We start from the raw sequence: 115,343 nt of genomic DNA, 5'->3' as shown, positions 1-115,343 counted from the left end.
CGCCTCCGCGTCGTTTCCGATGCCGAGACCACGGATGAGCATCGGAAGGGTGAGGCCCTGCAGCAGGAGGGTGCCGACGGTGACCACGAACGCCACGACCACGATCGCGTGCGACGCGCTCTCCTCGAGGCCGGCGAGGTCGCTTGCGGCGAGGGCGGTCGCGAGCGTCACGACGCCGCGCATCCCGGCCCACGACACCACCGCGTTGTCCTTCCAGGAGAGCTGCGGCTCGATGACCTTGGATCGCTTGACCTCGTCGGTCGTCGGCATCCGTCCGCCATGCCCCCGCTTCGCATGCGCTTCCTCCACCCGTTGCATGCGCTGGTCCATCCGGCCGGACTCGACCGCGCGATCCCAGCGGCGCAGGCGCATCCGCTGCCACATCTGCCCCCAGGCCGAGGCCGGATAGACGAAGAGCGGACGCACGAGGAGGACCACGACGAGAACCACGGCGGAGAGCCCGAGGACGCCGCCCGCCGAGCCGGCGCCCAGGTCGGCGAGCACACGGGGGAACTGCAGCCCGATGTAGGCGAACACGAAGGACTCCAGCAGGAAGTCCGCCGAGAGCCAGATCGGCGTCTCCTGCTGGCGGGTCGCGTAGCTCGTCCGCGGGGCGTTGTAGCCCACGACGAGCCCCATCGCGACGACGCCGAGCACGCCGGAGCCGCCCAGATGCTCCGTGATCGCATAGATGCCGAACGGGGCGAGCAGGCCGAAGGTGCCGTTGACGACCGGATCGGAGATCCGCATCCGCAGCAGGTGCAGACCGGTTCCCGCGACGACGCCGATCACCACGCCGACGACCACCGCGAGGGCGAACTGGCCGAGCGTGCCCCAGATGTTGAAGGTCGCGGCGCCCGCCACGATCGCGGCGAAGACCCGGTAGAGCGTGAGCGAGGTCGCGTCGTTGATGAGGCTCTCGCCGGACAGGACCGTCATCACCCGCCGCGGGAGGCCGAGCCTCCGGCCGATCGCCGCCGCCGAGACCGCGTCCGGCGGGGCGACGATCGCCCCGAGCAGCAAGGCCCCCGGCAGGGTGAGGGACGGCATGAGCCACCAGGCGACGAGGCCCACGGCGAGGGTCGTCACGACGACCAGGCCGACGCCCAGACGCCGGATCTGCGGAAGGCTCCGCTGGAAGCTCACGAACGAGACGTCGAGCGAGGCGGAGTACAGCAGCGGAGGCAGCACGATGTTCAGCAGCAGATGGCCGTCGATCTGCAGGTCGGGGACGAAAGGGACGAAGGAGACGGCGAGCGCGACGGTCGTCACCAGCAAAGGGGCCGGCCAGCCGCGCCATCGCGCGACGGCCGCCACCAGCACCGCACCGACGACGACGTAGAAGAACTCGGCATCCATGCGGGAAAGGGTAGCGGGCGGCGTCGGGAATGCGCTCTGCCCGGCGGGGGTTGCCCACAGGGATGACTACGTCGCCCCTCGCCCTGTCCGTGCTCGACCTCGTCCCGGTTCGCACCGGGCAGACCAGCGCCGAGGCGGTCGCCGCCTCGCTCGCCCTCGCGGAACGCGCCGACGCTCTCGGCTATCGCCGGTATTGGTTCGCCGAGCACCACAACATGCCCGCCGTCGCGTCGACCTCGCCGCCGGTGCTCATCGCGGCCGCGGCCGCACGCACGCGGCGGATCAGAGTGGGATCGGGCGGCGTCATGCTCCCCAACCACGCGCCGCTCATCGTGGCGGAGCAGTTCGCCGCCCTGGAGGCCGTCGCGCCGGGCCGGATCGACCTCGGCATCGGCCGGGCGCCCGGCAGCGACCCCGTCATCACGCAGCTGCTGCGAGCGGCGGGGGCGGCGGGCGACGTCGAGCGCTTCCCCTCCCACGTGCAGGACATCGCGCTCATGCTCCAGCCCGACGGCGCGACCGTGCAGTTCACCTCGGGCGGGGAGTACGGGGTGCACTCGACCCCGGCTGCCACCGGGAGCCCGGAGATCTGGCTGCTCGGGTCCAGCGACTACTCCGCCCAGCTGGCCGCCTCGCTCGGCCTCCCGTACGTCTTCGCCAACCACTTCGCCGGCACCGGGCTCGAACGAGCGCTCGACCTCTACCGTTCGGGGTACCGTCCGAGCGATGCGCACCCGGAGCCGCGGACCTTCCTCACCGCGAACGTCGTCGCCGCGCCGACCGCCGCCGAGGCGCAGGAGCGCGCCCTTCCGCAGCTGCGGATGATGGCGCGCATCCGGATGAACACCCCGCTCACCCCGCTCGAGACGGTCGAGGACGCGCGGAGCGCCCTCGCCGCCGGCACCGACCCGCGTGAGACGCAGGTGATCGAAGCCGCGCGAGCCGGGTGGTTCATCGGCACGGGTCCCGACGTCGCCGCCGAGCTGCGGGCGTTCGCCGCGGCCCACGGCGTGGATGAGATCATGCTCTCGCCCGTCGCCGGGGCCTACGCCGCCGAGCCGAAGGACACGGCGGCCGGGCGGGCGCAGACGCTGGAGCTCCTGGCGGAGGCCGCCGGAGCCTGAGCGTCTGAGGTCCACCGGTTCCCGGCGGTCGTTTTCTCCGGGGTGGTCGCCTCGACCGAGACCTGCGTCGTCTCCGCAAGCTGTACGCCGGCCGAGAGCCGCTCAGACGGCTGAGGATTCTTCGGATGGCTGAGGAATCCGGTCCAGCACGCCTGCCAGACGTCATCTGCTCAGCCGGGTGGACGACGCTGGACGCCGTCGGATGAGCGGGCCACCGAGCCAGGCGGCAGACCCCGGGAAGGCGGACGCAGCGCCGGGACGCATCAGCTCTCAGGAGCACCGGCGACGAGACCCCGCAGCCAGTCGCGGGCCTCGACGAAGACCTCGTCGGCGTAGCGCTCCGGGTAGTGCACGATCTTCCGGTCGGCGCGCGGATAGGACCCGAGGTAGACGACACGAGGGCTGAAGCGGCGGATCCCGAGCAACGCGTCCGCCATGCGCTCATCGTGGATGTGCCCATCGGCGTCGAGGACGAACCGATAGCGGCCCAGCTCGTCGCCGATCGGCCGGGACTGCAGAAGCGACAGGTTGATGCCGCGGGTGGAGAACTGCTCGAGGAGCTCGAGGAGCGCCCCGGGATGGTCATCGGGGAGCTCCACGATGAGGGACGTCTTGTCGGCCCCTGTCGGCTCGGCCGGAACCGCCGTGCGCGTCACGAGCACGAACCGGGTCACCGCGTTCGCATTGTCGCCGATGCCGTCGGCGAGGACCTCGAAGTCGTGGTGCTGGACGATCCCGGGGGCCGCGATCGCCGCATCGGCGTGCAGAGAGCCGTCCAGGATCCCGAGCGCGGAGGCGACGTTGCTCGCCGCCGGCACGTGCGCGTGCGCGGGGAGCTCGCGCCCGAGCCAGCCGTGGCACTGGGCGTAGGCGACGGGGTGGGCGGCGACGACCTTCACCTGATCCATCCGCGTACCGGGACGCGCCACGAGCACGAAGTCGACCTTCACGAGGTACTCGCCGACGATGCGGAGCCCAGGGAGGGTGGCGAGCGCGTCGAGCGTGGTCGAGACGCCTCCCTCGACGGAGTTCTCGATCGCGATCATCGCCGCGTCGCTCGTGCCGTCCAGCACGTCTGTCAGCGCCTCGCCGACGTTGTGCACGGGCCGCCAGTGCTGCCCTCGCGCCTCGGGCACCTGCTCCAGCGCCGCTTCGGTGAAGGTGCCCGCGGGCCCGAGATAGCTGTACGTGCGGCGTTCGGTCACACCGTTCAGCCTAGCCCTCGAAGGATTCGCCGAGCCCTCGTCTCCGCATGCGCTCTGCCGGTCTCAACCTCTTCCGCCGGGGAGGAGACCGGGCTCTCCCGAGTAGGCGAACCCGGGGAGGACGCGGCAGACTGGGAGCATGACGAGCCGTGCAGGCCTCCCGGCCGAGGAAAGCGACCTCATCGACCTCGACGCGCTGATCGCCGCGTACTACGACCGGATCCCTGATCCGGACGTCGCCGCGGAACGCGTGGCGTTCGGCACGAGCGGCCACCGCGGCTCCTCCCTCTCCGGGAGCTTCAACGAGCATCACATCCTGGCGACGACGCAGGCGATCGTGGACTACCGGCGTGCCCAGGGGATCGCCGGCCCGCTCTTCCTCGGGCGCGACACGCACGCCCTCTCCCGCCCCGCCGAGCGCAGTGCGATCGAGGTGCTCGTCGCCAACGGCGTGGAGGTGCGCGTGGACGCCCGCGACTCCTGGGTGCCCACCCCGGCGCTCAGCCACGCCATCCTCAGCCACAACCGCGGGCTGGGCACGGATCCCGCCGCCCTCGCCGACGGCATCGTCGTGACCCCTTCGCACAACCCGCCCCGCGACGGCGGCTTCAAGTACAACCCGCCGCACGGCGGCCCCGCCGACACCGACGCGACGGGCTGGATCGCCGCGAGGGCCAACGAGCTCATCGCCGGCGGACTGGACGGCGTGCAGCGCATCCGCTTCGCTGACATCGACGCGGCGCGCATCGGCAGCCACGACTTCCGGGACGCGTACGTGCGCGATCTCCCCTCCATCATCGACGTCGATGCGATCCGTCGCGCGGGCGTCCGCATCGGCGCCGACCCGCTCGGCGGCGCCTCGGTCGACTACTGGGCGCTCATCGCTGAGATGCACGGCCTCGACCTGACCGTGGTCAACCCTGAGGTGGACCCGACCTGGCGGTTCATGACGCTGGACTGGGACGAGAAGATCCGGATGGACCCCTCGTCCGCGCACGCGATGGCCTCGCTCGTCGCCAAGCGCGCCGACTACGACATCCTCACCGGCAACGACGCCGACGCGGACCGGCACGGGATCGTCACCCCCGATGCGGGCCTGATGAACCCGAACCACTACCTCGCCGTCGCGATCGACTATCTCTTCGCGCATCGCAGCGGCTGGAGCGCTACCGCCGCCGTCGGCAAGACCCTCGTGTCCTCGATGATCATCGACCGGGTCGCCGAGTCGCTGGGCCGCCCGCTGCTGGAGGTCCCCGTCGGGTTCAAGTGGTTCGTCCCGGGGCTCCTGGACGGATCGGTCGCGTTCGGCGGCGAGGAGTCGGCCGGGGCGTCGTTCCTGCGCATGGACGGCACGCCCTGGTCCACCGACAAGGACGGCATCCTCCTCTGTCTGCTGGCGGCCGAGATCATCGCCGTCACCGGCAAGACCCCGTCCCAGCGCTACGCCGAGCTCGAGGAGCGGTTCGGCGCGTCGACCTATCAGCGCGTGGACGCGCCGGCGACACCGGCGCAGAAGGCCGCGCTGGGGCGCCTCTCCCCCGAGGCCGTGACGACGACCACGCTGGCGGGGGAGCCGATCACCGCGAAGCTGTCGCACGCGCCGGGCAACGACGCGCTGATCGGCGGTCTCAAGGTGCAGACCGAGCACGCGTGGTTCGCCGCCCGCCCCTCGGGCACCGAGGACGTCTACAAGCTCTACACGGAGTCGCTGCGCGGTCCCGAGCACCTCGCCCAGGTGCAGGAGGAGGCCCGCGCGGTCGTCTCCGCCGCCCTCGGCGAGTGACCCGACCCTCCCGGACCGGATACCGGAGCGAACAGGACTGAGTCCCAGGATCGGTCCTGTCCGACGACAGGACGCCGCCGATCGGGACCGTCGGACGAGACGTCGGCGAATCCCCTCTGACCGCTCTGTCCGCGGCAGCGGCGTTCGGGCAGGATGAGGGCATGACCCGGAGCATCCGGACCGCCTGCGGCGCGGTCGGCCTCGTCCTGCTGATCCTACTCTCGTGGTGGGCGGTGCAGAGCGTGAGCCCTCCGGCGGCGCTGCCCGCCTCGGCCCCCGCCGACCAGTTCAGCGCCGAGCGCGCCCGCGTGCACCAGGAGCAGGTCAGCCGCGAGCAGCACCCCGCCGGCTCGCCCGCGGCCGACGAGGTCCGGCGGTACGTCCTCGACCAGCTGGCCGAGATGGGGGTCGAGGCCAGGGTGCAGGACTCCGTCGGCGCCACCGGCGCGCTCGGCGGCCTCGCGATGGCGCGCGTGCAGAACGTCGTCGCCGAGATCCCCGGCACCGACTCCTCGGGACGGCTCTTCCTCCTCGCCCACTACGACTCCGTGCAGGTGTCGTACGGGGCGGGCGACGACGGCGCCGGCGTCTCGACCCTGCTCGAGACCGCCCGTGCCCTGAAGGCCGGCGACGCCCCGCGCAACGACGTCGTGCTCGTCTTCACCGACGCCGAGGAGGCCTGCCTGTGCGGCGCGGAGGCGTTCATGACCTCGGACCCGCTCGCGAAGGACGGCGGCGTCGTCCTCAACTTCGAGTCCAGAGGCTCTTCGGGTCCCGCGATCATGTTCGAGACGGCGAAGGGCAACGCCGCGCTCGTGAACGCCTACGCCGACGCGGTCCGCTTCCCCGTGGCGACGAGCTTCGCGGTGGAGGTCTATCGGCTCCTCCCCAACGACACCGATTTCTCGCCCTTCCGCGACGACGGGCGGTTCACCGGCCTGAACACGGCCTACATCGACGGCTCGGCCACCTACCATTCGCCCGAGGACCGCGTCGAGTACCAGTCGATCGAGTCCCTCCAGCACCACGGCTCGAACGCGCTCGACCTGGCCCGCTCCCTCGGCGACGCCGATCTCGGCGCCCTGTCCGTCCCCTCCGCCGAGGACGCGACGTACTTCCCCGCGCTCGGCCAGCTGGTCCGGTACCCGGGCTGGGCGGTGTGGCCGCTCGCGATCCTGGCGCTGCTGACGGTGGCGGGCGCCGCCGTCGTTCTCGTGCGCCGCAGACGGGTCTCCGGAGGAAGGATGGCGGCGGCCCTGGGCCTCGGCGTGCTGCCGATCGTGGCCTCCGCGGCGGTCGCACAGCTGTTCTGGCTCGCCCTGACCGCCATCCGCCCCGGCTACGGGCAGCTGAGTGATCCGTGGTCGCCGGGGTGGTATCGGATCGCGGTGGTCGCCCTCGTGCTCACGGTCGTCATCACATGGCTCGCCCTGTTCCGGCGGCGGTTCGGAGCCGAGGCGCTGGCCGTGGGCGGACTCGCCTGGCTTGCAGCGATCGGCGTCGTGATGGCTGCGGCGACGCCCGGCGGCTCGTATCTGGCGGCGATCCCCGCACTGGCCGGCGGAGTGGCGATGCTCCTCCAGACGCTGCCGCGCGGGGGCGTCGTCGCACAACTCCTCTCCGGGGTGGTGGCCGTGATCGTCCTGGCCCCGACGGTGGCGCTGTTCTTCCCCGCGATGGGGCTCGAGCGCGGAGCGGCGGCGGCGCTGTTCGCCTCCTTCCTCGCGATCGCTCTCGTCCCGATCCTGGAGCTGCTTTTCCCCGACGCCGCTCCGCGCTCCCGCCGGATCCGCCGCGCCGTCCCCGGCGTCGCCGGGCTCGCCGCCGCGATGCTCGCGACCGGGATCGGCCTGTCGGTCGACCGCTTCGACGCCGCGCACCCGGTGCCGGTCGAGATGATGTACGCGATGGACGCCGACACGGGCAAGGCGTCCTGGGTGCGGCCCGGAGGGGATCCGACCGGCTGGAGCGACGGGATGGTCGATCGCGTCGCAAACCTGTCGGACGAGTTCGGGGTGCTCAAGGACCGCGACGACATGGTGGGCGACGCACCGGCCGCCGACCTCCGGGCCCCCGAGGTCACGGTCCTGTCCGAGAAGACGGTGGACGGCAACAGGGAGCTGACGCTGCGGATCACTCCGCAACGCGCCGGCCGCCTGGTCTATCTCGAGGCGAAGGAGGGCCAGGTGCTCGCCGCCACCGCACGCGGGCGCGAGGTGCCGACCGACGGAGGCCCCTTCTCGCTGCTCTTCCACGCGCCGCCCAGAGACGGGCTCGACGTGACGCTGACGGTCGCGGGCGACGGGCCGCTGCAGCTGCGCCTCATGGACGGCAGCGACGGTCTCGCCGGCCTCCCCGGATTCGTCCCTCGCCCGGAGGGGGTCGGCATCATGGGGTCTCACACGTCGGAGCTCGCCGTTGTCGCCCGCACCGTCACCCTCTGACGGCACGGGTCTGGGCCCCGCGCCCGCGCAGGTGCTCGGCAGCGGCCTCCTCCGGTTCGCGGAACGCCAGGCTGAAGAATGTCGGGGCGATGCGACTTTGTCGGCCCTAATCCGGTCCTGAGGCCGACAGAGTTCACCCTGTCCGACGAACGTGCACCAAAGTCCGCGATGCTAGTTCCGAAGCACCGGACCACAGAAAGTCGGACCTAACGAACTTTGTCGGCCCTAATCCGGTCCTGAGGCCGACAGAGTTCGCCCTGTCCGACTTCGACGAGGCAAACCGCAGCCCAGAGACAGATGAGGGCGAGGCAACCAGGAGCGAGGCGACCAGGGCGAGGCAGCAGCCGCCTCAGCCCTGGCCGAGATAGTGGCGGAGCGCGGCCGCCTCGGCCATCAGCCGGGCGGGATCGTCGTCCGGGACGAACTCCAGGAGCGCGTCGCGCGGCGGCTCCGCCGCGTCCGCGGCCGCGGCGGCGAAGGACCGCCACAACCCGTCGCGGAACGGCAGGGGGTGCCGCTCGGTCGTCGGCCACCAGGAGAAGACGTGCACCGCGGCGACCCGAGCCGCGAGCCGCACGTACTCGGCCACGGCCTCGTCGTCAGAGGCCCCGACGGCCGGCTGCCAGTACGTCCGGAGCATCGGATGCGCCACGTCATCGATCAGACGCCGGGTCGCCTCGGGGGTGTCCGCCAGGGTCCCGCCGTGATATTCGAGGGAGAGGGCGACGTCGCGGTCCGCCGCCGCCTCGACGGCGCGGGCGAGCACCGCCGTCACGCGCACGCGGTCGTCGTCCGTGGCGTCGGCCGATCCGGTCCGCCCGGCCCAGACCCGCACCCGGTCGGCGCCCAGGGCGACCGCGCTGTCGAGCACGGGGCCGATCTCCTCACCGGGGTCGCCGCGGAAGTACGAGCCGTAGGAGCACACCGCCACGCCGGCGTCCGCGGTCATCCGGGCGACCTCGGCGGCTCGACGCTCATCGCCCGCCGGCACGTGCACGTCGCCGCCCCACTCGATCGCGACGAGGCCTGCCTCCGCGGCGAGCGCGGCGACGCGTGCGGCAGGCAACGCCCGGAACGTCACCGAGCAGAGGCCGGGGCGGATGCGCGCGAGCGCCCGGCCCGGCGTCTCCATGGAGCGTGACTCGTCGGTGCTCCTCCTCCCCCCGGTCACGAGCTCTCCCGGACGACCAGCATCGGCAGGAGGAGCGGCGGGTCGGCGGGCACGGAGCCGCCTTCCTCGACCCGGACGATCACCTGCCGGACGGCGAGGTCGCCGAGGGCATCGAAGTCCTGCCGGACCGTGGTCAGCGGAGGCAGGAACTCGGCGGCGTCGTCCACGTCGTCGAAGCCGACGACCGCGACGTCGTCGGGCACGCGCAGCCCCGACTCCGCCACCGCGCGCAGCACACCGAGCGCCATCTGGTCGTTGGCGGCGAAGATCGCGACCGGCCCGGCCTCGCCGCCTCGCCGCCGGAGGATGCCGCGCGCGGCCGCATGACCGGAACGCGCGCTCCAGTCCCCGCGCACCGGCTCGGGCGCCACGGCTCCGGCCGCGTCGAGCGCCGCGCGCCATCCGCGCTCCCGCATCGCCGCGGCGAAGGAGGCACGAGGCCCCGCGACGTGGAGCACCGTGCGGTGGCCGCGGGCGAGCAGGTGTGCCGTCGCGAGCCGGGCGCCTTCGGCGTGGTCGGTGCCGATCACGCCGAACCGCGGATCGGGGGCGGAGTCGAGCACGACGAGCGCGAGGCCGGACGGGTCGGCGTCCGCTGCGAGCGCGCTGGCCTCGTTGAGCACGATCGCGCCGTCCGCGCCCTGTTCGAGCAGCCGCCCGAACGCCTCGGCGATGCGGCCATCGGCGCCGAGGGTCACGACCGTCAGCGCGTAGCCGCGGCGCGCCGCCGCCTCAGCGACGGCCTGCAGCATCCGGGAGTTGCCGACGGTCGCGAGCGTCTGCGCGATCACGCCGATCGTGTGCGAGCGGCCGGTCCGCAGCGCCCGCGCCGCACGGTGCGGCCGGTATCCCAGCACGGCCATCGCCTGCTCCACCCGGGCGCGGGTGGCCGGATCGACATGACTGCTGCCGTTCACGACCCGCGAGACCGTCTGGCCGGACACCCCGGCGCGGGCGGCGACACTCGCCATGGAGACCCGCCCGGCAGGCCTCCCGCGGGCGGAGCCTGTCCCGCCCGGTGCCTCGGGGCCGTCGACGCTCATGCTTCTCTCCTCCGTGTTGACGTTATCACGGCGGCGAGTTAGCGTGTTGACGTGAACATGGACAGCTCCTCCCCTCTGCCGCCCCCCGTCGCGCTCGGGGCCGGGGTCGTCCGGCGCGACTCCCGGCTCGCCGACGGTCGCGACCTCTTCTACTACGACGACCCGGACACGGGCCTCCCCCCGGAGCGCGCGCTCGACGAGCGCGCCCTCCCCCCGCGCCCGGAGACGGCGACGATGCGGCAGGACGTGCTCACCGGCGACTGGATCACCTTCGCCTCGGCCCGACAGAACCGTGTGCTGATGCCGTCGGCGAACGCGGATCCCCTCGCCCCCCAGTCCGCGACCAACCCGTCCGAGGTCCCGTCGCGCTATGACGTGGCGGTGTTCGAGAACCGCTCGCCGTCGTTCGGGCCCGCGGCAGGCGACGCCCCCGGCGCACCCGGCGGCCTCGACGAGCTGGCGGCGATCGCCCTCGACCGCGCCTTAGGCAGCGTGGGCAGGTGCGAGGTCGTCTGCTTCAGTCCTGAGGCCACCGGTTCCTTCGGCACCCAGACGGTCGTGCGCGCGCGGACCGTGATCGAGGCCTGGGCCGATCGCACCGCGGCGCTGTCCGCGATCCCCGGCGTCGAACAGGTGTTCCCGTTCGAGAACCGCGGCGAGGCGATCGGCGTCTCGCTGCCGCATCCGCACGGGCAGATCTACGCCTATCCCTACATCACGCCGCGCACGGGCCGGCTGCTCGACGCCGTCCGCCGGACGTCCGACGATCTCCTGGAACGGGTGCTCGCCTCCGAGCAGGCGTCCTCACGGGTCGTGCTCCAGGGCGAGCACTGGACCGCCTTCGTCCCGTTCGCCGCACGGTGGCCGCTGGAGGTGCAGCTGATGCCGCATCGCCACGTCCCCGACCTCGCCGCGCTCACGGACGCGGAGCGGGACGAGCTCGCGCCCCTCTACCTCCGCCTGCTGCGCGGCGTGGACGCGCTGTACGACACCCCGACGCCGTACATCGCGGCATGGCATCAGGCGCCCGTCCACGTCGGGCGGGACACCGTGCGCATGCGGCTGGAGCTCACCTCCCCCCGGCGCGCCGCGGACAAGCTGAAGTACCTCGCCGGATCGGAGGCCGCGATGTCGGCCTGGACCGCCGAGATCCTCCCCGAGGACGCCGCCGAGCGCCTGCGCGCGGCGATCGAGAAGGTCCCGGCCTGAGCGGCGTCCCACCCTTCCCTCCCCCTCCCGGCCGCCCGATCGACGAAGGACTCCCCATGGCCACACCCGAGGCACACCCCGCCGCATCCCCCGCCGCGTCCCCCGCTTCCACGCCGGCCGTGGGCTCTCCCGTCGCCGAGGCCGTCGCGCTCTTCCGCGCCCTCACCGGCGCCACGCCGGAGGGCGTCTGGTCGGCCCCAGGCCGGGTGAACCTCATCGGCGAGCACACCGACTACAACGAGGGGTTCGTGCTGCCCTTCGCGATCCCGCACCGCACGACCGCCGCCGTGCGGGAACGGGCGGACGGCCGCCTGCGCGTCGCCTCGACCCTCGCCCCGGAGCCGGTCGAGGTCGCGCTGCAGGACCTCGACACGCTCTTCCCGCACGACGCGCACGACGCAGGGTCCGCCACGTCCGCAGAGCCCGCCACGTCCGCGGCGCCCTCCGCCGCCGCGACGCCCTCCGCTCCCTCCGCCTCCGCCCCTTCCGTCCCCGAATGGGCGGCCTACCCTCTCGGGGTCGCCTGGGCGCTGCGGCAGACCGTCGCCCCCGAGGCCCGCGACGCCCTTCCCGGCCTGGACATCGCGATCGCCTCGAGCGTCCCCGTCGGCGCGGGCCTGTCCTCGTCCGCGGCGATCGAGGGAGCCGTCGCGACAGCGCTGAACGACCTCTGGCGACTCGGCCAGGATCCGGTCGCGCTCGCACGGGCGGGCCGCAGGGCCGAGAACGAGGCCGTGGGAGCGCCGACCGGGATTATGGACCAGATGGCCACCATGCTCGGCCGTCCCGACGCGGCGACCTTCCTCGACTGCCGGACGCTCCAGACCCGCTCGGTGCCGCTCGGCTTCGCCGCGGCCGGGCTCCGCCTCCTCGTGATCGACACGCTCGTGACCCACGCGCACTCCACCGGAGGGTACCGCGACCGCCGCGCCGCGTGCGAGCGGGGCGCGGCGGCGCTCGGAGTCCCCGCCCTCCGCGATCTGACCCCCGCCGATCTGCCCCACGCGGCGGAGATCCTCGACGATGTCACGTTCCGCCGCGTCCGGCACGTCGTCACCGAGGACCAGCGCGTGCTCGACGCGGTCGACGTGCTCGACGCCCGGGACCCGCACGCGCTCGGCCCGCTCCTGACGGCCTCGCACGCGTCGATGCGCGACGACTTCGAGATCTCCGTCCCCGAGCTCGACACCGCCGTGGGCGCCGCGACGGCGGCGGGCGCCCTCGGCGCGCGGATGACCGGGGGCGGGTTCGGCGGCGCCGTGATCGCGCTGGTCGAGGACGGGCGGGCCGACGCCGTGGACGCGGCGGTCCGCACGGCCTTCGCCTCAGCCGGCTTCCGCGAGCCCCACGTGTTCCCCGTCTGGCCGTCCGCCGGACCGGCGCGCGACGAGACCGGGGAACGAGACGGGTCCTGAGAGAATAGGCGAGCGCGATCGCGCGACGGAAGGAGATCCATGTCCTGGCTTGTCACCGGCGGTGCCGGCTACATCGGAGCGCACGTGGTGCGCGCGCTCGCGGGCGCGGGCCTCACGCCCGTCGTGCTCGACGACCTCAGCAGCGGCCAGGCGTCGTTCGTCCCGGAGGACGTCGCCTTCGTCGAGGGCAGCATCCTCGACCGTGCGCTGGTCGAGCGCACGCTGCGCGAGCACGATGTGCAGGGCGTCATCCACGTCGCCGGGTTCAAGTACGCCGGCGTCTCCGTGCAGCGGCCGCTGCACACCTACGCCCAGAACGTCGAGGGCACGCGCATCGTGCTCGAGGCGATGGAGGCGGCGGGGGTGGCGAACATCGTGTTCTCCTCCAGCGCCGCCGTCTTCGGCACTCCCGACGTCCCCCTCGTCGTGGAGGACACGGACAAGCGCCCGGCGAGCCCCTACGGCGAGTCGAAGCTCATCGGCGAGTGGCTGCTGCGCGACCAGGCCGTCGCCACCGCCGACTCCGCCCGGCCGCTCCGGCACACCTCGCTCCGGTACTTCAACGTCGTCGGCTCCGCCGACCCGACCGTGTGCGACCGGAGCCCGCACAACCTCTTCCCGCTCGTCTTCGACGCGCTCCTCGAGGGGCGCACCCCCCGGATCAACGGCGACGACTACGCCACACCGGATGGCACCAACGTCCGCGACTATGTGCACGTCGGCGACATCGCGCTCGCGCACGTCGCCGCCGCCCAGCGCATGCTCGCCGGAGAGCCGATCGAGGCCGCCTACAACCTCGGCTCGGGCGACGGGCTCTCCGTCCGGCAGATCATGGACGCGATGGCCCGCGTCACCGGCATCGACTTCGTCCCCGAGATCGGCCCGCGTCGCGCCGGCGACCCCGACCGGATCGTCGCGACCGGCGAGCTGGCCGCGAGGGACCTGGACTGGAAGATGCGCCACGACGTGGACGCGATGGTCCGCTCCGGCTGGGAGGCCCGCCGCAACGCCGGCTGAGCCAGCCCCGCCGGCGTGGCCGGGCTGCGCGCGGGCCGGGCGGGGCGCGGCGGGCAACGCGCGGGGGTGCGGGCTACCCCTGCGACGCGTTGGCGAGGGCGATGAGCTGCGCCACCTGCTCCCTGTCCACGCCCATCCCGGGGAAGCCGGCCATCCGGCCGATCGGGAAGGACGACATCATCTTCGCGATGGCCTCGTCTCCCATGATGCCGGCGTCCATCGCACCGTCCGCGCTCTCGCGCATCGCGGCGAACCGCTCCTGCACGATCGGCCCGACGACCGGGTGCGCGAGCACGTCGGCGACCGAGGACTCCGGCGTCAGCGGGAGCCGCACCTCGTCGCCGTCGATCTCGACCTCGGCCGCGGCGCGGATGTCGCGGCTCGACGCGCCGGCCTCGATCCGGTAGCGACCACCCTCGACGACGAACCGGTCCACGCGCACGTCCCAGTAGGCCAGGTCGGCGCGACGGACCACGAGCTCGACCGCCGCCGTCTTTCCCGCGGGGATCTCGACCGAGGCGAACGCCTTGAGCTCTCGCGGGGCACGCTCCACGACCGACGACACGGGGCCGGCATAGACCTGGACGACCTCACGCCCGTCACGTGCGCCCGTGTTGGTGACGGGGATCGTGACGAAGAGGTCTCCGTCGGGCTGCACCGACACCGCGGCCTCGCCGTACGAGAAGCCCGTGTACGACAGACCGTGCCCGAACGGGTAGGCGACGGGCATCCGGCGGGCGTCATACCAGCGATAGCCCACGAGGATCCCCTCGCCATAGCGGACGTGCCCGAAGGAGCCGGGGAAGTTGCCGTAGGCAGGGGTGTCCTCGATCCGGAGCGGGATCGTCTCCGCGAGCCGCGCCGAGGGGTTCACCGCGCCGAGGAGCACGTCTGCCGTGGCCGACCCTCCCGCCTGCCCCAGCAGCCATGCCTCCACGATCGCCGGCGTCCGGTCGGCGAACGGCAAGGCCACGACCGACCCGTTCGACAGCACCACGACCGTACGCGGGTTCGCGGCGAGCACGGCGTCGAGCATCGCGAGCTGCGCCGCCGGCAGATCGATGTGCTCGCGGTCGAAGCCCTCTGACTCCTCCGCGTCTGTGAGTCCGAGGAACACCACAGCGACATCGCGGGAGGCCGCGAGCGCGACCGCCTCGTCGCGCAGCGCCGTCACCTGGTCCGCCGGGGCCGCGGGGTCGAAGGCGAAGCCCGGCGCGAAGGCGACCCGATCGCCGCACGCGATCGTCAGCGTGTCGAGCGCCGCGTCCACCCGCGTCGGGGTGATGTGCGAGGAGCCACCGCCCTGGTAGCGCGGCGTCCGGGCGAACTCGCCGATCACGGCGACCGTCACGTCCTCCGCGAGCGGCAGGAGGGGCGCGTCGCCGACCTCGTCGTTCTTCAGGAGCACGATGGAGCGCCCCGCCACCTCACGGGCGAGGGCGTGGTGGGCCTCGATGTCGAGCGGCCCGCTCGCGGCGGCGCGGCGCTGCGCCTTGCCGATCAGGGCCAGCATGCGGGCGGCCGCGGTGTCGAGCACGTCGCCGGAGAGCGTTCCGTCCGCCACCGCGGCGACGATCTGCGCGTCGGTCTGGCCGCCGCTGTACGGCATCTCCAGGTCGAGTCCCGCGGCGAGCGCGGCCACCCGGTCGTTCACCGCTCCCCAGTCCGACACGACGACGCCCTCGAATCCCCACTCGTCCCGCAGCACCCGGGTGAGCAGCCACGGGTCCTCCGAGGCGTAGACGCCGTTGATGCGGTTGTAGGAGCACATGACCGTCCACGGCTGCGCGTCCTTCACGACGCGCTCGAAGCCGCGCAGGTAGATCTCGCGCAGCGGACGCGGATCGACGTCGCTCGACGCTCGCATGCGGTCGTTCTCCTGGTTGTTCGCCGCGAAGTGCTTGAGCGAGGCGCCTACGCCCTGCGACTGGATGCCGCGCACCAGGCCTGCCCCGACGACCCCGGCGAGGATCGGGTCCTCCGAGACGTACTCGAAGTTGCGGCCGCACAGCGGCGAGCGCTTGATGTTGATGCCCGGTCCGAGGATCACGGCGACGTCCTCGATCGCCGACTCCACGCCCAGGGCGACGCCGACCCGCTCGGCGAGCACGGGGTCGAAGGCGGAGCCGAGGGCGGTGGCGGGCGGGAAGCAGGTCGCAGGGACGCTCGACGCCAGCCCGAGGTGGTCGCTCGCCCCCGCCTGCTTGCGCAGGCCGTGCGGGCCGTCGGTGAGCATGATCGCGGGGACGCCTGCCCGCGGGATCGCCGTGGTCGTCCAGAAGTCCGCGCCGCTGGTGAGCGAGGCCTTCTCCTCGACGGTGAGGGCGGCGAGGGCGTCCTGGGGGATGTCGGACATCGGGTGCTCCTTCGGTGCAGCGCACGGGTCGGGGACGGGGACTCCGTCGGACTCAATCAATCAGGTCGGATCATAAAAAGCAAGCGTTATTCGGTTTTTGGATGAAAGCGGCTGTCCGGGCGTCTACCATCGAGGGATGACACGACGCGGCTCCTACGCCAAGGGCATCGCCAAGCGCGAGGAGATCCTGCGCTCCGCGCTCTCCGTGGTCGCCCGCGAGGGCTACCACGGCGCCTCGGTGAAGGAGCTCGCCGAGGAGGTCGGGCTCAGCCAGGCCGGCCTGCTGCACTACTTCGACAGCAAGGAGGAGCTGTTCGTCGAGATCCTCCGCACCCGCGACACCCTCGACGTCGACGAGCACGGTGACCTGTTCCGCGGCGACATCGACGAGCTGCGCGAGGCGTACCTCGGACTCGTCCGCCACAACGCCGAGGTCCCCGGCCTCGTGGAGCTGTTCACGCGCCTCGCCGCCGACGCCGCGAACCCGCAGCACCCGTCGCGAGAGTTCTTCCGCGAGCGCGGCGAGGCCATGCGCGAGGGCTGGACGACGGCCATCGCCGCCGAGCAGGCCGCCGGGCGGGTGTCGGACCGGATCGACCCGACCGACCTCGCCCGCCTGCTGCAGGCCGTCACGGACGGCGCGCAGATGCAGTGGCTGGTCGAGCCGGAGCTCGACATGGCCGCGCTCGTCGACGCGCTCTTCGCCCTCGTCGCACCCGCACCCGCGTCAGGAGGCGAGGCAGAGGCGGTCCGCCCCGTGACGGAGAGGCGCCCTCTCAGACCACCGCCGATACGCTGACGACATGGAGACCCCCGTCATCCCCATCGTCGAGCCTCCCGTCGTCCAGACCGCTCTCGGGCCCGTCCGCGGCCTCTGGCGTGGAGTCCCCGGCGACGCAGACGCCTCGGCCGCCTTCCTCGGCATCCCTTTCGCCCAGGCGCCGGTCGACGAACGCCGCTTTCTCGCCCCCGTGCGGCCCGAGCCGTGGACCGAGGTCCGCGACGCCACCGCTTTCGGCCCCACCGCGCAGCGCGGCGACAAGGGCGAGACGCTCATCCCCGAGCCCAGCGTCCCGGGAGACGCGACCCTCAACGTGAACGTCTTCACACCGGATCCGACCCCGGGCACGGGGCTGCCGGTGATGGTGTGGATCCACGGCGGCGGATACGTCGACGGCTCGCCGGCGAGCCCCTGGTACGACGGACGGGCCTTCAACCGGGACGGCGTGGTGACGGTCGCCGTCTCGTATCGCCTGGGCTTCGACGGGTTCGGCTGGATCGAGGGCGCCCCCGCCAATCGCGGCGTCCTGGACTGGCTGGCCGCGCTGGAATGGGTGCAGGAGAACATCGCCGCCTTCGGCGGGGATCCGGCGCAGGTCACCGTGGCAGGGCAGTCCGCGGGAGGCGGCGCCGTCCTCACCCTCCTCGGCATGCCACGGGCACAGCACCTCTTCCATCGCGCGCTGGCCATCTCGCCCGCCATCGCCGACATCCCGCGGGAGCTCGTCGAAGCACGGTCCCTCCGGCTGGCCGAGCTCGCCGGCTGCGCCCCCGATCTCGCCGGCTTCCGCGACGTGCCAGAGCGGCGCCTGATGCAGCTGCAACCGCAAGCGGCCCTCCTGGACGCCAAAGGCGCCGCCGCGATGACCGACGTCCTGCGCAACGGCCTCCCGTGGGGGCCGGTGGTCGACGGCGAGCTCATCGAGCGCCCGACCGTGAAGTCGCTGCGCGCCGGGATCGGCGCGGGCAAACCGCTCCTGCTCGGATCGACCGACGACGAGTTCACGATGATCCTCGACGGCGTCCGCAACCGGCTGCGCCTTCTGCCCGCGGGCTGGGTCCTCGCCCGCATCCTGCGCGACCGCCGCCTCCGCCGCGCCTACCTCGCCGCCAACCGTCCACAACGTCGCAAGGGAACCGCCGCCGTGCTCGGCCGGTATGTCACGGATGTGGTGTTCCGGTCGCTCGTCGTCCGCGTCGCCGAGGCCCGCGCCGAGGAGCCCACCTGGGCCTACCGCTTCGCCTGGGTCTCTCCCACCCGCGGATGGTCGCTGCACTGCCTCGACGTGCCGTTCTGGTTCGACGCGCTGGACGAGCCGCATGTCGCGACTCTCGCCGGCGACGCGCCGCCGTCCGCGCTCGCCTCCACGATGCACGCCGCCGCCGTCGCCCTCATCCGCGACGGCGACCCTGGCTGGCCCACCTGGCGCTCTGAGCCCGGCACGACCCGCGTCTTCGGCGGCGCGCCCGACGAGCCCGCGATCTCGACGACCGCGTACGACGACGCCCTGCCGCTGGCCTGAGACCCGCCGCGGGCCGGACCGGGCCGGCGCTCCTCCTCTGCTCGGATGGCTGAAGATTCTCCGCCCGGCGGGCGATTCGGCCGCGGAGGCACAGCCGTCCGGAGAATCCTCAGCCATCTGCGCGCGCGGCCCCACCCGCACCCCACCCGCGACGCCGTCAGGGACGCGCGAAGGCCCCGCCCGAGGAACGGACGGGGCCTCACGGACAGGCCTTGCGGACGGCCGTCAGCCGCGAACGGGATCCAGGAGCGGGATCTCGTAACGATGCGGCGTGCCGAAGCGGTGTGCGGTGATCGAGACGGCCTGCTCGCGCAGGAACGTCAGCAGCTCGACCCGGCCGGCCGAGACCACGGGGCCCGCGTAGATCGCGAGGCTGGGGGACCCGTCCACCGCTGCTGCGGTCTCCGACGCCGTCGCCCCGATCACGCGCACACGACCGTCGCGCGCAGCGAGGCGGACGGCGTGAGCGGCCCACGCGGCCGCGTCCTCGGTCACGACCGTGACGTCGTTCGCACCGAGCCAGGTCAGCACGCCGGACGGAAGCGGCGACGCCGCGCTGACCGTCACCCGTGCACGGGCACGGCGGCCTGCGGCGACGACGCGGAGCAGCTCGGCGACGCGTCCGCCCTCGTAGCGGACCGTCACCGGCACGGCCTGGTAGCGCAGCGCGTTCTGCTCGGTCACGAGCCCCGTCGCGTCGCGCACGACCCCGAACTCGGACTCCCAGGCGTCGACGTCGGTCGCGAGCGCGGCGCGCAGCCACTCGGCGTCGGCCGCGTCCGCCGCCGCCACGGCCGAGGAGCCCAGGGCGTCGAGCGTCCGGGGCGAGCGGGCCGGGGCGTCGGCCCAGTCGGCGAGCCCGACGAGGTAGTTCGGCCCGCCGGCCTTGGAGCCCGCGCCGACCGCGGCCTTCTTCCAGCCGCCGAAGGGCTGGCGCTGGACGATCGCGCCGGTGGTGCCGCGGTTGACGTAGACGTTGCCGGCCTCGATGCGCGCGAGCCAGTGCTGCACCTCGTCCTCGTCGAGCGAGTGCAGGCCGGAGGTGAGGCCGTAGTCGATGTCGTTGACGATGTCGATCGCCTCGTCGAGGGTGTCCGCGGTCATGATGCCCAGCACGGGGCCGAAGTACTCCACCCGGTGGAACTCCGATCCGCGCACCACGCCCTCGCGGATGCCGGGACGCCAGAGCTGCCCCGCCTCGTCGAGCCGCTCCGGCTCGAGCAGCCAGCGCTCCCCGCCCTTCAGCTCGGTGAGCGCGCCGAGGAGCTTGCCCTCGGCCGGGCCGATCAGCGGCCCGATGCGTGTGGACCCGTCGCTGGGCGCGCCGACGTCGTAGGAGCGGACGGCGTCGACGAGCTGACGGCGGAAGCGCGCGGACCGCGCGGCGGAGCCGACGAGCACCACGAGCGAGGCGGCGGAGCACTTCTGGCCCGCGTGGCCGAAGGCGGAGTAGGCGACGTCCTTCGCGGCGAGGTCGAGGTCGGCGCTCGGCGTCACGATGATCGCGTTCTTCCCGCTGGTCTCTGCGAGGAGCGGGAGGTCCTTCCGGAAGCCACGGAACAGCTCGGCCGTCTCGTACCCGCCGGTGAGGATGACCCGTCCGACGGCAGGGTCGCTCACCAGACGCGTGCCGAGATCGCGACCGTCGAGCTGCACGTACTGCAAGACCTCGCGCGGCACGCCGGCCTCCCACAGCGCCTCGACCATGACCGCCCCCGAACGACGAGCCTGGCGGGCGGGCTTGATGACCACCGGAGAGCCGGTGGCGAGCGCCGAGAGCACAGAGCCCGCGGGAATCGCCACGGGGAAGTTCCACGGCGGTGTGACGACGGTCAGCCCGACCGGCTGCATGACCGCGCCGTCCACGTCGGCGAGGCGCCGGGCGCTCTCTGCGTAGTAGTGCGCGAAGTCGATCGCCTCGGAGACCTCGGGGTCGCCCTGCTCGATGACCTTGCCGGCCTCCGACCCCATGACCTCCAGCAGGTCGGCGCGCCGGGCCTCGAGCACGTCCCCCGCGCGGTGCAGGATCTCGGCACGGCCGTCGGCGCCGAGCGCGCGCCAGGCCTCGCCGGCCGCGACCGCGGTGGCGATCGTCTCGTCGACCTGCGCGACCGTGGACAGCGTGTGCGTGCGCGCCGTCTCCTCACCGAGCGTCGAGCCCTCCATCCGGGCACGGATCGCGTCGCCCCATGCCCGGTTGGCCGCGAGGCTCGGATCGGTGTCCGGCGTGTTCACGAACCCGTCGCGGAGGCCCGGAGCGGGCGCCGCGGTGCGGTCCTGCACGCGGTTGGGCCCGGGGACGCCGGCCGGCACGGTGCGGATCGAGGCGAGGAAGCGCTCCTTCTCACGCTCGAACAGCGCCGGGTCCGCGTCGAGGTCGAACACGGCCGACATGAAGTTCTCCGGCGACGCCCCCTCCTCCAGACGGCGGATGAGGTAGGCGATCGCGACGTCGAACTCGTCCGGGTGCACGACCGGGGTGTAGAGCAGGAGCGAGCCGACCGTGCGCTTGACGACCGTCGCCTGCGCCGAGGCCATGCCGAGAAGCATCTCGAACTCGATGCCCTCGGTCACGCTCCGCTGCTGCGCGAGGAGCCAGGCGAGGGCGATGTCGAAGAGGTTGTGCCCCGCGACGCCGATCCGGACGTTCCCGACGTGCTCGGGACGGAGAGCGTATTCGAGCACGGCCTTGTACGACGAGTCCGACTCCTGCTTGCTCGACCAGGTGGCCAGCGGCCAGCCGTGGGTTTCGGCGTCGACGGTCTCCATCGGCAGGTTCGCGCCCTTGACGACGCGGACCTTGACCGGCGCCCCTCCCGCGGCGACACGGGCGGCGGCCCACTCCTGCAGGCGGATCATCGCGCCGAGGGCGTCGGGGAGGTAGGCCTGCAGCACGATCCCCGCCTCGAGATCGCGGAACTCGGGACGGTCGAGGATGCCGGTGAAGACCGCGATCGTGAGGTCGAGGTCCTTGTACTCCTCCATGTCGAGGTTGATGAACTTCTTCCCGGAGGCGCCGCCCTTCGCCGTCGTGCCCTGAGCCGCGATGCGATAGAGCGGGAGAAGGGCGTCGATCGCGTGCGCGACGGCCTCGTCGAACGCCCAGGGGCTGTGCGGGGCGACGGTGGAGGACACCTTGATCGAGACGTAGTCCACGTCGTCACGGCGCAGGAGCCGGCGGGTGCCTTCGAGGCGACGGGCCGCCTCGTCGCGTCCGAGGATCGCCTCGCCGAGGAGGTTCACGTTCAGCCGGACGTCCTGGGCCTCCCGGATACGGCGGATCGCCGCGCCCAGCTTCTCGTCCCGCGCGTCGACGATGAGGTGGCGCACCATGCCCCGGAGCACCCGGCGGCTGATCGGCACGACGATCCCGGGGAAGAGCGGGGCGAAGGCGCCGCCGAGGGCGATCGCGGCGCGGAGCGGGAGCGGGAGGAACCCCGGGGTCAGCGGCACGAGCTCCTTGAGCTTCCGTGCGGCGACCCTCGTGTCCTCCGGCCGCACGACGCCGTCCACGAACCCGACGGTGAAGTCCAGGCCGTTCTCGTCGCGAAGGACGCCGGCGAGGCGCTGCGCGGCGGTGTCGACCGGCACGGCGCGGCTGTCGACGAGCCATTGACGGACGAGGGCGACGGCGTCGTCCGCGAGGGAGGCGAGGGCGGAGACGGCAGGAGTGCCCGCACCAGGAGCCGCAGCGGCGGGAGCGGTGTCGGAAGTGGCGGTCACGGCGGCGGGATCGGTCACGGTCATGGTTGCTCGGTTTCGGAGGGGTGGGTGGAGCGTGCGGGGGCACGACGATATCGATCCCAGCCTGTCCCTTCCGAACGTCTGTGAAAAGCGATGATTCATGACGGATAATGTTCGTCATATCCGTATGTTTCTTGAGGAGTGAAGGAGCTCCGTGTTCGAGCTGCGACGCCTGCGCCTGCTGCACGAGTTCGCGCTGCGGGGCACGATCGCCGAAGTGGCGGCGAGCCTCTCCTACAGCCCGTCCACGGTCTCGCAGCAGCTCGCCCTCCTGGAGCGTGAGGCAGGGGTCGCCCTCCTGGAGCCGGACGGGCGAAGAGTGCGGCTCACCCCGCACGGACGACTCCTCGCCGCGCACGCCGCGCGAGCCCTCGAGCTCGACGAGGCGGCCAGGCAGGCTCTCGCCACCGATCCCGCGCCCGCGGAGACCGTGCGGATCAGCGCGATGCCGACGGCAGCCGAGTCGCTCGTCCCCGCCGCGCTCACCCTGCTCGCCGAGCGGGCTCCCGCGCTCCGCGTGGAGATGGTCGAGACCCCGCCCGAGGAGGGGCTGTTCGAGCTCATCGCACGGCGCTTCGACCTCGTGATCGCCGAGCAGTATCCCGGGCACACGCGCGAGCGGCGCGGTGGGACGACGCACGCGCTCATCGGCGAGGACCCGATCCGGCTCGTGCTGCCGCCGGGCGAGGCGCCCGCCTCGCTGCCGGCGCTGCGCGACCGGCCCTGGGTCATGGAGCCACGCGGGTCCGCCGCCCGGCAGTGGACGATGCAGCAGTGCCGTGCCGCGGGCTTCGAGCCCGACGTTCGCTACGAGGCCGCCGACCTCACCGCCCACGTCCGGCTGATCGCCGCCGGGCACGCGGTGGGAATGCTGCCCGACCTGATCTGGGGCGACGCCGCGGCAGGGCTGACGCTCGCGGACCTCCCCGGCGACCCGGTGCGCGAGGTCTTCGCCGCCGTCCGCGAGTCCGCGCGGGACAGCGACGCCATCGCCCTCGTGCGGGACGCCCTCCGCGACGCCTTCCCCGCCCGCCGTTCCTCCTGACCCGGCGGACGCTGAGCCGGGGGCTGAGCCTGTGGGACTGAGCCTGCGATCGCCGGACCGGTCCTGCGTCACGAGACCGCTTCCGTGTCACGAGACCGCTTCCGTGTCACGAGACCGCTTCTCCCTCACGAGACCGCGGATTTCCCAGTAGCTCTCGAGACGGAGAAGCAGTCTCGCCCCGAGGCGCGACTGCCGAGGGCGCGAGGGTGAGAGGGAACACGGAGGAGCGGGCACACAAAGCCAGGGCACGCGAAGGAGCGGGCACGCGGAGGAGCGGGCCTCAGGCCGAACGCACCGTCGCGTCCCGGATCCGCTGCCGCATGATCCGTATCGCCTCGGGGTTGACGTCCACGAGCACCGCGTCGCGGCCGAGCTCCGCGGCCACCGCACCCGTCGTGCCGCTGCCGGCGAACAGGTCGAGCACGCGGTCCCCCGGGCGGCTGGAGGCCTGCACGATCCGGCGGAGGATCCCCTCGGGCTTCTGGGTGGGGTATCCGGTCTTCTCCCGCCCAGAGGTGGGAACGATCGTGTGCCACCACACGTCCGTGGGGAGCTTGCCCCGCTCAGCCTTCTCCGCGCTCACGAGCCCCGGAGCCATGTACGGCTCCCGCTCGATCTCGTCCACATTGAAGACGTGTGCCCCCGGGGTCTTCACGTACACGAGGATCGTGTCGTGCTTGGTGGGCCAGCGGGTGCGGGGCTTGGCGCCGTAGTCGTATGCCCAGATGATCTCGTTGAGGAAGCGCTCGCGGCCGAAGACCGCGTCGAGCATGACCTTGGCGTAGTGCGCCTCGCGGTAGTCGAGGTGCAGGTAGAGCGTGCCGTCGTCGTCGAGGAGGCGCCATGCCTCCTCGAGCCGCGGCATGAGGAAGTCGCCGTAGTCGTCGAAGCGGTCGTCGTAGGCGTGCAGCAGGCTCCGCACCCGCTCGTAGCGATGGCCGTGGAAGCCGCGGTTGACCTCGACATCGGAGCCGTCGGTCGCGACGGGATCGGTGCCGCTCGCCACCGCGGAATCCGCTTCGTCCTCCGCGGTCGGAGGCAGGGCACGTCGGACGGAGACCGCGTGCCGCTCCTGTACGCGCCCGGTGTTGAACGGCGGATCGAGGTAGACGAGGGTGAAGGACCCGGACGGCAGGGTCGCCGCGACGGCGAGGCTGTCACCGTGGACGATCTCGACCGCTCCCCGGCCGTTCGTCTCCGCCGCCCCCGCCGCGCCCGGTCCGCTCACGGAACGCGGTGCAGCCAGGCGTCGGTCCCGAACTTCGAGGTCACGAGAGCCTCCGCCTCGGCGTACTCCTCGGCCGAGATGACGCCGTCCTCCGCGCCGGTGAGCCCGCGGAAGGTCCCGATGAAGCGATCGATGATCTCCGCACGGGAGAGGCCGGTCTGGCTGCGCAGCGGATCGACGCGCTTGGCCGCCGACGCCGTCCCCTTGTCGCTGAGCTTCTCGCGCCCGATGCGGAGCACCTCGGTCATCGTCTGACCGTCGATGTCGTAGGAGAGCGTCGCGTGATGCAGCACGCCCCCGTTCGCCAGGCGCTTCTGGGCCGCCCCGCCGATCTTCCCGGAGGGCCCTGCGATGTCGTTGAGCGGCTGGTAGACCGCGTCGATGCCCAGAGAGCGGAGCGCCTGGAGCACCCAGTCGTCGAGGAAGGCGTAGGAGTCGGCGAACGTCATGCCCTGCACGAGCGCGGCAGGCACGTAGAGCGAGTAGGTGATGATCTGGCCCGCGGCCATCATCATCGCCCCGCCGCCGGAGATGCGTCGCACGACGTCGAAGCCGTGCTTCGCCGCACCCTCGGGGTCCACCTCATTGCGGAGCGACTGGAACGAGCCGATGACGACGGCCGACTCGTCCCATTCCCAGATGCGCAGGGTGGGACGGCGCAGTCCCCCGCCGACGCGTGTCGTCAGCACTTCGTCGAGCGCGAGGTTCGTTCGCGGCGAGACGGCGTCCTCGTGCACGATCTCCCAGTCGAAGTCCCGCCATCCCGGAGCGGTGACCAGCGCGCGGCGCACCGCCGTCCCCACCGCGTCCGGCGTGAACCCGAGGAGCTGGGCGCCCTCGGGAAGGGCGGAACGGACGGCGGCGGCGATGCCGGCCGCGTCGGTCTCGGCGGGCAGCCCCGAGACGGCGGCGTTGATGTCGTCGAGCGCCGTGTCGGGCTCGAGGAAGAAGTCGCCCGCGAGACGGAACCCGGAGATCGCCCCGCCCGTCACCTCGAAGTCGACGACGACGAGCTTTCCGCCGGGGACCTTGTATTCACCATGCACGTCCCCAGCCTACGCGCGGCACGGCGCGGTTCTGCGGAACGGCGTCCGCTAACGAGGGACGTGCCGGTCGAGCCAGGCCAGCACGTCGGCGCGCACCTCGTCCTGCTGGAGCTCGGCGAAGACCTCGTGCCGGGCGTCAGGGTACACGAGCGTGGTCACGTCGGTGAGACCGGAACGGGTGCGGTACTCGTCGGCGAGCCGGTGCACGCTGCGCGGGCCGCCGACCGGGTCGTCCCGGCCGACGAGGAGCAGGATCGGGACGTCGGCCCCCAGGTCCTTGCGCGGGCGCCCGTACAGCCTCGCCGCCTCGACCGGCCCGAAGAGCGCGAGCAGGGGCTCCTGCGTCGTGAGCGGATCGGCGGCGAAGGCGGACCACACCTCGGGATCCCGGGAGAGCCATTCCAGGCCGGTCGCCCCCGGCCCCGCCCAGCGGGCGTTCAACGGCCTGGCGTTGAGGAAACGCGGAGTGCGCAGCGCGGAGCCGCTGAGGATCACGGCGTCGTACGCGTCGGGGTGATCGTTCAGGAGCATCTGGGAGAGGAAGGACCCCCAGGAATGACCGAGGAGCACGAGAGGGACCCCCGGGTGCTCGGTGCGGATGATCTGGGTGAGCTGCCACTCCGCGGCGACCGCCGCACGGAGCCCTCCCGGCCCGAGGCGCCCGAGCCTGGACGCGTCGCCGCCGTGCTGCTTCATCCCGGTGCGGCCGTGCCCGCGGTGGTCGTCCGCGTAGACCGTGAACCCGGCGCCGGTCAGCGCGTCGATCAGCGCGCCGTATCGGCCTGCGTGCTCGCCCACCCCGTGCAGCAGCTGCACGACGCCACGGAGCGGCGCGTCCGGGGCGCCCGCCGCGGGATGCACGTCGTAGACGATCGCGATGCCGTGCGCGTCGGTGAACTCGGCGGTGCGGAACTCGGCCATGCCCCGAGTCTACGGAGTCGGTGCGAGGCGCCGTGTGGTCCCCGCTCGCGGCAGTGGTCCGGCCTCGGCACGAGATCATGGTTCGCCGTGTGGCGCGCGGGCTACAGCCCCAGAGCCTCGCGCACCGCCTTCGCCTGAGCGAGGTCGGTGACGTCGTGCCCGCCGACGCCGTCGGCGGCGGATCCCATCCGCACGTCTCCCTGGGCGAGCACCGTCCGCTTGGCTGAGAAGTGCACCGCGTCGACGCCGGTCGCCGCGATCTCGGCCACCGTATGGGCGTTCACCCCGCTCCCGGCCATCACCTCGATCCGCCCGTCTGCGGTCGTCACCAGCGCCCGCAGCGTGTCGAGGCCGTCGATCGCGGACGACACGCCTCCCGATGTCAGCACGCGCGCGAAGCCGAGCTCGACGGCGGAGATGAGCGCGGCCAGCGGGTCCGGCGTCACGTCGATCGCGCGGTGCAGCGTGACCGGCGCCCCTCCCGCCGCATCCCGCAGCCGGGCCAGGGCTTCCACGTCGACGGTCCCGTCCGCGGCGAGCGCGCCGATCACGACGCCGGACGCGCCATGGGCGACGGCGAAACGAACGTCGTGTTCGCTCGCGGCCAGCTCCTCCGCGCTGAAGTGGAAACCGCCGGCTCGCGGGCGGATGAGCGCGTGCACCTCGGGTCCGTCGTCCCCCGCGGTCTCGACCGCCTGCGCGAGCGTGGCGGGCGAGGCGGTCAGACCTCCGAGCGGAAGGGCCTGGGCCAGTTCGACGCGCGCGGCGCCGATCTCTCGGGCGACGCGCACACCAGCGGCGTCCTGGACGGCGACTTCGAGGGCAATCGTCATGCCTCCATTCTTCCCGCTCCCGCGGACGCGCTCCGCCATCGCTCCGATGTCTGCAGCTTCCGCGCCACCCGAAAACTACTTAGACTGTCTAAGTAATGACCTCCCCCGAAGACCCCCTCCATCGCACCGCCACCGATCTGCGGTTCGCCGCGTTCCGTCTCGCCCGTCGGCTGCGCTCGGTCCGCGCGGTCGACGCGATGAGCGACGCGCAGCTGGCCGTGCTCGCCGGACTGCGCATGCACGGACGGCACTCGGTCTCAGCCCTCGCCGAGCGCGAGCACGTCACTGCTCCGTCGATGAGCGCCATGCTCACCGGGCTCGAGGAGCAGGGCTACGTCGTGCGGATCCCCGACCCGGACGACCGGCGACGGGTGCAGGTGGAGATCACGGAGGTCGGGGCGGACATCGTCGCGGAGACCGTCCGCCGCCGCGACGAGCTGATGGCGGCGAAGCTCTCCGCCGCCGACCTCACCCCGCACGAGCTCGAGGTGCTCCGTGAGGCGAGCGCGCTGATGCGAAGGGTCGCCGAGCTGTGAGCGCGATGTTCCGGTCGTTCTCGACTTTCAACTACCGCGTCTGGTTCCTCGGCGCGATCGTCTCCAACGTCGGCGGCTGGATGCAGTCGACCGCGCAGGACTGGGTCGTGCTCACCGAGCTCACCGACAACGACGCGACCGCGATGGGCGTGACGATGGCCTTGCAGTTCGGCCCGCCGCTCGTGCTCGTGAGCCTGACCGGATGGGTGGCCGACCGCTTCGATCGGCGCAAGGTCCTCCTCACCACGCAGACGTCGCTGATGCTGCTCGGCGTCGGCGTGGCCGTCCTGCTCCTCACCGGCGTGATGACGCTTCCGCTCATGCTCCTGTTCGCGCTGGGCTTCGGGGTCGCGAACGCCTTCGACGCGCCCGCGCGGCAGGCCTTCGTCTCCGACATGGTCCGCTTGGAGGACGCCTCCAACGCCGTCGCCCTGAACTCCGCCTCGTTCAACATGGCCCGGCTCATCGGTCCCGCGATCGGCGGTCTGCTGATCGTCGCGATCGGGTCGGGCTGGGTCTTCGTCGCGAACGCGGCGACCTTCCTCGCGATGATCGTCGCCCTGCTGCTGATCCGTCGCGGCGAGCTCATCCCCCGCGTGAAGAACCGGAGCTCCGGCGGGCTCGCCGAGGGCTTCCGCTACGTCCGCAGCCGCCCGGACCTGCTGGTCGTGTTCGCCATGGTGTTCCTCATCGGCGCCTTCGGGATGAACTTCCCGATCTTCGCCTCGACCATGGCGCTGGAGTTCGGGCGGCAGGCCGACGGATACGGGATCCTCAGCTCGGTGCTCGCGATCGGCTCCCTCACCGGCGCGCTCCTCGCCGCACGCCGCGACCGCGCGCGCGTGCGGGTGCTGGTGATCGCCGCCGCGGGGTTCGGCGTGGCCTCGATCGTCTCGACGTTCATGCCGACGTACTGGTCGTACGCGGTCGTCCTCGTCTTCGTCGGCTTCTCGACAGTGACGATGCTGACCACGGCCAACGGCTACGTGCAGACGACGACAGACCCGGCGCTGCGCGGACGCGTGCTCGCGCTGTACATGGCGGTCATCATGGGCTCGACGCCTGTCGGCGCGCCCATCGCCGGATGGATCGTCGACGCCTTCTCCGCGCGCACCGCCATCGCCGTGGGCGGTGTCGCCGGAATCGTCGCGTTCGCGATCGGGATCACCTGGATGTCCGTCTCCGGGCGACTGCACCGGAGGGACGACGCCCGCTTCCTGCTCACGCTGGACGAGACCCGCCCGCTCTCGGTGGTGCGCGCGATGGATCCCGCCGCCTTCCGCGACGAGAAGGCCGCGACGACCGCCGCCACGCCCATCCGCGTCGAGCGCAAGGACCCGCCCACGCCCTGATCCGCGCTCGGGTTCTTCCCCCGGCGCCCCGTCAGCGTATGAATGTCGGACCAACGACACCCCGTCGGCCCCAACCCGCAAACCAACCCGACAAACGTGCTCAGGCCCGACAAACGTCAGGGCTGAGCCCGGGGCAGGGCAGCCAGGGTTCCCAGACGTCATCGGCCCGAGGCGGGCGAGCCGGCAGCACCGGTCGTGTCGCCCTGACCTGCCTCGGCATCGGGCGCGTCCGACTCGCCGCCGGAGGCACCCGTCTCGGCGGACGGCATCGGGACGACCGAGATCGAGACCGATGTCACGCCATCCGCATCGAGGACGAGCGGATCGACCGACGGAGCGGCGGGAAGGAGGAACTCATCCTCGTCGTCGAGGGGCTCGCCGGGGAGCGCCGCCCAGGCAGACGGCTCCTCAGGGCGTTTCGCGAAGAGTCCCATCCGTCCATTGTGCGCCCGTTCTGTGTGGCTCTTCTGTGCGCCCGCCGGGCAGCAGTGCGGCTCGTGCCGAGGGGCGGGACGCGTCGGGCGCGAGGACGGCGAGGACGCGGACCAGCGTGGTCATCCAGAGGAACCCGAGCCCGACGGCGATCGCCTCCAGCGCGGCACCGGAGAGCACTCGCCACGGCATCCACAGCAGCACCGCGCCGACCAGCAGCACCCCGAGCCCCCAGGTCGTGAGCGCCAGCGCACGCGGCGGCCCCGGGAGGACCCACGCCGTGACCGAGGCTGCGGCAAGGAACAGGGCGAGAGAGGCGACCGCGGCGACGATGTGCGGCACGGCCCATGGCCAGACGGGGACCGCGCCGACCACGACGAGCGCGGTCCCCGCCGCTGCCCACAGCAGCACCGCGACCGAGATGCGGGGAAGGGCCTCGTCGCCGATCAGGCGGTGCAGGTCGCGGCCGATGTAGGAGCCCACCGTGGCCATGAGGAACCCGGCGAGGATCAGCGTGCCGTTGAACGCCCATCCACCGTCGCCGAGACCGAGCTGCGAGAAGTTGTCCTCCCACCACCGCGGCTCGGTGGCGGTGAGCATCGCGAACAGCGTGCCGATGAGGAGGAAGCCGAACACGAGACCGGCGAGATCGCGCGTGCGCAGGCCGATGCCGGCCCCGTAGGCGAAGCGTCCGCCGACCGCGCTCGCGACCCCGGTGAACAGGCCGCCGCCGATCGCGGCCACCTCCAATCCCTCCAGCCCCTCCGCGAGCACCTGGCTCGCGAGCAGCACGCCGAGCGCCGCGACCGCGCCGAAGGCGATCGTCGTGGCTGCGCTCGACAGGTCCGCGACGACGGTCTGCCATCGGGGCATCGCCTTGGTCTCGCCACGACGGCTGGTGAGGGCGCTGACGACGAAGGCGAGCGCGGAGACGACTCCGGCGACGAGGGCGGCAGGGACGCTCATCGCGCCGGGCCCCGCCAGCGGCCGCGGATCCCCGCCGAGGAGGATCGCGCCGGCCACGGTTCCGATGATGAAGCAGACGCCCGTCGCGACGACCGTCCGCGTCTCGCGCCGCAGCGCCTCGTCCTCGTCCATCCCTCCCATCGAACCATGGACGGCGATCCGCCCGGGTCCCGGGCAGGGCGGACAGACCCGGCCCGGCGCCGCCATGCGACACCGGGCCGGGGAGGAAGCCGAGGAGAGACCGGTCAGGCGGCCAGGACCTCGCGCTCCAGGCGGGCGTACGAGGCCTCCATGCCATCGGTCATACCGGTGGCGAGGATCATGTCGCGGGTCTCCTTGTCGGGGTACTCGATGAGGAGGGTGATGAGCGTCGCGCCGTCCTCCTCTTCAAGGTTGAGGTCGTTGAGCGTCGACGGCCCCTCCATCCCCGTCATCCGCTCGGTGCTCACCTCCCGCCGCGGGGCGTCGACGAGGAGGGCCTCTCCCTCGAACCCGAAGGCCTGGCCTTCGTTGTCGCCGACCGGCGCCCACGCCCAGCGGAAGCTCTGCCCCGCCTCGGTCGCGGGCTCGCAGAGGGTCATCTCCCAGCCGTCGGGACCGATCATCCAGGCCCGCAACAGCTCCTCCTCGTGGTAGGCCCGCCAGACGAGCTCGCGCGGTCCCTCCACGAGCCGCGTGATGCGGACGTGGGTGTCGTCGAGCAGCTCGGTCTGCGTGCCCTTGCCCTGGGCGTAGGCCCGCAGGCCCTCCAGCACCCGGTCGAGCTGGTTCATGGCCATCGTCGAGCCCTCCACGGCGCCCATCGCCACGACCTGCTCCAGCGCCTCTGCCGAGGTGAAGTACGTGGTGTTGGTCAGCCGGGAGCCCTTGTCCGTCGCAGAGAACGCGAAGGACATCCGCATCGCCGGGAAGCCGTCGAGCGGGGCGCCCTCATCGTCGACGAAGCTGTCCAGCACCTCGAAGCGCGTGGGCGCTTCGATCGCGAGGAACTCCCACGACCCTGCGGAGGTCTCGCCCTTCGGGCTGGTCATCCGATAGTCCGCGCGACCGCCGACCACGGGGTCGAACGCGGTGAAGGTCGCCGGCCATCCGGGCGGGCCCCAGAAGCGCTCGAGCTGACGGGGATCGGCGAAGGCCGCCCACAGCCGCTCGACGGGGGCGGCGAAGTCCGCGACAAGGGTCATCGTCAGCTTCTCAGGGTCGGTGGTGACTTCGGTCACGGGCATTGTCGTGCTCCTTCGGTTCAGAGGATCTTCAGTGTTCGGGGGTCGGCTCGGCCAGCAGCGCGTCGAGGCGACCGACGCGCGCCCGCCAGAGGTCTTCGTATCGGGCCAGCAGGGCCCGTGCCCGGGCGATCATCGTGGGATCCGCCCGGACGAGGCGTTCGCGCCCTTCGGCGCGCTTGACGATGAGGTGCGCGGCCTCGAGCACGGCGACGTGCTTCTGCACAGCCGCGAAGGACATGTCGTAGTCGCCGGCCAGCTGCGAGATCGACTGCTCTTCGAGGATCGTCCGCCGAAGGATGTCGCGTCGCACTGTCGCGGCCAACGCCTGGAACAGGCGGTCGGTCTCGTCATCGCTCAACTCAATTCGTGCAACCATTTGGTTGTACGTTAATGGAAGCCTCCCCTCCCGTCAAGGGTCTCTTGATTTGTCCCTCCACGCGCGTATCGTCCCCGACAAGGGGACGTCACGACCGGAGGGCACACCATGGACGAGCCACAGGGGATCATCCCCTCCTACCTGCTGAACCGGCTGGCGCAATCCGGCCGGTTCCCGGAGGCCGCGCAGGCAGCACGGCAGACGCTCGCCGTCGGCCGCCCTGAGCGGCGGACGAGACTCGAGCTCTCGATCGACGAGAACGGATCGCTCGTCGCACAGGTCGAGGCCGCACCCACCCGTACGATCAGCGACGCCCACGGCACCGAGAGGCTGCCTGGCGCCGTCGTGCGCCGCGAGGACGACGGGCCGGTGAAGGACGCCACGGTGAACGAGGCCTACGACGGGCTCGGCGCGACCTTCGACCTCCTGCTCGACGCGTTCGGCCGCAACTCCCTCGACGACGCCGGCGCACCCCTCGACGCGACCGTGCACTACGGCTCCGGCTACGACAACGCCTTCTGGGACGGGCAGCGGATGGTGTTCGGCGATGGCGACGGCCAGGTGTTCCGCGGGTTCACCGGGTCGCTCTCGGTGATCGGGCACGAACTCGGACACGGCGTGATCCAGAGCACGGCGGGCCTGGAGTATCAGGATCAACCCGGCGCGCTGAACGAGTCGATCGCGGACGTGCTGGGCGCCCTGACCGAGCAGCGGGAGCGCGGGCAGTCCGCCCACCAGGCCGACTGGCTCATCGGCGCAGGGATCTTCACCGGCGCTGTACAGGGCAAGGCGCTCCGATCCATGCTCCATCCCGGCACGGCCTACGACGATGACGAGCTGGGCACCGACCCGCAGCCGGCGCACATGCGCGACTACGTGCGGACGACCGAGGACCACGGCGGCGTCCACATCAACTCCGGCATCCCCAACCGGGCGTTCGCGCTGTTCGCCCGGGCCGTCGGCGGCGACGCCTGGGAGACGGCCGGAGGCGTCTGGTACCGGGCGCTCACGGGCGGCCTCTCGGCCACGGCGACGTTCGCCGCGTTCGCGACCGCGACGCTCGCCGCGGCGGAGGAGGACGGCCAGAAGGTCGTCGCCGCGCTGCGCACGGCCTGGACGACGGTGGGCGTCCTCGACGACGGGAAAGACGATGCGCCAACCGGCTCCCGGCGCTGACGGGGTCCCGGACGACCGGGAGGCCGTCCCGCCGCCGGCGGACGGGGACGCGCCCGGCCCCGAGTCGTCCTCCCCCCGGGGCGACGACGGGCGGGCGGGAACGCTCGCGATCATCGTCGTCCGCACGGGCGGCATCGCCGGCCTCCGCCGGGAGTGGCGGGTGGAGCCGCCACACGAGCAGGCGAGGCGCTGGGCCGAGCTCGTCGAGCGCTGCCCGTGGGAGTCGCCCCTCCCTGCGGCCGACGGGGCGGACCGGTTCGTCTGGCGGATCGTCGCGCACCTGCCCTCCGGTGACCGCGCGCGCGACGTGCCCGAGGCGCAGCTCACCGGGCCGTGGCGCTCCCTCGTCGACGCCGTGCGCGACGCCGCGGACTGAAGGCGCTCGCGGACCCCGATGCAAGCCCCGGCACCGTCCGCTCAGCCGCGCCGGCTCCCCGCTCCCGACGCTCCGCCCGTCCCGTGGTCGAGCTGCTCTCCGCGCAGCGGCCAGCGACCGGTGCGCTTCTTGAAGTCGATCGCCATGAGGAGAGGCGTCATGTCGTACATCCGGATGTTCACGCCCAGCTTCGCACCCGAGGAGGAACGGATCCGGAGCATCGGCTGCCCGTTCGACATCGACATCCGGTGCTCGGCGATGTCGGCGTAGGCGATCACCCGCTCGCGGCCGAGGACGGAGCGGAAGGCCACCTCGTCGGCACGCGGCGCGACGTACCAGTTGCGATAGGCGAGGAGGGACAGCGCCCCTCCGATGAAGACCACCACCGCGGCGATCTTCATCGGGGTGAGATCGGCACCGCCTCCCGGGGCGGTGAACGCGGACAGCCCTAGGAGAAGGCCCACCGTGACGAGCAGCACGCCGACGACGATGACGATCCTCGGCATACGGACGCGATCCGGGTGCGCCGCGGATCGGTTCGGACGCTTGCGCGCCCACCACGCCACGCCGATCGCGAGGATCACAGCGAGCACGATCAACGCGGTTCTGAGGACGACGGCGGTGGTCATCCCCCGACGCTACCCCGCCTCATCCCTGTTGCCGGGAGGCGGCCCCGCATCCAGCGCCGGCGCGGCATCGGTGGACGCCGGATCGGGAACGACGTCGATCGCCTCGGTCGCGGCCTGATAGACCTCGGCGAGGCTGTCGTCCACCTCCTCTTCGTCGACCCAGGCGATGTCGTCGGCGGAATGGTCGTACGCGACCGGGACGAGGGCAAAGTCGTCACCGTACTCCTCCAGCCCCGAGCGGACGCTGTGCCGGACCGCACGCACCGCGTACTTGTCGCGGAGGATCAGCGGATCCCGACGGAGGTCCTTCACGAAGGCGATCATCATGAAGGCCATGATGATCGCGAACGGGAGGGCGGCGACGATCGTCACGTTCTGCAGCGCGCGAAGTCCGCTGCCCGCCTCTCCCGAGACGAGCAGCACCGCCGCGATCACACCGACGAGCGTCCCCCAGACCACGGCCACCCAGCGCGACGGCTCGGGACGCCCCTGCTGCGACAGCGTGCCCATCACGAGCGATGCCGAGTCGGCGCCGGTGACGAAGAAGATCGCGATGAGGAGGATCAGCGCGACGCTCGTGACGATCGGGAACGGCAGGTTGCCGAGGACGCCGAACAGCACCTCCTCAGGAGGATCCACGGCGAGGTCAGCGCCCTTCATCTGCTGGTCGATCGCAGTGGTTCCGAAGATCGCGAACCACACGAGCGAGATCACCGCAGGCACCACGATCACGACCGACACGAACTGACGCAGCGTGCGGCCACGCGAGATCTTCGCGATGAACATGCCCACGAAGGGCGACCACGAGATCCACCACGCCCAGTAGAAGATCGTCCAGCTGGACAGGAACGCCTGCGCCGCCTCGCCCTGCGAGCCCGACCTCGCGACCATCATGGGGAGGTCGGCGAAGAACTGCGCGGCGACGGAGGGGATCACGTTCAGGATCAGCAGCGTCGGCCCGACGAAGAACACGAAGAGCGCGAGGACGATGGCCGCGACCGAGTTGATGTTCGACAGCGCCCTGATGCCCTTCGAGACGCCCGAGACCGCCGAGGCGATGAACGCGGCGGTGAGCACGGCGATGACGGCGATGAGCACCCCGTTGCCCAGCGGCCCTATCCCGGTGACGATCTCGACCCCGTGTCCGATCTGCAGCGCGCCGAGGCCGAGCGAGGCGGCGGTGCCGAAGAGCGTCACGATGATGGAGAAGATGTCGATGGTCCGGCCGATCATCCCGGTCGTGCGGTCCTCGCCGAGGAGCGGAGCGAAGATCGACGAGATCAGCGGCGTGCGTCCACGCCGATACGCGCCATAGGCGATCGCGGCCCCGACGAGCGCATAGAACGCCCACGCCTGTGGCCCCCAGTGGTAGAGCACCTGCGTCTGGGCGGTGTGCATCGCCTCGAGCGTGTTCGCCTCGACGGTCCCCGGCGGCGGGCTCTCGAAGAAGGTGAGCGGCTCGGCGGCGCCCCAGAAGACCAGGCCGATGCCCATGCCGGCGGCGAAGAGCATCGAGATCCAGGAGAACATCGAGAACTCCGGCTGCTCGTCGTCACGGCCCAGCGGGATGCGACCATAGCGGCTGAACCCGACGAACAGCATGAACACGAGCACGATCGTCGCGACGCTCGTGAAGAAGAAGCCGAGGTACTCGACCACCCAATCGAGCACGGCCCTGGCGGTGCCGGCGAGGTTGTCACCGGCGAAGACGCCCCAGACGATGAACGCCAGGGTGAGGGTCACCGCGACGCCGAACACGAGCGGGTCGGTGCGGTAGCTGCGCTTGGTCTCCTCGACCGCCACACCGGGGACGAGCGCCGGATGGATGCTGCGCGGGGGCACGGCGGAGATGTCGCGCACCAGCTTGCGCGCGGCCTCCGCCGCCTTTCCCGTGGTCTTCAGCGGCGCGGTCGGTGGCGTCGGAGTCGCCGTCGGCCGCTCGACCGGGCCCGCGGGCTCCTTGCGCTGAAGGTCAGAACGCGTCGTTGCCTTATCGTCTGGGTTGTCCATGGAGACCCATCCTCGCAGACCGTCCTGACCGGCGTCCGGCCACGCTACCGGGGGCCGCGACCGAAGACCCCCGCGAGCAGGGCATGCAGGAGGGGGACGAAGGAGGCGACGACGAGGATCGTGCCGAGCACCGGGTTGGAGGCCGTCAGCAGCGCGCCGCCGATGAGCAGAGCGGCGAACAGCACCGCCGACAGCACGCGCCCGCCGATCCGCTCCAGCCGATCGAGCCTTCGTTCCAGGCGGGAGGTGTCGAAGGTCACCGACCCCCGGTCCATGCGCGTGATCAGGGCGTCTGCACGGGCCGGCAGGCGCCAGACGATGCCGGCGTTCGCCACAGCCTGACGCGCGAGCTCCTGAGCAATCCCGGTGCTCTCCTCACGCAGCAGCCGGGCGGCGTAAGGCTGCACCGCGTCCCAGATGTTGAAGTCGCGGTCCAAGCTCGTGCACAGGCCCGAGGTGAGCGAGACGGCGCGGATGAGGAGCAGAAGATGCTCGGGCAGTTGGAACGGGAGCGCCCGGATCATGTCGCCGAACTCCCGGGCGAAGTCGCGGAACTCGCGCGGGTCCACGTCGCGCAGCTCGGTGAAGCTCATGCCTCCGAACCGCGCGAAGAGCTGAGTGAGCGCACGTTCCAGCTCGTCCGTGTCCGCCGTGGGCAGCAGCACGCCCATCTGCTGCGCGGCCTCGACGAGCCCCCGTCCGTCGCGCGCGGCGACCGCGATCACGAGCTTGCGCAGGCTGTCACGCAACGCGGACGGCACCTCAGCCATCATCCCGAAGTCCACGAACGTGATCCGCCAGGCCGGCCCGCCCTGAGCGCCCCCCGCACCGGCGAGCGGGGTGACGAAGACGTTGCCCGGATGCGGATCGGCGTGCACGAACCCGTGCGTGAAGAGCTGATCGAACATCACGGCGCCAAAGGCGTGGGCGACCTCCGACGGGTCGACGCCTGCCGCCCGGAGCGCCTCGACGTCGTTGATCTTGATCGCCGAGACGTCGGACAGCGTGAGCACCCGTCGCGTGGTGCGCTCCCACGCGACGGCAGGGGCGGAGACCCGAGGATCGTCGGCGAAGCCGTGGGCGAACCGTTCGGCGTTGGCAGCCTCGTGGAGGTAGTCGATCTCCTCCCTGCTCGTCTGCGCGAACTCCTCGACGAGCGCGGGAGCGTCCACGCGCTCGGCGACGAAGCGCACGCGACGCAGCCAGCCGCCCACGCGGCGGAGGGCGGCGAGGTCGACCTCCACGATGCCGTCGATGCCAGGCCGCTGCACCTTGACGATGACGTCTGCGAAGCCGGCGTCCGCCGCGCTCTGCTCCGACAGCCGGGCGCGATGCGCCTGCCCGAGGGACGCGGCGGCGACCGGCGTCTCGTCGAAGCGCGCATAGGCGCGATCGAGCGGCACCCCGAGCTCGGCCTCGGCGAGCGCCCTGATCTCGGCGAACGGCACCGCGGGCACCTCGTCCTGCAGTCCGGCGAGCTCGGAGGTGATCTCCGGCGGCAGCACGTCGAGTCGGGAGGAGAGGAACTGACCGACCTTGATCATCAGACCGCCCAGCTCGACCGCGAGCACGTGGAAGCGCCGCGCGAGGCCGAGCATCCGCGCCTCCCGCGTGCGCTCCGCGACCGCGGAGAGCCCCAGACGGGGAAGGATCAGCTCGTACCACCAGGTCTGCACCAGATGGCGGGCGGCGAAGAGCAGGATGCGGCGGTAGCGGGCGCGATGGGCTCCGTCAGGCATCGAGTGGTCCCTTTCCTCTCCGCGGCCGCCGGGACGATCATCCAGGGCCGGCCACGGAGTCCGTCCGACGACGTTATCCCTGCGCGAGCAGCGAGTACAGCTTGCGGCGCGCGTCGTCGAGGATCTGGACGGCCTGCTCGACCTGCTCCGGCGTGCCGGTCTGCGCGACCTGCGCCGCGGCGCCCGCGAGCTCCATGCCCGCCTTCGGCAGCGCGGTGACGCGCGCTCCGTGGCGCGCGCCCGACGTCTCCCAGGGCGCGGGGGTGTCCGCAGCGTCGGCCACGGCCTCCCGGCCGACATCGGTGAGCGAGTAGGTCTTGCGTCCGTTCTTCTCCTCCGCGGCGATCAGCCCCTCGTCCGCGAGCAGCTGCAGCGTGGGGTAGACGGAGCCGGCACTCGGTCGCCACGCGCCGCCGCTGCGCTCCTCGATCTCATGGATGATCTGATAGCCGTGCATGGGCTCCTCCGCGAGGAGGGCGAGCACCGCGGCCCGCACGTCGCCGCGCGCCATCCGAGGTCCCCGCGCGTCGAACGACGCCCGCACCTGCTCCATGGCCTCCCAGATAGCCGCTCCCGGCCCCATCCCGGGACGGCCGAAACCTCCAGGACCGCCGAAACCGCGCCGTGCCCCTGCTCCGTATCCGCCAGGGCCGAACGAATCGTTCACGATGACCTCCTCGATGGGCGTGTACCTCGCGCCTCTGCGCGAGCGATGGTTAACGATATATCGAGATGTATCGGGAAGGAAGGCCCGTCCACCGGAACCCGACCACTAGCCTGCGAGGAGACACAGCTCTTCCTCCGCGCTCCGACCCGCCGAAAAGGTGCCGATATGACCACGCCCGTTCCTTCGTCCGCTCCGAACGCCGGACCGACCACGGGCAATCCCGTACCACGCCGTCGGCTCCGGTGGTGGGTCGTCGCTCTGGCCCTGCTCGGCGTCGTGGCCCTCGGCGGGCTGCTCGCGCGCGTCTCTCCGCTTCTCGTCGTCCTCGCCGTGCTGCTCGCGATCGGCACCGGCGTCTACGTCCTCGTGCGTGGCGCCGCACCGGCGCTTCGTCTGCAGTCGCGCGCGTCGAGCGGGGTCGCGCTGGGCGCCGCGCTCCTGCTCATGGTCGGGGGCGCCGGCGCCGGCGCCACGACCCGCCCTCCGGGCGAGACCACGCCGGTCGGCATCGCCGCCGTGCCGAGCTCCACCGCGACGACCCCGTCTCGACCGACGCCGACGCCGACCGTCGCCGAGATCGACGTCCCCTCGCCGGTCCCGTTCGAGCGGACGACCGTCGAGGACGGCGACCTCGACGCCGGTACCGTCACGATCACGACCGCCGGGGTCGACGGGGTCAAGGTCACCACGTTCCGCGTGACGACGATCGACGGGAAAGAGGTCTCGCGCGAGGCCATCCGCGAGACGATCACCGTCCCGCCGGTCACCGAGATCACCACACGGGGCACGCGCGCGCCGGCCGCCGCACCGGTGCCCTTCGCCGCGCCCGGCGCAGGGTCCTCCCCCGAGTGCCACCCGAGCTACGCGGACGCGTGCGTCCCGTTCGCGGAGGACGTCGACTGCGCGGGCGGCGAGGGCGACGGGCCGGCGTACGTGCAGCGCCCCGTTCGCGTCGTCGGCCCGGACGTCTACAAGCTCGACCACGACAAAGACGGCATCGCCTGCGACTGACAGGCCTGGCCGAGAACCTCTCCTCCTCCTTCTACGGTAGGAGGATGACGATCACCGCCGCCGCCGATGGATCCGCTCTCGGCAACCCCGGTCCCAACGGATGGGCCTGGTACATCGACGAGGACCACTGGGCCGCCGGCGGGTCGCCGCACGGCACGAACAACCAGGGCGAGCTGCAGGCCGTCCTGGAGCTCCTCCGCGCCACGTCCGCCGTCGACGAGAAGCTCGTGATCGAGTGCGACAGCCGGTATGTGATCGACTCCGTCACCAAGTGGATGCCGGGCTGGAAGCGTCGAGGATGGCGCAAGGCCGACGGCGGCCCCGTCCTCAACCGCGACCTCCTGGAGGGCATCGACGAGGCCATGCGTGGTCGCGACGTGTCCTTCTCCTGGGTGAAGGGTCACGCGGGGCACCCCCTGAACGAGGCCGCCGATGCGAGGGCGAACGCCGCAGCGACCGCGTATCAGCGCAAGCAGGAGCCGGACCGCGGGCCGGGCTTCGGGGGAGCGTCGCTGTCGGCGCCTCCGCCCGCCGGCGCCTCCTCCCCGGTGGTCGAGACGACCCCGGTCTCGCCTTCCTCCGAGGCGCGAGAGCCCGTCGTCCCCATCAGCGCCGCACCGCCCGGCGCGGTCGCGACCCCGGTGGTCGCGCCGTCCGCCGCACCGGCCCCGGCGCTCTGGGCCGAGGCGGCCGATCTGCTCGACGGTCTCGAGACGGCGGGCGAGAGCACGACGGTGGATCTGCACGTCACCCTGACCGCCGCAGAGCAGGCCCGTCTCCGCGACCGCGCCGAGGCCCAGGGCGTGTCGCTGGAAGAGGCGTTGCGTCGGCTGATCTGACCGGCGGCTCGGCCGCGGAGGCGGGCGCGGGTCGGCGCCGGGGACACACGCCTGCAGAGCCGATCGACGAGTGCATGACGATTCCCGAACGCTCCCTCAGCCATCCGGAGAATCCACAGCCATCCGGAGAGCCTTCAGCCGTCCGAAGAGTCCCGGCAGCCTGACCCGGAGACGCAGCGCCGCGACCTGCGGTCAACCGGCGGCGGCGATGACCTCGAGCACGGCCTCGCCGTAAGCCTCGCGCTTGCGCTCGCCGATGCCGGTGATGCCGACCAGCTCCTCGGACCGCGCAGGACGATGCTCGGCGAGGGCACGCAGCGTCGTGTCCCCGAACACCACGTACGCGGGGACGCCCTGCTCACGCGCTGTCTGCGCCCGCCAGGCCCTGAGCGCCTCGAAGAGCGGTCGGTCGGACTCGGCGAGCGCGTCGGCCGCCGACCGCTTCGCCGCGCGTCCCGACGAGGCGGCACGCGTGACGACGTCCCGACGCAGACGCACCGGCGTCTCTCCGGTGAGGACCCCGGCGCTCGCCTCGCTCAGCGCGAGCGTGCCGTAGTCGCCCTGCGCCTGCATGAGGCCGAGCGCGAGCAGCTGCCGCACCACGGACCGCCACTGCGCATCGGTGAGGTCGGCACCGATCCCATACGTGGCGAGCTGGTTGTGACGCATCGACCGGATGCGCTCGGTCGACGCGCCGCGGAGGATGTCGATGAGATGCCCAGCGCCGAAGGACTGCCGGCGCTCCCGCTGCAGGCGCACGATCGTGGACAGCAGCTTCTGCGCCGGGATGAGCCCGTCCCAGCTCTCGGGCGGCGTGAGGCAGGTGTCGCAGTTGCCACAGGGCTCGGAGGACTGCCCGAAGTATCCCAGCAGGTTCTGGCGCCGGCAGGAGACCGTCTCGCACAGCGCGAGCATCGCGTCCAGATGCTGATTCTGGCGCTGTTTGACCGTGCGGTCGCCCTCGCCCTGCTGGATGAACCTCCGTTGCTGCACCACGTCGCCGAGCCCGTACGCCATCCAGACGACGGCCGGCTCGCCGTCGCGGCCGGCGCGGCCGGTCTCCTGGTAGTAGCCTTCGACGGACTTCGGCAGGTCGACATGCGCGACGAACCGGACGTCCGGCTTGTCGATCCCCATGCCGAAGGCGATCGTGGCGACGACCACGACGCCGTCCTCGCGGAGGAAGCGGGCCTGGTGGGCGGCGCGCGTGGCCGCGTCGAGGCCGGCGTGGTAGGGGATCGCGTCGATCCCCTTCTCACGGAGGAAGGCCGCGGTCTGCTCGACGGACGAGCGGCTGAGGGCGTACACGATGCCCGCCGCGCCCTCCGGCTGGCTCCGGACGAACGAGAGGAGCTGGGCGCGGGCGTCGGCCTTGGGGTCGATCCGGTACTGGATGTTGGGCCGGTCGAAGCTCGCGACGAAGTGCTTCGCCGACGGCAGGCCCAGACGCTCGGTGATCTCGCGGTGGGTCTCCCTGGTCGCCGTCGCCGTGAGCGCGACCCGGGGCACGCCGGGGAACCGCTCAGCCAGCCCGCCGAGCGCGAGATAGTCGGGACGGAAGTCGTGACCCCATTGCGAGACGCAATGGGCCTCGTCGATCGCGATCACGCTGAGCACGCCGCGCTGGAGAAGGCGGAGCGTCGCCTCGTTCGACAGGCGCTCCGGAGCGACATAGAGCAGGTCGAGCGCGCCGGACAGATACGCACGCTCGACCTCGGCCCGCTCGCTCGCGTTCTGGGTGGAGTTGAGGTACGCGGCCTTGACGCCGTTGGCGCGCAGCGCGTCGACCTGGTCGTGCATGAGAGCGATGAGCGGGCTCACCACGAGCCCCGTGCCCTCACGCACCAGCGCCGGGATCTGATAGCAGAGGCTCTTGCCGCCGCCCGTGGGCATGAGCACCACCGCATCGCCCCCGCCGACGATCTGATCGATGATCGCGGCCTGGTCGCCCCGAAAGGACTCGTAGCCGTACACCGTCCGCAGCGCCTCGAGGGGTGACCCGAACCGGCTCGGCGCCGGTGACGGAGTCGCCTCAGGCGCGGGGAAGCTGCTCGCGGGGCTGGCCCCGGGAGCCCCGCTCCACTCGCCCTCCTCGGGCGGTGGCGCATCGTCCCAGGGCGCGTCATCCCAGGGCATGTCAGCGTAGGGGTCGTCCGGCACCTCGGGCAGCGGCAGACCGGCGTAGGGGTCGTGCGGATCCTGCGGAGGCATGCCTCCAGGGTAACCACGCCCGCCGACGCGCGCGCCGCCGTCCACAGCCCGCCTGTTCGCCCGCCTCGCCCTGCACCGGCGTAGGTTGGACCGAGGACGAGGCGGACGCAGGACCGAGGAGGAGCCATGCCCAAGATCAGCATCACCCGCAACGACGAGGCGTCCCGGTACGAGATCCGCTCCGACGGCACGCTCGCCGGGTTCGCCGAGTTCGAGCGCCGCCCCTCGGTGATCGTTTTCACCCATACCGAGGTCGACCCCGCCTTCCAGGGCCAGGGTCTCGCCGGGCGGCTGGCGGCGGAAGCCCTCGCCGACGCCGCGGCCTCGGGCGACACCATCCTCCCGTCCTGCCCGTACATCGAGAACTACCTCCGCACGCACGACGTCGAGGGAGCGATCGTGCGCTGGCCGGAACGGCCCGCGCGATGACGCTTCGCGGCCCGCGCTCGATCCTGCTGGAGGCGCGCGAGGTCCCGCTCGGCGGCGTCCGCGCCATGAGCGTGCGGCGCACCCTCCCGCACCGCGACGTCCCGACGATCGGAGCCTGGTGCTTCCTCGACCGGTTCGGGCCGGACGATGTGCGCATGCGGGTGGAGCCGCATCCGCACATCGGCCTGCAGACCGTGACCTGGCCGCTCGTCGGCGAGGTGCGCCATCGCGACACCGTCGGCAGCGACGTGGTGCTGCGCCGCGGACAGCTCAACATCATGACCGCGGGCCACGGCATCGCCCACTCGGAGTACTCGGTGGGCGAGACCGCGGTCCCCCTCGACGCGCTGCAGTTCTGGGTCGCCCTGCCCGACGGCGCACGGGAGGGCGCTCCCGCCTTCGAGCAGCACACGACCCTCCCCACCGTGACCCTGCCCGCCGAGGAGGGCCAGGACGCGGACGCCGTCGTCGTGCTCGGCGAGCTCGCGGGCGTCCGCTCCCCCGCCACCGTGCACAGCCCTCTCGTCGGCGCCGAGATCAGAATCCCGCCGGGGTCACGGACGACGCTTCCGCTCGCCGTCGGCTGGGAGCACGCGGTGCTGGCGGTCGAGGGGGACGTGCACGTGGCCGCCGTCGAGGTCTCCCCCGGCGGGATGCTCTTCCTCGGCGACTCCCGCGACGGCGTCGAGGCGATGTCCGACGAAGGCGCGCGGGTGTTCCTGCTCGGTGGCGAGCCCTTCGACCAAGACCTCGTGATGTGGTGGAACTTCGCCGGCCGCGCGCACGAGGAGATCGTTCAGGCGCGGGAGGACTGGGAGGCCGGATCCGGCCGTTTCGGCCATGTCGTCGGGCACGGCGCGGAACGGATCCCCGCCCCGCCGATCCCGCCCGTCCGACTCATGCCGCGGCGCCGCCGGGTCTGAGCTCCGCCGGGCGCGCGACAGGGAACGGATGCCGCGACAGCCCGCCCCCGCCGGATCGGCGGTGGGCCACAGGTCACCCGCGACGTCGGCGCCGAGCGACGATCAGCGCTCCGCCCGCGAGGGCGAGGAGACCGCCGATCGCGAGGGCGAGGGCCACCGCCCCGCCGTCCAGACCGGTCGCCGGGAGAGCGGCGTTCCAGTCTGCGCCGCCCGCCGCGTCGCCGGTGGGAGACGGGGTGGGCGGCGGCCCGCCCGCCGTCACGGCGAGCGCCGCGGAGGCCGACCACTCCCCCGCGCGCAGGGTGACCGTGTGCCCGCCCTCGGCGACGCCCTCCCGCGTCAGCACGGCCGACAGCCCGCCGTCGGCGCCGCTGGTCACGGTCGCGACGACCTCGCCGTCGAGCAGGATCTCGATCGGCATCCCCGGCGGGAAGCCGGCGCCGATCACCGTCACCCCGGACGCCCCGAGGGCTGCGGCGGTGACGGAGGCCGGCGACACCGAGGCGACCGGGTCGTACCTGACCGGCTCGGCGGGAACGTCGACGGTCACGATCGTCCGCGTCCCCGACTCGCCATAGGCGACCATGCCCAGGTAGCGCGTCGCCGGCTTCAGGCCCGACCAGCTCAGATCGTACGAGGCCTTCTCCCCGCGAGCCGTCGTGAGCGGGCTCGGCGTCGCCGTCAGCGCGCCCTCGCCGCCCGCCGTCACCTCCACGTGCGTCATGTCCCACGTCATCGGCCCACTGGTGGAGTAGATGTTCGCGACCACGAGGTAGGTGCCCGCCTCCGGGGCCAGGATCGTGACCTGCTCGTCGGCCGACGCGCTCGCCGAGGTCCACCGGCTGAGGGGCTTCAGGTCGGTCGGGCTCGCCACGCGGGAGACGGTCAGGTCCAGGTCTGATCCCTTCTTGTCGGACGAGGTCAGGTCGAACCGGGCGACCTCGACCCCCGCGGGGACGTCGACGATCCACGATACGTCCTTCTTCGCGTCGCCGGATCGCTCGTCTCCCGAATGGCCGGAGACCGGCCGGGCCGGATCGGTGAGCAACGCGACCGGGGCGAGACCGGACAGCGTCAGCGGGAGCTCGCCGGTGACCCCCGGCGTGATCCCGACGGCCGTCGAGCCGGTGGCTCCTGCGCCCGAGACCTCGGCCGGAGCGTCGACCGTCGTGGGACGGACGGCGATCGGCGAGCGCACCGTGTGGTCCGCGCTCGTCCACGTGAGCAGGCCCGTCGCCCAGGCCTCGACCGGAGCGCCGGCGTCGTCGAACGTCACCGTGAAGGTCGCGGTCTCCCCGGGCTTTGAGAAGGTGAGGGTCGACGGAGAGACGGTCGCGGCGATGCCCGGCACGTCGATCGCCGCGGTGTAGGTGCCCGCCGCCGTCGAGGTGACGGTCCGCGTGACGGTCTGCGCACGGGGGAGCGATCCGATCGCGATCGACGCGATGTTCAGGTCGCTGCCGTCGATCGGATCGACCCCGAAGTCCGCGAGGTCCTTGCCCTGGAGGAAAGCCTTCCAGTCGTCGGGACCGTTGAGGTAGAGGAGGCCGGGATCGAACATCCGCGCCGGATCGACCTGGCCCGCGCCCTGCGCGAAAGCGTCGGCGCTCGCCGAGCCGTCGGCGTTCACGGTGTCGTAGGCCGTCGTCATCAGCGCGGACTTGATCTCCGCCGGCGTCGCCTGCGGCTTCGCTCCGAGATAGAGCGCGCCGAGGCCTGCGACGTGAGGGGCGGCCATCGACGTGCCGGACATGACTCCGAAGTCCGGCTTCTCGCCCGGGTCGTTGCCGACCGCCGCGAGGATCGCCACGCCGGGAGCCGCGACGTCGGGCTTGAGGATGTCCGCGCCGTCGGCGCTCATCGGGCCCCGGCTCGAGAACCCGGCGATCTGCGGCACAGGGGTGGCCTTGCCCGTGACGTTCTCTCCGATGAGCGTGACCGGAAGGTCCGTCCCGCTCCGCACGGAGGAGACCACCTCGTCGTGGAAGGCGGAGGAGAGGTGCACGGTCGGAAGGGAGTGGAAGTCGCCGTCGAGCGAGTCCGCCCCGCCGGGGACGTTGACGAGGATCATGCCGATCCCGCCCGCGTCCTTGACGACCTGGGACTTCTCGGCCCGCGCGTTGTTCCCGCGGTCGCAGACCACGATGTGCCCCGCCGCCTTGGCGGGATCCAGCGATCCCTTGACGCACTGGTTCGCGTTCTCCCCGACCGCGGCGTCGCCGGCGTAGATCGACGGACCGGTCATCTCCTTGCCGAACGGGACGGTGACCGAGGTCCCCGCCGCCTCGAAACCGGGAAAGCGCACGGTGGCCTCCCACGTCGGGACGCTCGACGCCGCGACGGTGGTGTACCAGGGAGCGGCGTGATCGGCCGTGGCCTCACCGGGGCCGTCGTTGCCCGCGCTCGCGGCGACGTAGATCCCGGCGGCGGCCGCGTTCATGAACGCGATGTCGTCCGGCTGCAGCACGCTCGTCGCCGAGCCGCCGCCGATCGAGTAGTTGATGACGTCCACGCCGTCGGCGACCGCCTGGTCGATGGCGGCGAGCAGGTCGCTGGACGCGCAGATGTCGTCCGTCTTGACGGCCGGCTCCGGCCCGCTATAGCAGGCCTTGTACGCGGAGACCTTCGCGGCGGGCGCGACGCCCGAGAACGAACGCTCGATCTGCCCCACCGACGCCGTCACGCCGAAGTTCCCGGCAGCGGTGCTCGCGGTGTGCGATCCGTGCCCCTCGGTGTCGCGAGGAGAGAGGTAGTCGTGCTGGAAGTCGAAGCCGTTCGCCGTGGCGCCCGCGCTGAAGTACTGTGCGCCGACGAGCTTGGTCGAGTACGCCGTCGCGTCCCAGCCCTCGCCCGCGACGATGCGGGAGCGGAACTGCCTCCCCTCCGACTTGTCGACATAGACGTACTGGCCGTCGGTGTACGGCTGGTCGTCGCTCTGCTCCTTGCTCTTCAACGCGTCGCCGGCGAACGAGGGGTTCTCCGGGGCGATCCCGGTGTCGATGACGCCCACCACGACGCCCTCGCCCGCCTGGCCGGCGCCCCCGAGCGCGTCCCAGAGGCCGCCCGCGCCGGCCGTGTCGTCTCCGAGGCCCAGGTACTCCGTCGAGGACTGCTCGTCGGGATGGCGGATCTCGTCGGGGAAGACGCCCAGGACGTCCTTCGACGCGCGGAGCGTGTCGACCTGCTCTCCGCTGAGCGCCGCGCTGAACCCGTTCACCGTGACCTGATACTGCGAGTCGGGCGTCGCGCCCACCTTCTCGGCGAGGGCATCCTGCTCCGCCTTGAGGTAGTCGATGTACTCCTTGGACGCGCCGGAGCGCGCGTTGAGCGTGTTCCCCTGGTCGGGCTTGGTGCGCGGGAGGCCGCCGATGCCGCCCTCGTACGTCGCCACGGGGTCGTCCTTCATGAGCACGATGTACTGCCCTGGCGTGCCCGCCGCTGCGGCGGGAGAGGTCACCTCCTCTCCCGATGCAGCGCTGGCCGAAGGGGCGAGACTGCCGGCGACGAACGCTGCCAGGGTGATGGCGGCCGTCGTCCGGAGACGGGGTGTGCCCACTGCTTTCTCCGATCGCGTCGATGTGGCCTCGTTGCCACACCGACGCCCAACCTAGACCGCCGTCGACGTCCCGCCAAAGGCACTTCCCGACTATTTTCGCTTCGTAAACGACAAGACGATGTTTCGTCGAGGAGAGAATTCACGGCCGCGCTCGGATCCGCGCGCCGCTTCGGCCGAGTACGCTGGGCGGGTGCCGACCCGTTCCGCCCTGTCGACCCGCCTGCTGCTCACGTGCGCGGCGATCGGCGTCGCGACGGGGATCCTCGGCGGCATCGCCGGCTGGATGACTCTCGTCGTCCTCCCGATCGCGCCCTGGGCGTACGGCGTGATCCTGGGCTCGCACGTCCTGCCCGGCATCATCGCGCAGGAGGTCCTGCGCCGCCCGATGGTCGCCCTCCTCTCGCACGTGCTCGCCGCCCTCGTCGCGAGCGCGTTCAATCCCGCCTGGTTCCCCCGCTTCCTGGGGACGGCGCTCCTGTTCGGGCTGATCCAGGAGGGCGTCGCCGCCCTCACCCGCTACCGTGCGTGGGGCGCATGGCGGTTCTTCCTCTCGGCCGTCGTGATCGGCGTCGTGGTCGCGGTCGTCGTCTTCTTCGCGGTCGACGGGGCGTCGCAGGCGCCATGGGTCCGTGCAGCCTCGCTCGCGATCGCGGTGCTCGGGCCGGTCGTCTGGACGGCCATCGGCCTCGGCATCGGGACCGCCCTTCGTCGCGCGGGCGTGGCCCGGCGTTGACCGGCGGGGAGACGCCGCGACGACGATTGGCGGCTCAGGTTAGCCTCAACTAAATTTAGAGCATCGCCGCCGGGCCCTCCGCCCGTCGGGACCGACACCGTTCCGAGGTCTCTGCGTGCCCGCACCCGCACCCCTGATCCGCGTGCGTGAGCTCTCCCTCACCCATGCGGGGGCGAGCGACCCCGCGCCGCGGGAGGTGCGCATCGATCTCCGTCCCGGCGAGGTGGTGCTGCTCCTCGGGCCGAGCGGGTCGGGGAAGTCCACCCTCACCCTCGCGCTGAACGGCCTGATCCCTCATTCCGTCGACGCGACGGTCGAGGGAAGCGTCGAGGTGGCCGGCCGCGACACCGTGGAGACGCCGGTCGCAGCGTTGAGCGGGACGGTGTCGATGGTCTTCCAGGACCCGGACGCGCAGCTGGTCACCGGCACCGTGCTCGACGAGGTCGCCTTCGCCCTGGAGAACCTCCGCCTGCCCGTCGACGAGGTGCTCGCCAGGGCCGAGGCCGCGCTGCGGCGTACCGGCCTCTGGCACCGTCGCGCCGAGAACCCCGATCATCTCTCCGGAGGCGGTCGCCAACGGCTCGCGATCGCCTGTGCCCTCGCGACGGCCTCACCGGTGATGGTGCTGGACGAGCCCACGGCGAACCTCGATCCCGCCGGGGCCGACGACGTCTTCGACGCCCTCGCCCAGATCGCCGCCGATCCCGAGCGCACACTGGTCCTTGTCGAGCACGACCTCGACCGCGCCGTCCAGATCGCGACGCGCGTCCTCGTCCTGGACCGGATGGGCTCCCTCGTCTTCGACGGCACGCCGGAGGGCGTCCTCCGCGATCATGCCGAAGACCTGATCGCGATGGGCGTGTGGCTGCCGCGATCGACGCTCCTCGCCCGCCGTCTGCGGGAGCGCGGCATCGCCGTCGACCGGCTGCCGCTCACCCCCGAGGAGCTGCACGCCACGCTCGCGACGCACGGCCCTCTCCCTGCGACCGTGCCGCCCTCGGCCGAACCCCCCGCGCCATCGCGGGTCGACACGGACGCATCGAGGGGCGACACGGATGCACCGCCTGCCGGCCCGACCGCTCGGCCTGCCGGTGTGGCCGCTTCGCCCGGAGCCGCGGACCCGATCATCCATGCGCGCGGGCTCTCGGTCTCTCGCGGACGGACACCGATCCTGCGTGACATCGACCTCGACATCGCAGCGGGGACCCTCACCGCGATCGTCGGCCCGAACGGCGCAGGGAAGACCACGCTCGCCCAGGCGCTCGCCGGTGTGGTCCCCCCGCCCCGCCGCACCGTGACCGTCGCCGGCCTGGATCCCGCCACGGCCTCGCCCCAGGAGCTCATCGGACGGGTGGGGTTCGTGTTCCAGAACCCCGAACACCAGTTCATCGCCGCCACCGTCTTCGACGAGCTGGCGCACGGCCTCCGCCTCCGCGGCGTCCCCGACGACGAGGTCCGGCGGAGAGTCGACGAGATGCTCGCCCGGTTCGGCCTGGCGCACAAGGCCGACGTGCATCCGTTCCTCCTCTCCGGGGGAGAGAAGCGGCGGCTCTCGGTCGGCACCGCCCTCATCGCGCGACCGGACGTCGTCGTGCTGGACGAGCCGACCTTCGGCCAGGACCATGCCCGTGCGCAGGAGCTGCTCGCCCTGCTGCACGATCTGCGCCGTGGCGGCACGACGGTGATCCTCGTCTCGCACGACATGCAGCTCGTCGCCGAGCACGCGACCCATGTGGTGGTCGTCGAGGAGGGAAAGGTCAAGGCGAGCGGCCCCACCGCCCGGGTCCTCTTCGCCGCGCTCCCCCTCGTGTCGCTGCCGCCGGCGCTCCGGGCCGTGCCGGAGCATCTGCGGCCCCTGCTCGCGGAGGAGCGGGAGAGGAACGCCTCGCCCCGAGACGCCGTCCCCCCACCCGGCAGCCGCCCCCGCACCCATCCGTCCGAGGCCTCGGCACCCGGCACCGCGGAGCCCGAGGCCGCCACGCCCCAGACAGCAGAGCACAGCGCCACGGCACCTGACACCACGGCACCGGCCGGCGACCGCCCGGCCGCCGATCCGTTCGCCGCGCACGCCGCCGCACCCGGCCATGCCTATCTGCACACGATCAACCCCCTGGCCAAGCTGGGCGGCGTGGTCCCGGCGATGGCGCTGCTGGTGTTCGTGCGCGATCTCGCGACGCCGCTCGCGTTCCTCGCCCTCGCCTACGCGCTCCTGCTCACCGGAGCCCGGCTGACCCGCCGCACGCTGACGATCCTGTTGCTCGCGGTGCCCGCCGGCATGCTCGTCATCGCGCTCGCCTTCGCGGTCTGGGTGGACCCCGCCCTCGTCGCCGACACCGACGGACTGCTGCGGATCGGCCCCTGGACGCTCTACACGGGCGCGCTCGGCATCGGCGCGGCGACAGGCCTGCGGCTCGGCGCGATCCTCGCGCTCGGCCTCGTGAGCGGCCTCACCACGACCGGCCCCGACCTCGTGCGCGCCGGCGTGCAGCAGCTCAGGATCCCCTACCGGATCGGCTACACGGCCCTCGCCGCCTACCGCTTCGTGCCGCGCTTCGGCTACGAGCTGTCGGTGATCCGCGCGGCGCATCGCGTGCGTGGCCATCACGGCGGGCGGGGCCCGCTCGCCCGGATCGCGCGGGGCTGGGGCTACATCGTGCCGTTGCTGGCCAGCGGGATCCGCCATGCGGAGCGGGTGGCGCTCGCGATGGACGCCCGCGCCTTCGGGGCCTTCCCCACCCGCACCGAACGGTACCTCGTACCCTTCCGCCGTCGCGACGCCGTGTTCCTGGCCCTCCTCCTCGCGGCGTCCGCCGCCCTCTTCACCGCGACCTTCCCCTGGGGCCTCTAGCTGTATCTAGCGCTTGCCGGCGATCTGACGGCTCACGATGTCGCGCATGATCTCGTTCGTGCCGCCGTAGATACGGTGCACCCTGGCGTCGAGGAACGCGCGGGCGATCGGGTACTCGGTGATGTAGCCGTAGCCGCCGTGCAGCTGCACTCCGGCGTCCAGCACCTCCCACTCGCGTTCCGTCGCCCAGAACTTGACCTTCGCGGCCTCCTCCGCAGACAGCTTCCCCTCCTTGTAGGCCAGCAGCGCACGGTCGATATAGGCCCACAGCGCGTCCACGGTCGCCGCCATGTCGGCCAGCTGGAAGCGGGTGTTCTGGAAGTCGATGACCCGCTCGCCGAAGGCCTCACGGTCCTTCGTGTAGGCGACTGTCCAGTCGAAGGCGGCCTGCGCCGCAGCGGCGCCGGCGACGCCGATCGAGAGGCGCTCGAGGGGCAGGTTCATCATGAGCTGGACGAAGCCCATCCCCTCCTTGCCGCCGATGAGGTTCTCCTCCGGCACGAACACGTCGCTGAAGCTCAGCTCGGCGGTGTCGTGGCCGTGGAAGCCCATCTTGTTCAGCTTCTTGCCGTGCTCGAACCCCTCCATGCCGTTCTCGACGAGCACGAGGCTGAAGGCGTCGGGGCGATTGCCCTCGCCGGTCTTGACGAACGTGACCACGATATCGGCGGTCTTGCCGGACGAGATGAACGTCTTCGCACCGTTCACCACATACCCGCCGTCGACCTTCTTCGCCGTCGTCTTGATGCCGCGGAGGTCGGACCCCGCGCCCGGCTCGGTCATGGCGAGAGCGCCGACGACCTCCCCGGTGGCCATCCGCGGCAGCCACTTCGCCTTCTGCTCCTGCGTGCCCATGTGGACGAGGTAGGGGACGGCGAGGTCGTCCTGGATCCCGAACGCGCCGGCGAGGGACCCGGCGCCCGCCGCGATCACCTCTTCGTTGACGATCGCCCGGAACCGGTAGTCCTGGAGCATGCCCGCCCCGCCGAACTCCTCCGGCACCGAGAGGCCGATGACGCCGGCCTCTCCTGCCGCGAGCATCGTCTCGCGATCTACCTCGCCCTGCGCGTCCCACCTCTCGCGCGCCTCGTTGGTGACGTAGCGCTTGATGAAGTCCTTGACGACGTCGCGGAAGGCCTCGTGGTCGTCGTCGTAGATGTCGCGTTCCATGCGCGCTCCTCCATGTCGATCTGTGCGTCGTTGCTTCCGCGATTCTAGGCGGGTCCCCGCGAGTGTAACCGGCGATTGTGGGAATGCATCCCACAGATCATGAGACCGAGTGTCGCCGTTGTGGAAAGGCGCCAGAACGGGACGCGGAGACCTCTGCTCGACCGGCCGCCCGTGTCTCGCGCTGCGGCGCTGCGGTCAGGGACCGTAGTCCGGAGCGTCGGGGAGGCCGAAGAACCGCTCGAGCGAGGTGAAGCCGCCCGCGTGATACGCGTTCGCGAGCTCGGGACCGACATAGCGCAGATGCCATGGCTCCGGCGCATAGCCGGTCGTGCCCGTCGTTCCCTCGACGTAGCGCACGATGAAGCCGTGTTCCCAGCAGTGGGCAGCGACCCATCGTCCCGCCGGGGTGTCGCCGAAGGAGCTGATGCCGCTGCATTCATCCCCGAAGCACTCCTCGACGTCGGCGGCGAGCCCGGTCTGGTGCTCGCTGAAGCCCGGGCGCGCGGAGAGCGAGTCCGCGTCCGTCGGGCCGTAGATGTCGACCTGGCCGGAGTATGTGCTCACCTGCATGTCGTAGGAGCGGTATCCACTGCCGAGCCCCAGCGCGCCGACCCCCGCCTGCTGCGCCGCGGCCGACATCCGGTCCAGCGCCTGGGCGACGTCGCTGCGCAGCGGACCGGCGGTGGAGTCGACGCTGAGCGCCGGGGCGGCGAGCGATGCCGGCGCGTAGCGCACCGGATCCAGCGGACGGGACTTGTTCACCACCAGCCACAGGCGGGCGGGATCGGCGAGGTTGACGCAAGACGCGTTACCTCCCACGACGGCCGCGCGAAACGCCTCTCCCCCGCCGAAGGCCACGATCGTCGCGTTGTCATCCCCCGCAGCGAGCGCCTGCTGCACGGCGGCGTCCGTGCACCGATCCGCCACCGGCGCGGACGAGAACTGCACGGCCGGGAGCTCGGCCGCGATCGCGGGGCGAGGCAACGCGGCCGGAGCAGGCGTCTCGGGCGCCGCGCCGGTGGCGGAGCCGTCGGCGAGCGCCCAGATGATCCCGAGGATTGTGACCGCGAGCCCGATGGGCACGAAGATCCGCAGCCGGGCCGGCCCGTCCAGGGCATGCCGGGCCACGGGGAACTGCGGTCGGGTCACGTCCCTATTCTCCCCGCTCGCCTGGACGTTCGCCGTCAGAGTTCCTCCGAGCGACCGCCGAGGCCCTGGACCTGATGGTGACGCAGGTGACGCTCACGACGGCGCCGCCGCCCCTGGTCGCGTTCGTGAACGGTCCCCTTCAAGACCGGTTCACCGGGGCGGGGAAGAAGGACACGAAACGATGGTGCGCACGCTCGGCAGAGCACCCCGACACCGTGCACCGCCTCGCCGCGATCTACGCCGAGTACCAGTTCATGCTCCTCGGCGGCAAAGGAGCTCCGAGCCTGTACATGTTCATCCGCGAGGTCGCGGACTACCACCTGCCGTGCCTCGTCGACCCGAGCAGCGGTGTCTTCGCCGAGTGCGGACAATACGGACACGCAACACACGCCCGCACCGACACCGCGGCTACGAAGAAGGCCGATCTCGCCGCGCCCTCCGCGGCGGCCTAGGGAGGATGGAGCGGACCCATCCGCGGCCAATATGCTCAGGGGTATAGTTCGGACCGTGGCTATTGAAGCTGTCGCGGGCTGCGCGGCCCAATGAGTACAGAGAAGACGGCGATCATGACGATGATCACCCTCATCGATTCGGCTGCACACTTGGAGGCTGACCTTGACTGGAACGACCGCACCCCGTTGACTGACGGATTCATCGAAATATATCGATCAGCGGGTCGCTCGCTAGAGGACCGAATCGGTCGCGTGTGGGCGCAAGTCAAAGGACGCGAGAAGGCGAAAGTAGGCAAGAAGACCTACAGCTTGAGCCGGGCTGAGCTCGAAGGTCACCTCGCTCACGGCGGTGTCCTGTTCTTCTGTGTAGACGTCGGAGCGAACGAACGTACTCTCCCCGCATGGTATGCCGTGCTAACACCGTTCGAGCTACGGCGGATGCTTGACGAGATGGAGCCGAATCAGAAGAGCGCCTCGATCCAGCTCAGGAAAATGCGACGTACTCCACAGGAGGTCGCGCGGATCGTGGGAGTGGCCCTCCGGGCACGGCGTCAGGATCCGTTGCGTCACTTGGACCCGAACGTTTTCAACGAGATTCGCGAGCTGCAGATCGTGTCCGTCGACCCGATAGACCTTGATCGGCCCGTGAATCTCGACCCACGGAAAACGGCGTTCGCACTGGAGGCCGTCACCCGGTCTGGAAGCAGCGTGCCGCTTAATGCCGCGCTCAAGATCCAGCCTGCGGATTATGTCCCGCATACCCGCGACCTACGAGTAGCAGCAGGCGACGCAATTTTCGAATCCGTTATTGCTCAACGTGTCGATAAAAGCACGGTAAAACTCACTTTGTGCAAGGGTTTGACTCTGCTTGTTGCCATGGGCGACAGTCGCGAAATCAACGTGAGCGTTACTTTCCAGGGCAATTTTGGGGATCGTAAGCGCGCGATCGAGTTCATGGTCGGGATGGTTGACACACGCCAACTCCGAATCCTTGACGAAAGTATCCCCCTCGATCAGCTCGCAGCCGAGCTTGAGCCCCAGATCGAGGAGATGCGCTCCTACCTCGCGTACCTTCGCGATCTACAGACGCTCTTTGACAAGTTCAGTATTGATACTTCACTCGTCGATGTCGAGAACCTCGATGAGCAGGACCGACGCAATCTGCGCGGCCTCTACGAGATCTTCGTTGAGGGGAAGACCACTCAGCCAGCCGGTGATGTCCAGGGGCTCAAGTTCATCAAGTTCGGGGACGTGGGAGTCGTCATCCTCGCGATGAGTAGCGAGGAGCCCGGCACGTGGACCTACTACGACCCCTTCCCCTCAGACACCCCGCCGCCGTTCACCTGGATCGCAGCGAGGGTTGATCGGAGCGAATCGAGACCCATCACGATCTATGACGTTATCGACAACGAGTTGCTCCCGAGGATTCTCAACCTCCGCGCGAACCGCGCAGCGGAAGCTTACAGCCGCATCGCGAACGCAGACGGCACCTCCTCGTTGGCCAACAAGTTAGTGCGTCAGCTCCTCAGCCACGCCGACGAAGGGGTCTCGCGCCGCGACAAGTTCCTAGACGCTGCCGCGAGTCTCAACGACTGGCTCCTCAGCGAATACGGCGATGACCCGACTCACAGACTGAACGGTTGGCAGATCGCGTGGCGGCGAGGAACCCTCTCAGAGACGGACCTTGTCGCGATCCGCGACCTCAAGTATGAAGCGCCACGCTCAGACCATGAGTTCGCGGCCGAGCAAGAACTTGCCTGCGCATTACTCCTCGGCGATGTTGCGGAGACAAAGCACCTTGCCCGACGGATGGACAAGGAAAAGCGAGAGCAGATGGAAGGGTGGCCGATCTGGGAGCTCTACCGACAGCTGGTCCGATCTGACGGCGCCGCACCGACACCCGTTCAGCGCCGGGGAAGCGTGGGCCGACCTTAACGGGCTTGGAGAGAGTCCCCACCGGTCAGTAAGAGATCCTGCACCCCGGGAGCGATGCCATCAGCGCTCGGCCATCCGATTCGAGTCAATCAAACGCGGGGGTATCACGGGCGAAGCATGTGAGGACGGCGGTTGCGTTCATGATCGCGAGTACCGCGTTGATCCGGTTGTACTGGTGCCGGGTGATCGTGTGGCTCGTCGCGTTCCGACGATACCCGGTTGGCCGGTCGGCGGGTTTATACGACCCACTCATCACGGTGCTGAGAGAGTGCACGGCGAGGACAATCCGCCACCCCTTCTTCCGGTGTCGTTCGTAGGTGGAGACGTTCTTCGCACCACCGAAGCTCATGTCCAGCGCATCACGCATATGGTGCCGGCAGACCGTGTCAAGAACGTTAGTTGCAAGAGCCTGCCCAGCTTCGATGTGCCCGTCTCGCACGGCCCCGATCGCTTTGTGCAGCATGTCAACATAGAACAGTGCCCGACGATGGGGGAGACGCCCCACGACGTTCTCGCAGTCCGACAGGATTCCGCGGTGATTGTCCGCGATGATCCGACGGCGAGACGGCGCATCTGGCGCCTGCAGCAACCGTTCGATCACGCGCGCAGACGGCACCCAAGCCAGCGGGATCCCTTCCTCAAGGACCTGGCGCACAGAATCCTCGCTATCGCCCGGGCCCGCCACGACACCGCGCCAATTCGGCGGGAGGTGGAGCCGTCCGCGGCGCACGCTCTCCGCAAGACTTGCGAACCAGCTCTGGTCCCCGATGACCTGCTTGTAGAGCTCGGCCAGAGCCGAACCTGTAGGCAAGATGGCGGCGGCGACGAGGGAAGAGAGCGGTTCGAGGACCCGCTCTATCTGCGCGTCCAGCAGGGATGATGCAGGTGTCCCGCGAAAGTAGGCCGACAAGAGGTCCGATGCCGAGAAGGCCGCGTGCCGCGAGACAGCCTTCGCCCCCTCGCCCAGCGAGGCCCGTTCCTTCAACGACTGCCAGGCAGGATTGGATGCCGAAGCTACCTGGAGAACCGCAGCCACCAGGCCCTCAGACAGCTTGTGGTTCAGCTTCGGCGCCACCTCGAAGAACGACGTCACCGGACGGACGGAAACGGCGCTGGCCAGGTTGCGTGCGCGGCTCTGCTCACTGGCTTCGCCCGCATCTACATCGCTGCTCATTCGGGGCCCCTCGATCTAGTACTTCCACCAGAAGGCTAGCCGAGGGCGACTGACATAATCGTCATTGTCAGCGAACAATGGCCGATTCTCACAAGCTAGGTGTAGCACATAGCTACTACGCGGTCCCGGGTGGGCACGAAACGCGCGGTACAGCTACATCTCGGCGCAGCGCGCCGAGGAGCGCGCCCTGCTCGCCACGAAGCAAGCGCGGCCCGCTCCAGACGCTCTCGGCCTAGCAACTGCGCCTCCACACCCAAGTCGTCTCCATCGCTCCGGAGCGACAACCGCAACAGGGCTCGCATGGCTCCACTTCGGCGACGTCAACATCCGCGCCACCGCCCGCGTCAGACGATGGACCACCGACGCCGTTCAGCATCGCCGGCAAGACGCTACGACGCTGGGTCCGGCAAGGTGCCTGCGACCGCCTCGCACGACGCGAAGACGCCTGGAGCTAGCCATGAATCACTGAGGTACGCGCGTACAGATTTCTCTTGACAGCTCCCTTCCTCTCCTCTACGTTTCGAGGAAGAGAGGCCGGAACTCAGGATGTTGAGGATCGGTCGATGACTTGAGGGAGTCGTCTCATGCTCGCTGAAGAGCAGGCGCGGGAAGCCCTGATGCAGTGGAACATCAGTCGAATACGGCAGACGTTGATGTCTGCCCGTCGCGGGGAAGGGCTCTCCTGCGAGCAGGTGGCTCTTCGCGCCGGCGTCGCGACGATCACGTATCGCCGACTTGAGGGGGCTCTTCCCTCCTCCAGGCTGTCGACGTTGTTGCGCGTGTTGCCGGTGCTCGAGATCGACGAACTGTCGCTCACAGGACGGAAGAACCAGTAATGAGAAAGAGCCAACTTGCCGCCGGCCTGATCGCGATCGCTGCTCTCAGTCTGAGCCTCGCGTCATGTGCTCCGTCGCAGCCGTTCTCGGACGTGCCCACCGCAACCCTTCCGGCCGCGATGGAGGGAAAGGTTGGTGCTCCGATCAAGGACTCGGTGCGGCTTCTCGGAGAAGACTCCTCGGGAACGTCCTACTACGTCGGTACGTGGGCGGAGAAGCAAGGCGAGACCTGTCTGTTGATCGTCAAGGCGAGCGATCAGCTCCGCACATGTAGCGCAACACTACCGATTACGGCCGTGTTCGCCGGCAAGCGAGCCACTCTCGACGCCTCTCCGGCATCATCGCCTGCGCCCGATGGTTCGGAGTTAGTGGGCAAGTACCTGCTGGTGCGTTCCTGAACGGTCACCACCCAGGAACGCACCAGTCCTAGGGAACGCGGCTCGCGCACTGAGCGGACACCGAACCTCCGCTACCGCTCGTCGCGGCCCACCAACAGCGATTCCAGGCGTTGGCGCGCTGAACGTGGGTCATGTTGGCCCCCGATCCGTTAGATTCCGCCTGAAACTGCACGCCTGCAGTGGTGATCGTGTCGATATGGGATCGCCCATAGACGAGACCCCACGGATGGGTGAGGTTGATATTGATCTCTCCTCCGACCGTGTCGCGCCACGAGCTCGATGAAGCTACGGAGTTCGGGGGCAGCGGGCCGTCGAGAAAGACAACATTCGACCAGGCGAATGCGGATCCAGCCGGTATCGTGACGGCAGCGGCGACGGCGGCGGCGGTAAGGACGGCCCTCAGGGACTTGCTCATGTTCGCTCCTTAGCTGAGGTATCGGCAGATGAGCCAGATATTGGAAGGGTTCGCACCTCCGTAGGGTCGTTGGAAGCAACGCGCCTGCCCCGTGATGGTGCCGTGGGTGACCTCAGCCGCGGCCATGTTCCCCTCGGAGGACGCGTAGATTCCGAACGGTGTGATGGTCTGCGCCCAGATCGTCACATTGACACCTGCACCAGGGCCTGTCCGGGCACCGTTCAGTTGCGTCGTCGCGCTTGTCTTCGTGTCATAGGCGCCGAGCATGCCATCCCAATAGGTCGTGCTCGCAGCCGAAGCGCTGAGGGGCGTGACGAGCAGGAGCACGCCAGCTGCGAACGCGGCCGCGAACGCGCTTCTTCCCCCAAGCCGGGCCCTCATCGAGGAACCTCCAATGAGAACGGCTCCTCGAACAGGGCGAGCTGGAAGCCATCCTCAGCCGACGATCGGAGCTCCTCCGCCGTCGCCACATTGTTGGCTGTCCTGATCTCCGCCGATATCGCCGGATCGACCGTATACAGATTATCGGCAATGCGTGCCGCAGGCCCATCGACAGTGACGTCATCCGGAGTGAGATAGGCCTCGATCAACCCCTCCGGGCCGTAGAGGCGGAGCCCGACGCCGTTGGCGAGGAACGAAGCTGACCCACTGCACGACTTCCCTGCTGCCCACTCATCAGCGCCGAAGAAGGCAACAAGGCACACCTGCTTCTGATCATCGAGGGCGACCCAGTAGCGCGTCCCCTTGTCCTCCGCTAGGGGGCGAAGAGTGTCCGCATCGAGCGAAAGGTCATTCGGCGACACCTGGGGTGGAAGAGACCCCCGAGTTGAACTCGTCAGAGTCGCCAGATCATAGTCTCCGGCTGAAGGGACAGCCTGCGCAGTAGCCATGCTCGAGGCAGCGAGTCCAGATGCGCCAAGGCCAGCCGTGATGAACAGTGCAACGGCGAGTCGCCGGGGTCGTCCTCGATTAGAAGTGTTCATGAGGTCTCCATCGTCATCCTGAATCACCGATCTGGTGAATAGTCCGACCCTGGCCGGAAGAATCCGCGCTTTCAAGAAACAAAGGCTTCTTGCCACGCCGATCCAATGCTGCTAAATTTCGCGGCTCACTGACCAGCACGCACACAGCGCCCCGGACCTGTACTCGCAACTCGTGTGGACTGAACCGGTATATGCCGGGATTGCAGGTGTGATCCATACCGGTAGAGCGGCTGTTATGGGCACGACGATCGCAACGAACAGCTGGCGGCGTACAACGACTCGAGCCGTCAGGATGCCCCGAGCTGGTCGATGAGCTGCGCACGACGCTGGGCGCCAAGTTCGTCGCGTTCATCGCTGGCGTGCACGAGACGCGCGCCGTCCGTGAATGGGCCGAGGGGACGCGCAAGCCCTCCCCGAACGCGGTGCGGACGCTCCGCCTGACGTACCGGATGGTGCGCCTCGTCGAACAGAGCGAGGGCGCCGGCGTCGTCGCGCCCTGGTTCCAGGGCATGAACCCGTAGCTGGGACGACAAGTCCTCTGCACGTGTGCTCCGAGAGGATCGCACCGAGCAGGGCCACGCCACCGTCCTCAACGTGGCGAACATTGCTGCTGACTCCGCCTACGCCTGTTTCTTTGAGATCCTCGCCTATCTCCGCCCCGATCGCCCCGGCGGCAAGAACCTCCTCGACGACATCACTGAGGACCCCGCCGACGCCACCGACTACCCTGTCTTGCCCGCCGGCGTCGTTGACCCACTCTGGATCACCGGGAAGATGATCACCCAGGCCACCCTCTCCGATGCCTACGCCGATGTCCGCTCCTCAAACACGATCGCGGCACTCCGACCGCAGTTCTTCGGCCTGGTGCTCGCGCTCGGCTTCGACGATTTCGACGCCACCCTCAAGAGCGCCTACCCTCGTGAGCTCACCCAGCATGTCGCAAGCCCCCTCTACGACCTGCTCACCGACGACCGCGGACCGCTGGCCGACGGCGTCCGATTCGCCTCACGCCACGGTGACGAGCTCATCATGTGGGCGATCTTCGAACGCCCCGGCGACAGCCCCTCCAGCCGCCGGGTGGCTAACGCGACAGGACGCCTCGTCTCCATCGATGTACTCAGACCTCCCGCGAGTCCCTCCGCCGCGACGCGCTCCGCGGAGAGCCGGGTCGATATCGTCATAGAAGATATGCACGAATCTTCCTTGACAGAGATTCGCTCATCTGTTCGAATGTCTGCATGCGCTGGCAAGGACAACGGATCGACGAGACGGACGCCGATGCCCTGCCGGGGCTGGAGAGCCGCACCGGCTTCCTCCGCTCGGTGACCACACCGGAGTTCGCCGGGATGACCTTCCACGAGGTGCTGGCCCGCTCCGCCCTCAACCACGTCCCCGGCCCGTCGCGCATGCCGTTCTCCTGGACGATCAATCCCTATCGCGGGTGCTCCCATGCCTGCGTCTATTGCTTCGCGCGGGGGACGCATACCTATCTCGACCTCGACGCGGGGCGGGACTTCGACTCGCAGATCGTCGTGAAGGTGAACGTCGTCGAGGTGCTGGAGCGGGAGCTGCGGCGCGGCAGCTGGCGGCACGAGACCGTCGCGCTCGGCACCAACACCGACCCCTATCAGCGAGCCGAGGGCCGCTACCGCCTCATGCCGGGGATCGCCAGCGCCCTCGCCGCCTCGGGCAGCCCGTTCTCGATCCTGACCAAGGGCACGCTCATCCGGCGCGACATCCCCGTCCTCGTCGAGGCCGCGCAGCGCGTGCCGGTGGACGTGCAGATGTCGATCGCGATGTACGACGAGGAGCTGCGCGGGGCCATCGAGCCGGGTGCTCCCACGACGCAGGCGCGGCTGGACACGGTCCGCGCGCTCGCAGGCTCAGGGTTCCGCGTCGGCGTCTTCCTCATGCCGATCCTGCCCCATCTGACCGATTCGCTCGCGGCGATCGACGAGGGACTACGGAGGATCGCAGAGGCTGGCGCCGACCACGTCGTCTTCGGCGCGCTGCACCTGCGGCCGGGGGTGAAGCCCTGGTTCCTGCAGTGGCTGTCCCAGCACCGCCCCGACCTGCTGTCCTCCTACCGCGCACTGTATCCCGGGGCCGCGGCCGAGGCCCCGAAGGCGTACCGGCAATGGCTCGCCCGCCGGGTCCGTCCGCTCATCCGGCGATACGGGCTGGAGACCCGCCACGCCGACGCGCCTCCGATGCGCGGCTCTCGTCACCCCGACGCGCGTCCGACGACCCCTCGCTCGCCAGGGAAGGTCTCGGCCGCGCCTCGCGGGGCGGCCTCGGCTTCCGTGCCCGACATCGCGACGCTCTTCTGAGGCCCGCCGCCGGCTGCAGCCTCAGAATGTCGGATCAGATCACTTCTGTCGGATCTGATCGACGATTCTGGCCGATGAAAGTGGTCCGATCCGACAGAGGAGATGCTCCGACAGAAGCGCCCGGTCCGCCGGCGCCCGTCAGGAGGTGAGCTCGTCCGCCGTGGGGACGCGACCGGCGAGCTCGTCGATCAGCTCGTCGCCGGGTCGTGCGTCCTCGAACGGCGCATCGATCTCGGCCCGATCGAGCAGCTCCGCCATCCGGCGACGGCGCTGACGCGTGATGAGCGTGACCACACGGCCCGCACGCCCCGCACGACCGGTGCGACCGGCCCGGTGCAGATACGTCTTGTACTCGTCCGGCGCGTCGGCCTGCACGACGAGGTCGATGTCGTCGACGTGGATGCCCCGCGCAGCCACGTCCGTCGCCACCAGCACCTGCACCGCGCCCGAGGTCAGCCGGGCGAGGTTGCGCGTGCGCTTGGCCTGGTTGAGGTCGCCGTGCAGCGACACCGCGGGGATCCCGGCACCGTCGAACGCCTCGGCAAGCATCTCCGCGTAGGCACGCGTGCGCGCGAAGACGAGGGTCTTGCCGTCGCGATCGACGAGGGAGGTGAGGATCTCCGCCTTGTCGCGGTGCTCGATCACGAGCACACGGTGGTCGATCGTCCCGGAGCCCTGGGTCTCCCCCGCCACCTCGAAGACGGCCGGGTCCACGAGGAACTCGTCCACGAGCGCGGCGACCTCGCGGTCGAGCGTGGCCGAGAACAGCAGCTTCTGGCTGCGACCGCCCTCGGGGAGGCTCCGTCCGGCATGACGGAGGATCCGCTGCACCGGCTCCACGAAACCGAGCTCGCACATGTGGTCCGCCTCGTCGAGGACGGCGATCCGCACGTCGGAGAGGTCGAGCTTCCCCTGCTGGATGAGGTCCTCGATCCGGCCGGGGGTGCCGATGACGATGTCGACGCCCTTTTTCAGCGCGCCGACCTGACGAGCCTGCGGGACACCGCCGTAGATCTGGGTGGTGAACAGGCCGACGCTGCGCGCGATCGGCTGCACGGTCCGGTCGATCTGCAGCGCGAGCTCCCGCGTGGGGGCGAGGATGATCGCGCGGGGCGCCCGCCCGAACTCACGCTTCCTGCCCTTCTGCGACTGCAGGATGCTCTCGACGAGAGGAGCGCCGAAGGCGATGGTCTTCCCTGATCCGGTGCGCCCGCGCGCGAGCACGTCCCGCCCGCCCAGCACGGCGGGGATCGACGCGGCCTGAATCGGGAACGGCGTCCTGGCGCCCATGTTCGTCAGGATCTCGGTGATGTTCGACCCGAGTCCGAGGTCAGCGAAGGTCATGCCCTCGACCTCTGCGGCCTGGACGGCCTGGGCCTCGAGACGCGCGTGGACGACGTCCTGCTGCGGCGTCGTCCGCGCGGGATCGGCGGTACGGGTCCAGTCGTCACGGCTGGGGCGGGCCTCAGCGCGACGACGATCCTGCCGTGCGCCGCGCGAGCCACGCTCGACGGCGGGACGCTCGGCACGGTCGTACCGCGGACGATCCGCGCGGTCGCCACGCGGGTTCCCCGGCCGGTCGTGACGCGGACGATCGTCCGCCCGGGCACGCCGGGAGCGGCCCTCCTGCCCGTCCCACGGATGCGCAGGATGCTCCGCGCGAGCGCCGACGACACGACGGTCGTCCCGGTCGCCACGACGCCGGGGCGCGTCGAAGCGTCCAGGCTCGGCGCGGTTGCGGATCGCCCGCGCCTCGTCGCGCCCCGCCCGCTCCTGCGCCGTCCACCGGCGCTTCGGCGCGGGGGACTCCGTGTCGGCGGGGCGGTAGCCGCGGTGGCCAGGGCTCCTGCTCCCCGGCCGGCGGTCCACGGACGCGCTCCGCCCCTCGCGAGGCTCATGCGCCTCGCGAGGCTCGGCGGGGTCCGGCCGACGGCCCCGCGCGGAGGCGTCGCCGACGGGACGGTATCCGTGACGATCGTGGAACGGCGTCTTCTTGGCGTAGCGCGGCTCGAAGTTGCGCGACGGGCGGCCGCCTTTGGGCTTGCGGTTCTTGGGCATGGAGATGCGTCTTTCGGTTCTCGCACGAGAACGGCGTCTCGCACACGGGGGTGCGCGGACCAGACCGGGCGGTCGGCAGCCGGGGCCATTCCTGTGATGGTGGGTGACCATCGGCCCTGGGCTCACACACTTCGCACGACGACGCGTCCGTCCTGAGGGAGCGGGACACGATGCCCGAAGCCGACGTGGTCAGGATACCGGAGTCGCCTGAGACCGCGCCGTACGATGGCCGGGTGAGCTCACCCACCGGACGCCCGTTCCCCCTCCGCCGCGACGGCGTGACCGCCCTCGTCTCACAGGTCGGCGCCTCGCTCCGCCACCTGGAGGTCGGCGGGACGACGATCGTGCCCCCGTACCCGGCAGGCGCGCCGACGCCGCTGTGCTCGGGCGTCGTGCTCGCCCCGTGGCCGAACCGGGTCCGCGACGGCGTCTGGCAGGACGACGGCGTCGAACGCGCTCTCGCGATCACCGAGCCGAAGCTCCGCAACGCCAGCCACGGCCTCCTCCGCTTCACGGCCTACGACGTCGTCGAGCACACCGACGACGCGGTCACCCTCGCCGCGACGATCGTGCCGCAGACCGGGTACCCCTACCTTCTGGACACGACAGTGACGTACGCGCTCACCGCCGACGGGATCGCCGTCACCCACACCCTGGTCAACGGCTCCGGCTCGGACGCTCCGGTCGCTCTCGGGACCCATCCGTTTCTCACCATCGGCGACACGGATCCCGGCGATCTCGTGCTCCGCATCCCGGCCGAGACCTTCTTCGAGGTCGACGACAGGCTGCTCCCGATCGGAGAGTCCCCCGTCGCCGGCGGAACGGACCTGCGCGCAGGCCGCCGGCTCCGGGACGTGCAGCTCGACACCGGGTTCGCCACCCTGCTGCGCGACGCCGACGGCCGCGTACGGACGACGCTCACCGCTCCCGACGGGCGGACGACGACCGTGTGGCAGGGGCCCGGCTTCGACTATCTCCAGGTCTTCACGACCGACCGCTACCCCGGCCAGGCACGTGCGGTCGCGATCGAGCCGATGACCGCCCCGGCCGAGGCCTTCAACTCGGGCCGAGGGCTGCGTCGCCTGGCGCCGTCCGAGTCCTGGACCCTGGAGTGGGGAATCGCCTTCCAGCCCTGACCGCGAGGGCGGTCGTCCGGCGTCGCTCAGAGCGGCCCGAGCGACGCCTCGCGGGAGGCGTCGAGCGCGAGGGTCTCGAGAACCGTGAGGAGCGCCTTCTCCTCGTAGCGGAAATGGCTCTCCATGATGGCCGCGACCCCGTCGATGTGGTCGCGGAGCACGGCCGCGCCCTCTCCGCCCTCGACGGCCGCCCTGAGACCTCCCAGCAGGTGCGCGATCATCGAATGGTCCTGCTCCAGCGCACGCAGCGTCGGCGCGAGATCAGGATGAGCGGCCTCGATCGCGGGGAACAGCGCCCTGTCCTCGGCCCGATGGTGCCCGTCGAGCGCGAGGCAGAAGCCATGGCAGTAGAGCAGGAGGTCGCGGGTCGGCTCCGACGGATCCTCCGTCCCGGCCGCGAGCGCGCTCCTGGTCGCATGGAGCGCGTCGCGCAACCGGACGTGCACGGCGCGGAGCTCCGCCGCCCAAGCGGAGACCCGCACCGTCTCGTCGGTGCTCACGCGCCGATCATGCCTCGTCGGGCGCGACGGCGGGCCCACGGTCGCGCAGCTCCCGACGGGTGAGGGAATGGGCCCCGCCCTCAGCCGCCTCATCGGGCACCGCGCCCGCCCTTCCGGTCTTCCGGGCCTTGCGCCGCTCCTTCGCCCCCTCCACGAGGTTGTAGAGCGTCGGAAGCACGAGCAGGGTGAGGACCGTCGAGGAGACAAGGCCACCGATCACAACGATCGCGAGCGGCTGCGAGATGAAGCCGCCATGGCCGGTGATGCCGAGCGCCATCGGGGTCAGCGCGAAGATCGTCGCGAGTGCCGTCATGAGGATCGGGCGGAGACGACGCGAGCCGCCGGCGATGGTGGCGTCGTGCGCGCTCATCCCCTTCTCGCGGTACTGGTTGACCAGGTCCACGAGCACGATCGCGTTGGTCACCACGATGCCGATGAGCATCAGCACGCCGATGAGCGAGGCGACACCCAGCGGAACGCCGGTGAGGACCTGCAGCAGGATCGCGCCGGTCGCCGCGAACGGCACCGAGATCAGCAGCAGGATCGGCTGTCGGAGCGAGCGGAAGGTCGCCACCATCACGATGTAGACGATGAGGATCGCCGCGAGCATCGCGAGGCCCAGCTGGGCGAAGGCGTCCTGCTGCTGCGTGACCACGCCGCCGAGCGACGCGTCGGCGCCGGAGGGGAGCCGGGCGTCCTCGATCGCCGTGCTCACGGCCTGGGAGGCGGCCGCGAGGTCGTCGCCCTCCGGCGTGACGGTGACGGTCGCCGTCCGCTGCCCGTGCTGGGTGGTCACCGAGGACGGGCTCTCGCTCTCCTGCACCGAGGCGACCTGGTCGAGACGCACGAGGCCGGCCACACTCGGGATCGTCAGCGCCTTCAGGGCGTCGATCGTGGTCGGCGGGTTCGCGCTCTGCACGTAGACCGTGAGCGACGAGCCGTCGATCTCGACGGTGCCGGCCTTCTGCGGCTGCATGGCCTGCGACACGATGCCGCCGACGGCCACCTCGGAGAGGCCGCGGGCTGCCGCGGCCTGACGGTCCACCTGCACCGCGATGTAGGGAAGCGACGCCGCGAGGTTGCTGGAGACCTGGTTGATGCCGGGAGCGTCCTTCAACGAGGCGACGAGCGCGTCCGTGGCCTCGTCCAGCGTCTTGGCGTCCGGGGCGGTGACCTTGACGGCGATGTCGGAGGAGGCGAAGCCGCCCGAGGAAGAGGCGAGGGTGATCTCGCCCACGTCAGCGAGGTCCGCGACCGCCTTCTGCACGTCGGCCTTCACCGCCTCTTGATCGGCAGACGACTCGGTCGTGATCGAGTAGGTGATGCCGGATCCTCCGCCGGAGAACGCGTCGCGCAGGGCTGATCCGCTCGAGCCGATCGAGACCTGCACGGTCTCGATGCCCTTGACGTCCTTGATGGCCTCCTCGACCTTCTGCGCGGCCGTGTCCTCGGCCGCGAGGCTCGGGGCCTCACCGAGCGACTGCGTCATCGTGAAGGTGTTCTGCCCGGAGTCGCCGAGGAAGTTCACCTTCATGAGAGGCGCCATCGCCAGCGTGCCGACGAGCACCACGACCGAGAGCGCGAGGGTGGTCCACGAGTGCTTGAGCGTCCACGACAGGACCGGGATGTAGGCCCTCTGCAGTCGCGACGGGGGCGCGGCGGGATCCTCGGGATCGATGGCGTCCCCGTTCGCGTCGAGCAGCGGCTTGCCGGGGCGGAGGAACCAGTACGCGAGCACCGGCACGATCGTGAGCGCGACGAAGAGCGACGCCGACATCGCGATCGCGACCGTGAGCGCGAACGGCCGGAACAGCTCGCCGGTCATGTCGCCCACGAACGCGATGGGCAGGAAGACCGCGACCGTGGTGAGGGTCGAGGCGGTGATGGCCATCGCGACCTCGCGCACCGCGAGGAGGATCGACCGCCTCTTGTCCGCGTCTCCGACGTAGTGCCGCTTGATGTTCTCGATCACGACGATCGAGTCGTCCACCACGCGCCCGATCGCGATCGTGAGCGCGCCGAGGGTGAGGATGTTCAGCGAGTACCCGAACGCCTGGATCCCGATGAACGTGATGAGGACGCTCGTGGGGATCGAGATCGCGGTCACCAGGGTGGAGCGGACCGAGAGCAGGAAGACCAGGATGATGAGCACCGCGAAGCCGAGGCCGAGCAGTCCCTCGGTGGCCAGCGACTCGATCGACTGCTGGATGAACGGAGCCTGATCGAACACCGTCGTGAACGTGGCTCCCGGAAGGTCCTTCTCGAGGGAAGGGACGAGCGCCGTCACGGCCCGCGAGACGTCGACGGTGTTCGCCGACGGCAGCTTGGTCACGGCGATCGTGAGAGCCGACTTGCCGTCCACGCGGGAGATCGACGTCTGCGGGTCGCCGGTCAGCGCGACCTGCGCCACGCTCCCGATCGTCGCCGTGGTTCCCGCGAGCGGGATCGCGGAGACCGCGTCGACGGATGTCAGCTTCTCGCCGGTCTGCACCGTGAGGGTCTTGTCGCCCTGGGTGATCGCGCCGCCGGGGAACAGCACGCCGTTCTGCTGCAGCGCGTCCTTGATCGCCGTCGGCGAGGCGCCGGCGATCGCCAGGGCGGCCGGGTCCGGGGTGATCGTCAGGCGCTTGCCCTGACCGCCGACGAGCGAGGCGGCGTTGACGCCCTTCTCGCGTTCGATCTCGGGGATGACCGTGTCGGTGATCCGCGCCTGGGCGTCCTCGGCGTCGTCGAAGCCGGTGACGGCGATCTGGATCACCGGGAGGTCGTCGATGCTCGCGGTGATGACCTGCGGATCGACCCCCTCCGGCAGCTGCGCCTTGATCCGGCTGATCGCCTGGGTGATCTTCTGCTCGGCGGTGGCGAGGTTCGTCCCGTAGGCGAAGGACGCCTGGATCACAGAGGCGTTCGTGGTGCTCGTCGCCGTGGACGAGTCCAGGCCGGGGACGCCCTAGATCGCCGTCTCGACCGGCGTGGACACGTCGTTCTCCACCACCTCGGGCGAGGCGCCGGGGTAGGTGGTCACGATCGAGAGCTGTGGGAACTCGATCGAGGGGATGAGCTCTTGCTTGAGGCTCGTCAGGGCGAGGCCGCCGAACACCGCGGCGACGATCGTGACGAGGGCGATCAGCGCGCGGTTGCGGAGGCTGAGGACGGCGAGCTTGGACACGGGTGCTCTTTCGGGTCAGACAGGACGGTCGGTCGCGAGTCGGGCTGTGATGGAAGGGACGGACGTGGACGCCTCCGACGAAGACGTCGGGGCTTCGAAGATCGCGGAGAAGCCGGCCTCGATGAGGCCTCTGTCGAGCGGGGCATGGCCGACGAGGGACTGCCAGAGGACGCCGTCGACGAAGACGGCGGCGAGCGCCGCCCGCTGCGCGCCGCAGGTGGGCTCGAGGAAAGAGACCATGCGCTCGCCCCAATGCCGGGCGAGCTCCTGCAGGCGAGGGTCGTTCACGGCGGCGGTGACGACGGCACGGTCGGTCTTGACGGCCTGCGCGTCGGAGAGCCCCTGCGCGATCAGCGTCGCGAGAGAGGTCGCCGAGACGCCCTGCTCGATCAGCGCCGCGTGCAGATCGTCCATGCGCGCGTCGATGTCGTCGGCCAGATGCTGGAGCCCTGCGGCCCGCAGATCGTCGAGGGTGTCGAAGTACTGGGTGGTCGCGCCCAGCGGGACCTGCGCTCTCGAGGCCACCATCCGATGGGTGAGGGCGTCGACGCCCACCTCGGAGATCAGCTCGGCGGCCGCCGTGACCATCGCACGACGACGGGCTGCCGGATCCCGTCGCGCCCGCGTCGTCTCCCCCATGGCTCTTCCCCCTCCCCGAACAGTGTGTACGTTTGTACATCCACGGGGATGTGAGCATCCTGAGAAACGGGGAAAAATCACGGGAGCGGGACGAGAACTTGTCCGGAACGGCCGAGAACATGTCCGGAAGCCGATGTGCGCCCACGACGCGCACCGCCCGCCACCGGGTCAGAGGGTCGCGCCGAGGGCGAGGCCACCGAAGGCCGCGAGGACGCTCACGAGCAGCATGCCCCACGCGTTGAACGCCGAGGCGCGACGGGAGCCGTCTCGCCAGAGCGCCACCACATCGAGCATCGCGGTGCTGAACGTGGTGTAGCCGCCGAGAAGACCGGCGCCCACGACGAACACCGCCTCCGGCAGCGCACCGGTCACCACGCCCAGGGCGAAGGATCCGGTCACGTTGACGAGGAAGACGCCCCACGGGAAGCGCGCGCCCGCGAGACGCGAGACGCCCCGGTCGACGAGGTAGCGCGCCGCCGCGCCGAGGCCTCCTGCGAGCGCAGCGAGCACGAGAGCGAGTGGGCTCATGTGCTGCGCTCCTTCCGTGCGCCGAGGCGGAGCCCGAGCGCGGCCGCGCCGACCCCGAGCACGAGGCTCCCTGCCGCATACGCCGCGGCGAGCGCCGGGGCGGCGTGCCAGAGGGTGACCGATCCCATGGCGAACGCGCTGTAGGTGGTGAACCCGCCGAGCACGCCGGTGCCGAGGAAGATGCGCCACGATGACGACCCCGGGAGCCTGGCCGCCAGGATCCCCAGCAGGAGCGAGCCGACGACGTTCGCGGCGAGCGTCGCGACCGGGATCCCGGCGAGCTCGGGGAGGGCGGTCCCGAGGAGGAGCCTGGCGCCGGTCCCGATCGTGCCGCCCAGGGCCACGAGGGCGACACGGGCGGCGGGGGAGCTCACGCCGCCACTCTATCCCCGCGTTGTGAGAGGATCCCGGCATGGCCCATCCGGACGTCGAGCACGCGGCATCGTGAGAGTCGGGCGAGCGACGACGGAACGGAGACTGCTGGCGTCTCTGGCCGCGCTCTCGCTGGCGGTCGTCATCGGCGGCTGCTCCTCGCCGCTCGACATCTCCGCGGCAGAACGCGCGGCCACCGCGACCTGCGCGGAGCTCGATCGACTGCCCGGCGTGGCGCAGGCCGCCTGCACGGTCGACGACGGAGGGTTCGACGCGGGGATCGAACGCGAGACGGATGTCGTGCTCACCGCGGCGGCGACGGCGGCAGAGGCCCACCATGTCATCACGGCCTGGCTCCTGCTCCGGGAGGGCGGGCTCGGCACGTCCGAGGTCAGCGGGTCGCGGGCGGCAGCGCTGAGGCTGACGCCGGCGGCCGGTCCGGAGGCGTCCTTCCACATCGCCCCTGGCACTCCTGCCCCCGGCGTCGCCTTCGTCGAGGAATGGCTGAGCAGGGCGCATCAGGGGCTCCCGATCTTCGCGTCGGTCGGGGAGCGACGCACGATCGGGATCAAGGAGGACCATCTCTCCCCCGCCGCGCAGGCCGCACTCCTCGACGGCTTCTCGATGCAGACGAGGACTGATCGCCTCGTCCTCCAGCTGGGGACGGGTTCGCCGGTCGTCCACGACGCGACCTCCGTCGAGTCACCCGTGTCACCGGAGCTCGGCACGACGATCGGCATGTTCGAGAACGCCTACCGAGGCCTCGCCGAGAAGGACCCCGACCGCGAGCTGGACTTCACCGTCTCCGCCGACGCCGGATCGCCCCCGACCCTCTGGTTCCGGCTCCCCGCCGACCTCGCCCCCACCGCCGCCCCGGGTCAGGGCCTCACGTCGTCACCGGTCTGGGAGTACGTCCGCCCTCTTCTCGAGGCGGCGGCGCCGACCGGCGCGGAGTACGCGGTCGGCCTCTCGGCCACCCCCGGCGACGTCATCGGCGGCTTCAGCACCTCGGGATGCACGCCGAGACTCACCGGGCCGGAGCCGCGGTACGGCGCCGAATTGCAGGCGCAGTGGTCCGCCCTCCACGGCCTGTCCGCCCCCGCTTGCTCCTGACCGACGCCGGCTCACCCCCTCCGTCTTCGCAGGCCCCCGGAGTTTTCAGGCCCAGAGCAGGGATCTCTCTGCCCCCTTGACAGATTCGCGATATATCGTGTTACTCTTCAAGCACGCGATATATCGCGATCTTAAGACTTCCACCCAAGGAGAAGGAAAATGACTGAGAAGTGGCTCATCGCCCCCGGCGAGGAACGCGTCATCGACATCGAGAGCGCGTCTCGTCTCAAGGTCGGCCTCGTCGGCGGCCAGGTCGACATCATCGCCCACGACGAGCCGGGCGTCCGTATCGAGGTGCACGGCGTCACCGTCAAGGACCTGCGCATCGAGTCCGACGGGACGCAGGTCGAGATCGACCACCCCCAGCTGGGCTGGGACAACTTCCTCGAGGTGTTCCGCAACTTCGGCTCGGGCGGGCCCAAGGCGCAGGTCAGCGTGGCGGTCCCCCGGGGGATCTCGCTCTCGCTCGGCGTCGTCAGCGCCGGCGCCCTCGTCTCGGGCCTCGAGAACGAGGCCCGGCTCAGCACCGTCTCCGGCGACATCATCGTCGACACCCACACCGGCGAGCTGACGCTCAACTCCGTCTCCGGCGACGTGCAGGTGCGCGCCCTCACAGGCCCCGCCCTCGCGAACAGCGTCTCCGGCGACGTCGCCCTCACCGGGGAGATCCGCAAGGCCACGGTCGACACGGTCTCCGGGTCGATGGTCGTCGACGCGACGGGCCCCGTGAACACGATCGCCCTGAACACGGTGTCGGGCAACAGCACCGTCCGCCTCGACCCCGACCTCGCCGCCAACTACGTCATGCGCACCCTGAGCGGGCGTCTGCGCATCGATGGGCTCGACCGCGGCAGCTCCGGCCCCAGCAGCTTCTCCGGGCGCTCGGGCGAGCTGTCGGGCAGCTTCGTGGACATCCGGTCGAACTCGGTGTCGGGGGACATCACCGTCCTCCGCCGCAGCGCCGCCGAGGACCCGGTGGCCTTCACCGCCGAAGGGGAGGACCTGCTGTGACCCCCGCCGTCTTCTCCCACGGAGACCTGCGCCTCTACCTCCTGTCCCTGCTCGCGGAGTCTCCGCAGCACGGCTACGGGATCATCCAAGCCCTCACCGATCGGACCGGGGGCACCTACACTCCGAGCGCCGGCACCATCTACCCTCGGCTGGCCAAGCTGGAGGAGGAGGGGCTGGTCACCAAGACCGTCGACGGCCGCACCGCCATCTACGCCATCACCGACGCCGGGCGCACCGAGCTCGCCACGCGCGAGAACGATCTCGCCGGGATCGAGGCGGGTCTCACCGACTCGGTGCGGCTGATCGCGAACGAGGTGCGCCAGAGCGTGCAGGACGCGATGAAGAGCCTGCGCGCCGATCTCGCGAGCGCGGCCCAGGCCGAGCGGATCGCGGCGAAGTCACGCCCTCGCCCCCCGCGTGACGACTCCCGGATCGCGAGCCGGGAACAGCTCCAGCGCGCGGATGCGCTCATCAACGCGTTCCGTGCCCGGATCCGCACCGACCTGCGCACCCACGTCGCAAAGGGCGGGGAGCTGCCCTCCTCCGTCGTGAGCGACCTCGACGAGGCTCTCGACGCCGCCACGCACGGCGTGATCTCGGCGCTCGACGGTCTCCGCGGGAGCCGGGGATGATCGCGGCGGAGGGCGCGGCCCCCGACGGCGCCGAGCGCGACACGCTCTCGCAGCCGTACGCGCCCTCCCGCCGGATCGCCGCCCCGACCGCCACGGGCGCAGATCCCGCCGTCTCACGGACGGCGGGGACGCCGACGCCGCGGCCGCATCGGCACGGCGCACTCCTCCGCTACTACTGACCCTCCCCGCCACCACAGGGACGAGTCGTCAGAAAAAGCGCCTACTCGGACCAGATCTCCTGGTCGTCGGGCACCGGCTCCTCCAGCGGGACCACGAGCACCGGCCGGGACTGGCGGTGCGAGAGGCGAGCGGCGACGGAGCCGGTGAAGAACTCCCGGATCGACTCCCCGAGACCGCGCTTACGGGTCCCGACGACGATGAGCTGGGCGTCGACCTTGGCGCCGAGCTGCTTGATCGCCAGCGCGGGGTCGCCGACGAGCTGCCGTGCCGTCCAGGTGAGCCCGGTGCCGGCGAGCGCCTGCGCCGCCGTGCGCCGGACGTCCTCGAACTCGGCGATGCCGGTGTCGATGTTCAAATCGATGGGAGCGGAATGCACGTAGCCGTCCGGGTCCTCGAAGGTCACGAAGCGGGTGACGTCCACGTGCACGACCACCAGCGGAGCCGAGAGCAGCTGCGCATACTGCACGGCGACCGACAGCACCCGGGCGGGCTGATCGGGAAGCATGGCGACGATGACGGCCTTCTGCAGCTGACCGTTCTGGAGCTCGTCGTCGACGGGGGAGGAGGCGTTCTCTGACACGTCGTTCGTTCCCTTCGCTGTCGGTGCGCGGGCCGGGGCCGAAGGCCCGCGTGCTATTCTGAATGCTACTCTTACCGGCCTCAGCCGGTGCCGTGAATAACACCGGGCCCCGTTCCGCCCGGTTGCTTACAGTAAGGGGGTCTCGCGCATGGGCCGTGGCCGTCAGAAGGCGAAGCACACGAAGATCGCCCGCGAGCTCAAGGCATACAGCCCCGAGGTGAACTACTCGGCGCTGGAGCGCGAGCTCGGACAGACGCAGGACAGCGACGACGCGTACGTCGACAAGTGGGCCGACCAGTACGCCGACGAAGACGAGGACAAGCTCGAACGAGCCTGACCGGGCCTTCCGCCCCGCGGGGTACGGACTCTGGCCCTGACCGATCGGCATCAGCCCGGACGGTCAGGGCCTTCGTCGTGACAGCCGTTCCTCGCGTCAGAGCCGTGTCTGGCCCGGTCGGCGCCGCAGCCGTCGCCGGGCGGGTCGTCCGTCGTCCGGCGGTCACCACCGGCCGTGCCGGCGTTCCCACTCGTCCTCGATGGTCCGCCGACGGCCGGCGAGGATCCCGGCAGGGACCGAGGCGACGAGCGCTGCGGCGACGACCACGAGCGGCACCTGCCAGCCCCCGGTCGCCTCGTGCAGCACGCCGACGAGCACCGGGAAGACAGCAGCGAGGGTGTACCCGACGCTCTGCACGAAACCGCTGAGGGCGACGGCGCTCTCCGGGGTACGGGCGCGGATGCTGATGAGGACCAGGCTCAGCGGGAACAGGGCGCCGACCAGGCCGTAGAGACCGACCCAGAGCCAGAGGAGCCCCGGCTCCGGCGCCAGCAGGAGGCCGAGGAGGCCCACCAGTCCACCGACGACGCCGAGGAAGTACAACGGTCGGGTGGCCTGGAAGCGGACCACGAGAACCGGCACCAGCAACGAGGCCGGGAGGCCGATGGCGGCGAAGAGCGAGAGCAGGAGACCCGCCGCGGACGCGCTCACGCCGGCGCGGTCGACGAGGATCGAGGGCAGCCAGGCGAAAGCCACGTAGGCCATGGTCGACGAAGTCCCGAACACGACCGCGAGCGCCCAGGACAACGGGATCCGCACGACACGCGAGAAGCTGCGGGAGTCGGCGGGCGCCGTGACGATCGGTCCGGTCGAGACCGCGGCCACCTCGTCGCCCTCGTCCACGGGGCGGGTCAGCGCGGGCGCAGCCGGCGCGACGGGCGCGGACGTGGGCCCCTTCCGGTCCTTGAGCACGAGGACCAGCCACGGCATGATCCCGGCGAGGGCGAACGCCCCCCAGAGCCCGAGGGACACGCGCCAGCCGGCGGCGTCGGCGACGGGAACCGCCAGCAGCGGCGGCAGGAAGGTCGAGAAAGCCATCGCCGTGGTGTAGAGCGTCATCATGACGCTCAGCCGATCGGGGAAGTACCTCTTGACCAGGGGCGGCAGGAGGATGTTCCCCGTGCCGACGCCGGCGAAGATCAACGCGGTCGTCAGCAGCAGCGTGACGGAGTCCACCGACAGCCCGCGCAGCACCAGCCCGATCGCGACCGCGGAGAGCGCCACCACGGCCAGCCGCTCCAGTCCGAACCGCCGCTCGAGCAGCGGGGTGAGCAGCCCGAAGATCGCGAAGCAGACCGGCGGCGCCGTGCCGATCAGGCCGATCACGGCCGGAGGCAGCGGGAAGTCGGCGGAGATGTGGTCGATCACGGGAGACAGCGAGGCCACCGCCGAGCGGAGCGAGAACGCGCAGAGGAGGATGCCGAGCACTGCCAGCGTCCGCCCCTGCCACAGCGGGCGCGCCGCCGTCACGAGGTCTGTGCTCCCTCGAGCCAGGACAGATACTCGTCGCTGACCGCCCCTGTCACGTACCGCCCGTCGAACGGGCTCATGTCAAGATCGTCGAGATCGGACCCCTCGATGATCGCGGCCTTGAGGTCTTCGACCTCCTGGTAGACGATCCGGTCGCAGCCGAGCACGTCCGCGATCTCGGGGATCGTGCGCCCGTAGGCGACGAGCTCGTGCTTCGAGGGCATGTTGATCCCGTAGACGTGCGGATGACGGATGGGCGGTGCGGCCGAGGCGAAGATCACCGAGGACGCGCCCGCGTCGCGGGCCATCTGGATGATCTGCTGGCTGGTCGTGCCACGGACGATCGAGTCGTCGATGAGCAGGACGTTCTTGCCCCGGAACTCGGTCGACATCGCGTTGAGCTTCTGCCGCACGCTCTTCTTTCGCACCGCTTGACCGGGCATGATGAAGGTCCGGCCGACGTAGCGGTTCTTGTAGAAGCCCTCGCGATACTCGATGCCGAGCTTGCGGGCGACCTCCATCGCCGCCGGGCGGGAGGAGTCCGGGATCGGCATGACGACGTCGATCTGGTCGAGCGGGACGTGCTTCGCGATCGTGTCGGCCAGACGCTGCCCCATCCGCAGACGGGACTCGTAGACCGAGACGCCGTTCATGACGGAGTCGGGACGCGCGAGATAGACGTACTCGAAGGCGCAGGGGGCGAGGGTGGGGTCGGCCGCGCACTGCCGGGAGAAGAGCTCGCCCTCGGTCGTGACGAACACGGCCTCTCCCGGCTCGACCTCGCGCACGATCTCGTAGTCGGCGTTCTCGAGCACGAGCGACTCGCTCGCGACCACCCACTCGTCGGCGGCGCCCTCGGCCCCCGCACGACGGCCGAGGATCAGCGGGCGGATCCCGAACGGGTCACGGAAGGCGAGGAGACCGTGTCCTGCGATGATCGCGATGACCGCGTAGGCGCCCTCGATCCGCTCATGCGTACGCGACACGGCCTCGAAGATCCGCTCCGGGTCGAGGTCGATCGCGGAGGTGGTGGTCTGCAGCTCGTTCGCGAGCACGTTGAGGAGCAGCTCGGTGTCGCTGGAGGAGTTCAGATGTCGACGATCGCGCTGCGCCATCTCCGCGGCGAGCTCGCGGGTGTTGGTCAGGTTGCCGTTGTGGATGAGGATGATGCCGTAGGGCGCGTTCACGTAGAACGGCTGGGCCTCCTCCTCGCTCGACGCCGTGCCCTTGGTCGCGTAGCGCACGTGGCCGAGGCCCACGTTGCCGAGGAGCGAACGCATGTCACGCGTGCGGAACGCCTCACGCACCATGCCGCTGGCCTTCGCCATGTGCATGATCCCGCCCGGCTCGGCCGTGGCGATGCCGGTCGCGTCCTGCCCACGGTGCTGCAGGAGCAGGAGAGCGTCGTAGATGTCCTGGTTGACCGGGCCGTTGCCGACCATTCCGACGATGCCGCACATGGGGGGTTAGTTCTTCTCGCCTTCTCGATAGGCGCCCACGAGACGCACGGCCCCTCCGTCGACGCCCTTCGCCCCCTGCTCGAAGTCGCCGTCGGGCCGGCGGCCGGTGTGCACGGACGCGACCTGCCAGGTGTCGATGCCGCCCGCGGTGAGCGTGGCGGCGATGTCGGAGGCGGCGCTCGCGTCGACGACGGCGAGGAAGCCGATCCCGAGGTTCCAGGTGCCCTCGCTCGATGCGAGGGTGGTGCCAGCGATGTCGCTCAGCACGCGGAAGACGGGCGCCGGCGACCAGGTGCCGCGATCGACCTCGGCCCAGCTTCCCTGGGGGAGGACGCGGGCGAGGTTGGCGGCGATGCCCCCTCCGGTGACGTGGCTGAGGGCGTGCACCGCATCGCCGAAAGAGTCCGCGATCCCGAGCAGCGGCGTGGTGTACAACCGCGTGGGCGTCAGCAGCGCCTCGCCCCAGGTGGTCCCGAGATCCGCGGCCTGGTCGCCATACCCGATCCCCGCGTTCGCGATGATGTGACGGACCAGGGAGAAGCCGTTGGAGTGCAGTCCGCTGGAGGCGAGGGCGAGCACGACGTCGCCGTCGCGCACCTCCTCGGCGCCGAGGAGGCGGTCGGCCTCGACCACGCCGGTCGCAGCGCCCGCGACGTCATAGTCGTTGACGCCGAGGAGGCCAGGGTGTTCGGCCGTCTCGCCTCCGACGAGGGCCGTGCCGGTCAGCGTGCACGCCTCGGCGATCCCGCGGACGATGTCGGCGATGCGCTCCGGGAAGACCTTGCCGCAGGCGATGTAATCCGTCATGAACAACGGCGCGGCTCCCACCACGACGATGTCGTCGACCACCATGCCGACCAGGTCATGCCCGATCGTGTCGTGCTTGTCGACGGCCTGGGCGATCGCGACCTTCGTGCCCACGCCGTCGGTGCTCGTGGCCAGCAGCGGGCGCGTGTAGCCGCGCAGCGCCGAGGCGTCGAACATCCCCGCGAACCCGCCGACTCCCCCCAGGACCTCAGGGCCGTGCGTGGCGCGCACGGCGGATCTCATGAGCTCGACGGCACGATCGCCGGCGGCCGTGTCGACGCCGGCCGCGGCATAGGTGGGGGAGGACACGCGAATAGCCTACCGTCGGGCGCGACCGGCGGAACCGCTCGAGGATGCGATCCGCGCGGACGGCCGCCGTGTCGCTCGGCGGCTCCGATCCGTACGATGGGGCCATGGCCGACAAGCCGCAGTGGCTCGTGCGCGAGGACGCCGGGATCCCGGTGCTCGTCGCTCTCGCGCTGCGCCAGGATCTCGGGATCCGCGAACCGGCCGGTCTCCCCCCGCTGCGCGAACGTGGCACTCGCCCGCCCGATGCGCCGGAGGCCTCCGCGCTGGTGGAGCGTCAATGGCACGCGTACTGGGAGATGACGGTCGAGCCGATGGCGCATCCGTCCGAGGTGCCCCTGGAGCTGATCGACGGGTTCGACACGCTCGTCGCCCTGCCCGCCCGCGGGGCGGAGGAGCTGCGGGCGGCGATCCTTCCCCTCGGGCCTTCGGCGGTCTCCTACGCGCACGAGGTGCACGCGCGCTACGCCCGCTCGGTCAGCGGCACCGGCGACGCGTACCGCGCCTACGCCGGGGCGATCGCGGAGCACGAACGCGAGGCGGGGCGCCGCGCGCACTCGTTCGAGCTCAACGTCCACGTGCTGCCGCTCGCTCAGCGAGGGATCTGGTGGATCGGTGCGATGAGCGTCGCCGTCACCGATGGCCTGCGGCGTGACGTGGTGGCGTTCGACGAGGCCATCCGCCCGGTGATCGCGGAGCTGGCCTGACCCCCGGCTCTCCCCCGCTCCGTTCGCTTTCCCGGGCCTCCTCGCTCCCGTCACGGACTCTGTCGCTTCCGCAGCCCGAGGGCGACAGAATCCGTGACGGGAGGAAGGAGCCGAAGGCCACCGGAGAGTCGCCCCGGTCGGCGACCCGGGACAGCCGCGGCGCCGGGCTATTCGGCGACGGTCTCGCGCTCGACACGGACCGTGCGCTCGGTGCGCCGGGCCATCCGCTCCAGGACGAGCGCGACGAGGCCGCCCAGGGCGATGCCCGCCGGCGCCGTCCACAGCAGCAGGAAGCCGAACACCTGACCGGCGGGGTAGGTCACGCCGACCGCCTCGGAGGGCTCGAAGCTGCCGGTGAAGGTGAGGATCACGGCGACGATCAGTCCGAGCACGGCCCCCGCGCCGAAGAACACGCCCCAGCGCGGCGCACGGCGGACGCGGGCCTCGACGGTCTCGTCGCGGACGGTGCGGGGCTCGCTGCTCATGCCTCCATTCTCCCACGCCCACCACCACCCCTGCGTGTCGGCTCAATGCATGTTCGTCGGGCCAGATCACCGAATCCAACCGATAAAGCTGAATCCACCCGACGGGAGCGCGTAGGGAGCTGTGACCCCGAGACCCGGTCAGGGACGCAGGGGCAGCAGGTCGTCGAGATCGGCGCGGGTGCCGGAGGCGTGGACCCGACCCGACGCCATCGCCTCGGCCCAGGAGGACGAGCCGAGGGCGACCGCGACCCAGGTGGCCGGGTCCATCTCGACGACGTTCGGCGGAGTGCCCCTGGTGTGCCGCGGCCCCTGGACCACCTGCACGGCGCCGAACGGGGGAACACGCACCTCGACGCTGTTTCCCGGCGCCTTCTCGTCGAGCAGCTGGAGAAGGTAGCGGACGGCGGTCGCGTACACGGCCCGGGCGGGCCTCTCCCCCTCGCCGAGGGCCGTCGTGACCTCGGCAAGGGCCTTCCGCCCTGTCTCCGTGTCGATCTTCGCCGCCATCCTCCCAGCCTAGGCCGCGCCGTGGTGCCGGCCGGGCGCAGACCGAGGCCGGCCGGGGTGTCAGCGTGGGTTCCGGCCGGGGTGCCGGCGTCGGTGCCGGCCGGGTGTCGACCGGGTGCCCCCACCGGGTGCCGGCCGGGGTCCCGCCTCTGCGCCGCTCTGCCCGAGGAGGGATGGCGGCAACCGCCCCCGCCTCTCCGTCCGCGCCTACGCTGGTGTCATGTCCGACGCCATCCACGCCCCCGGTGACGCGGCCTCCGGTGGCACCGCTCCCGGCGGCCCGGCGACCGCCGCCGGCGCCAGGGCGGAGCTCCTCGCGGCGGCCTCGTCCCCGGCGTGGAGCTCGCTCCTGCCCGCGGCTCCGTCCGACGCCGTGCCGCGCGCGGCGGCGGTGCTCATCCTCTTCGGCGTCCTCGACGACGCGTTGGCACCGGCCGACGCCCCGATCGCCCGCGACCTGGACGTGCTGCTGCAGAAGAGGGCGGACACGCTCTCGTCCCACCCGGGCCAGGTGTCGTTCCCCGGCGGCAAGGCCGAGCCCGGCGACGTCGACGCCGCGGCCACCGCCCTGCGCGAGGCGCAGGAGGAGACCGGGCTGGACCCGTCCGGCGTCGAGGTCCTGTCCGTGCTGCCGGAGCTTCCGCTCATCGCCAGCAACCACCGAGTGACGCCGGTGCTGGGCTGGTGGCGCCGGCCCTCGGCGGTCGCCGCCGTGGACCATGCCGAGACCGTCGAGGTATTCCGGATGCCCGTCGCGCGCCTTCTGGATCCTGCCCACCGCTTCACCGCCGTGCGACGGTACGGCGACCGCGTCTTCCGTGCCCCCGCCTTCGACGTCGACGGCACCGTGGTCTGGGGGTTCACGGCGATGGTGCTGGACGGCCTGTTCGAGGCCGCCGGATGGACCGTGCCGTGGGATCGCTCCGTCGAACGGTCCGTGTGACCGGAGTCGTTCCGCGGAACGGCCCGTCTGAGGGGAGCGGATCCGCCGAGCCTCCCGTGCGACGGGACCGTGCCGCCGCGCAGTCCGCGTCGCACCGTCCCGCCGGACAGGCCGCGCGAGCCGGGTCGATAGGCTGGCCGGGTGAAGATCCTCGTCCTCGGTTCCGGTGCCCGCGAGCACGCGATCATCCTCGCCCTGCGGTCGGAGGAGGCCGCACATGACATCCTCGCGGCGCCCGGCAACGCCGGCATCGCGCAGGATGCGACGCTCGTCGACGTCGACCCGCTGGACGGCGCCGCCATCGCCGGTTTCGCGAACGCGAACGCGGTCGACCTGGTGATCGTCGGCCCCGAGGCCCCGCTCGTGGCCGGGGTCGCCGACGTCCTCCGCGAGCGCGGGATCCCGGTGTTCGGACCCGGACGCGCCGCCGCGCAGCTGGAGGGCTCGAAGGCCTTCGCGAAGCGGATCATGGACGCGGCGGGGGTTCCCACCGGCCGGGCCGTGCGGGCAGCGACGCTCGCCCAGGTCGAGGCGGCCTTCGACGACCTGGGCGCCCCACACGTCGTGAAGGCGGACGGCCTCGCCGCCGGCAAGGGCGTGATCGTCACCGACGACCGCGCGGAGGCCCTCGCCCACGCGACGCAATACCTCCCTGCCGGCCCGGTGCTCGTGGAGGAGTTCCTCTCCGGCCCCGAGGTGTCGCTGTTCTTCCTCAGCGACGGCGACACCGTGCGTCCGCTCAGCCCTGCCCAGGACTTCAAGCGCGCCCACGACGGCGACGCCGGCCCCAACACCGGCGGGATGGGCGCCTACTCCCCCCTTCCTTGGCTCGCGGATCGGTTCGGCAGCACCGAGGCCTTCGTCGACGAGGTGACCCGCACGGTCGCGACCCCGGTGATCCGGCAGCTCGACGCCGAGGGGACGCCGTTCATCGGACTGCTGTACGCGGGCCTGATCCTCACCCCCGCGGGGATCAGGGTGATCGAGTTCAACGCCCGGTTCGGCGACCCCGAGACCCAGGTCGTGCTTCCGCGGCTGGTCACGCCGCTCTCCGCCCTCCTGTTCGCCGCCGCCTCCGGGACGCTCGAGGACCAGCCGCAGCCGGCCTTCTCCGACGAGGTCGCGATCACCGTCGTCCTCGCGAGCGAGGGCTATCCCGAGGCGCCGCGGACCGGTCGTCTGATCGAGGGGTTGGGCGAGGCCGAGGCGATCGATGGCGTCCGCATCGTGCACGCGGCGACCGCCGGACCGGACGCCCCGGGCGGCACGCTCGTCGCCTCGGGCGGGCGCGTGCTCAACGTCGTGGCGACCGGCTCCGACTTCGCGGACGCGCGCGCCCGGGCCTACGAGGCCATCGGACGCATCCGGCTCGACGGCGGGCACTACCGCCGCGACATCGCCGCCCGCGTCGCGTCCTGAGGCGCTCGGATCACGGTCCCTCGGCGCGCCGCAGGATGCTGACGCTGCGGTAGTCCTTCGCCGGACCGGTGGCGTCCCAGCGCACCCCCCACAGCACCACCCCGCCGGCAGACGCGCGGACGAAGCCCATGCGCGCCCGATAGGCGTCGTCGCCGCAGGCGTGCGCGATCGGCGCGTCCGGGTCCCAGGCGAAGAACCGCCTGCCGTCGGCGAAGGAGACCGTCCAGTCGCCCCGGTCGTCCTCCGCGATCGAGAGCTCGCGCTCGATCGGCGTCGTCCCCGAGGCCCCGGTCATGACCCCGCGCTCGGTCCAGGCGATCCGCCCCCGATCTGCCGGCACGAGACGCGTCGTGCCGCTGACCGCGTACCACTCACCGCTCCGCCGATCGAGGATCCGCCGCTCGAGGAGCCAATCGCCCACGAGCGCGGGAGGGAGGGGCGTCGAGCGCATGCCCCCATCCTGACGCACGGGTCTGGGAACAGGCGGGCGAGCGGGACAACAGACGGGCGAGCGGACCGGAGAACGCGGGGACGGAGCGGCGAATAGCACGGGAACGGACAACGACCGCCCCGCGCCGGACGGGAACGGACAACGACCGCCCCGCGCCGGACGGGAACGGACAGCGACCGCCCGCGCCGGACGGACCGGAGCGGGCGCAGGCGGTGCCCGCTCAGATCCCGCCGTCGACCGAGCGGATCGCCTCCCCCGGCTCGTCGGGGACGAGCACGGGCGTGTCCCGGTTGAGGCTCTCGCCGCGGAAGAAGCGCTTCGACCGCGGGAAGAGGTACCACAGCGCCATGAGCACCACCCCGAACAGGAGCGAGCCGATCCCGACGACGAACGTGCCGCCGATCCCGAACAGCACCGTGTTGCCGTAGTCCACCGCCCACATGTCGATCGCGGACTGGACGAAGGCGTAGGTCAGCATGAGCGCGCCGAGAAGCGGCAGGAGTCCCTTGACCACGAACGCGCCGGCCGAGGAGAACAGCTCCTTGCGGAAGTACCAGACGCAGGCGTATCCGGTGATCGCGTAGTAGAAGGCGATCGCGAGGCCGAGCGAGGCGATCGAGTCCTGCAGGATGTTGTCGCTGATCAGCGTCATCCCGACGTAGTAGAGGATCGCGACCACGCCCATCACGAGGGTCGAGAACGAGGGCGTCCGATAGCGCGGGTGCACGTCTTTGAACCTCTCGGGGAGTGCCCGGTACACCCCCATCGCGAGCGTGCCGCGGGCGGTCGGGAGGATGGTGGTCTGCGTCGACGAGACCGCCGAGATGAGCACCGCGACGACGAGCACCCAGCCGAACGGCCCGAGCAGACCGTCCTTGATCGAGAGGAAGAAGTCGTCGGCGTTGTCGGCGTTGCCCAGCCCTGTGCCGTCCTCGCCGAGTCCGGCGTACATCATCGCGGCGATCGTGACGCCCACGTAGGTGACCAGCAGCAGCACGCAGGTCAGGAGCGCGGCGAGGCCGGGGATGCGCTTGGGGTCCTTCGTCTCCTCGTTCAGGGCCAGGCAGGTGTCCCAGCCCCAGTAGATGAAGAGCGCGAGGAGGACGGCCTCGGTGAACCCGCTCCACGACGTCATCGCGAAGGGGTTCAGCCACTCCCATTCGAACGGCGTGGGGTTCGGCGCGGTTCCGGCGAAGAACTGCACGAACGCGGCGATCACGAAGACGGCGAGCGCCCCGTACTGGACCGCCAGCAGCAGGTTCTGGATCTTCTCCCCGATCTCCACCCCGCGCCAGCTCACCCACGTCATCGCTGCGATGAACGCGACGGCGACGAGGATGATCCGCCAGTCGTTGTTCTCGAACGACAGCCCGAACATCGCCCAGAAGTAGATGCTGCCGATCTGGGCGAGGTTCGCGAGCACGACCATGCCGGCCACGGCCACGCCCCATCCGCCCATCCAGCCCACCCAGGGCCCGAACGCCTTGGTCCCCCAGGTGAAGGTGGTGCCGCAGTCGGGAACGTCACGATTGAGCTCGCGATAGGCGAAGGCGATGAACAGCATCGGGATGAACGCGACGATGAACGCGATCGGCGCCTGTGCGCCGATCGCCAGCACCACGAATCCCAGGCTGGCCACGAGCGAGTACACCGGGGCGGTGGAGGCCAGGCCGATGACGGTGGAGCCCCACAGCCCGAGCGTTCCCGCGGCGAGTCCCTTCCCGTCGGTGCGGCTGAGGTCGATCGGGGTCGTCGTCATGTCGTCTCCAGGGCAGCGTCGCCGTCGGGTGGCTGCGCCCAGGGAGGCCGGAGCGACGCTGCTGCCGGTGGCGCGGATGACGGCCACAGCCTAGAACAGCGGCTCGGGTCGCGTCCAGGGCGGAGGGCTCCGGTCACGAAGTCTGCGGCGCTGTCTTCCGCTCCGTCTGCGGCTATGTCGGCCGTGCCACCTGCAGCTACACCCACCGTTCCCGTCGCGATTTCTGTCGCTTTCCGCAGGGCCTGGGGACACAAAACGGGGACGGGACGGGGGGGGGGGGGCCCCCCGCCCCGCCCCCCCCCCCCCCCCCCCCCCCCCCCCCCCCCGGGGGGGGGGGAAGAGAGCCAGATTTCGGGACCGGAGCGCGGGCCCAGGAGATCCTTCGCGAGTCCGCGACGCGAGCGGGCGCGGCCCCCTCAGCCCTTGGGCGCGTGACGGCCGAGGAACAGGGCCGCGACCAGCGCCACGGCCATGATGCCCGCTGGAAGGAGCATGGTCTGCGCCATCGCGGTCGAGAACGGCCCGGCGACCGCCTCGGGCAGCGCCCCGCCCCCGATCCCGCCCTGGGCCTCGCCCGCACCGGGGAGGTTCGCCTCCAGGCGCGCCTGCATGAACGCGGCGATCGCCGCGGAGCCGATGACCGATCCGATCGTGCGGGTGGTGTTGTAGATGCCGGCGCCCGCTCCCGCCTGACGAGGAGGGAGACGTCGCGTGGCGGTCGTCGCGAGCGGACCCCACATGCCCGCGTTGCCGATCCCGAGCAGGGCGGAGGGCAGCAGGAACATCCAGATGGGGGTGTCCGGCGTCATCAGCGCGGCGTTCCACAGCAGGCCCCCGGCGACGAACAGGAGCCCGGGGACGAGGATGAGCCGCGGGTCGACCCTGTCGAGCAGGGAGCCGGCCAGCGGTGCGAGCGCCCCCGAGATCACGGCCATGGGGATCATGAGCAACGCGGCCTCGGTGGGGGTGAGCCCTCGTGCCAGCTGGAGGAAGAACATGTATGGCAGCGACATGCCGGTCACCGTGAACCCGACAGCCGCGATGGCCAGGTTCGCCCCCGAGAAGTTGCGATCGCGGAACAGATCGAGCGGCACGAGCGGCTCGCTCCTGGTGCGCGCCTGCTGGAGGACGAACACCGCCATCAGCACGAGCCCGGCGATGATCAGGCCCCACACCGTGACGGGCCCGGCGATCGTCCCCCAATCGTACTTCTCGCCCTCCTGCAGGCCGAAGACGATGAGGAACAGCGCGGCGGCGCTGAGCACGACGCCGACCATGTCGAAGCGGTGCGGGTGGGTCTCCAGGCGAGGCACGAGGAGCACAGCCAGGACGAACCCGATGACACCGACGGGCACGTTGATGAAGAAGATCCACTCCCAGCCGAGCCCGTCGACGAGCACGCCGCCGAGGAGCGGTCCGACCAGCGTCGCGACGCCGGCGGTCGCCCCCCACAGCCCCATCGCCGCACCCCGCCGCTCGGGCGGGAAGGTGCGGGTGATGACCGCCATCGTCTGCGGCGTCATGAACGCCGCGCCCAGCCCCTGCACGGCCCTGGCGACGATGAGCCCCTCCAGGGTCGTCGAGAGCCCGCACCACAGCGAGGCGCCGGTGAAGACCACGAGCCCGATGAGGTAGATGTTCTTCGGACCGAACCGATCGCCCAGGCGCCCGGTGATCAGCAGCGGGACGGCGTAGGCCAGCAGGTAGGCGCTCGTGACCCACACCACGTTGTCGAGGTTGTTGGTGCCGGGGTCGAGGGCCGCCTTGATGGCGGGGTTCGCCACGGAGACGATCGTGGTGTCGACCAGGATCATGAAGAACCCGATGACGAGTGCCCACAGCGCGGGCCACGGGCCACGCGGACCGGCCGGAGCGGTGCCGGCGGTCGACCGCACGGCGGTCGGAGAGGTGTCGGTCATTCGTGTGCAGCCTTTCGAGGTGCGTGATTCGTACGGGGCGGGGTGGGAGCCGTCGCGGCCTGGCCCACGCCCCAGGGGTATTCCGGCCGCGCGAGGGTGGCAAGGAACCGGTCGGTCCAGCTCAGGTCTGCCTGCAGCAGCGCCTCCCGGCGGTCGTGCTCGATGAGGAACTGCTCCGGGACGGCACGGCTCCGGGCGGATGCGAGACCCGAACGGAGCAGGTCGAGCTGTTCCGCAAGCTGTTCCCGGCGGCGAGAGAGGAGGAGGGCGACATCCTCCCTCGGAAGGTTGTGCGCCTCGGCGAGCGCCACCGTGAACTCCGCGTCGCGATCGAGGCGGGAGAGCCCTTGTCGCACCCAGGCCTCCAGCACCTCCGTCCCCTCGCCGAGGAGGGTGTAGGTGGTGCGCTCGGGACGGTTGCCCTCGCGGTCCACACCGATCTCGGCGATCAGCCCGTCCCGCTGCAGACGCGCGACCGTGTGGTACAGCGTGCCGTTGGTGAGCCGCACCATGCGGTCGTCCTTGCGGAACCGCAGCAGCCGCAGCATCTCGTAGGGATGCATGTCGGCCTCGCGCAGCAGCGCGAGCACCATGACGCCCAGCGGCGTCGGTGTCCGGGCCTTCATCCTTCCTCCACATCGATTAGTCCATATGGACTATACATCCTCGGCGCCAGGCGTCGCCTTCCTGCCCGCCTGCCGCCGAGGAGCGGGGCCGGCAGGTCGCGTCGGCCCGACAAGCGTGACGTATCGGCCCGCGCGGGATAATGGGCGGGTGAGCACCCCCGCGACCCCTGCGAACGACGCCCCCGCCCGCATCCCCGGCTGGCGGCACCTCTATTCCGGCAAGGTCCGCGACCTCTACGCCTCGGAGGACGCCGACGACACCCGCATCCTCGTCGTGGCGTCGGATCGCGTGAGCGCCTTCGACGTGGTGCTGGAACCGGGGATCCCCCAGAAGGGCGCCCTGCTGACGAGGCTGAGCCGCTGGTGGTTCGACCGCCTCGCCGAGGGCCCGCACCCCGTCGCGAACCACCTCGCCGAGGGCGAGGTCCCCGTGGTGGTGGCGGACAGGGCGATGCTCGCGCGCTCGCTCGACATGCTCCCGATCGAATGCGTGGTGCGCGGCTACCTCACCGGGTCCGGATGGGCCGAGTACCGCGAGGCCGGCACGGTCTGCGGCATCCCCCTCCCGTCCGGCCTGCACGACGGCGACCGCCTTCCCGAGCCGCTCTTCACGCCCGCGTACAAGGCGCCGCTGGGCGAGCACGACGAGAACATCGACTTCGCCCGCGTGGCGGAGCTCGTCGGCGCCGAGCGCGCGGCCGAGCTCCGTGACGCCTCGCTCGCCGTCTACCGGCGCGCCGCCGCCATCGCCGAGGAGCGGGGTCTCATCCTCGCCGACACGAAGTTCGAGTTCGGCGTGGACGCCGACGGCGTGCTCCGCCTGGCCGACGAGGTGCTGACGAGCGACTCCTCTCGCTACTGGGATCTCCAGGCCTGGCGGGCCGGCACCACGCCGGAGGAGCGCATGGCGAGCTTCGACAAGCAGATCGTGCGGGACTGGCTCGCGGCCCACTGGGACAAGCAGGGCGAGCCACCGGTCCTTCCCTCCGACGTCGTCGAGCGCACCGCGGCCCGCTACGCCGAGCTCATCGAGCGTCTCACCGCGTAACCGGGCCCGAACCCGCCGCCATCCCGACGACCGAATGTCGGACCGATGGAGGAATGAAGGACGGTAGAGGCATTTCCGCCCGACAAGGTTCACCTGATCCTGCAAAGTTCCGGCACGGCAAGGGCCAGCCCCGCCGGACCACAGCCGGGAGGGCTGCGTCGCTCCCAGGGAACGCTCAGGATAAGGTGGCGTGCAGCCTCCGTCCCCGACTCCGAGGAGCCCCCATGCCTCTGTGGAAGATCCACGGCAACGGCCGCACCGTCGAACCCGGCGCGGTCGTTCGCCCCGACGAACGCCTGAACTGGCCGGCCACGGTCGCGATCGGCGTGCAGCACGTGGTGGCGATGTTCGGCGCCACGTTCCTCGTGCCGATCCTCACCGGGTTCCCCGTCCCCACGACGCTCCTGTTCAGCGGCGTCGGGACGATCCTCTTCCTGCTCGTCACGCGCAACAAGCTGCCCAGCTACCTCGGCTCGTCCTTCGCGTTCATCGCGCCGGTCACGGCGGCGACAGCGGCGAACGCGGTCGGCGGGTCCGACGGACGGGGAGCAGCTCTCGCCGGGATCGTCGCGGTCGGCGTGCTGCTGACCCTCATCGGCGTCGTCGTCCACACCGTCGGCGTGCGCTGGGTGGATCGCTTCCTCCCGCCCGTGCTGGCCGGGGCGATCGTCGCGCTGATCGGCTTCAACCTCGCCGGCGCCGCGCACGGCAACTTCGTGAAGTCCCCGCTGACGGCGACGTTCACGCTCACGGTGACCATTCTGTTCGCCGTCCTGTTCCGCGGCTTCCTCGGCCGGATCTCGATCTTCCTCGGCGTGATCGCCGGCTACGTGTTCGCCGGGATCCGCGGCGAACTGGACTTCGAGGCCGTCGAGAAGGCGGACTGGGTGGGCCTTCCCACCTTCCATCTCCCCGACTTCGCCTCGCCGGGCACCTGGTCGGTGATGGCGATGTTCCTTCCCGTCGTCCTCGTGCTGATCGCGGAGAACGTCGGCCATGTGCGCGGCGTCGCGACGATGGTCGAGGACCCCTCGATCAACAGGCAGACCGGGAAGGCTCTCATCGCGGACGGCGTGTCCACCTCTATCGCCGGCTTCTTCGGCGGATCGGGCACCACGACGTACGGCGAGAACATCGGCGTCATGGCCTCCACCCGCGTGTACTCGACCGCCGCCTACTGGGTGGCCGGCCTCGCGGCGATCCTCCTCAGCCTCTCGCCCAAGTTCGGCGCGATCATCAACTCGGTGCCGGCGGGGGTGCTCGGCGGCATCACGACGGCGCTCTACGGGCTCATCGGGATCATCGGCGTGAAGATCTGGGTCGACAACCGCGTGGACTTCTCCCGCCCGGTCAATCAGTACACCGCGGCGGTGGCGCTCATCCTCGCCGTCGGCGGGTTCATCGTCAAGGACGAGGGCTCCGGCTTCGAGCTCGGCGGGATCGTGATCGCCACGCTCGCGGCCATCGTGATCTACCACGGAGGCAACCTCGTCGCGCGTCTGCGTCGCTCGGGCGCGGACGACCCGCGCCCGCTGGAGGCGGTGGGACCGCTCGGCGGCGATCCGGAGTAGCCCCGTACTGGGTCAGGTGGAGGCGCGGACCACCAGCTCGGTCGGCATGACCGACATCCGTGGCGGCTGACCGCCGGCGAGGACGTCGATGACGACCGACGCCATCATCGCGCCCTCGTCGCGCATGGGCTGTCGGATCGTCGTGAGCGGCGGCTCCAGGGTCGCCGCGATCTGCGAGTCGTCGTAGCCGACCACCGCGACGTCCTCCGGGACGCGCAGCCCCGCCCGACGCAGCACGCGCAACGCCCCGGCGGCCATCAGGTCGCTCGCGGCGAAGACCGCGTCCGGGCGCTCCGCTCCGCTCTCCAAGAGGCGGGTCATCGCCTCGGCCCCGCCCGCCTCGGAGAACTCCCCGTCCACCTCGCCCGCCGGCTCCAGACCCGCCTCGGCGAGCGCCGCGCGGAAGCCCTCCAGCCGGTCCTGCGCCGGCGGCATGGTGAGCGGCCCCGTGATCGTCGCGATGCGGCGGCAGCCGCGCGCGATCAGGTGCTCGGTCGCCGTCCGACCGCCGCGCACGTTGTCGACGTCGACGACGAAGTCGGAGGGACGCACGTTCGACGGCCGGCCGCCGAAGACCACGGGGACGGCCTCGGCGATCCGGTCCACGAACGCGTCGCTCGTGTGATGCGACACGATGATCGCCGCGTCCACCCCGCCGTTGCGCACGAAGCCCGTCATCTTGCCGCGCTCGTCCTCGCTCGCCACGAGGAGCGTCAGCACGTAGTCAGACTCCGCGAGCCGTGCGCTGATGCCCGCCACGATCGCGGCGAAGAACGGATCGCCGAAGAATCGCGTGGTGTCCTCGGGGACGACGAGCGCGATCGCGTGCGTCTGACGGCTCGCCAATGAGCGCGCCGCCCGGTTGGGGACATAGTCGAGGAGCACGATCGCGTCCTGCACCGCCGCCAGCGCGTCCGGGCTGACCGCCGGCGACCCGTTGACCACGCGCGACACAGTCGATCGGGACACCCCCGCCGCCGCCGCGACCTCCTCGATCGTCGCCCGCCCCATACGCTCCCCCGTCTCCTCCGCACATCTCCTGCACGCCGGGCCCGCTCCTGGAGGACGAGGCCCGTCCCGTTGCCGGGACAGACGACGTGATGGGCGACGCGGATCAGATCGCGCGTGCCGCGATGATGCGAGCGTACTCCCGACCGCTGTCTTTGACGATGCGTTCCTGGGTGTCGTAGTCGACGCGGACGATGCCGAACCGCTTCTCGTACCCCCACGCCCATTCGTAGTTGTCCAGCAGCGACCAGGCGAAATAGCCTCGGACGTCGACGCCCGCCTCCGCCGCGTCCAGCGTCGCAGCGAGGTGCGCCCGGAGGAAGGCGGTGCGCTCGACGTCGGGGACCCGCCCGTCGACCGGCTCGTCGTCGTAAGCGGCGCCGTTCTCGGTCACGAAGAGCGGTATGTCGGGGGCGTACTCGGTCGCGAGCCGCCGCAGCAGACGGGTCAGCCCCTCGGGCTGGACCTCCCAGTCCATGCCGGTGCGCGGCAGCCCGCGCTCCACCCAGTGCACGTCCTGTGCCGCAGGGAACGGAGAGCGGGTGGGACGGGTGACCCCCTCGCCGCCGCCGTGCACGTCGCGGTCGCCGTCGGGCTGCACGTGGCCCGAGAGGAGCTCGCCGTGGTAGTAGTTGACGCCCAGCACGTCGAGCGGCGCGGCGATGGCGTCCGCATCCCCTGGACGCACGGCCTGCTCCCACCGCGTGACCGCGGCCGGGTCGATCGCGCGCACGTCGTCGACCACGTCCTGCGGATAGGCACCGCGCAGGAGCGGGTCGAGGAACCACCGGTTGAACTGTCCGTCGATGCGGCGGGCCGCGTCGACGTCGGCGGGGTCGTCCGGGTCGGCGGGATCGGTCACCGTGAGGTTCAGCGTGAGCCCGAGCGAGAGCTCCGGGTCCCTGTCGCGCAGCGCGGTCATCGCGCGCCCGTGCGCGAGCAGCAGATGATGGGCCGCCACCAGGCCGTCGCCGACGCTTGTCCGGCCCGGCGCGTGCGCTCCCGCGGTGTAGGAGAGGAAGGACGAGCACCACGGCTCGTTGAGCGTCGTCCAGTCCCTCACCCGGTCGCCCAGCACGTCGTGGACGGACAGCGCGTACTCGACGAACCGCTCAACGGTGTCGCGGTCGGTCCACCCGCCCCGTTCCTCCAGCTCCTGCGGCAGGTCCCAGTGGTACAGGGTGAGCCACGGGCGGATCCCGGCGGCGAGCAGGTCATCGACGAGCCGGTCGTAGAACGCGACGCCCCGCGAGTTGACCGGCCCGCCGTCCGGGCGCACTCGCGCCCAGGAGGTGGAGAACCGATAGACCTGCAGGCCGAGCTCCGCCATCATCGCGATGTCCTGGGGCGCGCGATGGTAGTGATCGCAGGCGACGTCGCCGGTGTCGCCGTTCTGGACGGCGCCGGGCACGCGGGCGAACGCGTCCCAGATCGACGCGGTCCTGCCGTCCTCGAAGGCGGCGCCCTCGATCTGATAGGCCGCCGTCGCGGCGCCGAACAGGAATCCCTCGGGGAACGAGCGGGTCATCGGATCCGTCCTCTCTGAATGCGCACGATGCTAGCAGGCGTGGGAGCGCTCCCAACCCTTCAGGACGACACCCGTCCCGCGACTACGCTGGATCGGTGACCACCACCCCTGCGCTCGCCCGCGCCGCATCGCTCATCCGCTCGATCCCCGACCACCCTCAGCCGGGCATCCTCTTCCGCGACATCACGCCGCTGCTCGCTGACGCCGAGGCGCTGCGGGTCACGACGGAGGCGCTGATCGCGCCGTTCGCCGGGAGGTTCGACGTGGTGGCGGGCATCGAGGCACGCGGCTTCATCCTCGCGGGCGCCGCCGCGATCACCGCCGGCACCGGTCTCGTGCCGATCCGCAAGGCAGGGAAGCTGCCGCGCCCCGCGGCCGCGGTCGAGTACGCGCTCGAGTACGGCACCGCGACCATCGAGATGCACGACGACCTCCCCGCCGGGACGAGGGTCCTCCTCATCGACGACGTGCTCGCGACCGGCGGCACGCTCGCCGCGGGCCGGCGCCTGCTCGAACAGCTCGGGCACCACGTCGCCGGGGTCGCCGTGCTGTTCGAGATCGAGGACCTGCACGGCCGCGACGTGATCGGCGACACGCACACCGTCTTCCGCTCCTGACCTCCGCCTCCGCTCCCGATCCGCAACGGGCGCACTGTTCCACCGCGGCCCCCGTTCCGCCGCCGCGAGCGCGGCGTCCGCGGTCTGGCCGCCGGACGCCGCGGGATAGACTGATCTCGCCCCTCGCCCGCGACTTCCGGAGCCTCGAATGCCCACCATCGTCGTCGATGTCATGCCCAAGTCCGAACTGCTCGACCCGCAGGGGAAGGCCGTGACCGGTGCGTTCGCCCGGCTCGGGGTCGAGAGCTTCTCTGACGTCCGCATCGGCAAGCGCTTCGAGCTCACCGTCACCGGTGAGGTGACCGACGAGGTGCTCGCCGAGGCGCGGCGCATCGCGGAGGAGGTCCTCTCCAACTCCGTGATCGAGGACGTCGTGGGCGTCGAGGTCGTCGAATGACGGTGCGGATCGGCGTCATCACCTTCCCCGGGTCCCTCGACGACCGGGACGCGCAGCGCGCCGTGCGGATCGCCGGAGCCGAGCCCGTCGCGCTCTGGCACGGATCCCACGACCTCGACCGCGTGGACGCGCTCGTCCTCCCCGGCGGCTTCAGCTACGGCGACTACCTGCGCTCGGGGGCGATCGCCGCCCTCTCGCCCATCATGACCGAGGTCAAGGACGCCGCCGCGAAGGGGATGCCGATCCTCGGCATCTGCAACGGCTTCCAGATGCTCGTCGAGGCGCACCTGCTTCCCGGCGGCCTCATCCGCAACGACCATCAGCACTTCGTCCGCCGCGACCAGCGGCTCACGGTCGAGAACGCCGAGACGGCCTGGACCAGCGCCTTCGAACAGGGCCAGGAGATCATCATCCCGTTGAAGAACGCCGAGGGCGGCTACATCGCGGACGCCGAGACCCTGGACCGCATCGAGGGCGAGGGGCGAGTGGCCTTCCGCTACGCCGGCGTCAACCCCAACGGCTCGCTGCGCGACATCGCCGGCCTCACCAACGCCAGCGGCAACGTCGTCGGCCTCATGCCCCATCCCGAGCACGCGACCGAGCCCGGCTTCGGCCCCGACACCCCCGCCGCCATGCGATCGGGCGTCGACGGGCTCGGCTTCTTCGCCAGCGCGATCGCCGCGGTCGCCCGCGTCGCCGCCTGACCGGCGGCGCTCAGCCGAGCTCCGGAGGCTCTCAGCCCAGCGCGGGCGGCCAGACGCCGATGAGGAGGGCCATGAGCAGGACGGTCACCAGCTCGTGCGCGATGTTCAGGACGGTGAGGGAAGTGGGCCTGCCCTCGAAGGCGTCGTGGGTGATGAACCGCGCCGCCGTGAAGCCAGCCCACAGCAGCACGCTCGTGACAAGGGTCACCGTGAGGAACGACCCGCCGTAGAAATGCCAGGCGATGGCCGCGGCGCCCGCCAGGACCCAGGCGGTGAGGAAGCTCACGACGAGGGTAACGAGGATCGGGATGACCGCGCCGTTGCTCGGCTGGTCCATGTCGATCTTCGCCAGACGCGCCCATCGGGCGCCGAAGACGCCGCGGGCGTACCAGACGGCGCCCACGGCCATGCTCGAGGCGGTCGCCAACAGGACCGCCCAATAGTTGATCTCCGGCACCATGCGGACCCCCTCGGCTCATGACACGCGGCACCGCGTGTCCCTGGCCGAATCTTAGCCTCGCTCGTCACCCGGCGGCGACCGACTCCGGGGTGGAGACGACCGGGCGGGGCTAGGGTCGGAGGGTGAGCATCGTCGTCACCGTCCCCACCGACCGCCTCGCCCAGAGCCTCGGCGCGCTCCCCGACGACGTGGAGCTGCATGTCTGGGATCTGCGCACCCCGCCGCCCGCAGAGCGCCTCGATCTGGTCGTCCCGCCGTACATGGGGACCGCGCGTGTGCTCGGCGCCCTCGCCGGCATCGACGTCGGGCTCGTGCAGGGGCAGTCGATCGGCTTCGAGGAGATCGCCGGCGCCCTCCCGGCCGGGATCCCCTTCGCCAACGCGGCCAGCGTGCACGAGACCTCCACCGCCGAGCTCGCCCTCACGCTCATGCTGGCGGCCCAGCGCCGGCTTCCACAGTTCGTGCGCGCCCAGGATCGCGGCGAGTGGGACCCGGTGTTCGCGGAGAGCCTCGCGGATCGCCGCGTGCTGCTGATCGGCTTCGGCGGCGTCGGGACCGCGATCGCGCGGCGCCTGGCGCCGTTCGAGACCGAGGTCACCGCCGTCGCGCGCACCGCCCGGGCGGAGACCGTGGACGGCCTCGACACGGTCGCCGTGCGCGGGATGGACGAGCTGCCCGCCCTTCTCCCCGACGCCGAGATCGTCGTGCTGAGCCTGCCCGGCGGCGACAGCACGCGGCACCTCTTCGGCGCCGAGCTGATGGCGCGGATGTCCGACGGCACCCTCCTCGTCAACGTCGGACGCGGATCCGTCGTCGACACCGACGCACTGCTCCCCGAGCTCGAGAGCGGCCGCCTCCGCGCCGCCCTCGACGTGTTCGAAGAGGAGCCGGTGCCGGCGGGGCACTCGCTGTGGTCGGCGCCGAACCTGCTGATCGCTCCGCACGTCGGCGGGGCGACGACGGCGATGAACCCGCGGATCGCCCGCCTCGTCCACGCGCAGATCGACCGGATGCGCTCGGGCGAGCCGCCGCTGAACATCGTCATCGACGGGCGCTGAGCCCGTCCGATCACGCGCGACCTCATCCGCGGGGCGATCCGGACGACGCCTACTGCAAGCGCTTGCAGTAGGCTGACCGCATGGCTGAGCTCGAGCAGACGTCCGCACCCGGTTCCGAGTGGTGGCGGACCGCCGTCATCTACCAGATCTACCCCCGCTCCTTCGCCGATGCCTCGGGCGACGGGATCGGCGACCTCCCCGGGATCACCTCCCGACTCGACGCGCTGAAAGAGCTCGGCGTCGACGCGATCTGGCTGAGCCCCTTCATGACGAGCCCGCAGCGCGACGCCGGCTACGACGTCGCCGACTACCGCGACGTCGATCCGCTGTTCGGCACGCTGGCCGACTTCGACGAGATGCTCGCGCAGGCGCATGCGCGCGGGATCCGCGTGATCGTCGACCTCGTCCCGAACCACTCCTCGGATCGACACCCATGGTTCCAGAAGGCCCTGACCTCTGCTCCGGGGAGCCCGGAGCGTGCGCGGTACATCTTCCGAGACGGGAAGGGCGAGAGCGGCGAGCTCCCGCCCAACAACTGGGAGTCGGTCTTCGGCGGCGGCATGTGGCAGCGGGTCACCGAGGCCGACGGCACGCCTGGTCAGTGGTACCTGCACATCTTCGACGTCTCCCAGCCCGACTTCGACTGGACGAACGAGGAGGTCCGCGCGGAGTTCCGCTCCATCCTGCGCTTCTGGCTCGACCGGGGCGTCGACGGCTTCCGCGTGGACGTGGCGCACGGCCTCATCAAGGCGGAGGGACTCCCCGACTACACGCCGAACCCCGAGGGCGACTCCATGGGCGGTGGCGAGGAGGACGTGCCGTACTGGGGTCAGGACGGCGTACACGACATCTACCGCGACTGGCACGAGGTGCTGGCCGAATACGACGGCGACCGGGCGCTCTGCGGCGAGGCCTGGCTGCCGACGCTGAAGAAGACCGCGCTCTGGGTACGACCGGATGAGATGCACCAGACGTTCAACTTCGGCTACCTGATGACGCCGTGGGACGCCGGCCGGCTGCGCGGCGTGATCCGCGAGTCGCTCGACGAGTTCGGCGCGGTGGGCGCGCCCAGCACCTGGGTGCTGTCGAACCACGACGTCGTGCGCCACGCGTCCCGTCTGGCCCTGACCGCGGACAACCCCCAGGGCGAGGGCATCGGCCCGGCCTCCGCGGGCAAGCCCGACCCCGTCATCGGTCTCGCCCGCGGTCGCGCGGCCACGACCGTCATGCTGTCGCTCCCCGGCTCGGCCTACCTGTACCAGGGCGAGGAGCTGGGGCTGCCCGAGGCGATGGAGATCCCGGACGCCTTCCGGCAGGACCCGACGTGGTTCCGCACGGACGGCGAGCGCTACGGCCGCGACGGCTGCCGCGTGCCGATCCCGTGGACCGCCGACGAGCCGGCGTACGGGTTCAACGGGACCGGGGCGTCCTGGCTCCCGCAGCCGGCGGAGTGGGCGCGCTTCGCCCGCGACGTGGAGGAGCGTGACGCGACCTCGACGCTGAGCCTGTACAAGACGCTCATCCGCCTCCGCCGCGAGCATGGCCTCGGCGCCGGCTCGCTGGTCTGGGAGGACGCGGGCGAGCATGCGGTGTCCTTCCGTCGCGGTGACGTCCACGTGGTCGCGAACCTCGGCGAGGTGCCGCTGCCGCTGGGGGACGACGTGACGTTCCTCGTGCAGAGCACCCCGTTCACGGGCACGGCCCTGCCGCCGGACACGGCGGCGTGGTACACCCGCGCCTGACAGGTCATGGTCGGCATCGACGACGTCGCCCGCCGCGCGGGCGTCTCGACGGCGACCGTCTCTCGGGCGCTCTCGGGTCGCGGCCAGGTGTCGGCCGCGACCCGGCAGAAGGTGCATGAGGCGGTCGGAGCCCTGGGCTATGTGATGTCCTCCCGGGCGTCGAGCCTGGCCTCAGGACGCACCCGCAACGTGGGCGTGATCGTCCCGCACCTCGACCGCTGGTTCTTCAGCACGGTGCTGTCGGGGATCTCGGACGCGCTCATACACGCGGGCTACGACGTCACGTTGTACAACATCACCGACGACGAGGATGTGCGCAGAGAGGTGTTCCGCACGGCGCTGCGTCGTCAGCGCGTCGACGCGGCGATCGCGGTGTCGATCCGGCTGAGCGACGCGGAGACTGCGCAGCTGCTCGCCCTCGGCATCCCCGTGGTCGCGATCGGCGGACCGGACTCTCGCCTGCCGATGCTCACGGTCGACGACGCGGCGATCGCCCGGATCGCGGCAGGGCACCTTCTGGAGCTCGGGCACAGGGACATCGCGCACATCGGCGCCCGCCCCGAGTTCGACCGCGAGTTCCGTGTCCCCACCCAGCGACGGCGCGGCTTCGAGGAGGCCCTGACAGAGGCGGGCGTCGCCGTCCGTCCCGATCTGCAAGAGCCCGCGGACTTCACGATCGAGGGCGGCCACCGCGCGGCGACGCGCCTGCTCGACCGCGCCGTCGACCGGCCGACGGCAATCTTCGCCGCCTCGGACGAGATGGCGGTGGGCGCGCTCCTCGCCGCCCGCGATCTCGGCCTGCGTGTTCCGCAGGACCTCTCCGTCGTCGGCGTCGACGGGCACGACCTCGGGGCCGTGGTCGGCCTCACCACGGTCGACCAGTTCCCGCGCGAGCAGGGCCGTCGGGCGGCGGAGGCGGTGCTGCGGACGCTCGATGACGCCGCGGCGGCGACCGCGACCGCAACCGCGACCACGACCGATCCAGCGTCCGCCGCCCTCCCGTTCGAGCTCGTCGTCCGCACCAGCACCGCCCCGCCCGCTCGCTGATCCTCCCGCCCGCCCTCGCCGGTCTGCCCTCCGGCCTGTTCTCGCCGGTCCGCCGGCCAGCGTGCCAGTGCTCCGCCCCCGTCCCCTTCCTCTCCGCGACCGTTCCCGTCGCGAAAATCGTCGCTATGCCCTGCGGAAAGCGACAGAAATCGCGACGGGAACGGAGGAAAACCGCAGGTTCGCCACCGGAAGCGCTCGACACAGCCCCGAAACGCAAGACCGAAGACGCAGCCCCGAAGACGCACCCCGAGGACGCGGGTCGGCGCAGGCCCGGCAGACCGGGGCGAAGTGGCGGCCGGAGGGGTCGGGTCAGACCGGGTCGGGGGCGGCGACCGGATCGGCGCCGGGCGTTCCGTCGGGACACGGGGCCGGAGCGGCGTCGGGAGCCGGACCAGGACCTTCGGCGGGCTCGGGGCCGCGCCCGGCACGCCGGCCGACGAACAGGTGCACGCCGAGGGCGAGGACGAGGATGCCCGAGGACAGCGGCACGAGGGCGTCGGCGGGCAGTCCGCCGGCGATCGCCCCGCCGCCGAGACCGCTGCCGAGGGCCGATCCGAGGTGCATCGCGCTCGTGTTGAGGGCCACGAGGAGCGCGACCGATTCCGACGCCATCGCGCTCACCCTGGCCTGCAACGCGACCCCAGACCCGCCGAAGAAGGTCGCGCAGCCGAGGAACCACAGCACGATCGCCACCGCGCCGGCGACGCCGGGGAGGCCGAGCGTCGCGCTGCCCAGTGCCGCGACGCCGATGAGCGCGAGGATCAGGGTCGTGATCGCCCTGGTCGGACCGATCCCGTCGGTGAGCCGTCCTGACAGGAGGTTGCCGACGAGGCTCATCACGCCGTAGCCGAACAGCACGGCGATCATCGCGATGCCGGTCCCCGTCCGCGGGCCGACGATGAGCGCTGCGTAGGTGAAGCAGAAATAACTCGCGCACATGAGGGCCATGGGCACGACCAGGGCGAGCAGGATCCGGCCGCGGGTGAGCGGCTGGAGCGTGGCGCGGAGGGACAGCGGAGGCAGGTGCAGGCGGGGGACATAGCGGACGATCCCGCCGAGCGCCAGCACGCCCACCACGACGACCAGGAACAGAGGGACCCGCCAGTCCTGCTGGCCGACCACGAGCCCGAGCGGAACCCCGAGCGCCGTGGCGGCGAGCCACCCGCCCATCACGATCGACAACGCGCGACCACGTCGCTCGGGCGGGGTCTTCGCGACCACGTAGGAGGTGATCACCGCGGCGAGCAGGGCTCCGCCGACCGCCGAGACCACACGCCCCGCGAGCGCCCAGGCGAAGGTGGGCGCGAGCGCGACCATGAGGTTCCCGAGCACGAACACCGCGAGCGAGCCCAGGATCGTCCCCCTGCGCTCCCACCGCCCGGTGAGCGCGCTGAGCACAGGACCGGCGACCGCGCCGGTCAGGGCGAACACCGTCATGAGCTGACCGGCGGCCGCCTCGGTCACGCGGAGGTCCCCGGCGATCTGTGGCAGCAGCCCGGTCAGGACATACCCGTCTATCCCCATCGAGAAGTTGGCCACCGCCAGCCACGCCAACGCCCCGAACCCCGCTGTCCGCGACTCCGCCGTCATCCGCACCCGCTCATCCAACCAGATGCCGGCGACATCGCGCGCCCTCGTCCGAAAGGCCGCCTCACCGGGCACCCTGTCGCCGCCTCGAGCGCCCGAGTCATCCGACGCCAGAGGCGCCGATAGGCTCTGGCCATGACGATCGACCTCGACGCGCTCTTCATCGACCTGCATCGCAACCCGGAGCTGTCCTTCCAGGAGACGCGCACGGCGGCGATCGCCGCCCGCCACCTCCGCGATCTCGGTCTCTTCGTCACCGAGCACGTCGGCGGCACCGGTGTGGTGGGCGTGCTCGAGAACGGCGAGGGCCCCGTCGTCTGGCTGCGTGCCGACATGGACGGACTGCCGGTGACCGAGCAGACCGGCCTCCCCTACGCGAGCACCGCCACCGGCGTCGACCCGGAGGGCAACACCGTCGGCGTCATGCACGCGTGCGGACACGACATGCACGTGACGGCGATGATCGGCGCCGTCGAGACGCTCGTCGCGACGACCGGCGAGTGGGCGGGGACAGTCGTCGTGCTCATCCAGCCCGCCGAGGAGGTCGGCGGCGGGGCCAGGGCGATGCTGGACGATGGGCTGCTGGACCGTTTCCCCCGACCCGACGTCGTGCTCGGCCAGCACGTCACCCCGCTTCCGGCGGGCGTGATCGGCGTCCGTCCCGGGCCTCAGATGTCGGCCTCCGACGGCATCTCGGTCGTCATGCACGGCCGTGGCGGCCACGGCTCGCGCCCGCACGCCACGATCGACCCGGTCGTGATGGCGGCGGCGACCGTCATGCGGCTGCAGACCGTGGTCTCGCGGGAGATCGACCCGCACGAGCTCGCCGTCGTGACCGTCGGCGCGATCCACGCCGGCACGAAGAACAACATCATCCCGGCCGAGGCGACGATCGACCTGAGCCTGCGCTATCCGGACGAGGAGCTGCGCGCGAGGGTCCTGGCCGCGGTCGAGCGGATCGTCCGCGCCGAGGCGATGGCCTCGGGCGCGACGCAGGAGCCGACCATCACGACGCTGCACACCCTCCCCGCGACGATCAACGACGCCGACGCGACCGCGCGGGCGACCGCGGCGTTTCAGCGCGCGTTCGGCGCGGAGCACGTCATCGATCCCGGCCTGTTCACCGGGAGCGAGGACGTGTCCTGGTTCGCGCGCGACGCCGACGTCCCGCTGGTGTTCTGGTTCTGGGGCGGCGTCGACCCCGCCCGTTTCGCCGCCGCGGTCGAGAACGGCACGGTCGAGAGCGAGATCGCCACCAACCACTCGCCGTTCTTCGCCGTGGAGATGCACCCGACGATCGAGATCGGGGTGACGGCCCTCGTCACCGCCGTCCGCGAGTTCCTGGGCTGACGACAGGGCCGCGGGACCGTCGTCCTCAGATGGCGACGATCCGCGGCGGCGGCGCCGGCAGGGCGCCGAGCGTCGAGCCGTGGGCCTCGCGGTGCAGCTGCTCCATCCTGGCGTCGAGCTCGCTCGCCGCCTCCGCCGCTCCGGTGAGGCTGTCGACGAGGTGACCCGGCACCTGGCCCTGGAACTTGTAGTGGATCTTGTGCTCCAGGCTCGCCCAGAAGTCCATCGCGATCGTCCGGAACTGCACCTCGACGGGGACCGCGATCGTCCCGGTGGAGAGGTACACCGGGACCTCGAGGATCGCGTGCAAGCTGCGGTAGCCGTTCGGCTTGGGGTGGGCGATGTAGTCCTTGACCACCCGCACGGTGATGTCGTCCTGCGCCGTGAGCAGATCGAAGAGACGATAGACGTCGGCGACGAAGCTGCAGGTCACCCGCACCCCGGCGATGTCGGTGATGTGCTCCCTGATCGACCCGAAGTCCGCGTCGATCCCGCGCCGCGCCACCTTCTCGACGATGCTGTCGGGCGACTTGACCCGGCTCTTGACGTGCTCGATGGGGTTGTAGGCGTGGTGGTGGGCGAACTCGTCACGCAGGATCGAGATCTTCGTCTCCACCTCGCGCATCCCGAACTCATACTCGTGCAGGAACCGCTGGAACTCGTCCCGGAGCTCACGGGCCTCGGTGAGCGTCTGGTTCAGCGCCTCGTCGTCGACGGGAACGGTACTCATGATGCCGACGTTACGCATTCGTGATTCGAAGCGCCTGTGTGTTTCTCATCCCGGGATTCGCGCACATTGCGCTACCGGCGACGGCAGGCGTAATGTCGCCGGTCGTGACGAATGACGGCCGAGAGACCGCGGACGCCCCGCAGCTGGCCAAACGCATCCTCCTGGGCGACCCTCTCACCTCCGAGCAGGTCGACGAGCAGTTGCTGCCGAAGCGCATGGCACTGCCCATCTTCGCCTCCGACGCGCTGAGCTCCGTCGCCTACGCGCCGCAGGAGCTGCTGATGATCCTGCTCGTGGGCGGCATGGCGTTCCTCTCCTTCACCCCCCTCGTGGCCGGCGCCGTCGTGCTGCTGCTCGTGGTCGTGGTGCTCAGCTACCGGCAGCTCATCAAGGCCTACCCCTCGGGCGGCGGCGACTACGAGGTCGCCTCGAAGAACCTCGGCGAGATTCCCGGGGTCATCGTGGCCGCAGCGCTGCTGGTGGACTACGTCCTCACCGTCGCGGTGTCGATCGCCTCGGGCGTGGACAATATCATCTCCGCCGTGCCGGAGCTGAACCCCTGGCGCGTGGAGCTCGCGATCGGGTTCGTCGTGCTCATCGTGATCGTGAACCTCCGCGGCGTCCGCGAGGCGTCGACGGTGTTCGCGATCCCGACCTACGTCTTCATCGGCTCGGTGGCGATCATGGTCGTCACCGGCCTCGTCCGCGCCCTCCTCGGCGACGCGCCGGTCGCGTCCAGCGCTGACTACACCGTCCAGGCCGAGAGCCTGGGACAGGCCGCGACGATCCTGCTCGTGCTGCGCGCGTTCTCCAGCGGCTGCTCGGCCCTCACCGGTGTGGAGGCGGTGTCGAACGGCGTCCCCGCGTTCCGGATGCCGAAGATCCGCAACGCCCAGACCACGCTGGCGATGATGGGGTCGATCGCCGCCCTCCTCTTCGCCGGGCTCACCGCGCTCGCCCTCATGTCCGGCGTGCATTACGCGGAGAACCCGTGCGACCTCGTCGGCTTCGACTGCAGCAACCCGCAGCCGAGCCTCATGGCGCAGGTGGCCGCCGCGACCTTCGGCGGCGGCAGCATCCCGTTCTTCATCATCCAGGCGGCCACGGCCTGCGTGCTCCTGCTGGCGGCGAACACGGCCTTCAACGGGTTCCCGCTTCTCGGCGCGGTCCTCGCCCGCGACGGCTACGCCCCCAAGGCCCTGAACACCCGGGGCGACCGGCTCGTCTTCTCGAACGGCATGATCGTGCTCGGCGTCGCCGCGGTGATCGTCCTGCTGGTGTTCCAGGCGAACCTGACCACCCTCATCCAGCTCTACATCATCGGCGTGTTCGTGTCGTTCTCGCTCGGTCAGGTCGGGATGGTGCGGCACTGGAGGCGCGTGCTGCACCAGACCAGGGGCAAGACCGTCGCCCCGGCGGCGGGGGAGCGGCGCTCGGCGTACACCGGCCTCGTCATCAACTCGCTGGGCGCCGCCATGACCGTGGCGGTGCTCCTGATCGTCACGATCACCAAGTTCACCCATGGCGCGTGGATGGTCTTCTTCGCCATCCCCGTGCTCGCGATCCTGATGGTGGGCGTCAAGCGGTACTACCGCGACGTCGAGCACGAGATCGCGGTCGACGACACCACGCACTTCGGCTCGGAGGGCGACGTGGCGATCGTGCTGGTGAACCGGCTGCAGAAGCCGGTCATCAAGGCGCTGGACTACGCGATCGCGGCCAGCCACGAGAAGACCGTGGCCCTGCACGTCGCGCTCACGGCCGACGACGGCAAGCAGCTCCAGAAGGAGTGGTCCCAGCACCGCATCCCGGTCCCGCTCGTGATCGTCGACTCGCCCTACCGCACCTACGCCCAGCCGGTGGAGCACTTCATCCGCGAGTACCGCGAGAAGCACGGCCCGAGCGTGGTGACCGTGTACCTGCCGCAGTACATCGTCGGGCACTGGTGGGAGACGCTCCTGCACAACCGGCGCGCGCGGCGCCTCGCCACCCAGCTCATGCTGATCCACGGCGTGACGATCACCCTCGTGCCCTGGCTCCTCGACTCCTCCGAGCTCATCTACGGCCGGCGCTCCCGTCCGCTGCCCGGTCAGGAGCGCGCGGGTCGCCCCGTCATCTCGGCGTACGGAGGTCCGGGCGGACGCGGGCGACGCGCCACCCGCCCCGCCGGACCCCCGGACCAGGACGCCTAGCTCGGGCGCGAGCGAGGGGCCGGATGAGCGGCCGTGTGAGGACCGTGTATGGATCCCCGGGAGGAGCGTGAGGATTCCGTTCGGACGCCGTCGTGACGACTCTGCCCCGACGATCCTTGTGGGGTGCTCGATCTCATCTACCTGGCGCTGACCGTCGCGCTGTTCTCCCTGATCGCGCTGGTCGCGAAGGGGGTGGAGCGGCTGTGATCGTCTTCGAACTCATCGCCGCCGCGCTCGCCCTCGTCGCGATCGGCTACCTCGTCGTCGCCCTCGTCGCCCCGGAGAGGTTCTGATGGACGGCGCGACGATCTGGTTCGGCGTGCTCCAGGGCGCGACCCTCATCGCCGTCCTCGTCCTTCTCTACCGCCCCCTCGGCGACGCGATCGCCCGCATCTACACCGGCGCACGGGATCTCCGCGTGGAGCGCGGGATCTACCGTCTGATCGGCGTCGACGCGTCGTCCGAGCAGACCTGGCGCGCCTACGCGCGGAGCGTGCTGGCGTTCTCGATCGCCGGGCTCGTGCTGCTCTACCTCCTGCAGCGCGCCCAGGCGTTCCTCCCCCTCTCGCTCGGCCTCCCCGCCGTCCCCGAGGGGCTGGCCTTCAACACCGCCGCCTCGTTCGTCGCCAACACCAACTGGCAGTCGTACTCGCCGGAGCAGACGATGGGGCACCTGGTGCAGCTGGCGGGCCTGACCGTGCAGAACTTCATCTCGGCCGCGGTCGGCATCGCCGTCGCGATCGCCCTCGTCCGCGGCCTCGCCCGCCGAGGCAGCACGACGATCGGCAACTTCTGGGTCGATCTCGTCCGCGGGCTCGTGCGCCTGCTGCTCCCGGTCGCCGTGATCGGGGCGCTCGCGCTCCTCGCCGGCGGAGTCGCGCAGAACCTCGCCGGCTTCGGCGAGGTGCACACCATCGCCGACGGCGCCCAGTCCCTGCCCGGCGGGCCCGTCGCGTCCCAGGAGGCGATCAAGCTCCTCGGCACCAACGGCGGCGGCTTCTACAACGCCAACTCGGCCCACCCGTTCGAGAACCCGACGCCGTGGACGAACATGGTCGAGATCCTGCTCATCCTCGCGATCCCGTTCTCGCTCCCCCGCGCGTTCGGCCGGATCATCGGCGACAACCGTCAGGGCTACGCGATCGTCGCCGTCATGGGCGTGCTCTTCCTGATCTCGACCTTCGCCCTCTCGGCGCTCGAGCTCGCCGGCAACGGCACCGCCCCGCAACTCGCCGGGGCCGCGATGGAGGGCAAGGAGCAACGGTTCGGGATCCTCGGGTCCACCCTGTTCGGCAGCGCGTCCACCCTCACCTCCACCGGTGCGGTGAACTCGATGCACGACTCGTACACGGCCCTGGGCGGCATGATGCCGATGCTGAACATGATGCTCGGCGAGGTCGCCCCCGGCGGCGTCGGATCCGGGCTCTACGGCATGCTCGTGCTCGCGGTGATCGCGGTGTTCGTCGGCGGGCTCCTCGTCGGCCGCACCCCCGAGTACCTCGGCAAGCGCATCGGGCCGCGCGAGATCAAGCTTGCGAGCCTGTACATCCTCGTGACGCCCGTGCTCGTGCTCGCCGGCACGGCGCTGAGCTTCGCGATCCCCGCGATCCGCGACGACGTGACCGGCACCAGCATCCTCAACCCGGGCCCGCACGGGCTCAGCGAGGTGCTCTACGCCTTCACCTCCGCGGCGAACAACAACGGGTCGGCCTTCGCCGGCCTCACCGCGAACACGCCGTGGCTCAACACCGCGCTGGGCATCGCGATGCTGCTGGGACGCTTCCTGCCGATCGTGCTCGTGCTCGCGCTGGCGGGGTCGTTCGCCGCGCAGCAGCGCGTCCCCGAGACCGCGGGGACGCTGCCCACGCACCGCCCGCAGTTCGTCGGGCTCCTCGCCGCCGTGACGATCGTCATCACCGCGCTCACCTACTTCCCCGTGCTCACGCTCGGGCCCCTCGCCGAAGGACTGGTCTGACATGACCCTCACCGACACCCGTTCCGCCGAGGCCCCCCAGGCCTCCTCCGCGGCCGAGACGACGCCCGCGCGCGCCCCGCGTGCGTTCGGGGCGCGGCAGCTGGCCGCCGCCCTCCCTGGCGCGCTCCGCCGCCTCAACCCCGCCACGCTCCTGCGCAACCCCGTGATCCTGCTCGTCTGGGCGGGGGCGGCGCTGACGACGGTGCTCGCGATCGCCGAGCCGTTCCTCGGCGGCGCATCGGCCTCGGGCGGCGCCGCCGTCCCGAACGGCTTCACCTGGTCGATCGCGGCGTGGCTCTGGCTCACCGTGCTGTTCGCCAACCTCGCCGAGTCGGTCGCCGAGGGGCGCGGGAAGGCGCAGGCCGCCACCCTGCGCCAGACGAGGACGAGCACGACGGCCCGCCGCGTGCTCGGCTACGACCCCACCGGAGACCCGCTCGCGGAGCGCACGGCGATCGAGGAGGTCTCCTCCGCGGACCTGCGCCTCAGCGACGTCGTGGTGGTCTCGGCCGGCGAGGCGATCCCGGGCGACGGCGACATCGTCTCGGGCATCGCGACCGTCGACGAGTCGGCGATCACCGGCGAGAGCGCGCCGGTCGTGCGCGAGTCCGGCGGCGACCGGAGCGCCGTGACCGGCGGCACCAGGGTGCTCTCGGACCGGATCGTCGTGCGGATCACGTCGAAGCCCGGCGAGACGTTCGTGGACCGCATGATCGCACTCGTCGAGGGCGCGGACCGGCAGCGGACGCCCAACGAGATCGCGCTGAACATCCTGCTCGCCAGCCTGTCGATCGTCTTCCTCGTCGTCGTGCTCGCGCTGAACCCCATAGCCTCCTACGCCGCGTCGCCGGTGAGCGTCCCGGTGCTGATCGCGCTGCTCGTGTGCCTCATCCCCACGACCATCGGCGCTCTGCTCTCCGCGATCGGGATCGCCGGGATGGACCGGCTCGTCCAGCGCAACGTGCTCGCGATGTCAGGTCGCGCGGTCGAGGCGGCGGGCGACGTCACGACCCTCCTCCTCGACAAGACCGGCACCATCACCTACGGCAACCGTCGCGCGAGCGACGTCCGCCACGCGACGGGCGTCGACGCGGAGGAGCTGCTGCGCGCCGCGGCCCTCTCCTCCCTCGCCGACCCCACCCCGGAGGGCGCGTCGATCGTCGACCTCGCCCGCGAGCGCGGGATCGTCGTGGACTCCCCCGCGGGGGCCGAGCCGGTGCCGTTCACCGCGCAGACGCGCATGAGCGGCGTGGACCTGGCCGACGGCACGCGCATCCGCAAGGGCGCCGGCTCCGCGGTGCGGGCGTGGCTCGAGGCCGAGGGGGCGCCCGACAGGGCCGCTGCCGAGGAGGTCGTCAGGGCGGCCGACGAGATCGCCGCGAGCGGAGGCACCCCGCTCGTCGTCGCGGTCGCCGCGCCCTCCGGAAAGGGCGACCGAACGGGCGAGGGCGCCGGGACGCGGATCCTCGGCGTCGTGCACCTCAAGGACGTCGTCAAGGACGGCCTGCGCGAGCGCTTCGACGAGCTGCGCAGCATGGGCATCCGGACGGTCATGATCACCGGCGACAACCCGCTGACGGCCAAGGCCATCGCCGCCGAGGCCGGGGTGGACGACTACCTCGCCGAGGCGACGCCGGAGGACAAGCTCGCCCTCATCCGCCGGGAGCAGGAGGGCGGCCGCCTCGTCGCCATGACCGGCGACGGCACGAACGACGCCCCCGCGCTGGCGCAGGCCGACGTCGGCGTCGCGATGAACACCGGGACCTCCGCCGCCAAGGAGGCGGGGAACATGGTCGACCTCGACTCCGACCCCACCAAGCTCATCGACATCGTGCGGATCGGCAAGCAGCTGCTCATCACCCGCGGCGCGCTGACGACGTTCTCCCTCGCGAACGACATCGCCAAGTACTTCGCGATCATCCCCGCGATGTTCATGGGGGCCTTCCCCGGCCTCGCGGCGCTGAACATCATGCAGCTGCACTCCCCCGCCTCGGCCGTCACGAGCGCGATCGTCTTCAACGCGATCGTGATCGTGTTCCTCATCCCGCTCGCCCTGCGCGGCGTGAAGTACCGGCCCGCGAGCGCCTCGGCGATCCTGCAGCGCAACCTCCTGGTCTACGGGCTCGGCGGCGTCATCGCCCCGTTCCTCGGGATCAAGCTCATCGATCTGGTCGTCAGCCTCATCCCCGGCTTCTGACCGGGCCCGACGACCGTCACGAAAGGCAGATCATGTCCTCGTTCCGTACCTCCGCCCGCACCGCCGGCGTCGCCGTCCGCGCGATGCTCGTGCTCACGCTGCTCCTCGGCGTCGGCTACACGTTCGCGTTCACCGGCCTCGGGCAGCTCCTGTTCCCCTGGCAGGCCAATGGCTCGAAGGTCGACGGCGCAGGAGCGCCGACCGGAGGATGGGCCGGCGGCGGCGAGGCGGTCGGCAGCGCGCTGATCGGCCAGTCCTTCACGGACGCCGACGGCAACGCCCTCCCGCAGTACTTCCAGCCGCGCGCCTCCGCCGCCGGCGACGGGTACGACCCGGCCTCCTCCGGCGGCAGCAACCTGGGGCCGGAGAACCCCGACCTCGTCGCCGCGATCGCCGAGCGCCGCGAGGCCATCGCGGCCCGCGAGCAGGTGCCGGCGGAGAAGGTCCCCGCCGACGCCGTCACCGCCTCGGCCTCCGGCCTCGACCCCGACATCAGCCCGGCGTACGCGGAGCTCCAGGTGGCCAGGGTCGCCGAGGCGCGCGGGCTTCCGGCGGCCGACGTGCGGAAGGTCGTGGAGTCTAAGATGCAGACGCGAGACCTCGGATACCTCGGGGAGCCGCGCGTGAACGTGCTGCAGCTGAACCTCGCCCTCGACGCGCTCGCGAAGGAGAGCCGATGACGGATGCCGCCGAGCCCGCGAGCCGGCCCCAGGGCAGATCCCGGGGCCGGCTCCGCGTGCTGCTCGGCGCCGCGCCGGGAGTGGGCAAGACGTACGAGATGCTCACCGAGGGACGCCGGCTGCGCGATCACGGCCGGGACGTCGTCATCGCCGTCGTCGAGACCCACGGCCGCGCGGCCACCCTCGCGCAGACCGAGGGCCTGGAGCAGGTGCCGAGGGGGATCGTCGAGCACCGCGGCGTGACGCTCGACGAGATGGACCTCGACGCCGTCCTGGCCCGTGCCCCCGAGCTCGCCCTCGTCGACGAACTCGCCCACACCAATGCGCCCGGCTCCCGGCACGCGAAGCGCTGGCAGGACGTGCAGGAGCTCCTGGACGCCGGGATCGACGTCGTCACGACCGTGAACGTGCAGCACATCGAGTCGCTCAACGCCGTGGTCGAGAAGATCACCGGCATCGCGCAGCAGGAGACCGTGCCCGACGAGGTGATCCGCGGCGCCGACGACATCGAGGTGGTCGACCTCGCCCCGCAGTCCTTGCGCGACCGCCTCTCCGCCGGGTTCGTGTATCCGGCGGAGCGGGTGGACGCCGCCCTGTCCAACTACTTCCGGCTCGGCAACCTCACCGCCCTGCGTGAGCTCGCCCTCCTCTGGCTCGCCGACGAGGTCGACAGCGCGCTGCGGTCCTATCGCGTGCAGCACGGGATCGAGAGCGCCTGGCAGACCCGTGAGCGCGTGGTCGTCGCGCTCACGGGCGGCCCCGAGGGCGAGACGCTGCTCCGCCGTGGCGCGAGGATCGCGGCGCGGTCGGCCGGCGGCGAGCTGCTCGCCGTGCACGTCACCACCCAGGACGGCCTGCGCGACGACACCCCCGGCGCGCTCAGCACGCAGCAGCGACTCGTGGAGTCGCTGGGCGGGACCTACCACCAGCTCGTCGGCGACGACGTCCCGGAGACTCTCGTGGACTTCGCCCACTCGGTGGACGCGACCCAGCTCGTGATCGGCGTGAGCCGGAGAGGACGACTCGCGGCCGCGCTCACCGGCCCCGGGATCGGCGCTGAGATCGTCCGCGTCTCCGGCGACATCGACGTGCACATCGTCACCCATGCCGCGGCCGGGAACCAGCACGCCAAGCTTCCCCGGATGACCGGCGGCGCGCTCAGCTGGCGCCGTCAGGTGCTGGGCTTCGTGATCGCACTCGTCGGCGGACCGCTCCTGTCCTGGGGCCTGTTCGTCTCGAGCTCGCCCGAGTCGATCACCTCCGACGTCCTGGCCTACCAGCTGCTGGTCGTGATCGTGGCCCTGGTGGGCGGTCTGAAGCCGGCCCTGTTCGCCGCGATCCTCTCCGGCTTCACCCTCGACTTCCTGTTCGTCCAGCCGCTGTTCACGGTGACCGTGGCCGATCCCCTGCACGGCCTCGCGCTGCTGCTCTACGTCGTCATCGCGGTGCTCGTGAGCATCGTGGTGGACCAGGCCGCGCGTCGCGCCCGTCGCGCGCGCCGGGCCGCGGCGGAGTCCGAGCTCCTGGCCGCCGTCGCCGGGAACGTGCTGCGCGGCGACAGCGCCCCCACGGCGCTCGTCAGCCGTACCCGCGAGGCGTTCGGGCTGAGCGGCGTGCGACTGCTCACGCCGTCCGGAGGCGTGATCGCCCGCGACGGCGAGCCCCTCCCCGACGGCAGGTCGATCACGATGCCGGTCGGCCGGGCCGCCGACGGCACGCCCCGTGCGTTCCTCGAGCTGCACGGCGACGCGCTGGACGCGGCGGGGCGGCGGCTGCTCGACGCGATCCTCGCCCAGCTGGCCGCGGCGATCGAGCACTCGGACCTCCGCGAGACGGCCAAGGAGGCGGCGGTGCTGGCCGAGACGGATCAGGTGCGCAGCGCCCTCCTCTCCGCGCTCAGCCACGACCTGCGTCGTCCGCTCGCGGCCGCGGTCGCAGCGGTCGGCGGTCTCCGCGGCGCGCACGGCCTCTCCGCCGAAGACAGGGCAGAGCTCCTGGCGACCGCGGACGAGAGCCTGGCGACCCTGTCCCGGCTGGTCACCGACCTGCTCGACGTCAGCCGCGTCGAGGCCGGCGTGCTCGCGGTCTCCCTGGGCCGCGTGGACGCCGGCGGGAGCGTCGTCGCGGCGCTGGACGAGCTCTCCCTCGGGCCCGCAGAGGTCGAGCTCGCGCTCGACCAGGACCTCCCGCCGCTGCACGCGGACCCGGTGCTGCTGCAACGCGTCCTGGTGAACCTGCTGACCAACGCCACCCGGCACACGCCCGCCGGGGACCGTGTGATCGTGTCGACGAGCCGTCTGGGCGGCGTGGCCGAGATCCGGGTCATCGATCGCGGCGAGGGCATTCCGGAGGCCCGGCGCGAGAGCGCCTTCCTCCCGTTCCAGCGACACGGTGACACCGACAACACGACCGGACTCGGCCTCGGCCTCGCGCTCTCCCGCGGCTTCGCCGAGGGGATGGGCGGTACGCTGACGGCAGAGGACACCCCCGGCGGAGGCCTCACGATGGTCGTCTCGCTCCCCCTGGCCGCGGACGCCCCCGACGACCGGGACGGCAGCGGGTCCTCTCCGCGGCACGATGCCGGCACGGGGGACGCCGCCGGCACGGGAGAGGAGACGGCACGATGAGACTGCTCGTGGCGGACGACGACCCGCAGCTCGTCCGGGCTCTGCGCATCACCCTCGCCGCGCACGGCTACGACGTCATCGCCGTTCCCGACGGCGCCGCCGCCGTGACGACCGCCGCGCAGGCTCGGCCGGACGTCGTCCTCCTCGACCTCGGCATGCCGCGCCTGGACGGGATCGGCGTCATCGAGGCGATCCGCGGATGGAGCGATGTGCCGATCCTCGTGGTCTCAGGACGCACGGGATCGGCCGACAAGGTCCAGGCCCTCGACGCCGGCGCCGACGACTACGTGACCAAGCCGTTCCAGGTCGACGAGCTGCTCGCGCGGCTCCGCGCCCTCTCCCGGCGCCGCTCGACCGCCCCCGCCGAGGCGATCGTCGTCTTCGGCGACGTGGAGGTGGACCTCTCGGCGAAGTCCGTCACCCGCGCCGGATCCCGCGTGCACCTCACCCCGACCGAGTGGCAGATCCTGGAGCACCTCGCCCGGCATCCCGGCGCGCTCGTGACCAGGCAGGAGCTGCTGCGCGACATCTGGGGCACCGAGCATGTGACCGACACCGGCTATCTGCGGCTGTACCTCTCGCAGCTGCGGAAGAAGCTCGAGCCCGTCCCCGGATCCCCCGTCCACCTGATCACCGAGCAGGGGATGGGCTACCGCCTGGTGCTCGACGCCTCCTGACGGGACGGCGCAGGGCACGCCCGGACGAGAACGCCTCGGTCGAGACCCGCCCCGTGTGCCCCCGCTCACGCGTCGCGAGACCGCCAGAGGAGCCAGACGAAGTACGGGGCGCCGAGGAGCGCGACGATGAGACCGGCGGGGATCTGCGCGGGTGCGAGCACGGTGCGTCCCACCGCGTCCGCCACTCCGACGAGCACGGCGCCGAGGAGCATCGAGACCGGCACCACCCGCCCGTTGCGGGAGCCGACCAGCGCCCTGGCGGCGTGCGGCGCCACCAGCCCCACGAAACCGACCACGCCCACCGCGACGACGCTGAGCGCGGCCAGCACCGCGGCGACCAGCAGCAGCGTCAGGCGCGAGCGCTCGAGCGGCACGCCCAGCAGCCGAGGCGTGTCCTCGTCCATCGCGACCACGTCGAGATCGCGCCGCTGGGCCAGGACGGCGGGGAGGGCGATCGCGAGCGCCACGAGCAGCGGGACCACCTGCTCCCAGATGCGCCCGTACGTCGTCCCGGAGAGCCAGGTGTAGATACGAGGGGTGTCCCAGGGATTGCTCCGCAGCAGGACGAAGGTCGTGAGCGAGATCGCCCCGTAGGAGACGCCGATGCCGATGAGCACGAACCGGTCCGCGCTGATCCCTCCGCGCCAGGCCAGACCATAGACGAGCACGAAGGCCAGCAGCGCCCCCACGACCGCCGCGACGAGCATCCCGAAGGTCGACGCGGCCGCGCTCGTCACGATGAGAACGGCACCCAGCCCTGCGCCTCCGGTGATGCCCAGGAGGCTCGGGTCCGCCAGCGGGTTGCGGCTCACCGACTGCGTCACCGCGCCGGCCAGGGCGAGGGCTGCTCCCGCCGTCACCGCCGCCACCACGCGCGGCGCGCGTTCGTCCAGCGCGAAGGCGATCTCCGGCGGCGCATGGCCCTGCAGCCACAGCAGCACGTCTCCGGTGAGGAGCGGGGTGCTGCCGACGAGGAGCCCGCCCACGATCACCGCGCACAGGGCGACAAGACCCGCGACCAGCACGACCCGGAACACGCGCGGTCCTCGTACCCCGAAGCGCACCGACGGGGGACGGCGAGTGGGACCCGCGTCGCGCAGCCGGCGTGCCATCGCGACGAGGACGATCCCGCCGAGCACGGTGGTCGCGACGCCGGTCGGGACCGCGATCGCCCCCTCGGCGCCGATGAGCGCGCGCAGCAGGGCGTCCGCCAGGATCACGACGATCGCACCGATCAGCCCGGCTGCGGGGAGCAGCAGCACGTGCCGCCCGAGCGCGGGCACGAGGCGGGAGAGGAGCCGTGCGAGCACCGGCGCACAGAGCCCGACGAAGCCGATGGGGCCGGCGAGGGTCACGGCCGTCGCGGTGAGGACGACGGAGAGGAGGATCCCGGCCACGCGGGTGGAACGGACAGGCACCCCGAGCGACGACGCGGTGTCGTCGCCGAGGGACAACACGTCCAGCCGACGGGCGAGGACCATCGACAGCGCGAGGGCGCCGAGGACCACGGGGGCCGCCCGGAGGAAGGCCTCCAGGCCCAGCTGCGACAGGCTGCCGCTCCCCCACGCCAGCAGCCCCTTGGTCTGCTCCTCGAAGAGGATCAGGAGCGTCGAGGTCCCCGCTTGGAGCGCGAGGGCGAGAGCAGACCCCGCGAGCACGAGGCGCGTCGTCGACGAGCCGGCGCCTCCCGCGATCCCGAGCACGAGCGCGGCGGCGAGCAGGCCGCCGGCGAACGCGACCGCCCCCGACGCCCAGATCGGCACGCTCACGCCGAAGGCCGTGGCCGCCGTGACGGCGAAGTACGAGCCGGCCGTGACCCCCAGCGTGTCGGGCGAGGCGAGGGAGTTGCGCGAGAGCGACTGCATGAGGATCCCCGCCGCGCCCAGGGCGACGCCCACGGCGACGCCTGCGGCGAGGCGAGGGATACGGGAGCCGAGGAGGATCTCGGGGTCCGCGAAGACCGCTCCGCTCGTGCCCTGCGTCAGGTGCCAGCAGGCGACGAGGACGAGAGCCAGCGCGAGTCCGACGAGCACGGCCACCGCCGCGCCGGTCGAGCCGCCGCCCGCGGGCGTCCCCGGCGCCTCACCCGCCCTCCCGCGGGGATTGAGCACACCTCGACGATCCCCGGCGCTTTCCCCGACGGCGGCCGTGTCCCGGCCCGGCTCGACGGCGGACGGCCCCGCGGTCACTTGGTCAGCACGCCGACGAAGGCGTCGACGATCTGCGTGGCCGAGCGCGGGCCGCCGAAGGTCCAGATCCCGCGGGGGAACGCGGTCACCCGTCCGTCCTTGACCGCGGGGATCGACGCCCAGGCGGGGTTCTTCTTCGCCGCCTCGACGAAGCTCTCCGAGTCCGGATCCTCGGTGCCGGTGTAGAAGAGGCTGGCGTCGCCGATGGTCGTCATCCCCTCGATGTCCGTCGCGCCGAGCCCGTACGCCGGGTCGACCTCGCCCTTCCACGCGTTGGTGAGGCCCAGCCGCTCCCCGATCTCGCCCACCAGCGACCCCTGCCCGAAGGGACGCAGCGAGACGTTCCCGCCATCGACCCACCCGTCGAAGAAGACGAAGTCGGTGGTGACGGGCCTCGCGGCGGCGACCTTCTTCTCAGCCTCGGCGAGATGCTGCTCGAACTCGCCGATCACGGCCTTCGCGCGCTCCTCGCGTCCAGTGGCGGCGGCGATCAGCTCGAACGTGTCCGTCATCTCCCGGACAGGATCGGCGGCGTCCGCGCCGGTCGTGGCGAGGACGGGGACGCCGTACTTCTCCAGCTGCGCGATGATCGGGGCGTCGGGGGTGCTCGCCTCGACGACCACAAGGTCGGGCTTGGCCTGGAACAGCGCGTCGAGGTTCGGCTCCTGCCGGGTGCCGACCGAGGGGACGTCCTCCGGCAGCTCCTCCGCGGTGTCCCAGAG

Annotated in this window: 99 protein-coding genes and 1 pseudogene (2 of these 100 cut by a window edge); 51 read left to right on the top strand and 49 right to left on the bottom strand. The window is 71.3% G+C overall.

Annotation, left to right across the window (positions count from 1 at the left end; translation table 11 throughout):
- Positions 1-1,359, bottom strand: the 5' portion of a protein-coding gene (locus tag ACP15J_RS12275) for a cation:proton antiporter (RefSeq protein WP_424937281.1). Its footprint begins 381 nt before the window's first position; the window shows 1,359 of its 1,740 coding nt (coding positions 1-1,359); the start codon lies at positions 1,357-1,359; its stop codon lies off the left edge, out of view.
- Positions 1,360-1,421: 62 nt separating this feature from the next.
- Between ACP15J_RS12275 and ACP15J_RS12270 the strand changes: the two genes are divergently transcribed.
- Positions 1,422-2,483, top strand: a complete 1,062-nt coding sequence (locus ACP15J_RS12270; protein ID WP_424937280.1) for an LLM class flavin-dependent oxidoreductase — start codon at positions 1,422-1,424, stop codon at positions 2,481-2,483.
- A 263-nt stretch (positions 2,484-2,746) separates the two neighbouring features.
- On the opposite strand, the gene pheA is transcribed toward ACP15J_RS12270, so the two are convergent.
- A complete protein-coding gene (gene pheA / locus ACP15J_RS12265) occupies positions 2,747-3,697 on the bottom strand; it encodes a prephenate dehydratase (RefSeq protein ID WP_424980955.1) in 951 nt (316 codons plus the stop codon).
- 130 nt (positions 3,698-3,827) lie between these two features.
- Here pheA and pgm point away from each other — a divergent pair, with 130 nt between their 5' ends.
- Both pgm and ACP15J_RS12255 read left to right on the top strand, forming a co-directional pair.
- Positions 3,828-5,471, top strand: a complete 1,644-nt coding sequence (gene pgm, locus ACP15J_RS12260; protein ID WP_424937278.1) for a phosphoglucomutase (alpha-D-glucose-1,6-bisphosphate-dependent) — start codon at positions 3,828-3,830, stop codon at positions 5,469-5,471.
- 161 nt (positions 5,472-5,632) lie between these two features.
- Positions 5,633-7,915, top strand: a complete 2,283-nt coding sequence (locus ACP15J_RS12255; protein WP_424937277.1) for a M28 family peptidase — start codon at positions 5,633-5,635, stop codon at positions 7,913-7,915.
- A gap of 349 nt (positions 7,916-8,264) precedes the next feature.
- On the opposite strand, the gene ACP15J_RS12250 is transcribed toward ACP15J_RS12255, so the two are convergent.
- Positions 8,265-9,047, bottom strand: a complete 783-nt coding sequence (locus ACP15J_RS12250) for a sugar phosphate isomerase/epimerase family protein (protein WP_424937276.1) — start codon at positions 9,045-9,047, stop codon at positions 8,265-8,267.
- A 35-nt stretch (positions 9,048-9,082) separates the two neighbouring features.
- Positions 9,083-10,057 carry a LacI family DNA-binding transcriptional regulator gene (locus ACP15J_RS12245; protein WP_424980954.1) on the bottom strand — a complete coding sequence of 325 codons (975 nt, stop codon included), beginning with the start codon at positions 10,055-10,057 and terminating at the stop codon, positions 9,083-9,085.
- A 129-nt stretch (positions 10,058-10,186) separates the two neighbouring features.
- On the opposite strand from ACP15J_RS12245, the gene galT reads away from it, so the two are divergent.
- From galT to galE, 3 genes are read left to right on the top strand one after another with little or no spacing between them, the layout of a single operon-like run.
- On the top strand, positions 10,187-11,338 hold the full coding sequence (gene galT, locus ACP15J_RS12240; RefSeq protein WP_424937315.1) for a galactose-1-phosphate uridylyltransferase: 1,152 nt from the start codon (positions 10,187-10,189) through the stop codon (positions 11,336-11,338).
- Between the two features lie 56 nt (positions 11,339-11,394).
- Positions 11,395-12,753: a galactokinase gene (galK, locus tag ACP15J_RS12235; RefSeq protein ID WP_424937274.1), complete on the top strand. Its 1,359-nt coding sequence runs from the start codon at positions 11,395-11,397 to the stop codon at positions 12,751-12,753.
- Between the two features lie 39 nt (positions 12,754-12,792).
- Positions 12,793-13,770: a UDP-glucose 4-epimerase GalE gene (gene galE / locus ACP15J_RS12230; RefSeq protein WP_424937273.1), complete on the top strand. Its 978-nt coding sequence runs from the start codon at positions 12,793-12,795 to the stop codon at positions 13,768-13,770.
- 73 nt (positions 13,771-13,843) lie between these two features.
- Here the strand turns inward: galE and ACP15J_RS12225 are convergent, their stop codons facing one another.
- A complete protein-coding gene (locus ACP15J_RS12225) occupies positions 13,844-16,126 on the bottom strand; it encodes a glycoside hydrolase family 3 C-terminal domain-containing protein (RefSeq protein ID WP_424937272.1) in 2,283 nt (760 codons plus the stop codon).
- A 136-nt stretch (positions 16,127-16,262) separates the two neighbouring features.
- Here ACP15J_RS12225 and ACP15J_RS12220 point away from each other — a divergent pair, with 136 nt between their 5' ends.
- On the top strand, positions 16,263-16,925 hold the full coding sequence (locus tag ACP15J_RS12220; RefSeq protein WP_424937271.1) for a TetR/AcrR family transcriptional regulator: 663 nt from the start codon (positions 16,263-16,265) through the stop codon (positions 16,923-16,925).
- A 4-nt stretch (positions 16,926-16,929) separates the two neighbouring features.
- Positions 16,930-18,429, top strand: a complete 1,500-nt coding sequence (locus ACP15J_RS12215; protein ID WP_424937270.1) for a carboxylesterase/lipase family protein — start codon at positions 16,930-16,932, stop codon at positions 18,427-18,429.
- Between the two features lie 225 nt (positions 18,430-18,654).
- On the opposite strand, the gene ACP15J_RS12210 is transcribed toward ACP15J_RS12215, so the two are convergent.
- Positions 18,655-22,176: a bifunctional proline dehydrogenase/L-glutamate gamma-semialdehyde dehydrogenase gene (locus ACP15J_RS12210; RefSeq protein ID WP_424937269.1), complete on the bottom strand. Its 3,522-nt coding sequence runs from the start codon at positions 22,174-22,176 to the stop codon at positions 18,655-18,657.
- Positions 22,177-22,327: 151 nt separating this feature from the next.
- Between ACP15J_RS12210 and ACP15J_RS12205 the strand changes: the two genes are divergently transcribed.
- Entirely contained in the window at positions 22,328-23,218 is an 891-nt protein-coding gene (locus ACP15J_RS12205) for a LysR family transcriptional regulator (RefSeq protein WP_424937268.1), read from the top strand.
- Positions 23,219-23,498: 280 nt separating this feature from the next.
- Here the strand turns inward: ACP15J_RS12205 and ACP15J_RS12200 are convergent, their stop codons facing one another.
- The 4 genes from ACP15J_RS12200 to ACP15J_RS12185 form a co-directional block, all read right to left on the bottom strand.
- Entirely contained in the window at positions 23,499-24,446 is a 948-nt protein-coding gene (locus ACP15J_RS12200) for a DNA-methyltransferase (protein ID WP_424937267.1), read from the bottom strand.
- Positions 24,443-25,492, bottom strand: coding sequence for a lipoate--protein ligase family protein (locus ACP15J_RS12195; RefSeq protein WP_424937266.1), 1,050 nt, complete (start codon positions 25,490-25,492; stop codon positions 24,443-24,445). The genes ACP15J_RS12200 and ACP15J_RS12195 overlap by 4 nt, the downstream gene beginning before the upstream one ends.
- A 48-nt stretch (positions 25,493-25,540) precedes the next feature.
- A complete protein-coding gene (locus tag ACP15J_RS12190; RefSeq protein WP_424937265.1) occupies positions 25,541-26,413 on the bottom strand; it encodes an alpha/beta fold hydrolase in 873 nt (290 codons plus the stop codon).
- Positions 26,414-26,514: 101 nt separating this feature from the next.
- Complete coding sequence (locus tag ACP15J_RS12185) at positions 26,515-27,246, bottom strand: copper homeostasis protein CutC (RefSeq protein WP_424937264.1); 732 nt, start codon at positions 27,244-27,246, stop codon at positions 26,515-26,517.
- 95 nt (positions 27,247-27,341) lie between these two features.
- Here ACP15J_RS12185 and ACP15J_RS12180 point away from each other — a divergent pair, with 95 nt between their 5' ends.
- Positions 27,342-27,782, top strand: a complete 441-nt coding sequence (locus tag ACP15J_RS12180; RefSeq protein WP_424937263.1) for a MarR family winged helix-turn-helix transcriptional regulator — start codon at positions 27,342-27,344, stop codon at positions 27,780-27,782.
- A gap of 5 nt (positions 27,783-27,787) precedes the next feature.
- Positions 27,788-29,134, top strand: coding sequence for an MFS transporter (locus tag ACP15J_RS12175; protein WP_424937314.1), 1,347 nt, complete (start codon positions 27,788-27,790; stop codon positions 29,132-29,134).
- Positions 29,135-29,292: 158 nt separating this feature from the next.
- On the opposite strand, the gene ACP15J_RS12170 is transcribed toward ACP15J_RS12175, so the two are convergent.
- The 4 genes from ACP15J_RS12170 to ACP15J_RS12155 form a co-directional block, all read right to left on the bottom strand.
- On the bottom strand, positions 29,293-29,568 hold the full coding sequence (locus ACP15J_RS12170; RefSeq protein ID WP_424937262.1) for a hypothetical protein: 276 nt from the start codon (positions 29,566-29,568) through the stop codon (positions 29,293-29,295).
- Entirely contained in the window at positions 29,543-30,664 is a 1,122-nt protein-coding gene (locus ACP15J_RS12165; RefSeq protein WP_424937261.1) for a DUF998 domain-containing protein, read from the bottom strand. Before ACP15J_RS12165 ends, ACP15J_RS12170 begins: the two co-directional genes overlap by 26 nt.
- Positions 30,665-30,777: 113 nt before the next feature.
- Positions 30,778-31,758, bottom strand: coding sequence for an SRPBCC family protein (locus tag ACP15J_RS12160; protein ID WP_424937260.1), 981 nt, complete (start codon positions 31,756-31,758; stop codon positions 30,778-30,780).
- Positions 31,759-31,786: 28 nt separating this feature from the next.
- Complete coding sequence (locus ACP15J_RS12155) at positions 31,787-32,134, bottom strand: ArsR/SmtB family transcription factor (protein ID WP_424937259.1); 348 nt, start codon at positions 32,132-32,134, stop codon at positions 31,787-31,789.
- 108 nt (positions 32,135-32,242) lie between these two features.
- Here ACP15J_RS12155 and ACP15J_RS12150 point away from each other — a divergent pair, with 108 nt between their 5' ends.
- Together ACP15J_RS12150 and ACP15J_RS12145 are read left to right on the top strand one after the other, a co-directional pair.
- Positions 32,243-33,310 carry a M4 family metallopeptidase gene (locus tag ACP15J_RS12150; protein WP_424937258.1) on the top strand — a complete coding sequence of 356 codons (1,068 nt, stop codon included), beginning with the start codon at positions 32,243-32,245 and terminating at the stop codon, positions 33,308-33,310.
- Positions 33,285-33,686, top strand: a complete 402-nt coding sequence (locus ACP15J_RS12145) for a protealysin inhibitor emfourin (protein WP_424937257.1) — start codon at positions 33,285-33,287, stop codon at positions 33,684-33,686. Before ACP15J_RS12150 ends, ACP15J_RS12145 begins: the two co-directional genes overlap by 26 nt.
- A gap of 41 nt (positions 33,687-33,727) precedes the next feature.
- On the opposite strand, the gene ACP15J_RS12140 is transcribed toward ACP15J_RS12145, so the two are convergent.
- The 4 genes from ACP15J_RS12140 to ACP15J_RS12125 all read right to left on the bottom strand — a co-directional run bounded on the left by ACP15J_RS12140 (position 33,728) and on the right by ACP15J_RS12125 (position 38,731).
- The gene (locus ACP15J_RS12140) at positions 33,728-34,315 is read right to left on the bottom strand and encodes a hypothetical protein (protein WP_424937256.1); all 588 of its coding nucleotides are present in this window, start codon (positions 34,313-34,315) and stop codon (positions 33,728-33,730) included.
- 9 nt (positions 34,316-34,324) lie between these two features.
- Complete coding sequence (locus ACP15J_RS12135) at positions 34,325-36,325, bottom strand: BCCT family transporter (protein ID WP_424937255.1); 2,001 nt, start codon at positions 36,323-36,325, stop codon at positions 34,325-34,327.
- 44 nt (positions 36,326-36,369) lie between these two features.
- Complete coding sequence (locus tag ACP15J_RS12130) at positions 36,370-38,064, bottom strand: ABC1 kinase family protein (protein ID WP_424937254.1); 1,695 nt, start codon at positions 38,062-38,064, stop codon at positions 36,370-36,372.
- A 73-nt stretch (positions 38,065-38,137) separates the two neighbouring features.
- Positions 38,138-38,731: a PadR family transcriptional regulator gene (locus ACP15J_RS12125; RefSeq protein ID WP_424937253.1), complete on the bottom strand. Its 594-nt coding sequence runs from the start codon at positions 38,729-38,731 to the stop codon at positions 38,138-38,140.
- A 165-nt stretch (positions 38,732-38,896) separates the two neighbouring features.
- On the opposite strand from ACP15J_RS12125, the gene ACP15J_RS12120 reads away from it, so the two are divergent.
- Both ACP15J_RS12120 and ACP15J_RS12115 read left to right on the top strand, forming a co-directional pair.
- Positions 38,897-39,742: a G5 domain-containing protein gene (locus tag ACP15J_RS12120; protein ID WP_424937252.1), complete on the top strand. Its 846-nt coding sequence runs from the start codon at positions 38,897-38,899 to the stop codon at positions 39,740-39,742.
- 44 nt (positions 39,743-39,786) lie between these two features.
- A complete protein-coding gene (locus ACP15J_RS12115; RefSeq protein ID WP_424937251.1) occupies positions 39,787-40,581 on the top strand; it encodes an RNase H family protein in 795 nt (264 codons plus the stop codon).
- Positions 40,582-40,773: 192 nt separating this feature from the next.
- Here ACP15J_RS12115 and recQ read toward each other — a convergent pair whose 3' ends face one another.
- Positions 40,774-42,792 (bottom strand): DNA helicase RecQ, encoded by a 2,019-nt coding sequence (gene recQ, locus ACP15J_RS12110; protein WP_424937250.1) that lies wholly within the window; start codon positions 42,790-42,792, stop codon positions 40,774-40,776.
- Between the two features lie 126 nt (positions 42,793-42,918).
- Between recQ and ACP15J_RS12105 the strand changes: the two genes are divergently transcribed.
- Both ACP15J_RS12105 and ACP15J_RS12100 read left to right on the top strand, forming a co-directional pair.
- Complete coding sequence (locus ACP15J_RS12105) at positions 42,919-43,221, top strand: GNAT family N-acetyltransferase (protein WP_424937249.1); 303 nt, start codon at positions 42,919-42,921, stop codon at positions 43,219-43,221.
- A complete protein-coding gene (locus ACP15J_RS12100) occupies positions 43,218-44,144 on the top strand; it encodes a pirin family protein (RefSeq protein WP_424937247.1) in 927 nt (308 codons plus the stop codon). Before ACP15J_RS12105 ends, ACP15J_RS12100 begins: the two co-directional genes overlap by 4 nt.
- A 73-nt stretch (positions 44,145-44,217) precedes the next feature.
- Here ACP15J_RS12100 and ACP15J_RS12095 read toward each other — a convergent pair whose 3' ends face one another.
- Entirely contained in the window at positions 44,218-47,700 is a 3,483-nt protein-coding gene (locus ACP15J_RS12095) for a S8 family serine peptidase (RefSeq protein ID WP_424937246.1), read from the bottom strand.
- A gap of 190 nt (positions 47,701-47,890) precedes the next feature.
- Between ACP15J_RS12095 and ACP15J_RS12090 the strand changes: the two genes are divergently transcribed.
- A complete protein-coding gene (locus tag ACP15J_RS12090; RefSeq protein ID WP_424937245.1) occupies positions 47,891-48,433 on the top strand; it encodes an ECF transporter S component in 543 nt (180 codons plus the stop codon).
- 115 nt (positions 48,434-48,548) lie between these two features.
- Positions 48,549-51,281 carry an ATP-binding cassette domain-containing protein gene (locus ACP15J_RS12085; RefSeq protein ID WP_424937244.1) on the top strand — a complete coding sequence of 911 codons (2,733 nt, stop codon included), beginning with the start codon at positions 48,549-48,551 and terminating at the stop codon, positions 51,279-51,281.
- Positions 51,282-51,287: 6 nt separating this feature from the next.
- On the opposite strand, the gene ACP15J_RS12080 is transcribed toward ACP15J_RS12085, so the two are convergent.
- Positions 51,288-52,451, bottom strand: coding sequence for an acyl-CoA dehydrogenase family protein (locus ACP15J_RS12080; protein ID WP_424937243.1), 1,164 nt, complete (start codon positions 52,449-52,451; stop codon positions 51,288-51,290).
- Positions 52,452-52,646: 195 nt separating this feature from the next.
- On the bottom strand, positions 52,647-53,600 hold the full coding sequence (locus ACP15J_RS12075) for a M15 family metallopeptidase (RefSeq protein ID WP_424937242.1): 954 nt from the start codon (positions 53,598-53,600) through the stop codon (positions 52,647-52,649).
- 74 nt (positions 53,601-53,674) lie between these two features.
- Between ACP15J_RS12075 and ACP15J_RS12070 the strand changes: the two genes are divergently transcribed.
- Positions 53,675-54,052 (top strand): DUF4913 domain-containing protein, encoded by a 378-nt coding sequence (locus ACP15J_RS12070; RefSeq protein ID WP_424937241.1) that lies wholly within the window; start codon positions 53,675-53,677, stop codon positions 54,050-54,052.
- A gap of 114 nt (positions 54,053-54,166) precedes the next feature.
- The gene (locus ACP15J_RS12065; protein WP_424937240.1) at positions 54,167-55,987 is read left to right on the top strand and encodes a hypothetical protein; all 1,821 of its coding nucleotides are present in this window, start codon (positions 54,167-54,169) and stop codon (positions 55,985-55,987) included.
- 85 nt (positions 55,988-56,072) lie between these two features.
- On the opposite strand, the gene ACP15J_RS12060 is transcribed toward ACP15J_RS12065, so the two are convergent.
- The gene (locus ACP15J_RS12060) at positions 56,073-57,161 is read right to left on the bottom strand and encodes a hypothetical protein (RefSeq protein WP_197220647.1); all 1,089 of its coding nucleotides are present in this window, start codon (positions 57,159-57,161) and stop codon (positions 56,073-56,075) included.
- 584 nt (positions 57,162-57,745) lie between these two features.
- On the opposite strand from ACP15J_RS12060, the gene ACP15J_RS12055 reads away from it, so the two are divergent.
- Entirely contained in the window at positions 57,746-57,997 is a 252-nt protein-coding gene (locus ACP15J_RS12055) for a hypothetical protein (protein ID WP_197220646.1), read from the top strand.
- Positions 57,997-58,395, top strand: a complete 399-nt coding sequence (locus ACP15J_RS12050) for a hypothetical protein (protein WP_197220645.1) — start codon at positions 57,997-57,999, stop codon at positions 58,393-58,395. The genes ACP15J_RS12055 and ACP15J_RS12050 overlap by 1 nt, the downstream gene beginning before the upstream one ends.
- A 28-nt stretch (positions 58,396-58,423) precedes the next feature.
- On the opposite strand, the gene ACP15J_RS12045 is transcribed toward ACP15J_RS12050, so the two are convergent.
- Genes ACP15J_RS12045 through ACP15J_RS12035 form a run of 3 tightly spaced genes read right to left on the bottom strand, consistent with a single transcriptional unit; the run spans position 58,424 to position 59,613 of the window.
- Positions 58,424-58,810 (bottom strand): hypothetical protein, encoded by a 387-nt coding sequence (locus tag ACP15J_RS12045; RefSeq protein ID WP_197220644.1) that lies wholly within the window; start codon positions 58,808-58,810, stop codon positions 58,424-58,426.
- A gap of 9 nt (positions 58,811-58,819) precedes the next feature.
- Positions 58,820-59,191, bottom strand: a complete 372-nt coding sequence (locus ACP15J_RS12040; protein WP_197220643.1) for a hypothetical protein — start codon at positions 59,189-59,191, stop codon at positions 58,820-58,822.
- Entirely contained in the window at positions 59,188-59,613 is a 426-nt protein-coding gene (locus ACP15J_RS12035; protein WP_197220642.1) for a hypothetical protein, read from the bottom strand. The genes ACP15J_RS12040 and ACP15J_RS12035 overlap by 4 nt, the downstream gene beginning before the upstream one ends.
- A 539-nt stretch (positions 59,614-60,152) precedes the next feature.
- Here ACP15J_RS12035 and ACP15J_RS12030 point away from each other — a divergent pair.
- From ACP15J_RS12030 to ACP15J_RS12020, 3 genes are read left to right on the top strand one after another with little or no spacing between them, the layout of a single operon-like run.
- On the top strand, positions 60,153-60,314 hold the full coding sequence (locus ACP15J_RS12030) for a hypothetical protein (protein ID WP_424937239.1): 162 nt from the start codon (positions 60,153-60,155) through the stop codon (positions 60,312-60,314).
- 25 nt (positions 60,315-60,339) lie between these two features.
- The gene (locus ACP15J_RS12025; RefSeq protein WP_424937238.1) at positions 60,340-61,119 is read left to right on the top strand and encodes a hypothetical protein; all 780 of its coding nucleotides are present in this window, start codon (positions 60,340-60,342) and stop codon (positions 61,117-61,119) included.
- Positions 61,032-62,123: an Rv2578c family radical SAM protein gene (locus ACP15J_RS12020; RefSeq protein ID WP_424937237.1), complete on the top strand. Its 1,092-nt coding sequence runs from the start codon at positions 61,032-61,034 to the stop codon at positions 62,121-62,123. The genes ACP15J_RS12025 and ACP15J_RS12020 overlap by 88 nt, the downstream gene beginning before the upstream one ends.
- 138 nt (positions 62,124-62,261) lie before the next feature.
- On the opposite strand, the gene ACP15J_RS12015 is transcribed toward ACP15J_RS12020, so the two are convergent.
- Positions 62,262-64,181 carry a DEAD/DEAH box helicase gene (locus ACP15J_RS12015; protein WP_424937236.1) on the bottom strand — a complete coding sequence of 640 codons (1,920 nt, stop codon included), beginning with the start codon at positions 64,179-64,181 and terminating at the stop codon, positions 62,262-62,264.
- 233 nt (positions 64,182-64,414) lie between these two features.
- Here ACP15J_RS12015 and ACP15J_RS12010 point away from each other — a divergent pair, with 233 nt between their 5' ends.
- Positions 64,415-65,317 carry an aldose 1-epimerase family protein gene (locus tag ACP15J_RS12010; RefSeq protein ID WP_424937235.1) on the top strand — a complete coding sequence of 301 codons (903 nt, stop codon included), beginning with the start codon at positions 64,415-64,417 and terminating at the stop codon, positions 65,315-65,317.
- Between the two features lie 26 nt (positions 65,318-65,343).
- On the opposite strand, the gene ACP15J_RS12005 is transcribed toward ACP15J_RS12010, so the two are convergent.
- The 5 genes and pseudogenes from ACP15J_RS12005 to ACP15J_RS11985 form a co-directional block, all read right to left on the bottom strand.
- The gene (locus ACP15J_RS12005) at positions 65,344-65,817 is read right to left on the bottom strand and encodes a hemerythrin domain-containing protein (protein WP_424937234.1); all 474 of its coding nucleotides are present in this window, start codon (positions 65,815-65,817) and stop codon (positions 65,344-65,346) included.
- Positions 65,818-65,824: 7 nt separating this feature from the next.
- Positions 65,825-68,986, bottom strand: a pseudogene (locus ACP15J_RS12000) (efflux RND transporter permease subunit).
- 15 nt (positions 68,987-69,001) lie between these two features.
- Positions 69,002-69,625, bottom strand: coding sequence for a TetR/AcrR family transcriptional regulator (locus ACP15J_RS11995; RefSeq protein ID WP_424937233.1), 624 nt, complete (start codon positions 69,623-69,625; stop codon positions 69,002-69,004).
- A 168-nt stretch (positions 69,626-69,793) separates the two neighbouring features.
- Positions 69,794-70,153, bottom strand: a complete 360-nt coding sequence (locus ACP15J_RS11990; RefSeq protein ID WP_424937232.1) for a fluoride efflux transporter FluC — start codon at positions 70,151-70,153, stop codon at positions 69,794-69,796.
- The gene (locus ACP15J_RS11985) at positions 70,150-70,527 is read right to left on the bottom strand and encodes a fluoride efflux transporter FluC (protein WP_424937231.1); all 378 of its coding nucleotides are present in this window, start codon (positions 70,525-70,527) and stop codon (positions 70,150-70,152) included. Before ACP15J_RS11985 ends, ACP15J_RS11990 begins: the two co-directional genes overlap by 4 nt.
- A 70-nt stretch (positions 70,528-70,597) precedes the next feature.
- On the opposite strand from ACP15J_RS11985, the gene ACP15J_RS11980 reads away from it, so the two are divergent.
- The 4 genes from ACP15J_RS11980 to ACP15J_RS11965 all read left to right on the top strand — a co-directional run bounded on the left by ACP15J_RS11980 (position 70,598) and on the right by ACP15J_RS11965 (position 73,460).
- Positions 70,598-71,638, top strand: coding sequence for a hypothetical protein (locus tag ACP15J_RS11980; RefSeq protein WP_424937230.1), 1,041 nt, complete (start codon positions 70,598-70,600; stop codon positions 71,636-71,638).
- A gap of 159 nt (positions 71,639-71,797) precedes the next feature.
- Positions 71,798-72,649, top strand: coding sequence for a DUF4097 family beta strand repeat-containing protein (locus ACP15J_RS11975; RefSeq protein WP_424937229.1), 852 nt, complete (start codon positions 71,798-71,800; stop codon positions 72,647-72,649).
- Positions 72,646-73,281, top strand: coding sequence for a PadR family transcriptional regulator (locus tag ACP15J_RS11970; protein WP_424937228.1), 636 nt, complete (start codon positions 72,646-72,648; stop codon positions 73,279-73,281). The genes ACP15J_RS11975 and ACP15J_RS11970 overlap by 4 nt, the downstream gene beginning before the upstream one ends.
- Positions 73,278-73,460, top strand: coding sequence for a hypothetical protein (locus ACP15J_RS11965; RefSeq protein ID WP_424937227.1), 183 nt, complete (start codon positions 73,278-73,280; stop codon positions 73,458-73,460). The genes ACP15J_RS11970 and ACP15J_RS11965 overlap by 4 nt, the downstream gene beginning before the upstream one ends.
- 41 nt (positions 73,461-73,501) lie before the next feature.
- Here the strand turns inward: ACP15J_RS11965 and ACP15J_RS11960 are convergent, their stop codons facing one another.
- Entirely contained in the window at positions 73,502-74,041 is a 540-nt protein-coding gene (locus tag ACP15J_RS11960; protein WP_424937226.1) for a universal stress protein, read from the bottom strand.
- Positions 74,042-74,189: 148 nt separating this feature from the next.
- On the opposite strand from ACP15J_RS11960, the gene ACP15J_RS11955 reads away from it, so the two are divergent.
- The gene (locus ACP15J_RS11955; protein WP_424937225.1) at positions 74,190-74,378 is read left to right on the top strand and encodes a DUF3073 domain-containing protein; all 189 of its coding nucleotides are present in this window, start codon (positions 74,190-74,192) and stop codon (positions 74,376-74,378) included.
- Positions 74,379-74,540: 162 nt separating this feature from the next.
- Here the strand turns inward: ACP15J_RS11955 and ACP15J_RS11950 are convergent, their stop codons facing one another.
- From ACP15J_RS11950 to purM, 3 genes are read right to left on the bottom strand one after another with little or no spacing between them, the layout of a single operon-like run.
- A complete protein-coding gene (locus tag ACP15J_RS11950; protein WP_424937224.1) occupies positions 74,541-75,848 on the bottom strand; it encodes a CynX/NimT family MFS transporter in 1,308 nt (435 codons plus the stop codon).
- Positions 75,845-77,308, bottom strand: a complete 1,464-nt coding sequence (gene purF / locus ACP15J_RS11945) for an amidophosphoribosyltransferase (protein WP_424937223.1) — start codon at positions 77,306-77,308, stop codon at positions 75,845-75,847. The genes ACP15J_RS11950 and purF overlap by 4 nt, the downstream gene beginning before the upstream one ends.
- A gap of 6 nt (positions 77,309-77,314) precedes the next feature.
- Complete coding sequence (purM, locus tag ACP15J_RS11940) at positions 77,315-78,424, bottom strand: phosphoribosylformylglycinamidine cyclo-ligase (RefSeq protein WP_424937222.1); 1,110 nt, start codon at positions 78,422-78,424, stop codon at positions 77,315-77,317.
- Positions 78,425-78,528: 104 nt separating this feature from the next.
- Here purM and ACP15J_RS11935 point away from each other — a divergent pair, with 104 nt between their 5' ends.
- Complete coding sequence (locus ACP15J_RS11935; protein ID WP_424937221.1) at positions 78,529-79,128, top strand: hypothetical protein; 600 nt, start codon at positions 78,529-78,531, stop codon at positions 79,126-79,128.
- A 167-nt stretch (positions 79,129-79,295) separates the two neighbouring features.
- Here ACP15J_RS11935 and ACP15J_RS11930 read toward each other — a convergent pair whose 3' ends face one another.
- Positions 79,296-79,613, bottom strand: a complete 318-nt coding sequence (locus ACP15J_RS11930) for a hypothetical protein (protein ID WP_424937220.1) — start codon at positions 79,611-79,613, stop codon at positions 79,296-79,298.
- A 138-nt stretch (positions 79,614-79,751) separates the two neighbouring features.
- Positions 79,752-80,120, bottom strand: a complete 369-nt coding sequence (locus tag ACP15J_RS11925; RefSeq protein ID WP_424937219.1) for a sterol carrier family protein — start codon at positions 80,118-80,120, stop codon at positions 79,752-79,754.
- A 220-nt stretch (positions 80,121-80,340) separates the two neighbouring features.
- Between ACP15J_RS11925 and ACP15J_RS11920 the strand changes: the two genes are divergently transcribed.
- Both ACP15J_RS11920 and purD read left to right on the top strand, forming a co-directional pair.
- On the top strand, positions 80,341-81,063 hold the full coding sequence (locus ACP15J_RS11920; RefSeq protein WP_424937218.1) for an NUDIX hydrolase: 723 nt from the start codon (positions 80,341-80,343) through the stop codon (positions 81,061-81,063).
- Positions 81,064-81,204: 141 nt separating this feature from the next.
- Entirely contained in the window at positions 81,205-82,482 is a 1,278-nt protein-coding gene (gene purD, locus ACP15J_RS11915) for a phosphoribosylamine--glycine ligase (protein WP_424937217.1), read from the top strand.
- Positions 82,483-82,492: 10 nt separating this feature from the next.
- Here the strand turns inward: purD and ACP15J_RS11910 are convergent, their stop codons facing one another.
- From ACP15J_RS11910 to ACP15J_RS11895, 4 genes are all read right to left on the bottom strand, one after another.
- A complete protein-coding gene (locus tag ACP15J_RS11910) occupies positions 82,493-82,933 on the bottom strand; it encodes a DUF6314 family protein (RefSeq protein WP_424937216.1) in 441 nt (146 codons plus the stop codon).
- 220 nt (positions 82,934-83,153) lie between these two features.
- Complete coding sequence (locus tag ACP15J_RS11905) at positions 83,154-84,692, bottom strand: APC family permease (protein ID WP_424937215.1); 1,539 nt, start codon at positions 84,690-84,692, stop codon at positions 83,154-83,156.
- Positions 84,693-85,108: 416 nt separating this feature from the next.
- The gene (locus ACP15J_RS11900; RefSeq protein ID WP_424937214.1) at positions 85,109-86,611 is read right to left on the bottom strand and encodes a DHA2 family efflux MFS transporter permease subunit; all 1,503 of its coding nucleotides are present in this window, start codon (positions 86,609-86,611) and stop codon (positions 85,109-85,111) included.
- Positions 86,608-87,237, bottom strand: a complete 630-nt coding sequence (locus tag ACP15J_RS11895; protein ID WP_424937213.1) for a PadR family transcriptional regulator — start codon at positions 87,235-87,237, stop codon at positions 86,608-86,610. The genes ACP15J_RS11900 and ACP15J_RS11895 overlap by 4 nt, the downstream gene beginning before the upstream one ends.
- Before the next feature lie 148 nt (positions 87,238-87,385).
- Here ACP15J_RS11895 and ACP15J_RS11890 point away from each other — a divergent pair, with 148 nt between their 5' ends.
- Positions 87,386-88,285 (top strand): phosphoribosylaminoimidazolesuccinocarboxamide synthase, encoded by a 900-nt coding sequence (locus ACP15J_RS11890; protein ID WP_424937212.1) that lies wholly within the window; start codon positions 87,386-87,388, stop codon positions 88,283-88,285.
- A gap of 224 nt (positions 88,286-88,509) precedes the next feature.
- Entirely contained in the window at positions 88,510-89,856 is a 1,347-nt protein-coding gene (locus ACP15J_RS11885; RefSeq protein WP_424937211.1) for a uracil-xanthine permease family protein, read from the top strand.
- Positions 89,857-89,868: 12 nt separating this feature from the next.
- On the opposite strand, the gene ACP15J_RS11880 is transcribed toward ACP15J_RS11885, so the two are convergent.
- The gene (locus ACP15J_RS11880) at positions 89,869-90,867 is read right to left on the bottom strand and encodes a LacI family DNA-binding transcriptional regulator (RefSeq protein ID WP_424937210.1); all 999 of its coding nucleotides are present in this window, start codon (positions 90,865-90,867) and stop codon (positions 89,869-89,871) included.
- A gap of 103 nt (positions 90,868-90,970) precedes the next feature.
- Positions 90,971-92,392 (bottom strand): glycoside hydrolase family 1 protein, encoded by a 1,422-nt coding sequence (locus ACP15J_RS11875; RefSeq protein ID WP_424937209.1) that lies wholly within the window; start codon positions 92,390-92,392, stop codon positions 90,971-90,973.
- A 95-nt stretch (positions 92,393-92,487) separates the two neighbouring features.
- Between ACP15J_RS11875 and ACP15J_RS11870 the strand changes: the two genes are divergently transcribed.
- The 3 genes from ACP15J_RS11870 (at position 92,488) to purQ (ending at position 94,110) form a co-directional block, all read left to right on the top strand.
- Entirely contained in the window at positions 92,488-93,009 is a 522-nt protein-coding gene (locus tag ACP15J_RS11870; RefSeq protein WP_424937208.1) for an adenine phosphoribosyltransferase, read from the top strand.
- A gap of 148 nt (positions 93,010-93,157) precedes the next feature.
- Positions 93,158-93,406 carry a phosphoribosylformylglycinamidine synthase subunit PurS gene (gene purS, locus ACP15J_RS11865; protein WP_424937207.1) on the top strand — a complete coding sequence of 83 codons (249 nt, stop codon included), beginning with the start codon at positions 93,158-93,160 and terminating at the stop codon, positions 93,404-93,406.
- Positions 93,403-94,110 (top strand): phosphoribosylformylglycinamidine synthase subunit PurQ, encoded by a 708-nt coding sequence (gene purQ, locus ACP15J_RS11860; protein WP_424937206.1) that lies wholly within the window; start codon positions 93,403-93,405, stop codon positions 94,108-94,110. The genes purS and purQ overlap by 4 nt, the downstream gene beginning before the upstream one ends.
- Positions 94,111-94,141: 31 nt before the next feature.
- On the opposite strand, the gene ACP15J_RS11855 is transcribed toward purQ, so the two are convergent.
- Positions 94,142-94,570, bottom strand: a complete 429-nt coding sequence (locus ACP15J_RS11855) for a DUF1761 domain-containing protein (protein ID WP_424937205.1) — start codon at positions 94,568-94,570, stop codon at positions 94,142-94,144.
- Between the two features lie 122 nt (positions 94,571-94,692).
- On the opposite strand from ACP15J_RS11855, the gene ACP15J_RS11850 reads away from it, so the two are divergent.
- From ACP15J_RS11850 to ACP15J_RS11840, 3 genes are all read left to right on the top strand, one after another.
- Positions 94,693-95,628, top strand: coding sequence for a 2-hydroxyacid dehydrogenase (locus tag ACP15J_RS11850; RefSeq protein ID WP_424937204.1), 936 nt, complete (start codon positions 94,693-94,695; stop codon positions 95,626-95,628).
- Between the two features lie 80 nt (positions 95,629-95,708).
- Entirely contained in the window at positions 95,709-97,370 is a 1,662-nt protein-coding gene (locus ACP15J_RS11845; protein ID WP_424937203.1) for a glycoside hydrolase family 13 protein, read from the top strand.
- A gap of 6 nt (positions 97,371-97,376) precedes the next feature.
- The gene (locus ACP15J_RS11840; protein WP_424937202.1) at positions 97,377-98,417 is read left to right on the top strand and encodes a LacI family DNA-binding transcriptional regulator; all 1,041 of its coding nucleotides are present in this window, start codon (positions 97,377-97,379) and stop codon (positions 98,415-98,417) included.
- A 309-nt stretch (positions 98,418-98,726) separates the two neighbouring features.
- On the opposite strand, the gene ACP15J_RS11835 is transcribed toward ACP15J_RS11840, so the two are convergent.
- Positions 98,727-100,079, bottom strand: coding sequence for an MFS transporter (locus ACP15J_RS11835; protein ID WP_424937201.1), 1,353 nt, complete (start codon positions 100,077-100,079; stop codon positions 98,727-98,729).
- 60 nt (positions 100,080-100,139) lie between these two features.
- Between ACP15J_RS11835 and ACP15J_RS11830 the strand changes: the two genes are divergently transcribed.
- Positions 100,140-101,354 carry an amidohydrolase gene (locus tag ACP15J_RS11830; RefSeq protein WP_424937200.1) on the top strand — a complete coding sequence of 405 codons (1,215 nt, stop codon included), beginning with the start codon at positions 100,140-100,142 and terminating at the stop codon, positions 101,352-101,354.
- 25 nt (positions 101,355-101,379) lie between these two features.
- Here the strand turns inward: ACP15J_RS11830 and ACP15J_RS11825 are convergent, their stop codons facing one another.
- A complete protein-coding gene (locus tag ACP15J_RS11825; protein WP_424937199.1) occupies positions 101,380-102,084 on the bottom strand; it encodes a GTP pyrophosphokinase in 705 nt (234 codons plus the stop codon).
- A gap of 92 nt (positions 102,085-102,176) precedes the next feature.
- Between ACP15J_RS11825 and ACP15J_RS11820 the strand changes: the two genes are divergently transcribed.
- From ACP15J_RS11820 to ACP15J_RS11790, 7 genes are all read left to right on the top strand, one after another.
- Entirely contained in the window at positions 102,177-104,276 is a 2,100-nt protein-coding gene (locus ACP15J_RS11820; RefSeq protein ID WP_424980949.1) for an APC family permease, read from the top strand.
- A 203-nt stretch (positions 104,277-104,479) separates the two neighbouring features.
- Positions 104,480-104,569: a potassium-transporting ATPase subunit F gene (locus tag ACP15J_RS11815; protein ID WP_424937197.1), complete on the top strand. Its 90-nt coding sequence runs from the start codon at positions 104,480-104,482 to the stop codon at positions 104,567-104,569.
- On the top strand, positions 104,569-106,251 hold the full coding sequence (gene kdpA / locus ACP15J_RS11810; protein ID WP_424937196.1) for a potassium-transporting ATPase subunit KdpA: 1,683 nt from the start codon (positions 104,569-104,571) through the stop codon (positions 106,249-106,251). Before ACP15J_RS11815 ends, kdpA begins: the two co-directional genes overlap by 1 nt.
- A 1-nt stretch (position 106,252) precedes the next feature.
- Positions 106,253-108,448: a potassium-transporting ATPase subunit KdpB gene (kdpB, locus tag ACP15J_RS11805; protein ID WP_424937195.1), complete on the top strand. Its 2,196-nt coding sequence runs from the start codon at positions 106,253-106,255 to the stop codon at positions 108,446-108,448.
- Between the two features lie 32 nt (positions 108,449-108,480).
- Positions 108,481-109,128, top strand: a complete 648-nt coding sequence (gene kdpC / locus ACP15J_RS11800) for a potassium-transporting ATPase subunit KdpC (RefSeq protein WP_424937194.1) — start codon at positions 108,481-108,483, stop codon at positions 109,126-109,128.
- Positions 109,125-111,755, top strand: coding sequence for an ATP-binding protein (locus ACP15J_RS11795; protein ID WP_424937193.1), 2,631 nt, complete (start codon positions 109,125-109,127; stop codon positions 111,753-111,755). The genes kdpC and ACP15J_RS11795 overlap by 4 nt, the downstream gene beginning before the upstream one ends.
- Positions 111,752-112,432, top strand: coding sequence for a response regulator (locus ACP15J_RS11790; protein WP_424937192.1), 681 nt, complete (start codon positions 111,752-111,754; stop codon positions 112,430-112,432). The genes ACP15J_RS11795 and ACP15J_RS11790 overlap by 4 nt, the downstream gene beginning before the upstream one ends.
- Positions 112,433-112,497: 65 nt before the next feature.
- On the opposite strand, the gene ACP15J_RS11785 is transcribed toward ACP15J_RS11790, so the two are convergent.
- On the bottom strand, positions 112,498-114,543 hold the full coding sequence (locus tag ACP15J_RS11785) for an iron ABC transporter permease (RefSeq protein WP_424937191.1): 2,046 nt from the start codon (positions 114,541-114,543) through the stop codon (positions 112,498-112,500).
- A gap of 74 nt (positions 114,544-114,617) precedes the next feature.
- A protein-coding gene (locus tag ACP15J_RS11780; RefSeq protein ID WP_424937190.1) for an iron-siderophore ABC transporter substrate-binding protein crosses the window boundary here: on the bottom strand, positions 114,618-115,343 show its 3' portion. It continues 306 nt past the right edge of the window; only the last 726 of its 1,032 coding nucleotides appear in the window; its start codon lies off the right edge, out of view; it ends in the stop codon at positions 114,618-114,620.

Source organism: Microbacterium sp. S308A+, from assembly GCF_049800815.1.
Taxonomy (GTDB): Bacteria; Actinomycetota; Actinomycetes; order Actinomycetales; family Microbacteriaceae; genus Microbacterium.
This window is presented reverse-complemented; position numbering and strand designations above follow the sequence as displayed.

Bases quoted from the DNA above. Each gene is read 5' to 3' on its own strand.
- ACP15J_RS12270 (WP_424937280.1), top strand. From the start codon at position 1,422: ATGACTACGTCGCCCCTCGCCCTGTCCGTGCTCGACCTCGTCCCGGTT.
- pgm (WP_424937278.1), top strand. From the start codon at position 3,828: ATGACGAGCCGTGCAGGCCTCCCGGCCGAGGAAAGCGACCTCATCGAC.
- ACP15J_RS12255 (WP_424937277.1), top strand. From the start codon at position 5,633: ATGACCCGGAGCATCCGGACCGCCTGCGGCGCGGTCGGCCTCGTCCTG.
- ACP15J_RS12250 (WP_424937276.1), bottom strand. From the start codon at position 9,047: ATGGAGACGCCGGGCCGGGCGCTCGCGCGCATCCGCCCCGGCCTCTGC.
- ACP15J_RS12245 (WP_424980954.1), bottom strand. From the start codon at position 10,057: ATGGCGAGTGTCGCCGCCCGCGCCGGGGTGTCCGGCCAGACGGTCTCG.
- galT (WP_424937315.1), top strand. From the start codon at position 10,187: ATGGACAGCTCCTCCCCTCTGCCGCCCCCCGTCGCGCTCGGGGCCGGG.
- galK (WP_424937274.1), top strand. From the start codon at position 11,395: ATGGCCACACCCGAGGCACACCCCGCCGCATCCCCCGCCGCGTCCCCC.
- galE (WP_424937273.1), top strand. From the start codon at position 12,793: ATGTCCTGGCTTGTCACCGGCGGTGCCGGCTACATCGGAGCGCACGTG.
- ACP15J_RS12225 (WP_424937272.1), bottom strand. From the start codon at position 16,126: ATGTCCGACATCCCCCAGGACGCCCTCGCCGCCCTCACCGTCGAGGAG.
- ACP15J_RS12220 (WP_424937271.1), top strand. From the start codon at position 16,263: ATGACACGACGCGGCTCCTACGCCAAGGGCATCGCCAAGCGCGAGGAG.
- ACP15J_RS12215 (WP_424937270.1), top strand. From the start codon at position 16,930: ATGGAGACCCCCGTCATCCCCATCGTCGAGCCTCCCGTCGTCCAGACC.
- ACP15J_RS12210 (WP_424937269.1), bottom strand. From the start codon at position 22,176: ATGACCGTGACCGATCCCGCCGCCGTGACCGCCACTTCCGACACCGCT.
- ACP15J_RS12190 (WP_424937265.1), bottom strand. From the start codon at position 26,413: ATGGCCGAGTTCCGCACCGCCGAGTTCACCGACGCGCACGGCATCGCG.
- ACP15J_RS12185 (WP_424937264.1), bottom strand. From the start codon at position 27,246: ATGACGATTGCCCTCGAAGTCGCCGTCCAGGACGCCGCTGGTGTGCGC.
- ACP15J_RS12180 (WP_424937263.1), top strand. From the start codon at position 27,342: ATGACCTCCCCCGAAGACCCCCTCCATCGCACCGCCACCGATCTGCGG.
- ACP15J_RS12175 (WP_424937314.1), top strand. From the start codon at position 27,788: ATGTTCCGGTCGTTCTCGACTTTCAACTACCGCGTCTGGTTCCTCGGC.
- ACP15J_RS12170 (WP_424937262.1), bottom strand. From the start codon at position 29,568: ATGGGACTCTTCGCGAAACGCCCTGAGGAGCCGTCTGCCTGGGCGGCG.
- ACP15J_RS12165 (WP_424937261.1), bottom strand. From the start codon at position 30,664: ATGGACGAGGACGAGGCGCTGCGGCGCGAGACGCGGACGGTCGTCGCG.
- ACP15J_RS12160 (WP_424937260.1), bottom strand. From the start codon at position 31,758: ATGCCCGTGACCGAAGTCACCACCGACCCTGAGAAGCTGACGATGACC.
- ACP15J_RS12155 (WP_424937259.1), bottom strand. From the start codon at position 32,134: ATGGTTGCACGAATTGAGTTGAGCGATGACGAGACCGACCGCCTGTTC.
- ACP15J_RS12150 (WP_424937258.1), top strand. From the start codon at position 32,243: ATGGACGAGCCACAGGGGATCATCCCCTCCTACCTGCTGAACCGGCTG.
- ACP15J_RS12145 (WP_424937257.1), top strand. From the start codon at position 33,285: ATGCGCCAACCGGCTCCCGGCGCTGACGGGGTCCCGGACGACCGGGAG.
- ACP15J_RS12140 (WP_424937256.1), bottom strand. From the start codon at position 34,315: ATGACCACCGCCGTCGTCCTCAGAACCGCGTTGATCGTGCTCGCTGTG.
- ACP15J_RS12135 (WP_424937255.1), bottom strand. From the start codon at position 36,325: ATGGACAACCCAGACGATAAGGCAACGACGCGTTCTGACCTTCAGCGC.
- ACP15J_RS12130 (WP_424937254.1), bottom strand. From the start codon at position 38,064: ATGCCTGACGGAGCCCATCGCGCCCGCTACCGCCGCATCCTGCTCTTC.
- ACP15J_RS12120 (WP_424937252.1), top strand. From the start codon at position 38,897: ATGACCACGCCCGTTCCTTCGTCCGCTCCGAACGCCGGACCGACCACG.
- ACP15J_RS12115 (WP_424937251.1), top strand. From the start codon at position 39,787: ATGACGATCACCGCCGCCGCCGATGGATCCGCTCTCGGCAACCCCGGT.
- recQ (WP_424937250.1), bottom strand. From the start codon at position 42,792: ATGCCTCCGCAGGATCCGCACGACCCCTACGCCGGTCTGCCGCTGCCC.
- ACP15J_RS12105 (WP_424937249.1), top strand. From the start codon at position 42,919: ATGCCCAAGATCAGCATCACCCGCAACGACGAGGCGTCCCGGTACGAG.
- ACP15J_RS12100 (WP_424937247.1), top strand. From the start codon at position 43,218: ATGACGCTTCGCGGCCCGCGCTCGATCCTGCTGGAGGCGCGCGAGGTC.
- ACP15J_RS12080 (WP_424937243.1), bottom strand. From the start codon at position 52,451: ATGGAACGCGACATCTACGACGACGACCACGAGGCCTTCCGCGACGTC.
- ACP15J_RS12070 (WP_424937241.1), top strand. From the start codon at position 53,675: ATGGTGACGCAGGTGACGCTCACGACGGCGCCGCCGCCCCTGGTCGCG.
- ACP15J_RS12065 (WP_424937240.1), top strand. From the start codon at position 54,167: ATGACGATGATCACCCTCATCGATTCGGCTGCACACTTGGAGGCTGAC.
- ACP15J_RS12060 (WP_197220647.1), bottom strand. From the start codon at position 57,161: ATGAGCAGCGATGTAGATGCGGGCGAAGCCAGTGAGCAGAGCCGCGCA.
- ACP15J_RS12055 (WP_197220646.1), top strand. From the start codon at position 57,746: ATGCTCGCTGAAGAGCAGGCGCGGGAAGCCCTGATGCAGTGGAACATC.
- ACP15J_RS12050 (WP_197220645.1), top strand. From the start codon at position 57,997: ATGAGAAAGAGCCAACTTGCCGCCGGCCTGATCGCGATCGCTGCTCTC.
- ACP15J_RS12045 (WP_197220644.1), bottom strand. From the start codon at position 58,810: ATGAGCAAGTCCCTGAGGGCCGTCCTTACCGCCGCCGCCGTCGCCGCT.
- ACP15J_RS12040 (WP_197220643.1), bottom strand. From the start codon at position 59,191: ATGAGGGCCCGGCTTGGGGGAAGAAGCGCGTTCGCGGCCGCGTTCGCA.
- ACP15J_RS12020 (WP_424937237.1), top strand. From the start codon at position 61,032: ATGCGCTGGCAAGGACAACGGATCGACGAGACGGACGCCGATGCCCTG.
- ACP15J_RS12015 (WP_424937236.1), bottom strand. From the start codon at position 64,181: ATGCCCAAGAACCGCAAGCCCAAAGGCGGCCGCCCGTCGCGCAACTTC.
- ACP15J_RS11995 (WP_424937233.1), bottom strand. From the start codon at position 69,625: ATGGGGGAGACGACGCGGGCGCGACGGGATCCGGCAGCCCGTCGTCGT.
- ACP15J_RS11990 (WP_424937232.1), bottom strand. From the start codon at position 70,153: ATGAGCCCACTCGCTCTCGTGCTCGCTGCGCTCGCAGGAGGCCTCGGC.
- ACP15J_RS11975 (WP_424937229.1), top strand. From the start codon at position 71,798: ATGACTGAGAAGTGGCTCATCGCCCCCGGCGAGGAACGCGTCATCGAC.
- ACP15J_RS11965 (WP_424937227.1), top strand. From the start codon at position 73,278: ATGATCGCGGCGGAGGGCGCGGCCCCCGACGGCGCCGAGCGCGACACG.
- ACP15J_RS11955 (WP_424937225.1), top strand. From the start codon at position 74,190: ATGGGCCGTGGCCGTCAGAAGGCGAAGCACACGAAGATCGCCCGCGAG.
- purF (WP_424937223.1), bottom strand. From the start codon at position 77,308: ATGTGCGGCATCGTCGGAATGGTCGGCAACGGCCCGGTCAACCAGGAC.
- ACP15J_RS11935 (WP_424937221.1), top strand. From the start codon at position 78,529: ATGGCCGACAAGCCGCAGTGGCTCGTGCGCGAGGACGCCGGGATCCCG.
- ACP15J_RS11930 (WP_424937220.1), bottom strand. From the start codon at position 79,613: ATGAGCAGCGAGCCCCGCACCGTCCGCGACGAGACCGTCGAGGCCCGC.
- ACP15J_RS11925 (WP_424937219.1), bottom strand. From the start codon at position 80,120: ATGGCGGCGAAGATCGACACGGAGACAGGGCGGAAGGCCCTTGCCGAG.
- ACP15J_RS11920 (WP_424937218.1), top strand. From the start codon at position 80,341: ATGTCCGACGCCATCCACGCCCCCGGTGACGCGGCCTCCGGTGGCACC.
- ACP15J_RS11910 (WP_424937216.1), bottom strand. From the start codon at position 82,933: ATGCGCTCGACGCCCCTCCCTCCCGCGCTCGTGGGCGATTGGCTCCTC.
- ACP15J_RS11905 (WP_424937215.1), bottom strand. From the start codon at position 84,692: ATGACGACGACCCCGATCGACCTCAGCCGCACCGACGGGAAGGGACTC.
- ACP15J_RS11900 (WP_424937214.1), bottom strand. From the start codon at position 86,611: ATGACCGACACCTCTCCGACCGCCGTGCGGTCGACCGCCGGCACCGCT.
- ACP15J_RS11895 (WP_424937213.1), bottom strand. From the start codon at position 87,237: ATGAAGGCCCGGACACCGACGCCGCTGGGCGTCATGGTGCTCGCGCTG.
- ACP15J_RS11885 (WP_424937211.1), top strand. From the start codon at position 88,510: ATGCCTCTGTGGAAGATCCACGGCAACGGCCGCACCGTCGAACCCGGC.
- ACP15J_RS11880 (WP_424937210.1), bottom strand. From the start codon at position 90,867: ATGGGGCGGGCGACGATCGAGGAGGTCGCGGCGGCGGCGGGGGTGTCC.
- ACP15J_RS11875 (WP_424937209.1), bottom strand. From the start codon at position 92,392: ATGACCCGCTCGTTCCCCGAGGGATTCCTGTTCGGCGCCGCGACGGCG.
- purS (WP_424937207.1), top strand. From the start codon at position 93,158: ATGCCCACCATCGTCGTCGATGTCATGCCCAAGTCCGAACTGCTCGAC.
- purQ (WP_424937206.1), top strand. From the start codon at position 93,403: ATGACGGTGCGGATCGGCGTCATCACCTTCCCCGGGTCCCTCGACGAC.
- ACP15J_RS11855 (WP_424937205.1), bottom strand. From the start codon at position 94,570: ATGGTGCCGGAGATCAACTATTGGGCGGTCCTGTTGGCGACCGCCTCG.
- ACP15J_RS11845 (WP_424937203.1), top strand. From the start codon at position 95,709: ATGGCTGAGCTCGAGCAGACGTCCGCACCCGGTTCCGAGTGGTGGCGG.
- ACP15J_RS11840 (WP_424937202.1), top strand. From the start codon at position 97,377: ATGGTCGGCATCGACGACGTCGCCCGCCGCGCGGGCGTCTCGACGGCG.
- ACP15J_RS11830 (WP_424937200.1), top strand. From the start codon at position 100,140: ATGACGATCGACCTCGACGCGCTCTTCATCGACCTGCATCGCAACCCG.
- ACP15J_RS11825 (WP_424937199.1), bottom strand. From the start codon at position 102,084: ATGAGTACCGTTCCCGTCGACGACGAGGCGCTGAACCAGACGCTCACC.
- ACP15J_RS11820 (WP_424980949.1), top strand. From the start codon at position 102,177: ATGTCGCCGGTCGTGACGAATGACGGCCGAGAGACCGCGGACGCCCCG.
- kdpA (WP_424937196.1), top strand. From the start codon at position 104,569: ATGGACGGCGCGACGATCTGGTTCGGCGTGCTCCAGGGCGCGACCCTC.
- kdpB (WP_424937195.1), top strand. From the start codon at position 106,253: ATGACCCTCACCGACACCCGTTCCGCCGAGGCCCCCCAGGCCTCCTCC.
- kdpC (WP_424937194.1), top strand. From the start codon at position 108,481: ATGTCCTCGTTCCGTACCTCCGCCCGCACCGCCGGCGTCGCCGTCCGC.
- ACP15J_RS11795 (WP_424937193.1), top strand. From the start codon at position 109,125: ATGACGGATGCCGCCGAGCCCGCGAGCCGGCCCCAGGGCAGATCCCGG.
- ACP15J_RS11790 (WP_424937192.1), top strand. From the start codon at position 111,752: ATGAGACTGCTCGTGGCGGACGACGACCCGCAGCTCGTCCGGGCTCTG.